The sequence below is a fragment of the Streptomyces sp. NPDC031365 genome, from assembly GCF_055569765.1.
The window spans coordinates 1-113,782 of sequence record NZ_JBVIIM010000009.1; the positions used below are offsets into that span (position 1 = coordinate 1).

93 protein-coding genes, 1 tRNA gene and 5 pseudogenes are annotated in these 113,782 nt (G+C 70.9%); 44 read left to right on the forward strand and 55 right to left on the reverse strand.

The features are described from left to right. Window positions 1-66 precede the first annotated feature (66 nt). The 3 genes and pseudogenes from ACZ5C2_RS15610 to ACZ5C2_RS15620 all read left to right on the forward strand — a co-directional run. Window positions 67-426 (forward strand): HNH endonuclease, encoded by a 360-nt coding sequence (locus ACZ5C2_RS15610; RefSeq protein ID WP_468790625.1) that lies wholly within the window; start codon window positions 67-69, stop codon window positions 424-426. A 30-nt stretch (window positions 427-456) separates the two neighbouring features. Beyond that, window positions 457-924 carry a DUF4262 domain-containing protein gene (locus ACZ5C2_RS15615; protein WP_468790627.1) on the forward strand — a complete coding sequence of 156 codons (468 nt, stop codon included), beginning with the start codon at window positions 457-459 and terminating at the stop codon, window positions 922-924. A gap of 100 nt (window positions 925-1,024) precedes the next feature. After that, a pseudogene (locus ACZ5C2_RS15620) lies at window positions 1,025-1,412 on the forward strand (helix-turn-helix domain-containing protein); the annotation flags it as partial. A gap of 295 nt (window positions 1,413-1,707) precedes the next feature. Here ACZ5C2_RS15620 and ACZ5C2_RS15625 read toward each other — a convergent pair. Genes ACZ5C2_RS15625 through ACZ5C2_RS15640 form a run of 4 tightly spaced genes read right to left on the reverse strand, consistent with a single transcriptional unit; the run spans window position 1,708 to window position 6,698 of the window. Beyond that, window positions 1,708-3,057 (reverse strand): AAA domain-containing protein, encoded by a 1,350-nt coding sequence (locus ACZ5C2_RS15625; protein ID WP_468790629.1) that lies wholly within the window; start codon window positions 3,055-3,057, stop codon window positions 1,708-1,710. Next, a complete protein-coding gene (locus ACZ5C2_RS15630) occupies window positions 3,054-4,655 on the reverse strand; it encodes a hypothetical protein (protein WP_468790631.1) in 1,602 nt (533 codons plus the stop codon). The genes ACZ5C2_RS15625 and ACZ5C2_RS15630 overlap by 4 nt, the downstream gene beginning before the upstream one ends. Continuing rightward, window positions 4,646-5,788, reverse strand: a complete 1,143-nt coding sequence (locus ACZ5C2_RS15635) for a hypothetical protein (RefSeq protein WP_468790632.1) — start codon at window positions 5,786-5,788, stop codon at window positions 4,646-4,648. Before ACZ5C2_RS15635 ends, ACZ5C2_RS15630 begins: the two co-directional genes overlap by 10 nt. Next, a complete protein-coding gene (locus ACZ5C2_RS15640) occupies window positions 5,739-6,698 on the reverse strand; it encodes a phosphatase PAP2 family protein (protein WP_468790634.1) in 960 nt (319 codons plus the stop codon). The genes ACZ5C2_RS15635 and ACZ5C2_RS15640 overlap by 50 nt, the downstream gene beginning before the upstream one ends. Before the next feature lie 192 nt (window positions 6,699-6,890). Between ACZ5C2_RS15640 and ACZ5C2_RS15645 the strand changes: the two genes are divergently transcribed. Then, complete coding sequence (locus ACZ5C2_RS15645) at window positions 6,891-7,487, forward strand: histidine phosphatase family protein (RefSeq protein ID WP_468790636.1); 597 nt, start codon at window positions 6,891-6,893, stop codon at window positions 7,485-7,487. Between the two features lie 302 nt (window positions 7,488-7,789). Here the strand turns inward: ACZ5C2_RS15645 and ACZ5C2_RS15650 are convergent, their stop codons facing one another. After that, the gene (locus ACZ5C2_RS15650) at window positions 7,790-9,238 is read right to left on the reverse strand and encodes a hypothetical protein (protein WP_468790638.1); all 1,449 of its coding nucleotides are present in this window, start codon (window positions 9,236-9,238) and stop codon (window positions 7,790-7,792) included. Window positions 9,239-9,526: 288 nt separating this feature from the next. Here ACZ5C2_RS15650 and ACZ5C2_RS15655 point away from each other — a divergent pair, with 288 nt between their 5' ends. Together ACZ5C2_RS15655 and ACZ5C2_RS15660 are read left to right on the forward strand one after the other, a co-directional pair. Further along, entirely contained in the window at window positions 9,527-9,922 is a 396-nt protein-coding gene (locus ACZ5C2_RS15655; protein WP_468791029.1) for a hypothetical protein, read from the forward strand. A gap of 181 nt (window positions 9,923-10,103) precedes the next feature. Further along, a complete protein-coding gene (locus ACZ5C2_RS15660) occupies window positions 10,104-10,976 on the forward strand; it encodes a spermidine synthase (RefSeq protein ID WP_468790640.1) in 873 nt (290 codons plus the stop codon). Between the two features lie 203 nt (window positions 10,977-11,179). On the opposite strand, the gene ACZ5C2_RS15665 is transcribed toward ACZ5C2_RS15660, so the two are convergent. Then, window positions 11,180-11,722, reverse strand: a complete 543-nt coding sequence (locus ACZ5C2_RS15665) for a hypothetical protein (protein WP_468790642.1) — start codon at window positions 11,720-11,722, stop codon at window positions 11,180-11,182. A gap of 110 nt (window positions 11,723-11,832) precedes the next feature. On the opposite strand from ACZ5C2_RS15665, the gene ACZ5C2_RS15670 reads away from it, so the two are divergent. From ACZ5C2_RS15670 to ACZ5C2_RS15680, 3 genes are all read left to right on the forward strand, one after another. Then, window positions 11,833-12,561: a response regulator transcription factor gene (locus tag ACZ5C2_RS15670; RefSeq protein ID WP_468790644.1), complete on the forward strand. Its 729-nt coding sequence runs from the start codon at window positions 11,833-11,835 to the stop codon at window positions 12,559-12,561. Then, complete coding sequence (locus tag ACZ5C2_RS15675) at window positions 12,558-13,967, forward strand: sensor histidine kinase (RefSeq protein ID WP_468790646.1); 1,410 nt, start codon at window positions 12,558-12,560, stop codon at window positions 13,965-13,967. Before ACZ5C2_RS15670 ends, ACZ5C2_RS15675 begins: the two co-directional genes overlap by 4 nt. Before the next feature lie 107 nt (window positions 13,968-14,074). Continuing rightward, a complete protein-coding gene (locus ACZ5C2_RS15680; protein WP_468790648.1) occupies window positions 14,075-15,529 on the forward strand; it encodes a glycoside hydrolase family 18 protein in 1,455 nt (484 codons plus the stop codon). A 230-nt stretch (window positions 15,530-15,759) separates the two neighbouring features. On the opposite strand, the gene ACZ5C2_RS15685 is transcribed toward ACZ5C2_RS15680, so the two are convergent. The 4 genes from ACZ5C2_RS15685 to ACZ5C2_RS15700 all read right to left on the reverse strand — a co-directional run bounded on the left by ACZ5C2_RS15685 (window position 15,760) and on the right by ACZ5C2_RS15700 (window position 20,607). After that, window positions 15,760-17,199 carry a GH1 family beta-glucosidase gene (locus tag ACZ5C2_RS15685; protein WP_468790650.1) on the reverse strand — a complete coding sequence of 480 codons (1,440 nt, stop codon included), beginning with the start codon at window positions 17,197-17,199 and terminating at the stop codon, window positions 15,760-15,762. Between the two features lie 118 nt (window positions 17,200-17,317). Then, window positions 17,318-18,223: a carbohydrate ABC transporter permease gene (locus tag ACZ5C2_RS15690; protein WP_468790652.1), complete on the reverse strand. Its 906-nt coding sequence runs from the start codon at window positions 18,221-18,223 to the stop codon at window positions 17,318-17,320. Between the two features lie 12 nt (window positions 18,224-18,235). Beyond that, window positions 18,236-19,246 carry a carbohydrate ABC transporter permease gene (locus tag ACZ5C2_RS15695; protein WP_468791031.1) on the reverse strand — a complete coding sequence of 337 codons (1,011 nt, stop codon included), beginning with the start codon at window positions 19,244-19,246 and terminating at the stop codon, window positions 18,236-18,238. Window positions 19,247-19,251: 5 nt separating this feature from the next. Continuing rightward, window positions 19,252-20,607, reverse strand: coding sequence for an ABC transporter substrate-binding protein (locus ACZ5C2_RS15700; protein WP_468790654.1), 1,356 nt, complete (start codon window positions 20,605-20,607; stop codon window positions 19,252-19,254). Window positions 20,608-20,949: 342 nt separating this feature from the next. On the opposite strand from ACZ5C2_RS15700, the gene ACZ5C2_RS15705 reads away from it, so the two are divergent. After that, window positions 20,950-22,005, forward strand: a complete 1,056-nt coding sequence (locus ACZ5C2_RS15705) for a LacI family DNA-binding transcriptional regulator (RefSeq protein WP_468790656.1) — start codon at window positions 20,950-20,952, stop codon at window positions 22,003-22,005. Between the two features lie 131 nt (window positions 22,006-22,136). Here the strand turns inward: ACZ5C2_RS15705 and ACZ5C2_RS15710 are convergent. From ACZ5C2_RS15710 to ACZ5C2_RS15720, 3 genes are all read right to left on the reverse strand, one after another. After that, window positions 22,137-22,209: transfer RNA gene (locus tag ACZ5C2_RS15710), tRNA-His, on the reverse strand. Between the two features lie 118 nt (window positions 22,210-22,327). Then, window positions 22,328-22,930 carry an oligoribonuclease gene (gene orn, locus ACZ5C2_RS15715; protein ID WP_468790658.1) on the reverse strand — a complete coding sequence of 201 codons (603 nt, stop codon included), beginning with the start codon at window positions 22,928-22,930 and terminating at the stop codon, window positions 22,328-22,330. A 166-nt stretch (window positions 22,931-23,096) separates the two neighbouring features. Further along, window positions 23,097-24,329, reverse strand: coding sequence for a helix-turn-helix domain-containing protein (locus tag ACZ5C2_RS15720; protein WP_468790660.1), 1,233 nt, complete (start codon window positions 24,327-24,329; stop codon window positions 23,097-23,099). A 1,043-nt stretch (window positions 24,330-25,372) separates the two neighbouring features. Here ACZ5C2_RS15720 and ACZ5C2_RS15725 point away from each other — a divergent pair. After that, complete coding sequence (locus ACZ5C2_RS15725; RefSeq protein WP_468790662.1) at window positions 25,373-25,900, forward strand: universal stress protein; 528 nt, start codon at window positions 25,373-25,375, stop codon at window positions 25,898-25,900. A gap of 151 nt (window positions 25,901-26,051) precedes the next feature. On the opposite strand, the gene glmS is transcribed toward ACZ5C2_RS15725, so the two are convergent. The 3 genes from glmS to ACZ5C2_RS15740 form a co-directional block, all read right to left on the reverse strand. Beyond that, on the reverse strand, window positions 26,052-27,869 hold the full coding sequence (glmS, locus tag ACZ5C2_RS15730; protein WP_468790664.1) for a glutamine--fructose-6-phosphate transaminase (isomerizing): 1,818 nt from the start codon (window positions 27,867-27,869) through the stop codon (window positions 26,052-26,054). Window positions 27,870-27,881: 12 nt separating this feature from the next. Beyond that, the gene (locus ACZ5C2_RS15735) at window positions 27,882-28,139 is read right to left on the reverse strand and encodes a hypothetical protein (RefSeq protein WP_030869322.1); all 258 of its coding nucleotides are present in this window, start codon (window positions 28,137-28,139) and stop codon (window positions 27,882-27,884) included. 75 nt (window positions 28,140-28,214) lie between these two features. Next, window positions 28,215-29,099 (reverse strand): DUF4429 domain-containing protein, encoded by an 885-nt coding sequence (locus ACZ5C2_RS15740; RefSeq protein WP_468790666.1) that lies wholly within the window; start codon window positions 29,097-29,099, stop codon window positions 28,215-28,217. Window positions 29,100-29,257: 158 nt separating this feature from the next. Here ACZ5C2_RS15740 and ACZ5C2_RS15745 point away from each other — a divergent pair, with 158 nt between their 5' ends. Then, a complete protein-coding gene (locus tag ACZ5C2_RS15745; RefSeq protein ID WP_468790668.1) occupies window positions 29,258-30,877 on the forward strand; it encodes a beta-N-acetylhexosaminidase in 1,620 nt (539 codons plus the stop codon). A 159-nt stretch (window positions 30,878-31,036) separates the two neighbouring features. Here the strand turns inward: ACZ5C2_RS15745 and ACZ5C2_RS15750 are convergent, their stop codons facing one another. The 13 genes from ACZ5C2_RS15750 to ACZ5C2_RS15810 form a co-directional block, all read right to left on the reverse strand. Beyond that, entirely contained in the window at window positions 31,037-32,809 is a 1,773-nt protein-coding gene (locus ACZ5C2_RS15750) for an IucA/IucC family protein (RefSeq protein ID WP_468790670.1), read from the reverse strand. Beyond that, the gene (locus tag ACZ5C2_RS15755) at window positions 32,806-33,375 is read right to left on the reverse strand and encodes a GNAT family N-acetyltransferase (RefSeq protein ID WP_468790672.1); all 570 of its coding nucleotides are present in this window, start codon (window positions 33,373-33,375) and stop codon (window positions 32,806-32,808) included. Before ACZ5C2_RS15755 ends, ACZ5C2_RS15750 begins: the two co-directional genes overlap by 4 nt. After that, a complete protein-coding gene (locus tag ACZ5C2_RS15760; RefSeq protein ID WP_468790674.1) occupies window positions 33,372-34,664 on the reverse strand; it encodes a lysine N(6)-hydroxylase/L-ornithine N(5)-oxygenase family protein in 1,293 nt (430 codons plus the stop codon). The genes ACZ5C2_RS15755 and ACZ5C2_RS15760 overlap by 4 nt, the downstream gene beginning before the upstream one ends. Next, the gene (gene desA, locus ACZ5C2_RS15765; RefSeq protein ID WP_468790676.1) at window positions 34,648-36,090 is read right to left on the reverse strand and encodes a lysine decarboxylase DesA; all 1,443 of its coding nucleotides are present in this window, start codon (window positions 36,088-36,090) and stop codon (window positions 34,648-34,650) included. Before desA ends, ACZ5C2_RS15760 begins: the two co-directional genes overlap by 17 nt. 157 nt (window positions 36,091-36,247) lie before the next feature. After that, window positions 36,248-37,129, reverse strand: a complete 882-nt coding sequence (locus ACZ5C2_RS15770; RefSeq protein ID WP_468790678.1) for a siderophore-interacting protein — start codon at window positions 37,127-37,129, stop codon at window positions 36,248-36,250. 37 nt (window positions 37,130-37,166) lie between these two features. Then, window positions 37,167-38,210 (reverse strand): ABC transporter substrate-binding protein, encoded by a 1,044-nt coding sequence (locus ACZ5C2_RS15775; RefSeq protein WP_468790680.1) that lies wholly within the window; start codon window positions 38,208-38,210, stop codon window positions 37,167-37,169. A 590-nt stretch (window positions 38,211-38,800) separates the two neighbouring features. Next, window positions 38,801-39,643 carry a slipin family protein gene (locus ACZ5C2_RS15780; RefSeq protein ID WP_468790682.1) on the reverse strand — a complete coding sequence of 281 codons (843 nt, stop codon included), beginning with the start codon at window positions 39,641-39,643 and terminating at the stop codon, window positions 38,801-38,803. Beyond that, window positions 39,640-40,305 (reverse strand): hypothetical protein, encoded by a 666-nt coding sequence (locus tag ACZ5C2_RS15785; RefSeq protein WP_468790684.1) that lies wholly within the window; start codon window positions 40,303-40,305, stop codon window positions 39,640-39,642. Before ACZ5C2_RS15785 ends, ACZ5C2_RS15780 begins: the two co-directional genes overlap by 4 nt. Beyond that, window positions 40,302-42,611: a nitric-oxide reductase large subunit gene (locus ACZ5C2_RS15790; RefSeq protein WP_468790686.1), complete on the reverse strand. Its 2,310-nt coding sequence runs from the start codon at window positions 42,609-42,611 to the stop codon at window positions 40,302-40,304. Before ACZ5C2_RS15790 ends, ACZ5C2_RS15785 begins: the two co-directional genes overlap by 4 nt. A gap of 243 nt (window positions 42,612-42,854) precedes the next feature. Next, window positions 42,855-44,015 carry an acyl-CoA dehydrogenase family protein gene (locus tag ACZ5C2_RS15795; RefSeq protein WP_468790688.1) on the reverse strand — a complete coding sequence of 387 codons (1,161 nt, stop codon included), beginning with the start codon at window positions 44,013-44,015 and terminating at the stop codon, window positions 42,855-42,857. 6 nt (window positions 44,016-44,021) lie between these two features. After that, window positions 44,022-44,969, reverse strand: a complete 948-nt coding sequence (locus tag ACZ5C2_RS15800; protein ID WP_468790690.1) for a hydroxymethylglutaryl-CoA lyase — start codon at window positions 44,967-44,969, stop codon at window positions 44,022-44,024. Continuing rightward, window positions 44,966-46,972: an acetyl/propionyl/methylcrotonyl-CoA carboxylase subunit alpha gene (locus ACZ5C2_RS15805; protein ID WP_468791033.1), complete on the reverse strand. Its 2,007-nt coding sequence runs from the start codon at window positions 46,970-46,972 to the stop codon at window positions 44,966-44,968. Before ACZ5C2_RS15805 ends, ACZ5C2_RS15800 begins: the two co-directional genes overlap by 4 nt. 26 nt (window positions 46,973-46,998) lie before the next feature. Then, window positions 46,999-48,615, reverse strand: coding sequence for a carboxyl transferase domain-containing protein (locus tag ACZ5C2_RS15810; protein WP_468790692.1), 1,617 nt, complete (start codon window positions 48,613-48,615; stop codon window positions 46,999-47,001). A gap of 87 nt (window positions 48,616-48,702) precedes the next feature. Between ACZ5C2_RS15810 and ACZ5C2_RS15815 the strand changes: the two genes are divergently transcribed. The 4 genes from ACZ5C2_RS15815 to ACZ5C2_RS15830 all read left to right on the forward strand — a co-directional run bounded on the left by ACZ5C2_RS15815 (window position 48,703) and on the right by ACZ5C2_RS15830 (window position 52,439). Continuing rightward, window positions 48,703-49,311 (forward strand): SACE_7040 family transcriptional regulator, encoded by a 609-nt coding sequence (locus ACZ5C2_RS15815; protein WP_468790694.1) that lies wholly within the window; start codon window positions 48,703-48,705, stop codon window positions 49,309-49,311. A 167-nt stretch (window positions 49,312-49,478) separates the two neighbouring features. Further along, window positions 49,479-50,636: an acyl-CoA dehydrogenase family protein gene (locus ACZ5C2_RS15820; RefSeq protein ID WP_468790696.1), complete on the forward strand. Its 1,158-nt coding sequence runs from the start codon at window positions 49,479-49,481 to the stop codon at window positions 50,634-50,636. Between the two features lie 35 nt (window positions 50,637-50,671). Next, window positions 50,672-51,544, forward strand: a complete 873-nt coding sequence (locus ACZ5C2_RS15825) for an acyl-CoA thioesterase (protein WP_468790698.1) — start codon at window positions 50,672-50,674, stop codon at window positions 51,542-51,544. 373 nt (window positions 51,545-51,917) lie between these two features. Then, on the forward strand, window positions 51,918-52,439 hold the full coding sequence (locus tag ACZ5C2_RS15830; RefSeq protein WP_468790700.1) for a DUF4232 domain-containing protein: 522 nt from the start codon (window positions 51,918-51,920) through the stop codon (window positions 52,437-52,439). A 66-nt stretch (window positions 52,440-52,505) separates the two neighbouring features. Here ACZ5C2_RS15830 and ACZ5C2_RS15835 read toward each other — a convergent pair whose 3' ends face one another. Together ACZ5C2_RS15835 and ACZ5C2_RS15840 are read right to left on the reverse strand one after the other, a co-directional pair. Beyond that, a complete protein-coding gene (locus ACZ5C2_RS15835) occupies window positions 52,506-53,297 on the reverse strand; it encodes a phosphatase (protein ID WP_468790702.1) in 792 nt (263 codons plus the stop codon). 112 nt (window positions 53,298-53,409) lie between these two features. After that, window positions 53,410-55,017, reverse strand: coding sequence for a PucR family transcriptional regulator (locus ACZ5C2_RS15840; protein WP_468790704.1), 1,608 nt, complete (start codon window positions 55,015-55,017; stop codon window positions 53,410-53,412). A 122-nt stretch (window positions 55,018-55,139) separates the two neighbouring features. Here ACZ5C2_RS15840 and speB point away from each other — a divergent pair, with 122 nt between their 5' ends. Together speB and ACZ5C2_RS15850 are read left to right on the forward strand one after the other, a co-directional pair. Next, a complete protein-coding gene (speB, locus tag ACZ5C2_RS15845) occupies window positions 55,140-56,108 on the forward strand; it encodes an agmatinase (RefSeq protein WP_468790705.1) in 969 nt (322 codons plus the stop codon). Beyond that, window positions 56,105-57,790: a thiamine pyrophosphate-binding protein gene (locus ACZ5C2_RS15850; protein ID WP_468790707.1), complete on the forward strand. Its 1,686-nt coding sequence runs from the start codon at window positions 56,105-56,107 to the stop codon at window positions 57,788-57,790. The genes speB and ACZ5C2_RS15850 overlap by 4 nt, the downstream gene beginning before the upstream one ends. A 7-nt stretch (window positions 57,791-57,797) precedes the next feature. Here ACZ5C2_RS15850 and ACZ5C2_RS15855 read toward each other — a convergent pair whose 3' ends face one another. Then, window positions 57,798-58,100 carry a hypothetical protein gene (locus tag ACZ5C2_RS15855; RefSeq protein WP_468790709.1) on the reverse strand — a complete coding sequence of 101 codons (303 nt, stop codon included), beginning with the start codon at window positions 58,098-58,100 and terminating at the stop codon, window positions 57,798-57,800. Window positions 58,101-58,166: 66 nt separating this feature from the next. Beyond that, window positions 58,167-59,303: an amidohydrolase family protein gene (locus ACZ5C2_RS15860; RefSeq protein ID WP_468790711.1), complete on the reverse strand. Its 1,137-nt coding sequence runs from the start codon at window positions 59,301-59,303 to the stop codon at window positions 58,167-58,169. Window positions 59,304-59,584: 281 nt separating this feature from the next. On the opposite strand from ACZ5C2_RS15860, the gene ACZ5C2_RS15865 reads away from it, so the two are divergent. Next, the gene (locus ACZ5C2_RS15865; RefSeq protein WP_468790713.1) at window positions 59,585-59,830 is read left to right on the forward strand and encodes a hypothetical protein; all 246 of its coding nucleotides are present in this window, start codon (window positions 59,585-59,587) and stop codon (window positions 59,828-59,830) included. Here the strand turns inward: ACZ5C2_RS15865 and ACZ5C2_RS15870 are convergent. Next, window positions 59,785-60,119 (reverse strand): annotated as a pseudogene (locus tag ACZ5C2_RS15870) (transposase); the annotation flags it as partial. The gene ACZ5C2_RS15865 and the pseudogene ACZ5C2_RS15870 sit on opposite strands and share 46 nt — an antisense overlap. Before the next feature lie 90 nt (window positions 60,120-60,209). On the opposite strand from ACZ5C2_RS15870, the gene ACZ5C2_RS15875 reads away from it, so the two are divergent. Beyond that, window positions 60,210-60,596 carry a transposase gene (locus ACZ5C2_RS15875; protein ID WP_468790715.1) on the forward strand — a complete coding sequence of 129 codons (387 nt, stop codon included), beginning with the start codon at window positions 60,210-60,212 and terminating at the stop codon, window positions 60,594-60,596. Window positions 60,597-60,747: 151 nt separating this feature from the next. Beyond that, on the forward strand, window positions 60,748-60,930 hold the full coding sequence (locus ACZ5C2_RS15880; protein ID WP_468790717.1) for a hypothetical protein: 183 nt from the start codon (window positions 60,748-60,750) through the stop codon (window positions 60,928-60,930). 67 nt (window positions 60,931-60,997) lie between these two features. Here ACZ5C2_RS15880 and ACZ5C2_RS15885 read toward each other — a convergent pair whose 3' ends face one another. Then, on the reverse strand, window positions 60,998-61,825 hold the full coding sequence (locus ACZ5C2_RS15885) for an endonuclease I family protein (RefSeq protein WP_468790719.1): 828 nt from the start codon (window positions 61,823-61,825) through the stop codon (window positions 60,998-61,000). 214 nt (window positions 61,826-62,039) lie between these two features. Between ACZ5C2_RS15885 and ACZ5C2_RS15890 the strand changes: the two genes are divergently transcribed. The 3 genes from ACZ5C2_RS15890 (at window position 62,040) to ACZ5C2_RS15900 (ending at window position 67,767) form a co-directional block, all read left to right on the forward strand. Then, window positions 62,040-65,747 (forward strand): ABC transporter ATP-binding protein, encoded by a 3,708-nt coding sequence (locus ACZ5C2_RS15890; RefSeq protein ID WP_468790721.1) that lies wholly within the window; start codon window positions 62,040-62,042, stop codon window positions 65,745-65,747. A gap of 91 nt (window positions 65,748-65,838) precedes the next feature. Beyond that, window positions 65,839-66,225, forward strand: coding sequence for a hypothetical protein (locus ACZ5C2_RS15895; protein ID WP_468790723.1), 387 nt, complete (start codon window positions 65,839-65,841; stop codon window positions 66,223-66,225). Between the two features lie 108 nt (window positions 66,226-66,333). Further along, window positions 66,334-67,767 (forward strand): S28 family serine protease, encoded by a 1,434-nt coding sequence (locus ACZ5C2_RS15900; RefSeq protein WP_468790725.1) that lies wholly within the window; start codon window positions 66,334-66,336, stop codon window positions 67,765-67,767. A 13-nt stretch (window positions 67,768-67,780) separates the two neighbouring features. On the opposite strand, the gene ACZ5C2_RS15905 is transcribed toward ACZ5C2_RS15900, so the two are convergent. From ACZ5C2_RS15905 to ACZ5C2_RS15915, 3 genes are all read right to left on the reverse strand, one after another. Then, window positions 67,781-68,428, reverse strand: a complete 648-nt coding sequence (locus ACZ5C2_RS15905; protein ID WP_468791035.1) for a hypothetical protein — start codon at window positions 68,426-68,428, stop codon at window positions 67,781-67,783. A gap of 152 nt (window positions 68,429-68,580) precedes the next feature. Further along, the gene (locus ACZ5C2_RS15910) at window positions 68,581-70,425 is read right to left on the reverse strand and encodes a glycoside hydrolase family 3 protein (RefSeq protein WP_468790727.1); all 1,845 of its coding nucleotides are present in this window, start codon (window positions 70,423-70,425) and stop codon (window positions 68,581-68,583) included. 618 nt (window positions 70,426-71,043) lie between these two features. Further along, window positions 71,044-71,952, reverse strand: coding sequence for a LysR family transcriptional regulator (locus ACZ5C2_RS15915; protein WP_468790729.1), 909 nt, complete (start codon window positions 71,950-71,952; stop codon window positions 71,044-71,046). A gap of 110 nt (window positions 71,953-72,062) precedes the next feature. Here ACZ5C2_RS15915 and ACZ5C2_RS15920 point away from each other — a divergent pair, with 110 nt between their 5' ends. Further along, the gene (locus tag ACZ5C2_RS15920) at window positions 72,063-73,049 is read left to right on the forward strand and encodes an EamA family transporter (RefSeq protein WP_468790731.1); all 987 of its coding nucleotides are present in this window, start codon (window positions 72,063-72,065) and stop codon (window positions 73,047-73,049) included. A 48-nt stretch (window positions 73,050-73,097) separates the two neighbouring features. Here the strand turns inward: ACZ5C2_RS15920 and ACZ5C2_RS15925 are convergent, their stop codons facing one another. Both ACZ5C2_RS15925 and ACZ5C2_RS15930 read right to left on the reverse strand, forming a co-directional pair. Beyond that, window positions 73,098-73,898 carry a sugar phosphate isomerase/epimerase family protein gene (locus ACZ5C2_RS15925; protein WP_468790733.1) on the reverse strand — a complete coding sequence of 267 codons (801 nt, stop codon included), beginning with the start codon at window positions 73,896-73,898 and terminating at the stop codon, window positions 73,098-73,100. 357 nt (window positions 73,899-74,255) lie between these two features. Next, window positions 74,256-75,302 carry a LacI family DNA-binding transcriptional regulator gene (locus ACZ5C2_RS15930; protein ID WP_468790735.1) on the reverse strand — a complete coding sequence of 349 codons (1,047 nt, stop codon included), beginning with the start codon at window positions 75,300-75,302 and terminating at the stop codon, window positions 74,256-74,258. Window positions 75,303-75,549: 247 nt separating this feature from the next. Between ACZ5C2_RS15930 and ACZ5C2_RS15935 the strand changes: the two genes are divergently transcribed. The 3 genes from ACZ5C2_RS15935 to ACZ5C2_RS15945 are packed head-to-tail and all read left to right on the forward strand — an operon-like array spanning window position 75,550 to window position 78,697. Next, complete coding sequence (locus ACZ5C2_RS15935) at window positions 75,550-76,701, forward strand: Gfo/Idh/MocA family protein (RefSeq protein WP_468790737.1); 1,152 nt, start codon at window positions 75,550-75,552, stop codon at window positions 76,699-76,701. Beyond that, complete coding sequence (locus tag ACZ5C2_RS15940; protein WP_468790739.1) at window positions 76,698-77,852, forward strand: dihydrodipicolinate synthase family protein; 1,155 nt, start codon at window positions 76,698-76,700, stop codon at window positions 77,850-77,852. The genes ACZ5C2_RS15935 and ACZ5C2_RS15940 overlap by 4 nt, the downstream gene beginning before the upstream one ends. Then, complete coding sequence (locus ACZ5C2_RS15945) at window positions 77,849-78,697, forward strand: sugar phosphate isomerase/epimerase family protein (RefSeq protein WP_468790741.1); 849 nt, start codon at window positions 77,849-77,851, stop codon at window positions 78,695-78,697. Before ACZ5C2_RS15940 ends, ACZ5C2_RS15945 begins: the two co-directional genes overlap by 4 nt. On the opposite strand, the pseudogene ACZ5C2_RS15950 reads toward ACZ5C2_RS15945, so the two are convergent. From ACZ5C2_RS15950 to ACZ5C2_RS15975, 6 genes and pseudogenes are all read right to left on the reverse strand, one after another. Then, window positions 78,695-79,258, reverse strand: a pseudogene (locus ACZ5C2_RS15950) (AraC-like ligand-binding domain-containing protein); the annotation flags it as partial. The gene ACZ5C2_RS15945 and the pseudogene ACZ5C2_RS15950 sit on opposite strands and share 3 nt — an antisense overlap. A gap of 505 nt (window positions 79,259-79,763) precedes the next feature. Then, entirely contained in the window at window positions 79,764-80,153 is a 390-nt protein-coding gene (gene rbsD / locus ACZ5C2_RS15955; RefSeq protein WP_468790743.1) for a D-ribose pyranase, read from the reverse strand. Beyond that, complete coding sequence (locus ACZ5C2_RS15960; RefSeq protein ID WP_468790745.1) at window positions 80,150-81,082, reverse strand: ribokinase; 933 nt, start codon at window positions 81,080-81,082, stop codon at window positions 80,150-80,152. The genes rbsD and ACZ5C2_RS15960 overlap by 4 nt, the downstream gene beginning before the upstream one ends. A gap of 122 nt (window positions 81,083-81,204) precedes the next feature. Then, window positions 81,205-81,681: pseudogene (locus ACZ5C2_RS15965) on the reverse strand (substrate-binding domain-containing protein); the annotation flags it as partial. A gap of 126 nt (window positions 81,682-81,807) precedes the next feature. Beyond that, entirely contained in the window at window positions 81,808-82,632 is an 825-nt protein-coding gene (locus ACZ5C2_RS15970; RefSeq protein WP_468790747.1) for a maleylpyruvate isomerase family mycothiol-dependent enzyme, read from the reverse strand. Window positions 82,633-82,781: 149 nt separating this feature from the next. Further along, window positions 82,782-83,192, reverse strand: a complete 411-nt coding sequence (locus ACZ5C2_RS15975; protein WP_468790749.1) for an ATP-binding protein — start codon at window positions 83,190-83,192, stop codon at window positions 82,782-82,784. Between the two features lie 221 nt (window positions 83,193-83,413). Between ACZ5C2_RS15975 and ACZ5C2_RS15980 the strand changes: the two genes are divergently transcribed. The 7 genes from ACZ5C2_RS15980 to ACZ5C2_RS16010 all read left to right on the forward strand — a co-directional run bounded on the left by ACZ5C2_RS15980 (window position 83,414) and on the right by ACZ5C2_RS16010 (window position 92,011). Continuing rightward, on the forward strand, window positions 83,414-84,250 hold the full coding sequence (locus ACZ5C2_RS15980) for a helix-turn-helix domain-containing protein (RefSeq protein WP_365897788.1): 837 nt from the start codon (window positions 83,414-83,416) through the stop codon (window positions 84,248-84,250). Between the two features lie 6 nt (window positions 84,251-84,256). Continuing rightward, window positions 84,257-84,466, forward strand: coding sequence for a DUF397 domain-containing protein (locus ACZ5C2_RS15985; RefSeq protein ID WP_468790751.1), 210 nt, complete (start codon window positions 84,257-84,259; stop codon window positions 84,464-84,466). Window positions 84,467-84,474: 8 nt separating this feature from the next. Continuing rightward, window positions 84,475-84,984, forward strand: a complete 510-nt coding sequence (locus ACZ5C2_RS15990) for a hypothetical protein (RefSeq protein ID WP_468790753.1) — start codon at window positions 84,475-84,477, stop codon at window positions 84,982-84,984. 176 nt (window positions 84,985-85,160) lie between these two features. Beyond that, window positions 85,161-86,702 (forward strand): Re/Si-specific NAD(P)(+) transhydrogenase subunit alpha, encoded by a 1,542-nt coding sequence (locus ACZ5C2_RS15995; protein WP_468790755.1) that lies wholly within the window; start codon window positions 85,161-85,163, stop codon window positions 86,700-86,702. 6 nt (window positions 86,703-86,708) lie between these two features. Beyond that, window positions 86,709-88,100 carry a Re/Si-specific NAD(P)(+) transhydrogenase subunit beta gene (gene pntB, locus ACZ5C2_RS16000; RefSeq protein WP_468790757.1) on the forward strand — a complete coding sequence of 464 codons (1,392 nt, stop codon included), beginning with the start codon at window positions 86,709-86,711 and terminating at the stop codon, window positions 88,098-88,100. 103 nt (window positions 88,101-88,203) lie between these two features. Next, the gene (recD2, locus tag ACZ5C2_RS16005) at window positions 88,204-90,489 is read left to right on the forward strand and encodes an SF1B family DNA helicase RecD2 (RefSeq protein WP_468790759.1); all 2,286 of its coding nucleotides are present in this window, start codon (window positions 88,204-88,206) and stop codon (window positions 90,487-90,489) included. 232 nt (window positions 90,490-90,721) lie between these two features. Further along, complete coding sequence (locus tag ACZ5C2_RS16010) at window positions 90,722-92,011, forward strand: citrate synthase (RefSeq protein WP_468790761.1); 1,290 nt, start codon at window positions 90,722-90,724, stop codon at window positions 92,009-92,011. A 638-nt stretch (window positions 92,012-92,649) separates the two neighbouring features. Here ACZ5C2_RS16010 and ACZ5C2_RS16015 read toward each other — a convergent pair. Both ACZ5C2_RS16015 and ACZ5C2_RS16020 read right to left on the reverse strand, forming a co-directional pair. Next, entirely contained in the window at window positions 92,650-94,917 is a 2,268-nt protein-coding gene (locus tag ACZ5C2_RS16015) for a heavy metal translocating P-type ATPase (RefSeq protein WP_468790763.1), read from the reverse strand. 136 nt (window positions 94,918-95,053) lie between these two features. Next, entirely contained in the window at window positions 95,054-95,293 is a 240-nt protein-coding gene (locus tag ACZ5C2_RS16020; protein ID WP_468790765.1) for a heavy-metal-associated domain-containing protein, read from the reverse strand. Window positions 95,294-95,627: 334 nt separating this feature from the next. Between ACZ5C2_RS16020 and ACZ5C2_RS16025 the strand changes: the two genes are divergently transcribed. Then, window positions 95,628-96,671, forward strand: a complete 1,044-nt coding sequence (locus ACZ5C2_RS16025) for a zinc-dependent alcohol dehydrogenase family protein (protein WP_468790767.1) — start codon at window positions 95,628-95,630, stop codon at window positions 96,669-96,671. A gap of 65 nt (window positions 96,672-96,736) precedes the next feature. Here ACZ5C2_RS16025 and ACZ5C2_RS16030 read toward each other — a convergent pair whose 3' ends face one another. Both ACZ5C2_RS16030 and ACZ5C2_RS16035 read right to left on the reverse strand, forming a co-directional pair. Then, window positions 96,737-96,937, reverse strand: coding sequence for a helix-turn-helix transcriptional regulator (locus ACZ5C2_RS16030; protein WP_468790769.1), 201 nt, complete (start codon window positions 96,935-96,937; stop codon window positions 96,737-96,739). A gap of 266 nt (window positions 96,938-97,203) precedes the next feature. Further along, window positions 97,204-97,737, reverse strand: a complete 534-nt coding sequence (locus tag ACZ5C2_RS16035) for a hypothetical protein (RefSeq protein WP_468790771.1) — start codon at window positions 97,735-97,737, stop codon at window positions 97,204-97,206. A gap of 363 nt (window positions 97,738-98,100) precedes the next feature. Here ACZ5C2_RS16035 and ACZ5C2_RS16040 point away from each other — a divergent pair. Together ACZ5C2_RS16040 and mmsA are read left to right on the forward strand one after the other, a co-directional pair. Beyond that, a pseudogene (locus tag ACZ5C2_RS16040) lies at window positions 98,101-98,196 on the forward strand (5-deoxy-glucuronate isomerase); the annotation flags it as partial. Between the two features lie 197 nt (window positions 98,197-98,393). Beyond that, complete coding sequence (mmsA, locus tag ACZ5C2_RS16045) at window positions 98,394-99,896, forward strand: CoA-acylating methylmalonate-semialdehyde dehydrogenase (protein WP_468790773.1); 1,503 nt, start codon at window positions 98,394-98,396, stop codon at window positions 99,894-99,896. Window positions 99,897-100,185: 289 nt separating this feature from the next. Here the strand turns inward: mmsA and ACZ5C2_RS16050 are convergent, their stop codons facing one another. Together ACZ5C2_RS16050 and ACZ5C2_RS16055 are read right to left on the reverse strand one after the other, a co-directional pair. Then, the gene (locus tag ACZ5C2_RS16050; protein ID WP_468790775.1) at window positions 100,186-100,386 is read right to left on the reverse strand and encodes a hypothetical protein; all 201 of its coding nucleotides are present in this window, start codon (window positions 100,384-100,386) and stop codon (window positions 100,186-100,188) included. Next, window positions 100,383-100,619, reverse strand: a complete 237-nt coding sequence (locus tag ACZ5C2_RS16055; protein ID WP_468790777.1) for a hypothetical protein — start codon at window positions 100,617-100,619, stop codon at window positions 100,383-100,385. The genes ACZ5C2_RS16050 and ACZ5C2_RS16055 overlap by 4 nt, the downstream gene beginning before the upstream one ends. Window positions 100,620-100,750: 131 nt before the next feature. Between ACZ5C2_RS16055 and ACZ5C2_RS16060 the strand changes: the two genes are divergently transcribed. The 3 genes from ACZ5C2_RS16060 (at window position 100,751) to ACZ5C2_RS16070 (ending at window position 105,724) form a co-directional block, all read left to right on the forward strand. Further along, the gene (locus ACZ5C2_RS16060; protein ID WP_468790779.1) at window positions 100,751-101,581 is read left to right on the forward strand and encodes a helix-turn-helix domain-containing protein; all 831 of its coding nucleotides are present in this window, start codon (window positions 100,751-100,753) and stop codon (window positions 101,579-101,581) included. Then, complete coding sequence (locus ACZ5C2_RS16065; RefSeq protein ID WP_468790781.1) at window positions 101,578-101,793, forward strand: DUF397 domain-containing protein; 216 nt, start codon at window positions 101,578-101,580, stop codon at window positions 101,791-101,793. Before ACZ5C2_RS16060 ends, ACZ5C2_RS16065 begins: the two co-directional genes overlap by 4 nt. Window positions 101,794-102,190: 397 nt before the next feature. Next, a complete protein-coding gene (locus tag ACZ5C2_RS16070) occupies window positions 102,191-105,724 on the forward strand; it encodes an nSTAND1 domain-containing NTPase (protein WP_468790783.1) in 3,534 nt (1,177 codons plus the stop codon). On the opposite strand, the gene ACZ5C2_RS16075 is transcribed toward ACZ5C2_RS16070, so the two are convergent. Beyond that, window positions 105,725-106,024 carry an NIPSNAP family protein gene (locus ACZ5C2_RS16075; RefSeq protein ID WP_468790785.1) on the reverse strand — a complete coding sequence of 100 codons (300 nt, stop codon included), beginning with the start codon at window positions 106,022-106,024 and terminating at the stop codon, window positions 105,725-105,727. It lies immediately after the preceding gene. 281 nt (window positions 106,025-106,305) lie between these two features. Here ACZ5C2_RS16075 and ACZ5C2_RS16080 point away from each other — a divergent pair, with 281 nt between their 5' ends. The 3 genes from ACZ5C2_RS16080 to ACZ5C2_RS16090 all read left to right on the forward strand — a co-directional run bounded on the left by ACZ5C2_RS16080 (window position 106,306) and on the right by ACZ5C2_RS16090 (window position 110,979). Further along, entirely contained in the window at window positions 106,306-108,963 is a 2,658-nt protein-coding gene (locus ACZ5C2_RS16080; protein WP_468790787.1) for an alpha/beta fold hydrolase, read from the forward strand. Beyond that, window positions 108,960-109,862, forward strand: a complete 903-nt coding sequence (locus ACZ5C2_RS16085; RefSeq protein WP_468790789.1) for an ABC transporter permease — start codon at window positions 108,960-108,962, stop codon at window positions 109,860-109,862. The genes ACZ5C2_RS16080 and ACZ5C2_RS16085 overlap by 4 nt, the downstream gene beginning before the upstream one ends. 175 nt (window positions 109,863-110,037) lie before the next feature. Next, entirely contained in the window at window positions 110,038-110,979 is a 942-nt protein-coding gene (locus tag ACZ5C2_RS16090) for a chaplin (RefSeq protein WP_468790791.1), read from the forward strand. Between the two features lie 113 nt (window positions 110,980-111,092). Here the strand turns inward: ACZ5C2_RS16090 and ACZ5C2_RS16095 are convergent, their stop codons facing one another. Further along, window positions 111,093-112,358 carry an NAD(P)-binding domain-containing protein gene (locus ACZ5C2_RS16095; protein WP_468791037.1) on the reverse strand — a complete coding sequence of 422 codons (1,266 nt, stop codon included), beginning with the start codon at window positions 112,356-112,358 and terminating at the stop codon, window positions 111,093-111,095. Window positions 112,359-112,360: 2 nt separating this feature from the next. Further along, complete coding sequence (locus ACZ5C2_RS16100; protein WP_468790793.1) at window positions 112,361-113,623, reverse strand: carboxylate--amine ligase; 1,263 nt, start codon at window positions 113,621-113,623, stop codon at window positions 112,361-112,363. Window positions 113,624-113,782: the final 159 nt, after the last annotated feature.

Genomic DNA, 113,782 nt, shown 5'->3' on the forward strand with positions numbered 1-113,782 from the left:
GCTCCAGTACCGCCCCGACGTCCTCGACGGCTGCCTCACCGGCACCGGCCTCCGGCGCCAACCACCATGACGACATCACGCATTCAAAGTCAGTATGTGCTTGCGGGACACAGTGCAATTCTCGTACATAACGCAGATGGTTGCCGAGTAGTTGGGGGTGCTCCCGGTGGTCGACCGTCGAAGCCATTTACGCCGGCAGGTAAAGGGAAAGTTGTTGACGCCAACAAGGAGAAGCATGGGGTGCCTACATGCGAAATATGCGGTAAGGAGGTAACTCCTCCAGCGAAATCCCAGAGAGGGGTGACTCCTCCCGAGGAAGAATGGCAGGTCGATCACATCATACCCAAGTCGCGTGGAGGATCTGGAGATCCTTCCAATGGACAACTTCTGTGTGGAATATGCAACAGGGCCAAGTCGAATAATTGATGGGAAGATCGAATGGGTGACTATTCAAGTATGAGTGACGATTCCATCCAAGTGAAGATTCGTGAGGACATCTCGGTCCAGGGTTGGAGCTGGATTTGGGTGTTTGATCCGGATGGAGGAGAGCCACCCTTTGCGTACACCATCGGCCTCAAGGCTACCTTCGGTCATTCGGAGCTGGTGGTTGCGGGACTTCCTGAAGGAACGTCCGAAGGCGTGCTGAGTTCCGTCTATTCTGAACTCGAGAGCGGGGCAATGTTTAGCGACGGGGATGTTTCTGACGCTATCCTTGAGGCGTTCTCTGTGCGCTTCAGGGCCGTGCCAGTGGATTTGCTACCCGATATTCTCGCGCAAGCGCTCCAGTTCTACAGATGCCAGAATTTCGAGGCCCTGCAGCTATGCTGGCCAGATAAAGATGGAAATTTTCCGGGTGATGTCAATGCGCCTGCATGGCTAACTGAACGGCAGCGTCTGAGCCTGGATTCACCGCGCGCATTCTGATCGGGTCTATTGCTGAGGTTGAACTCGCGGAGTCGTACGGGCTGTCACCTCGTCATCCCTGCGGTATCACCGGGGCATGCGGTATCCATAAGGGGGTGGGCTGACCGTCGAACGGCAGCAGTTTCGCGAGGAGTTACGGCTCAAGACAGCCGAGAGGTTCGCTCAGGGTGTCGCGAGCTCGGTGATCGCCAGGGACTTGCGGGTCAGCGTCCGCTCGGTGCAGCGATGGCGGCGGATGTGGGACGAGGGCGGTCCGCGGGCTCTGTGGTCACAGGGTCCAGCGTCGCTGCCGAAGCTGAGCGGAAAGCAGTTCGCCCAGCTCGAGGCGGAGCTGGCCAATGGGCCGGCCGCGCATGGCTGGGAGGACCAGCGTTGGACCCCTGAGCCGCGTAAAGACGGGGATCGGCAGGCGCTTCCACTTCACCTACACCATCCAGGGCGTGCGCAAGCTCCTGGTGTGCAACGGCTGGTCTTGGAAAACTGGTGCTCCCTGACCGGCCTGCCCCGCGGTTGCATGGCCAGCGACTCCCGGCCGTCGGCCTGCCACTTGGCGACGGCCTTCAACGACACCCCCCGAACACCGCCGCCACGTCGTCCCGGCCCCTCATCAACGCGACCACTGCCCGGAGTCGCAGGGTCTCCTACACCGACGGCGATAGATGTCGCGCGTCTCCATCAAATCACTCACACCCCACCAACGACCCAGAACCTGAACCGTTTCAGATCAAAAGGCTGACATGGCCGAGTATGGAGTGCTGACAACTGACGTTGCGGGTTTTAGGGTCAGGCGCGCCAGGTCACCCGGTGTTTCGTCAGGTGTGCCAGGACCGCGTGGTTGGCTTCCCAGCCGTCCGGGAATTTGACCAGGGTTCCCAGCTGGACCGGTTCCGTGGACGGGTAGTCGTCCAGGAGGTCGGTCACTCCCTCGCGGCAGACGACGATGCAGGCGTGGCGATGGCGGGAGGTCAGGACGCAGAGGCGGCCGGTTTCCAGGTGGAAGGCGGTGGCGTCGGGGCGGCCGGAGAGGGGGTGGAGGATGACGGTGACGTCGTACTCGCGGCCCTGGAGGCGGTTGGCCGTGTCCACGGTGACGTCTGGTACGCCGAGTTCCGTGAGCGCCGCGCGGATCGCTGCCGCCTGGTCGCGGTGGGCGGTGCCTACGGCGATGCGGTCCGCGGTGAGGGGGGTGGGGGAGGGGGAGCGCTCGGAGAAGGAGGCTCCCTCGCGGTCCAGGAGGCGGCGGACGGTCAGGGCCACCGCGCGGATCGCCTCCGGGTCCGTGCGGGGGGTGTGGCGGGCGGGGAGTTGGAGGAGGCCCCAGCCGGATTGCGCTGCCTCGTCGATCACCTGGTCGGGAGCCGAGCCGTCGGAGGGGACGCCGAAGGAGAGGGCGCGGTCGTCGTGGTCCGTGCCGCTGCGGAACGGGGTGTACGGGTAGAAGGCGTCCGAGACCAGAGGGGCCGCGGAGGCGGGGAGGCGCCAGGAGACCGGGAGGCGGTGTTGGGGGAGGGCGGGGTTGTGGGCCAGGAGGGTGGTTACGGCCGAGCCTGAGGGGTCGTAGGACAGACCTGCCCACTGTTCGGCGCCGACGATGGAGAAGGGGTCCAACTGGCCCGGGTCGCCCACGAACAGGGCTCGGTCGAAGAGGCCGGCCACGGCGAGAAGGGCGTCCGAGCGCATTTGGTAGGCCTCGTCGACGATCGCGTGCTGCCAGGGTTCCACGCCCTTGACGTGTGCCCACTTCGCGGCCGTGGAGATGACGACGGGCAGTCCGGCGAGATCGGCGGCCTTTGCCGACTTGCGGACGTGGTCAAGGGCGTCGAGGGCCTTGTCGTAGGGGTCGGTGTCGCTGCTGTGCAGGCGGCCCACCGGGAGGTCGGGGTTCTTCTCGGCCAGGCGGAGCACCAGGTCGTCGACCTGGGCGTTGGTCTGGGCCACCACCATCAACGGGCGGCCCGCCTCGGCCAGTTCCAGTGCCGCGCGCACCACGAGCGTGGACTTGCCGGCGCCGGGCGGGGAGTCGACGACCACGCCGCGGGCGGTGCCGTGCAGGGTGTCGTGGAGGATCGCGTCGGTGGCGCGGGTGGCTGCCGTGCCCGGGTCGAACGCGAGGGGGGAGACGGGGGCGGTCACAGGATGTCCTCCTCGGTCACCTTGTCGGCGGGCTCGGGTACGGGCTCCTCGCCGGGCGGGCCGCCGTGGGTCCACGGGGTCTCCTCCGGGTCGGGGAGCTTCGCTCCGCCGCGCGGTTCGTGTTCGAAGAGGGTGAAGCAGAGGTGGTCGCCCTTCTCCGGGACCGATCCCTCCTCCGGTTCCTTGCCCCGGCCCATCTTGTCCAGGACGCGGAGGATCAGGAGGCCGGGTTCGGGGCCGTCCTCGTAGCCCACGAATTCCGTGGTCTGTGGCTTTCCGTTCAGGGAGCGGTAGGCCTTCACGCGCTCGCCGAGGTGCGGGGTGTCGTCCGTGCGGAGGGTGAGGAGGGGGCGAGGGCTCGGGCGCTTGCTCTCGCTGTACGTCATCACCACGTCCACCACCTCGCCGGCGAAGGCTTCTCCGGACAGGCGTCGGGACGCCATCACCAGTGGGTCGTCGAGGGCTTCCTGGGCTTCCAGGCGGGACTGTTCGCGCTCGCGCGTGGCCAGCTTGTTCGCGGCGGTCACCGCGTCGTCGCGGCGGGGCTGGGGCGGCTCGCCGGACAGGACACGGTCGCGGTGGCCGGTGAAGGACCAGCGGTCACGGGTCCAGCGTTCCTCGACGCGGGTGCCCTCCGGGAGCTGCCGGAGGAGGTCGAGGCCTTGCCACACCGCGTTCCAGGTGGGCAGGGTGCGGCTTTCCACCAGCGCGCGGATTTCTTGTTCCGCTCTGGTCAGGGTGGCCAGGCGGTCGTCGGCCTCCAGGCCGTCCTCCGCCGCCGCCAGCGCCGTACGGGCGCGGTCGTAGCGTTCGATCGCGGGGGCGAGGAGTTTGTTGTCGAAGGCCGGGTCGGTCGCCGGGCCGGCGGGCGGGTGGAGGAGCTGTCCGGCGGCGTCCCGGGCCAGTTCGGCCTCCTGCGCGGCCTCCGCGCCCGAGCGGCCCTCGGGTGGGGCGATCCACGCGAGCAGTGCGCCCAGATGCTGGTCCTCCAGCGTGGACTGGCCCGTCGCCCAGTGCCGGCCCAGGACGTCCGTCATGGCCAGGAGGAGGGAGGAGCCGGGGACGCGGGCGCGCTCCCCGAAGTGCGTCAGCCAGCGGCCGAGCAGGGGTACGCGGGGCGGCGCCGGGAACGGGGTCTCCGGGTCCTGTTCCGCCGTGCGCCGGAAACGCATCGAGCGGCCGAGCAGGCGTACGAGGTCGATGCCCGCCCGGCTCGGCACGATCAGCTGGGGTGCGTCCGCGCACAGCTCGACCTCGACCTTGACGCGCTTGCCGGTCTCCGGGTCGGTCTCGGAGCGCTCGGCGGGCTCCACCGCGTCGGCGAAACCGTCGACGTAGGGCAGCACGACGTCGGCCAGCTCGGCGAGGAACGTGAAGCGCAGGTCACGGTCACGGGGCTGGGGGACAGCAAGGAGGCGGGGTGCGTCGCGGTCCGTGCCCACCAGGGCGCCGAGCGGGGCGCCCGCCTCACCGGCGGTGATCAGTGGGACGAACACCAGGGGGCGCTCGGAGACGTGCCGGTGCCGGACGGTGGCGGTGGGCTGGGCGCGGCCGGTGCTGACGGCCTCGAGGCGGGCGAGGGTGGTGATCAGGGACAAGGGGCCACCTCCGGGGCGGCGGTGGGGCGGAGTGCCTCCGCGCGCAGGGCGGCCGCCCTGCGGAGTGCCGCCACGGCCGGGTCGTCGGGGTCGCCGGCCTCACCGCGGGCCGCCGCCAGTACGTCCTCGACCCTCGTCAGGCCGCCCAGCTCCGCCCGGACCGGACGGCCGAGCGAGGTCACCGCGCCGTCCGCGCGGGAGCGGTCACGGCAGTGGAAGGCCAGCTCGCACGCGGAGAGGCACTCCGGGGCGTAGGTCGCCGGGACCGACTCCACGGACCGGGTCAGCTGCTCCGTGGGCAGTTCCGGGGAGAAGCAGGTGCCCTCGGGGAGGGTGTCGGCGATCTCCTCGATACGGGTGAGCCGGTCCAGCTGGCGGGCGGTCACCGCGCGCTGCTTGCGTACGTCCACGGCGGAGGCGGTGGGGAGGTTGGAGAAGTCCTTGGGGCAGACCAGCAGGATCCGGTGCCGTACGCGCGGGGCGGGGTCCAGGCGGGCGGCGACCTGTTCCAGGGCCAGCACGTACACCGCCGCCTGACGGGCCGCCGCGCCGACCTTCGACGGGTCCGCGGCGCCGTCCAGCATGGGGAAGGACTTGATCTCCACGACCGTCCAGCTGCCGTCCGGGTGCACCACCACCGCGTCCGGCTCCAGGAACGCGAGGGAGCCCGCGACGTCGAGCGTGAGCATGGGGTGGTCGAGCAGGGTCCAGGTGCCGGGTGCCTCGGTGGCCTCGAGGAGGGCCAGTTCCGTACGGGCCGTGCGGCCCTGGGGGCCCTGTGCGGTCAGGTCGGGCACGCGCGCGTCGGTGGGCGGTTCGGCCGCGCGGTCCAGTTTCTCGTGGGCGAGGCGCAGCAGCTCCGTACCGCCGTCCGCCTTGACCTTCGCTTCGAACGCGTTGCCCCGGACGAACGCGAACTGGGACTGGCCGAAGACCGACGGGGAGCCCAGGGCGCTCGCCAGCGCCCCCTTGTCCACCCCGGCGCCGTCGAGGATCGCACGCCGTCTGCAGCCCGGGTTGGAGGCGAGGGCGGCCAGGGCGCGCGCGTCCAGCGCCTTGGCCGGGACCTCCGGGCCGCGCAGCTCAGCGAGCCGGTGCCGGAGCGTCTTCGTCCGCGTCCGAGGGGGAGGCACCCGGTCCGGCGTCTGATCCGTACCGCGACTCGGGCTGCCGCTGCCGTGGAATTCGCTCACCCGCGGAAGTCTGGCATCCGGCACTGACAATCGGGGAACGGGTGGCGGACGAGGCGATCGGGACGGTTGGGGTACGAGGCAGGAAGCGGGCCTTCGCCAGGTCGGCGTACCGCATCACGACGGGGGCGAGCAGGAGTCCGGCGCCCATGACGGCGGCGCCCGCCGCCGCGTCGAGGAAGTAGTGGTTCGCGGTGCCCATCACGACGATCGTGGTCACCAGCGGGTAGACGATGGCGGCTGTCCTCGTCAGGCGGGTGCGGCCGTATTTCCAGAGGACCACACCGCACCACAGTGCCCAGCCCACGTGCAGGCTCGGCATCGCCGCGTACTGGTTGGTCATTCCGCCGAGCCCGCGCGGGGCGCTCGCCTCGTCGCCCCACCAGCCGTATGCGCTGTAGTGGGCCATCGTGTCGACGAAGCCGTGGCTCGCGCCGAGCAGGCGGGGCGGGCAGGTGGGCAGCAGGGTGAAGCCGATCAGGCCGATGAACGTCGACGCCATCAGCCAGGTGCGGGCCGCGCGGTAGCGCACCGCGTGGGACCGGAACAGCCAGATCAGGACCAGCGGGGTCACCAGGTAGTGCAGCGACGCGTACCAGAAGTCCGCCGGTATGCCGATCCACGGCTCACGGGTGAAGAGTCGGTTCAGCGGGTGCTCGGCGTTGAGGAACAGCACCTTCTCGACGCGCAGGATCGCCAGACCGTGGTCCACGGCGTCGGCGACGTCACCCCGCACGACCAGCCGCCCCGCCGAGTAGCAGGCGTACACCAGGAGGATGAGCGGCAGCTCCGTCCACCAGCGCAGCCGGGTCGCCGGGACCGGTTCGGTGCCCGGTGTCTCGGTGTGCGGCATCCGACCGCTCCCCCTTCGTCCTCGCGCGCCGCTCGTTCGGCGGCCAGTCACTCTACGGTGTCCTGCGCGTCCCCCGTGAGACGCCCTCGGCCCTCATAGACGCAAAGATCTCCCGTCGGGTTGCCCATGACCAGGGTGCGCGATGATGGAGAGGCTTCACCTGCGAACTTGTGAATGTCAGGAAGGTCTCCCATGGCACCGCGCATCCTGCTGGCCCGGCACGGACAGACCCAGTGGTCGCTGTCCGGCAAGCACACCGGCAGGACCGATGTACCGCTCCTCGAGGAGGGCCGGCGGGGCGCCCAGCTGCTGGGGGAGCGGCTGCACCGGGCGCCGTTCGACGGGCTGGCGGGTGTGGAGGTGCGGACCAGTCCGCTGGTCCGGGCGCGTGAGACGTGTGAGCTGGCCGGGTTCGGGAAGCGTGCGGTGAGCTGGGACACGCTCATGGAGTGGGACTACGGGGCGTACGAGGGGATGACGCCGGAGGAGATACAGGCGTCCCGGCCGGGGTGGCTGATCTGGCGGGACGGTGTCCCCGGCGGGGAGAGCCTGGCGGAGGTCACGGCCCGTGCGGACGAGGTGGTGGGCTGGGCGCGGTCGGCCGACCGGGATGTTCTGCTGTTTGCCCACGGGCACATTCTGCGGTCGATCGGGGCACGGTGGCTGGGGCTGCCGCTGGACTTCGCGGCGCGGGTGCGGCTGAACCCGACGTCGCTGTCGGTGCTGGGGTGGGCGTACGGCGAGCCGGCGATCGAGTCCTGGAACGAGCAGGGGCACCTGGTGGGCTGACCGCGGGCCCCGGTGTGTGGCGCCGCTCACGGGGTGCCCGGGGTTGTGGCTGGGCGGGGGTGTTGCGCAGCCCGGCGATGACGGGGTGCCTCCCCCACTCTCGGCTGCGCTCGAGCGGGAGGTCCCCGCACCGCCCACCCGTGCCGCCCTGGGGGTACCTCCCAGGCCTTTGAGGCACTGGGGGAGGCACGATTGCCCGCGGTGGGGCGGCGTGGTTTGCCCGCGGTGGGGCGGCGTGGTTTGCCCGTGGTGGGGCGGGGCGGTTTGTCGGCGGTGGGGCGGCACGGTTGCCCGCGGTCGTGTCAGACCGCGCGCGGCAGCGAGGCGTGGCGGTCCAGGAAGGCTGAGACGGCTGAGGCGCGGCGGTGCGGGAGGAGGACTCGGGAGGTGCCTGCCAGCATCGAGCGGACCCGGGAGGACTGGACGTCGTTCAGCAGGTCAAGCACCTGCATGCCCGCCGCCGCCGCCTCGTCCGGGCGGCCGCCGCGGGCGAGGTCGTCCGCCAGCTCAGCCGTGTACAACGCGATGTTGCGGGTGAAGTGCGGGTCCTGGAGTTCGGCCGCGCGGCGCGCGTGCCGCGCCGCGCGGCGCCAGTCGCCCAGCGTCGACCAGCACTGCGCCTCCAGGCCCTCCAGCTCCGCCTCGCCGTAGAAGCTCATCCACTCGGGGTCCGCATCCGAGGGCCCGCGCTCGAAGTACGCCCCCGCGCGGACCAGCGCCTGCTCGCACCCCGTGCGATCGGCGAGCCCCGCCCAGCCGCCCGCCTCGCGCAGCGCCAGCAGCGACATCAGCCGGGGTGAACCCAGCGGTCGTGCCGCCCGCTGCGCGGCCTGGGCCGCCCGCACCGCCTCCCGGGGCCGGCCCGCGTCCCGCGCGAGGAACGCCGTGTTGCAGAAGGCGTGCGCCTCCAGCCCCGGATCCCCGGTCACCCGCGAGGTCGCCAGCGCCTCCGCGTAGTGCGAGCGGGCGTCGTCGAAACGGCCCGAGTCGTGTGCCAGCCAGCCCACCGAGATGGCCAGTTCACCGGCGCCCGAGTAGAGCCGGTCCGCCGTCCGCTGCCGGGTCACCCCGGCGTCCAGCAGCGCGTACGCGGCACGCAGCGGGGCCGCCGCGCGGCGGTAGAGCCCGTCCGCTCCGTGCCGGTCGTCCAGCAGCCGGATCCGGCGGACGGCCTCCTCCAGGGCGCCCGCGTCGCTCGCCCCCGCGCGGCGCACGGCGCGCTGCGCCGCCGAGGCGTCGGAGACGAACCCGTAAGGGCTCAGCGAGGCGGCGGCCACCGTGGTGCCCCCGCTGGTCATGAATGCGCGACGCAGCACGTCGCTCTCCTCGTGGTCGTGCGCGTTGTACGTGTCGTACCGGTCTTGTGTCTCATACGGCTCGGACGCCCCGCTGTTCTCACTCGTGGCGTTCGCCGGTCCTTCGGTGCGAGCCGTCCGGGTGTCCCCGGCGGCCCGTGCCCGCCGTCCGCGGACCGACGAGCGGGGCGCGAAGCCCAGGTCGGTCAGCGTGCGGCCGGGAAACATGTGCAGGAACACCCGTTCATAGGCGTAGTTGGGGCAGCGGATCTCGCCCGACTCCACCCTGTGCACATACCGCGCGTCACAGCTGACCCGCTCACCGATCTCGCGGGCGGCACGCCGTACCGCCGCGGCGAACTCGGCCGGCGAGCGCGCTCCGCGCAGGTGCCGGAAGACCAGGTTCGGCCGCGGTGGCCGATCGGGCGTGGACGAGGGCACCGTTGACGACGCCATGGCCGGGTCCTCTCTGCGAACCGTCGAACCAGCCGGAATCAGGCGAGTTGTCCGTGTGCTGCCCTGTCTCCGGCGGGCATGAACGTACCTGCTGTGACGGAGTCACCACGCGAAGTTTGGCCACAAAACGGATATGTCATCCGTGATCTGCCATGAACTGCCATCCTTTGCGGCAGTCTTCCTCCGTAGCCCTTGACGGCGCGGCTCGTTGGGCTCTGTGGACCGGGAGCCCACCCGACTCCCGACCCGCTCGTCCAAGCAGGGATTCGTGTGGTGGAGGCCGGGATGATGATGACCAGCCGGAGCGACGATCCATTAGATCCGCCGCGTACGGAGAATGCGGACTGTGACGTGGTCACGGTGCCGGCCCGGCAGGGTCTGGAGGCGGTCGACATTCTGCGGCGCGGAGCCGTCGAGGCGGTGGGCCCGGTGCTGCACGACGGCGGCGGTGCCACACTCGGCTTCCTCGTGCCGCCGGGGACGGCCGCCGCCTGGGACGTACCCGGCAGTACCTGCACGGAGACCGACGGCCGCGGACTACGGCTGACCCCTGAGCCCCCGGTGGAGGGTTCGGAGTGGCTGCTACCGCCCGGTGAGGCCGATCTGGCGACGGACCCCGCCGTGCTGCGGGAGGCACTGGGCGAGGCGCAGCGCATGATCGAGGCAGCCGACGGCTGCTCGTGAGCTCCGTGTGGGCCCCGGATGGCCCCGACGGGTGCCGGATGCTTCGGCACGGGGCACCCGGGGTGAGCCCTTCGCGCCCCGCGTCGGCCTTGAGAGGCGGTCCTGACCCGCATCCTGGGCAGGTCGGTGGTCGGTGGTCGGTGGTCGGCGGTTGGCCAACGGCACCTGGGACAATGACCGTATGGGACGGGCCAGGAGCGGTGGACGCGGGCAGGGTGGCGGTGCGGAGGCCGTCACCGAGAACGTCGACGGTGGACTCGCCCAGATCGTCCCCGACCGGGAGCGGTCGCGGGCCTGGACCCTGCTGATCGACGGCGCCCCGCAGTCGCACGTCGACCTGGACGACCCGTCGTACCTCTCCTTCGAGTACCAGCGCCGGTTCGGCCATGTCGTCGACCTCGTCGCCCCGCCCGGCAGGCCCCTGCGCGCCGTGCACCTCGGCGGTGGCGCGTTCACCCTCGCCCGGTACGTCGCGGCCACCCGCCCCCGCTCCACCCAGCAGGTCGTCGAGCGCGACGCGGCGCTGGTGCAACTGGTCCGGCGTGAGATCCCGTTGGACGCCAGGGCCCGGATCCGGGTGCGTACGGCGGACGCCCGGGACGGCCTCGCCAAGGTGCCGGACGGCTGGGCCGGACTCGTTGTCGCCGACGTCTTCAGCGGGACGCGCACCCCGGCCCATCTGACCTCCACCGAGTTCCTCGACGACGTCCGCAGGGCCCTCGCCCCCGGCGGCCTCTACGCCGCCAACCTCGCCGACGGGCCGCCGCTCGCGCATCTGCGCGGCCAGATCGCCACCGCCGCCGCCCGGTTCGCCGAACTCGCGCTGATCGCCGACCCCGCGGTCCTGCGCGGCAAACGCTTCGGGAACGCCGTCCTGGTTGCCTCCGACGCGCCCCTGCCGGTCGCCGAACTGACCCGCCGGGCCGCCTCCGACCCGCACCCCGGCCGGATCCTGCACGGCCGGGACCTCCACGACTTCACCGGCGGAGCCACCCCCGTCACGGACAGCGCGGCGGTCGCGTCACCGGCGCCGCCCGCATCCGTCTTCCGCTGACCGTCGCGGTGACCGCGTGACGGCGTGACGGCGTGACCGCGTGACCGCGTGACCGCGTGACGGCGTGACGGCGTGACGGCGTGACGGCGTGACGGCGTGACCGTGTGACGGCGTGACCGTGTGACGGCGTGACGGCGTGACCGTGTGACGGCGTGACCGCGTGACGGCATGACCGCGTGACCGCGTGACCGCGTGACCGCGGCTCAGTACGTACCGATCTCCACCCGCGGCGGACCGTCGTGCCAGGTGCAGAACACCGACACCCGGTCCGCGCCCGAGGTGAACTCCACCCGGATCCACGACTCCGTCTTCCACACCTGCATCGACCAGCCGGCCCCCGGGGTCGCCGACACCAGCGACGCGGAGGTGTCACCGAGGTCGAAGACCGCCCGGCCGCCCTTGGTGTCATAGCCCTTGACCTCACCGGAGGCGGCCGGAGGGGGCGCGGCGGGAGACGTCGCGGGCGGGCTGCTGCGGGACGGCTTCGGATCCGGCTTCCGGGTCGCCTGGTCGGGTTCGTCCGACGGCTTCCGCGATTCCGCGGCGTCCTTCGAGGGCGCGGAGGACGGCCGCCGCGTCGACGACGACAGCGCCTGCGACTGCTCCTCGGCCGCCGCGATGGGCAGGGCGCGGGGAGGGTCGTAGGCGGTGCCCTCCATCACGGTGCTGACACCCCACCACGACAGCGTGACCGCCGCGCCCGTGGCGAGCAGCCAGGCCAACACGTGTACGAGTCCTCTGCGCATCGTCGGCCCATACTGCCCCACGAGCCCCGCGGGTGTCGCGCCCGCGGAGGTATCCGGAGTTGTCCACAGGCCCCGACGGGCCTCGCCCGGCATGGCGTACGGTGCCGCCCATGGCAAGTGTTCTCGTGGTCGAGGACGACCCGTTCGTACGCTCGGCGCTGATCCGGCAGCTGACCGACGCCTCGCACACCGTGCGCAGTGTGGGCACGGCGCTGGAGGCGCTGCGCGAGGTCGCCCATTTCCGCTTCGACGTGGTCGTCCTGGACCTCGGACTGCCCGATCTCGACGGCTCCGAGGCCCTGAAGATGCTGCGCGGCATCACCGACGTCCCGGTGATCGTCGCGACCGCCCGGGACGACGAGACGGAGGTCGTACGGCTGTTGAACGCCGGCGCGGACGACTACCTGACCAAGCCCTTCTCGGTGGAACACCTTTCGGCCCGGATGGCGGCCGTCCTGCGCCGTGCCCGCTCCGGCGGCGGTGAGGCGGCGCCCTCGCCCGTGATCCGGGTCGGCGGGCTGACCGTCGACCCGCTGCGCCGCCAGGCCGAACTGGACGGTGCCCGACTCGACCTGACCCGCCGCGAGTTCGACTTGCTCGCCTTCCTCGCCGGCCGGCCCGGTGTGGTCGTCGCCCGCAAGGAACTGCTCGCCGAGGTGTGGCAGCAGTCCTACGGTGACGACCAGACCATCGATGTCCATCTGTCCTGGCTGCGCCGGAAACTGGGGGAGACCGCCGCCCGGCCCCGCTATCTGCACACCCTGCGGGGCGTCGGCGTGAAGCTGGAGCCGCCCGCCGCGCAGGCGCCGCACACACCCGGAGCGGAGCCGCCGCGATGAGGTGGGCCCTGGTGAAGGTGTCGCTGGCGGTGACCGCGATGGTCGTGGTCGCCTTCGCGGTGCCGCTGGGTCTGGTCATCCGGGAGATGGCCCGCGACCGCGCGTTCTCCAACGCCGAGCGGGAGGCGGCCGCCGTCGCTCCCGCGCTGTCCATCACCACCGACCGCGACCAGCTCGAACGGGTCGTCGCGTCCACCGGCTCCGACACCGACATGGCCGTGCACCTCCCGGCCGGGGACGGGAGCGAGGCCATCGAGATGGGGCGACGGCGGGCCGCCCCCGAGGACATCGCGGCGGTGCGGGAGCTGGGCCGCGCCTCCACCTCCACCGTGTCCGGCGGTTCGGCGCTGCTCCAGCCGGTCGCGCTCAGCTCCGGCGAGATCGCCGTGGTCGAGGTGTTCGTCCCCGAGTCCGAGGTCACCAACGGCGTCGGCACGGCCTGGGCGGTGCTCGCCGGGGTCGGCGTCGCGCTGATCGTCGGCTCGGTCGCGGTCGCCGACCGGCTGGGCGTGCGGATGGTGCGGCCGGCGCAGCGGCTGGTCGAGGGGGCGCACGAACTGGGGGAGGGGAAGCTGGGCGCCCGGGTGCCCGAGAAGGGGCCGACCGAACTGCGGCTGGCGGCGGTGGCGTTCAACTCCATGGCCGACCAGGTCGTCCAACTCCTCGCCAACGAGCGGGAGCTGGCCGCCGACCTGTCCCACCGCCTGCGTACACCGCTGACCGTGCTGCGGCTCAACGCCGCCTCCCTCGGCGACGGACCGGCCGCCGAGCAGACCCGGGCGGCGGTCGAGCAGCTGGAGCGCGAGGTGGACACCATCATCCGCACCGCCCGCGACGCCAAACCGCAGACGGCCGCCGCGGGTCCCGGCGCCGGGTGCGACGCGGCCGAAGTGGTCCGCGAGCGGATGGCGTTCTGGTCGGCGCTCGCCGAGGACGAGGGCCGCAAGTGGCGGATGGCCGGCGCCGACCGGCCGGTGCGCATACCCGTGGCCCGGGCCGATCTGGCCGCCGCCCTCGACGCGCTGCTCGGGAATGTCTTCCGGCACACCGCCGAGGGCACCGCGTTCGCGGTCGACGTGCACAACGGCGAGGACGCGGTGATCGTGCTCGTCTCCGACGCGGGCCCCGGCATACCCGACCCCGAGGGTGCGATGGCCCGCGGCCGGGGGTCAGGCAGCGACGGCTCGACCGGGCTCGGTCTGGACATCGTGCGCCGGCTCGCCGAGGCCACCGGCGGGGACGTACGGATCGGCTCGTCGGTGCTCGGCGGGACCGAGGTGCGCATCTGGATCCAGCTCGACGCACGCGAGCGGGCACCCCGAAGACGCGGGCACCGGGGAACCGTGCGCCGGCGCAGACCGGGCCGGCCGGCCCTCTCCTTTAACCGGTCCCGATCCCTTCCTTAAGCGCACCCTAAGACCAGCGACCGCCTTCCGGAACAGGAACTTTGTCCGATTCCGGATCGCTAGCGTGCTGCCGCACCCCCACGAACGGCAACGAAGGCAGGCACGCGATGAGCACGCACCGGCGCAGGGTCAGCGGCAGGAACAAGGCGATCGGCGCGGTGGTCGCCGCGGTCGTGGCCGGCGGCGGTGCGTTCCTGTTCACCAGCACCGCCCAGGCGGCCGGTGCCGGCGCGGCGTACACCAGGACCAGCGAGTGGTCGACGGGCTACACCGCCCAGTACGTGGTGACCAACAACAGCGGCGAGCGGAACCAGGACTGGCAGCTGGAGTTCGATCTGCCCGCCGGCACGCAACTCGGCTCGCTGTGGAACGCCGAGTCCAGTGTGAGCGGCCGGCACGTCACCGTACGGTCCGCCACGTGGGACACCGACGGTCTGGCCGCCGGCGAGTCCGTCACCGTCGGCTTCGTCGCCAAGGGCACCGGCGACCCGACCGGCTGCCTGGTCGACGGCGCCCAGTGCGGTACGGACAGCTCCCCCGTGCCCGAGCCCAGCGGCCGTCCCACCGACGCCCCCACCCCCACCGAGCAGCCGACCCCCACCGAGCAGCCGACGCCGACCGAGGAGCCGACCGCCGAGCCCACCGAGAGCACCGGCACCGGCAATGGCACCGACGCGGGCTTCGCGCCGTACGTCGACACGTCCCTCTTCCCCGCCTTCGACCTGCTCGCGAGCGCCGAGGCGACCGGCGTGAAGAACTACAACCTCGCCTTCGTCACCGACGGCGGCGGCTGCACCCCCAAGTGGGGCGGTGTCAGCGACCTCGGCAGCAACGCGGTCGCCGGGCAGATCGGCGCGCTGCGCGCCAAGGGCGGCGACGTCCGCGTCTCCTTCGGCGGCGCGGCCGGCTCCGAACTGGGCACCACCTGCACCTCCGTGGAGGCGCTCGCCGCCGCCTACACCAAGGTCGTCGACACCTACAACCTCACCAAGGTCGACTTCGACGTCGAGGGCGGCGCCCTGCCCAACGCGGCGGCCAACACCCGCCGCGCCCAGGCCATCGCCAAGCTGCAGAAGGCCAACCCGGACCTGGACGTCTCCTTCACCCTCCCGGTCATGCCGGAAGGCCTCACCCAGGACGGCGTCAGCCTGCTCGCGGACGCCAAGAAGAACGGCGTACGGATCGACGCCGTCAACATCATGGCGATGGACTACGGACCCGCGTACAGCGACGACATGGGCACCTACGCCGAGCAGGCCGCCACCGCCACCCAGGCCCAGATCAAGGGCGTGCTCGGGCTCAGCGACGGCGAGGCCTGGAAGACCGTCGCCGTCACCCCCATGATCGGCGTCAACGACGTCGTCACCGAGATCTTCACGGTCGACGACGCCACCCAGCTGGTGAAGTTCGCCGAGTCCAAGGGCCTGGGCTGGCTGTCGATGTGGTCCGGCACCCGTGACCAGCAGTGCCCCGGCGGCACCAAGCCGTCCGCCGACGCCACCTGCAGCTCGATCCTCCAGGACAAGTTCGCCTTCTCGAAGGCGTTCGCGGCCCACAACTGAATGCCGAGCACCGGCACCGCGACGAGACCTCGCGCAGGAGAAGACCTCACGCATGACGAGACCTCACGAATAACGGGGACGCGCGTGCCCCGGCCGGTCCACCCCCCACCCGGCCGGGGCACCCGCGCGTCCGGTGGCAGCCGGACACGCGAACGGGGCGCGGCGCTCCCCCAGGGCACCGCGCCCCGCCCCCCGCATCTCGCTCCCCCGTCCCCCGGACCCGGAGTTGGTCAGATGCCCTCCGGCTCCGGAAGTGCTCCCGCCTTCGCCGCCCGCGCGTACCACAGGGCGCTGGACTTCGGGGTGCGCTGCTGGGTGACGTAGTCGACGTACACCGCGCCGAAGCGCTTGTCGTAGCCGTACGCCCACTCGAAGTTGTCCAGCAGGGACCACAGGTAGTAGCCGCGTACGTCCGCGCCGTCGGCGATGGCCCGGCGCACCGCCGACAGGTGCCCGTGCAGATAGGTGACGCGCTCCGGGTCGTGCACCCTGCCGTCGGCGTCCGGCTTGTCGTCGTAGGCCGCGCCGTTCTCGGTGATGTACAGCGGCAGTCCGGGCGCCTCACGGGTGTAGCGCATGATCAGCTCGTGCAGGCCGGTCGGGTCGACGGACCAGCCCATCTCGGTCTGCTCGCCCGGCGACTGGTGGAAGGCGACGTCGTCCGCGGCGGGCCACGGCGAGTGCGTGCTCGCCCCGTGCCCGTCGGCCCGCGGGCCCTTGGCGTCCGGGTCCGCCGCCGAGACCAGGGTGGGCGTGTAGTAGTTGAGGCCGAGGGCGTCCAGTGGCTGGTGGATCAGGTCCAGGTCGCCGTCCTCGATGCAGGACCAGTCGGTGAGCGACGAGGTCGCCTCCAGCAGGGTCTCCGGGTAGGCGCCGTGCAGGATCGGGCCGTGGAAGATGCCGCTGGACAGGTCGTCGATCTTGCGCGCCGCCGCCCGGTCCGCGGGGTCGCTCGGCGAAAGGGGCCGCACCGCGGAGGAGTTGAGGCTGAGTGCGACCTGGTTGCGGGCCGGCATCACCGAGCGCAGCGCCTTGGTGCCCAGTCCGTGCGCCAGGTTCAGATGGTGGGCGGCCCTCAGCGCGGCCGCCGGGTCGGTACGGCCGGGCGCGTGCACGCCGGAGGCGTAGCCCAGGAAGGCGCTGCACCACGGCTCGTTGAGGGTGATCCACTGCTCCACGCGGTCGCCGAGCGCCTCGCCCACGATCTGCGCGTACTCCGCGAAGCGGTACGCGGTGTCACGCTCCGGCCAGCCGCCCGCGTCCTCCAGCTCCTGCGGCAGGTCCCAGTGGTAGAGGGTGATGGCCGGCTTGATGCCCTTGGCCAGCAGCTCGTCGACCAGGTTGCGGTAGAAGTCCAGACCGCGCTGCACGGCCGGGCCGCGGCCGGTCGGCTGCACCCGCGACCAGGAGACGGAGAAGCGGTAGGCGCTCAGGTTCAGGTCCGCCATCATCGCCACGTCGTCGCGGTAGCGGTGGTAGTGGTCGACAGCGATGTCACCGGTTTCGCCGCCGGCGGTCTTGCCCGGTGTGTGGCTGAAGGTGTCCCAGATGGAAGGGGTACGCCCGTCCTCACGCACCGCTCCCTCGATCTGGTACGCGGAGGTCGCGGCGCCCCAGAGGAAGGCGGGAGGAAAGGTCACCGGGGTCGCCGGCGTTGCGGAGTCAGACATGGAAGCGCTCCCATAGGAGGTCGTGGAAGACCGACGAATACGAAAAGAGCAGGGGAGGAGGAAGGGGCCGAGGCGGCGGTGACCCGGCCCCCGGGACACGTACGGGGACGAGCGGGCGTCAGCCCTTGACGGCTCCCTGCATGATGCCGCCCACGATCTGCTTGCCGAAGATCGCGAAGACCAGCAGCAGCGGCAGCGTGCCCAGCAGCGCACCCGCCATGATCAGGGACTGGTCCGGGGTGTAACCGCGGCCCAGGCCCGCGACCGCGACCTGCACGGTCGGATTACCGGTCTGGGTCAGTACCAGGAACGGCCACAGGAAGTCGTTCCAGGCCTGCACGAACATCAGCATGCCGAGCACGGCCATCGCCGGCCGCGCGGCCGGGAACACCACGTGCCACACCACGCGCCAGCTGCCCGCACCGTCCACCCGGGCCGCCTCGATCACCTCGTCGGGCAGCGCCTGGAGCAGGTACTGCCGCATGAAGAACACGCCGAACGCGCTCACCAGCGACGGGAAGATGACCGCCTGCAACTGGTCGGTCCAGTCGAGCTTGGCGACCATCATGTAGAGCGGGATGATGCTGAGCTGCGGCGGGATCATCATCGTGCCGATGACGATCAGCATCAGCGCGTTGCGGCCCTTGAAGCGCAGCTTGGCGAAGGCGAACCCGGCGACCGTCGACAGCACGACGATGGTCACGGCCGAGATGCCGGCCACGATCGTGGTGTTGAGGAACGCCTCACCGAGGTTGGCGTCGGTCCAGGCGATCTCCAGGTTCTTGAACAGGTTGGAGCCGAACCAGAACGGTGGCGGTGTCTCCGCCAGGCGCTGGTTGTCCCGGGACGCGGCGACCGCGGTCCAGAACAGCGGGAACAGCGACACGAGCGTGAACACGATCAGGATCACGTACGCGATCGGACCGCCGTGCAGCGTGCCACCCGCCCGCGCGGACTTCGGCAGACGCGAGCGCTTCGGCTTCTTGGCGGGGGTGGTTTCGGGGGGCGTCACAGTCGTCGTCACGGCCACAACTCCTTAACTGCTGGCGCGCAGCCGGCGCGAGATGACGTGGTTGATGATGCCGATGACGATCAGGATCGCGAACATCGTCCAGGCGATCGCCGAGGCACGGCCCAGGTGCTGGTTCACCCAGCCCTGCTCGTACAGGTACAGGCCGAGCGTCTGGAACTGGTGCTCCGCGCCGCCGGACGCCCCCTTGTTGGGGTCGAACAGCAGCGGCTCGCCGAAGAGCTGGCTGGCACCGATCGTCGAGACGACCACGGTGAACAGGATCGTCGGGCGCAGCGAGGGCAGCGTCACGTGGAGGAACTGCTTCCAGCGGCTGGCGCCGTCCAGCGCCGCCGACTCGTACAGGTCCTGCGGGATCGCCTGCATCGCGGCCAGGTAGATGAGCGCGTTGTAGCCCGTCCAGCGCCAGATGACGATGCTCGAGACGGCGAACTGGCCGGGCCACTTGTCGTCCTGCCAGCCGATCGGGTCGATCCCGACGAAGTCCAGCGCCCAGTTGATCATGCCGTAGTCACGCCCGTAGAGCAGCACGAACACCAGGGTGGCGGCGGCGATCGAGGTGGCGTACGGGGCGAGCATCGCGACCCGGTAGAAGGTCGAGGCGCGCAGCTTGTAGTTGAGGATGTGGGCGATGCCCATCGCCATCATCAGCTGCGGGACCGTCGAGATGAGGCCGATGGTCAGGGTGTTCTGCGCCGCGTTCCAGAAGAAGTCGTCGTCGAAGATCCGGGTGTAGTTCTTCAGCCCGACCCAGTTCATGTCGGTCGGGGCGGTCAGCTCCACCTGGTGCAGCGAGGCCCAGCCGGTGTAGATCAGCGGGAACAGGCCGAAGGCGGCGAACAGCAGGAAGAACGGCGCGACGAACGTGTACGGGCTCCAGCGCGCGTCGCGCTGCCAGCGGCGGGACAGTTTCGCCCGGCGCCTGCCTTCCTTGTCCGTCGGGGAGCCGCCGGGCCGACGGCCCGGGGCCGCGCCCCCCTTGACGGGGGACGCGGCGGTGTCGGAGCGGGTGGCCATTCGGGTCACTTGTCCAGGTTGTTGTCGATGGTCTTGGTGGCCGTCTCCCAGGCCTCCTTGGCGGACTTGCCCTTCGTCACCAGGATGACGCCGTTGTCCGTCAGACCCTGCTGGATGATCTGGTCCTTCGCGCCGATGATCTGGGTCGGGATCTGCTGGGCGGCCTCGGAGAAGATCGTGCCGATCGGCGCGTCACCGGTCATGTCGTTCTTCGCGCCGGTCACCTCGGGGCTGCTGTACGCGGCCGGGGCGCTCGGGAAGCTGCCCTGCACCTTGAACAGCTTCGCCTGCTGCTCGGGCGCGGTCAGCCAGGTCACCAGCTTCTGCGCCTCCTCGACGTTCTTGCCGCTCTTCGGCACGCCGAGGAAGGAGCCGCCCCAGTTGCCGGACTTGGGAGCCACGGCCACGTCCCACTTGCCCGCGGCGTCCTCCTTCGACTTGCCCTTGATGTAGCCGAGCATCCACGGCGGGCAGGCCATGGTGGCGAACTTGCTGTTGGCGATGGTCGTGTCCCAGGCCGGCTGGAACTGGGTCTGCGACTGGACCAGGCCCTTCTCGGCGGCCTCGGCGGTCAGGTCGAAGGCGGCCTTGACGGCGGGGTTGGTCTTGTAGATGACCTCGCCGGAGGCGTCGTAGAACTTCTCCTCCTCGCTGGAGAGGACGGCGTTGATCAGACCGCCGGGGGAGTCCATGAAGACGGTGCCCTTGGCGGCCTTCTTCTTGTACTTCTCACCGGTCTCGATGAACTTGTTCCAGTCGCCGGCCCACAGCTTGCCGACCTCCTCGCGGTCGGTGGGCAGACCGGCCTTCTCGAAGAGGTCCTTGCGGTAGCAGATGGCCATCGGGCCGATGTCGGTGCCGAGCGCGATCGTCTCGCCGCCCTTGGCGGTGGCCTGCTCCCACTTCCAGTCGACCCAGTTCTCCTTCTTCACGCCCTCGGCCTTGGACATGTCCGCGAACTTGTCCGCCTGGGTGGTGACGACCTCGGCGATGTTGCCGACCTCGACCGCCTGGACGTCCATCAGACCACTGTTGGTGGTCAGGTGGTTCAGCAGAGCGGGGTAGTAGTTCTCGTTCCGCTCGACGACGTTCTCTTCGATGTTGATGTCGGGGTTGAGCTTCTCGTACTCGTCGTAGAGTCCGGCTTCCTTGAAGCCCATGGTGCCGAAGAGACCCAGGGTGATCGTGGTCTTGCCCTCGCCGCCCGACGAGGAATCGGAGTCGTCTCCGCCGTCGTCGGCACAGCCGGCCAGCAGCCCGGTGCCCAGCGACACCACGGCCGCGATGGCCAGTGCCTTGCGGGCGATGGGCTTCCCCCCGCCCGACCGCTGACGGGAGAAGGGGAGGGTACGTGCTCGCATTGCGTCCTCCTGTTGCCCTGACGTGCCGACCCCCCGGCCAACGGCGTTGTTGGACCGTATGCTGCGCGTTGCGGCTCGGGCGGGGAACGTGCGGGTTGTGTATGTACCAGGTACTGTGGGAGCGCTCCCACAGGTGATGTGTTGAAGAGTCGCGGGTCCGGGCGGGGGTGTCAAGGGAACAGACGAGGCAAAGTGTGTTCAGTTATCTGCCTGTTAACTTGCCGCCGGAGACCGCCCTTCGGAACCTCGCAGTCCGCACGCCGGCCTTCCGGCGGCGGTCACCGCCACCACCGGGGCTGTTACATTCCTGGCCAGCGTGACATACGAAGGAAGGCGGAGCCGATGGCAAGCCACGGAGCGCGGGGCCGAAGCGGCGGCCGGCCCACCCTCGAAGAGGTGGCCGCGCGTGCCGGGGTGGGCCGGGGCACGGTGTCCCGGGTGATCAACGGCTCTCCCCGGGTGAGCGACGCCACGCGCGCCGTCGTGGAAGCGGCGGTCGCCGAGCTCGGTTACGTCCCGAACACGGCCGCCCGGGCACTGGCCGCCAACCGCACGGACGCCATCGCCCTGGTCGTGCCCGAGCCGGAGACCCGGTTCTTCGCCGAGCCGTACTTTTCCGACATGCTCCGGGGTGTCGGCGCGGCGCTGTCCGACACCGAGATGCAACTGCTGCTGATCTTCGCGGGCAGCGATCGGAAGCGGCAGCGGCTCGCCGAGTACCTGGCCGCGCACCGTGTGGACGGTGTGCTGCTGGTCTCGGTGCACGCCGACGACCCGCTGCCCGACATGCTGTCCCAGCTGGAGATCCCCGCGGTGATCAGCGGCCCGCGCTCGGCCGCGGAGACGCTGACGTCGGTGGACTCCGACAACTACGGTGGCGCCCGTCAGGCCGTCGAGCACCTCATCGGCCGGGGCCGGCGCACCATAGCCCACATCACCGGCCGCCTCGACGTGTACGGTGCCCAGCGGCGCATCGACGGTTACCGCGAGGCCCTGCTCGAGGCGGGCCACGAGGCGGACGACCTGCTGATCGAACCGGGTGACTTCTCCGAGGACGGCGGCCGGCGCGCGATGGCGGCCCTGCTGGAGCGCCGCCCCGACCTGGACGCCGTCTTCGCCGCCTCGGACGTCACCGCGGCCGGTGCCCGTCAGGCCCTGCGCGAGGCGGGCCGCCGCATCCCCGACGACGTGGCGCTGGTCGGCTACGACGACTCCGCCATCGCCCGCCACATGGACCCGCCGCTGACCAGCGTGCGGCAGCCGATCGACGACATGGGCCGCGCGATGATCGACCTGCTCCTCGCCGAGGTCGCCGACCGCCGCCCGTTCGCCTCCCGGGGCCTGGAGCGCCACCAGATGGTGCTGGCCACGGAACTGGTGGCCCGCGCCTCGTCATGACGCCGCGCGCGGGCCTGGTTCCGCGCCCCGCTCACGGACGGGCGCCCCGCGCACGGTCCTGTGCGCCACCCACGGCCCGGATACGCGTTCAGCCGGTGACCTCGACGCGAGGTCACCGGCTGACTGGTGAGGGTGAGTGACGGGACTTGAACCCGCGACATCCTGGACCACAACCAGGTGCTCTACCAGCTGAGCTACACCCACCATGGCCTTGTCGGTTGAGGTCAGTGACTTCCCCGACCGGCCGAGAAAAAGTGTACAGGGTCCGAAGGGGTGCTCGCGCACGGCTTTCCGCGAGGGCCTCCCAGGACCCCTCGGCATCCTACTGAGCAGGCAGTACGTGCTTGGCGGCGATCTTCTTCGCGGTCTCGGAGTCGGGTCCCGGCTGCGGGACGAAGACGGCCTCGCGGTAGTAACGCAGTTCCGCGATGGACTCCCGGATGTCGGCGAGGGCGCGGTGGTTGCCGTTCTTCTCGGGGCTGTTGAAGTACGCCCTCGGGTACCAGCGACGGGCCAGTTCCTTGATGCTGGACACGTCCACGATGCGGTAGTGCAGGTAGTCCTCCAGGGTCGGCATGTCCCGCAGCAGGAAGCCGCGGTCGGTGCCGACGGAGTTGCCGCACAGGGGCGCCCTGCCGGGCTCCTTGACGTGTTCCCTCACGTAGTCCAGGACCCGTCGCTCGGCGTCCTCGAGCGTCGTGCCGCCCGGCAGCTCGGTGAGCAGTCCGGACGCGGTGTGCATCTCCCGCACCACCTCCGGCATCGTCTCCAGGGCCCGCTCCGGCGGGCGGATGACGATGTCCACGCCTTCGCCGAGCACGTTCAGCTCGGAGTCGGTGACGAGGGCGGCCACTTCGATGAGTGCGTCGTCCGACAGCGAGAGGCCGGTCATCTCGCAGTCGATCCACACCATGCGATCGTTCATGTGTCTAACCTTAAGGCCCGGTTCGCCGTGCCGACCCCGCTGGTCGTACCAACGGTGCCGGTGTGAACGTCACAGCCCTGGGGTGCCGGACGGGCCGGAAACGCGGAGGAACACGGCGAACGGGCCGGAAACTGGTGCCTCCGGCCCGTCGGTCGTTGCCGTCATCTCACGGCGCGCCGCGCTGCCCCGGAACGCCGGGCGCCGAGGCCGTCAGGGACGGGCCCAGGGCGCTGGCCGCCGCGGTGCGGCGGGACTGGTGCGGCAGCGGGCTGTCCGGGTGCAGGGTGGACGGCAGCTGGTGCCCGGTGTGGCCCGGCTGCCCGGACGGGACGGTCCCCTGGGTGTGGGGGCTGCCCTCGCTGTTCTGGTTCCGGTCGGTCTGGGGCCGCCGCGCGCGGTACGCGGCCCGGTAGGCGGCCGGGGACGAACCCAGCTGGCGCCGGAAGTGGCCGCGCAGGGCGACCGGCGAGCGGAATCCGCAGCGGCCGGCCACCTCGTCCACCGAGTAGTCCGACGTCTCCAGCAGCCGCTGCGCCTGGAGCACCCGCTGGGTGATCAGCCACTGCAGCGGAGCGCTGCCGGTCAGCGAGCGGAAGCGGCGGTCGAACGTACGACGGCTCATGTACGCGCGTGCCGCGAGCGTCTCCACGTCGAACTGCTCGTGGAGGTGCTCCAGCGCCCAGGCGACGACCTCCGCGAGCGGGTCGGCGCCGATCTCCTCCGGTAAAGACCGGTCGAGGTAGCGCTCCTGACCGCCACTGCGGCGCGGCGGCACCACCAGACGGCGGGCGAGCGCGCCGGCCGCCTCGTTGCCGTGGTCCGTGCGCACGATGTGCAGGCACAGGTCGATGCCGGCCGCGGTGCCCGCCGAGGTCAGTACGTCGCCGTCGTCCACGAAGAGCTCCCGTGGGTCGACGTGCACCGACGGATAGCGCTTCGCCAGCGTCGGCGCGTACATCCAGTGTGTGGTCGCGGGCCGGCTGTCCAGCAGTCCCGCCGCCGCGAGGACGAAGGCGCCGGTGCACAGCCCGACGATGCGGGCGCCCTCCTCATGGGCCCGGCGCAGTGCGTCGAGCGAATCCTCGGGTGGCGGCGAGGTGATGGAACGCCAGGCCGGCACCACGACGGTGCCCGCCCGGGATATCGCCTCCAGGCCATGTGGCGCGGAGAGTTCCAGTCCCCCCGTGGTCCGCAGCGGGCCGTCCTCGCCTCCGCACACCAACAGGCGGTAGCGCGGTACGCCGGCGTCCTGGCGGTCGATCCCGAACACCGACAGCGGTATGGAACTCTCGAAGATGGGGCCGCCGCTGAACAGCAGCACCGCGACGATCTCCTTGCGGCGTCGCCCGGAGAGTTTCCGGACCGCGTTTTCCGGCGCGGCAGTGGAGTCGTGGCTCATACTGCTAAGCCCCCCTCGGTGGTCGCGGCTCCCTGATCCCTTCGGGTCTGTCGCTCCAACACGTTTCCCCTCGGTCCTGCACGAGTCCCCCGCCGTACGACAGTCAAGATCGAATCTACTGCGTCCAGTTGCGTCCGGGTGGCCAGTTGGTCACCCGGCACATTGTCGACTTGGCAACTTGGCGTGAAGCATTCGATCACGAAGGGTCGCACTCGCGGGACGTGCAGGGAAGTGCGCCTCGTCGCAGTGGCCAATCCCCATAGGGTGCACGGGGCTTGCGGGACCCTTTCCGTGCAGGTCGAACGGTGGTTGGGGGGTGGGAACGACAGGAGATGCACACCAGCCGGAAGTTGGCTGAAAAGATACGGTCGCGGGCGCGGAAACCGGTCAGTCGACCGGTGTGTCCCCGCCAGGGTGCGACCGGCCCTCTCGCACCCTGGCCCCGGCCCTCCGGCGCCCGACCCGCCGGGGCTCCGGCTCCTCGGGCGCCGGCCGTGCGGCGACCCGCTGGGAGCGGCGCGTCGGCAGGCGGCAGGCGTCCGTGACGGCCGCGAGGCCGAACGCCACACCGGTCGCCCTCGCGAGCGAGGAGCCGCACCACAGCGGGACCACCGGCACCAGCAGACAGCTGAACGCCGCCCGGTGGACCACGTCGTCCGCCGGGTCCCGTCCGGGCGCGGTGGTACGGTCCCGCCCGGGGGCGGGACCGGATCCCGGCGTGGGGTGCTCCCTGGGCTGTGGCTCACCGGGTTCACCGCACGGTCGGCCGGTGGGTCACCGCGGTCCGCAGCGGACGACCCGGAAGGCCCTGATCCCCGGCTGAGTGAACCCCGTGCAAACCAGCTGTACGGCGCAGCAACCATTGCGTGACGGGCGGACCCTCGTGCATGCTCCGGGGAACCCGCCTGCCGGTATGCGCGGGTCTGGGCTAAGGAGGCGTGCCGCCGTACCCTTGGGGGTATGGGGTTGGGAAGACCATTCCCGGACACAGCTCCGCCGCACACTGTCGTCCCCCATAGAAGGATCACAACCCCGAGACAGCCATGGCCGGTCACGAATTCTTCGAACCCGCGGACCGCAAGCGGCCGGTCGCCGATCCCACGGCGGCCGAACCCCTGGCGGCGGAGGACTCACGCCATCCCTGCGACCCCGCGTTCCGGCACGGGGTGGTCGTCGGTTTCGACGGCTCCACCTCCAGCGAACGGGCCCTCGCGTACGCCATCGGCATGGCGCGGCGCTTCGGCTCGGGCCTGATCATCGTCCATGTCGCCAACCGGCTGCCCACGACGGTCTGGGCGGGCTGTGAGCCCCCGGTCTTCGTGGATGTCCCGGACCACCGCACGGAGGTGCTCGGGCTCGAGCTCGCCTGTGCGGACTATCTGGCCGAGGTGCCGTGGATCCTGGTCGAGCGGGGTGGGGACATCTGCCACGAACTCGAAGAGGTGGGGCGGGAGTACTCCGCCGATGCGATTGTCGTGGGTTCCACCCACGGGCTCGTGGGGCGGCTCTTCGGCTCCGTCGCCGGCCGGCTGGCCAAGCGGGCGCGGCGGCCGGTCGTCGTGATCCCGTGAGTGTCACGGGCCCCCGTGTGCCGGCCGGCAACACGCGGGGCCCGTTCTGCTTCGTCGGCCTGTGCGGGTGCGTCGCGGTCCCTCGCGCGGTTCTCCGCGCCCGCGGCTGCGCACCTGAGGGACGCGCGGTGTCCCGCGTTCCCCCGGTGTCCTACTCGACCGTTACCGACTTGGCGAGGTTCCGCGGCTTGTCGATGTCCCTGCCGAGGGCCAAGGCGGTGTGGTAGGCGAAGAGTTGGAGGGGGATGCCCATCAGGATGGGGTCCAGCTCGTCCTCGTTCTTGGGGACCAGGAGTGTGTGGTCGGCCTTCTCCTGCTCCTGGTGCGCGACGGCGACGATCCGGCCGCTGCGGGCCTTGATCTCCTCAAGAGCCGCGCGGTTCTTCTCCAGCAGGTCGTCGTCCGGGACGATCGCGACCGTGGGGAGGGCCGGCTCGATCAGGGCCAGCGGGCCGTGCTTGAGCTCGGAGGCGGGGTAGGCCTCGGCGTGGATGTAGGAGACCTCCTTGAGCTTCAGCGAGGCCTCACGGGCCACCGGGTAGCCCCGGACACGGCCGATGAAGAGCATCGAGCGGGCCTCGGCGTACTCCAGGGCCAGCTTCTTGATCTCCTCCTCCTGCTCCATGACCTCGGCGATCTGCCCCGGGAGCCGGCGCAGGCCCTCGATGATCCGCTTGCCGTCGCGCACCGACAGGTCACGCGTGCGTCCCAGGTGCAGGGCGAGCAGAGCGAAGGCGACGGTGGTGTTGGTGAAGCACTTGGTGGACACCACGCACACCTCAGGACCGGCGTGCACATAGACGCCGCCGTCCGCCTCGCGGGCGATCGCGGAGCCGACGACGTTGACCACGCCCAGCACCCGCGCGCCCTTGCGCTTCAGCTCCTGCACGGCCGCCAGCACGTCGTACGTCTCACCGGACTGGGAGACGGCGACGTACAGGGTGTCGGGGTCCACGACCGCGTTGCGGTAGCGGAACTCGGAGGCCGGCTCGGCGTCGGCGGGGATGCGCGCCAGCTCCTCGATCATCTGCGCGCCGATCATGCCGGCGTGGTACGAGGTGCCGCAGCCGAGGATCTTCACGCGGCGGATCCGGCGCGCCTCACGGGCGTCCAGGTTGAGGCCGCCGAGGTGCACGGTGGAGAAGCGGTCGTCGATCCGGCCGCGCAGCACGCGGTCCACGGCCTCGGCCTGCTCGTGGATCTCCTTGTGCATGTAGGTGTCGTGGCCGCCCATGTCGTACGAGGCCGCCTCCCACTCCACGGTGGTCGGCTCGGCGGTCGTACGGGTGCCCTCGGTGGTGTACGTGCGGAAGTCGTCGGCCTTGAGGGTGGCCATCTCGCCGTCGTCCAGCGTGACTATCTGCCGGGTGTGGGCGACCAGCGCGGCGATGTCGGAGGCGACGAACATCTCCTTCTCGCCGATGCCGAGGACGACCGGGGAGCCGTTGCGGGCGACGACGATGCGGTCCGGGAAGTCGGCGTGCAGGACGGCGATGCCGTAGGTGCCCTCGATGAGGCGCACGGTCTCGCGGACCTTGTCCTCCAGCTTCTCCGCCTGCGAACGGGCGATGAGGTGGGTGAGGACCTCGGTGTCGGTCTCGGAGAGGAACTCGACGCCGTCCGCCTCCAGCTTGCGGCGCAGGTCGGAGGCGTTGTCGATGATGCCGTTGTGGACGACGGCGACCTTGCCCCCGGCGTCCAGGTGGGGGTGGGCGTTCACGTCGGAGGGGGCGCCATGGGTGGCCCAGCGGGTGTGGGCGATGCCGGTGGTGCCCTTGAAGCGCGCCGGGACCTTCGCCTCCAGGTCGCGCACCCGGCCCTTGGCCTTGACCATCTTCAGACCGGCCGTCTTCGGGGACGTGACCGCGATGCCCGCCGAGTCGTAGCCGCGGTACTCCAGGCGCTGCAGGCCCTCGAGCAGCAGCGGGGCGACCTCACGCCTGCCGATGTATCCGACGATTCCGCACATATGCGTATGTTCCTAGCCGTAGACGATGCGGCGCAGCTGCCGGAGCGAGAGCTCGGGCGGCGCCACCGCTCGGTATCTGAGGTCCGCCTCGATCCGTTCGAAGATCGTCGCGTTCACCAGGCCCTGGGCCTGGAGTTCGCGGTGGCGGCGACGGACGTACTCCTCGGTCGTCTCGTCGAAGTAGGCGAGCACGTCCTGGATCACCCGCAGCGCCTCGCCCCGGCTGAGGGGCGTGGACCGCGTCAGATGATCAACAAGTTCGTCGTGCACCCGATGATCCTGAGGTACCGGCAGCGGTTTCGCAAGAATCGTGCCCGATATCGGGCAGGTCCCGTGGTGGTGCGGTCACATCCGCTTCAGGATCGCCTGTTTGGCGAGGGTGAACTCCTCGTCGGTGAGCACGCCGGAGCGGTGCAGCTCACCCAGCTCCCGCAGCCGGCGGAGCAAGGCGTCGTGGTCGTCCTCGGAGGGGGAGGAAGGCGGCCGCGGGGAGGCCTCCGGTTCCCCCGGGCCGGCGTCGTCGGCGGGTGCGGCCGGGTGGGGCAGGCGGGCCTGGACGGCGGCGGCCACGAGCGCCATCAGCGGATCCTTCTTGAAGCCCCACAGCTCCACCGAGTTGGGGTCGTACTTGGCCGGGGCCCTGGTGGCGGCGTTGCGCACGGTGAAGCGGAGGTGGCCGTTCTCCAGCCCGGCCGCCGGCTGCCACTCCACGCCGGTCAGGTCCGTCACCGCGAGGGTGCGGGTGCCGGCGGCGGCCTTGGCGTCCTCCGTCTTCCAGTTCCACTCCAGCCGGACGCGCTCGCCGTCGAAACTCACCGTGCCGTCCCCGGCCGAGACGGACAGCGGCACGGACGGGCCGGGCATCAGATACCCGGTCACCGGGTCGGAGGGGATCTGGTCCAGCAGCAGTGCGGTGCGGACCTCCTCCGTGAAGTACTCTGCGACGCCGTAGCGGTCGGAGTCGACGATCAGCTGGTAGGGGTCGTGCGGCTCGGCGAGCCGGCCGCCGGTCGCGTGCAGCAGGGGGTCGGCGCCGTCGCGCAGCCTCAGCCTCAGCCGCCCCGCCTTCTTCCCCTGCTCGAACGATATTCCCGCCAACGCCTGGAGGGGCAGCACCAGTTCACCCAAGGTCCTGCGCAGCAGGCCGACGTTCTTGTCCCGGCCGGGAGTCAGCCGCAGGGTCTCCCCGTCGAACGTCCACGTACCGTCCTTCTGGATGATTTCCGCCATGGGGTGATTGTTTCACCGGATCTGCGGGAGAGTGGTCTATACCCCATCCGGCTTCCCTTGCGGAGCCCCGGAGTTGAGATGCGGCTTCCTTCGCGGGAGCCCCGGAGTTGAGATGCGGCTTCCCCCGCGGGAGCCACGGAGTTGAGAAGGGAGCGCGTGTGAGACGGCAACGACGGCACCACGGAACGACTCCCCGCACCACCCGGCTGCTCGGATCCCTGCTGCTGGTCGTGGCGGCAGGGGCCGTCATGGTGGGAGCGGCCCCCGTGCAGGGCGACAGCCCCGCCCGGGGCGCGACCCCCGTCCCGCTGGACCGGGTGATCCCGGCCCCCGCCTCGGTGGAACCGGGCGGATCCCCGTACCGCATCACCGAGAACACCCCGATCCGGGTCGACGGTTCCCGTGAGGCCCGCCGCGTCGGCGAGTACCTCGCGGACGTCCTGCGGCCCTCCACCGGCTACCGGCTGCCGGTCACCGACCACGGCAAGGGTGGCATCCGGCTGCGGATCGCCGAGGGCACCTACGGCAGTGAGGGCTACCGCCTGCACAGCGGCCGTTCGGGCGTCACCCTCACCGCCGCCGAGCCCGCCGGACTCTTCCACGGGGTGCAGACCCTGCGCCAGCTGCTCCCCGCGTCCGTCGAGCAGAACTCCGAACAGCCCGGCCCCTGGCTGGTGGGGGGCGGCATCATCACGGACACCCCGCGCTTCGGCTGGCGCGGCGCCATGCTCGACGTCTCCCGGCACTACTTCTCCGTCGACGAGGTCAAGCGTTACATCGACCAGATCGCCCTGTACAAGATCAACAAGCTGCATCTGCACCTCAGCGACGACCAGGGCTGGCGCATCGCCATCGACTCCTGGCCGCGCCTGGCCACCTACGGCGGCTCGACCGAGGTCGGCGGCGGGCCCGGCGGCCACTACACCAAGGCCGACTACAAGGAGATTGTCCGCTACGCCTCCTCACGTCACCTGGAGGTCGTCCCCGAGATCGACATGCCGGGCCACACCAACGCGGCCCTCGCCTCCTACGCCGACCTGAACTGCGACGGCGTGGCACCCCCGCTGTACACCGGCATCGAGGTCGGCTTCAGCTCGCTGTGCGTCGACAAGGAGATCACGTACGACTTCGTGGACGACGTGGTGCGGGAGATCGCCGCGCTCACACCCGGCCGCTACCTCCACATCGGTGGCGACGAGGCGCACTCCACCCCGCACGAGGACTTCGTGACGTTCATGGACCGGGTGCAGCCGATCGTCGCGAAGTACGGCAAGACCGTGATCGGCTGGCACCAGCTGACCGGCGCGGACCCGGCGAAGGGCGCGCTCGCCCAGTACTGGGGTCTGGACCGCACCAGCGGTGCGGAGAAGGAGCAGGTCGCCGAGGCCGCGCGGAACGGCACCGGGCTGATCCTCTCGCCGGCCGACCGGGCCTACCTCGACATGAAGTACGACAAGAACACGCCGCTCGGGCTGTCCTGGGCGGGGTACGTCGAGGTGCAGCGGTCCTACGACTGGGACCCGGGGGCGTATCTGGAGGGTGTGCCGGAGTCCGCGGTGCGGGGCGTCGAGGCGCCGCTGTGGACGGAGACGCTGTCGGATTCGGGCGAGCTGGAGTTCATGGCCTTCCCGAGGCTGCCGGGGATCGCCGAGCTGGGGTGGTCGCCTGCGGCCACGCATGACTGGGCGGGGTACCGGGAGCGGCTGGCCGCGCAGGCCCCGCGGTGGGAGGCGCTGGGGGTGGGCTACTACAAGTCGCCGCAGGTGCCGTGGTCCTGACCGTGGTGAGTCGGCTGCGACGCCGTGGGGGCTGGTCGCGCAGTTCCCCGCGTGCCCGGGGGAGGGCTGGATCTGAGCCCTCCCGTACCTGAGGTGTATGCCTGGACGGGCGCTCCGAAGGACCGTGCTTCCGGAGCGCCCGTCCGTACGCGGGGGCTGCTACCGACCCGCGAGGGGGTTCCTCAGCGTGCCGATCAGCTGGAGGGCGCCGGACGGGTCCGTCAGGTCGACCATCTGCTGGTTGTCGCGCAGCTGGAGGCGGTTGAGGCAGGACAGGGCGAACTCGGGGGCGAACATGTCGTACCGGGCGAACTTGCCGGCGAGTTCCGGCACCGATGACTGGTACTCACGGGTGACCTCCGCGACCGTGTCCCAGAATCCGTCCTCGTCCAGGACGCCCTCCTCGGCCAGGTTCGCCGCGAGGAAGCGGAAGAAGCAGTCGAAGACGTCCGTGAAGATCGACAGCAGCTTCGTGTCCTCCGGGACCTCCACCCGGATGCGGGTGACCTCCGGCGGGAGGACCGCGTCCGGGTCCATCACCGCGATCTCCTCGGCGATGTCCTTGTAGATCGCGCGCTTCACCACGCCGTCCGCCAGGACGAGGATCACGTTCTCGCCGTGCGGCATGTACACCAGGTCGTAGGCGTAGAAGCTGTGCAGCAGCGGGACGTAGTACGCGCGCAGGTAGCGCCGCAGCCACTCGGCCGGGGCGAGCCCCGAGCGCCCGATCAGCGCGCCGGCGAAGGACTTCCCCTCGTGGTCGACATGGACCAGCGAGGCCATGGTGGCGAGGGACTCGCCGCTCTCCAGGGACGGCACCGGGCTCTGACGCCACAGCGCGGCCAGCATCTTGCGGTACGGCGAGTAGCGGTCCGTGGCCTGCTCGTACTCCAGGTGCCGGTAGCCCACGGCGGCCCGCTCCCGGATGATCGACAGTCCTGTGGCCCGAAGTACCGGGTCGCTGTCCATGAGCTGTGCCAGCCAGTCGTTGATCGCCGGGGTCGCCTCCATGTAGGCGGCGGACAGCCCGCGCATGAAGCCCATGTTGAGGACGGACAGTGCCGTCTTGACGTAGTGCTTCTCCGGGTGCGACCGGTTGAAGAAGGTACGGATGGACTGCTGGGCGAGGTACTCGTCGTCGCCCTCGCCCAGGCAGACCAGGTGACGGCGGGCGACCTCGGCGGCGAAGGTGACGGAGAGCTTGTTCCACCACTGCCAGGGGTGGACGGGAATCAGGAGGTAGTCGGCGGGGTCCAGATCCTGGTCGCGCAGGACGGCGTGGAAGCCCTCGACGGTCTCCTCGCCCAGCTCCTGGCGGATGAACGACTCGTACTCGATCCCGACGCCGGCCGTGAACGCGGCGCGCGAGCGGTGCGCGGCCAGCCACACCAGCCGGACCGGGTTCGCCGTCTCCGGCGCGTACGACCGGTACTCGTGGACACCGAAGCCGAGCCGGCCGTTGTTGGCGACGAAGCAGGGGTGGCCCTCGGTCATACCGGTCTCGATGGCCTGGAAGCCGGCGCCGACCAGCTCGGCGACCGGGACCTGCGGCTTGGTGAGCTTGTAGCAGGTGCCCGACAGGGTGGAGGAGATCTCCTCCAGGTACACCGGCAGGATCTCGTCGCTCAGGCCCAGGGACTTCCGCAACTCGATGAGGAAGTCCAGGGCCGCCAGCTCGAGTTCGGCGTCACCGCGGTGACGGGTGATCGAGTCGGCGTCGACCTGCCAGTGGTCCAGGGCGCGCCGGGTCGCCGTGTAGGTGTACCGGGTCAGGCCGTCGTCACTGCGGACGACGTACCCGCCGTCGCCGGTGGCCTCCGGCGTGATGAGCCGCTCGTGCGCGAACTCGGCGAGCGCCTTGCGGATCAGCAGCCGGTTGGCCCGTGCCCAGTGGTGGGGGGACAGATGCGCCACGGCGTCGGACAGGGTCATACGGACACTCCTCGGGCGGCGGCCATGAACCGTGCGCGTGTGCAGAAGCTCAGCAGTGCGCGCTTCTCCGGCTTGTCGATCTCACGCTCGGGGACGAAGCCCACGGCCTCGTTCAGGGCGTGTACGGCCTTGTTGCCCACGTCCGGTTCGACCACGACCCGGCGGGTCGCGGGGTCGGCGAACAGCTCCTCCATCACGGCGGTGATGACGGCCCTGGTGAAGCCGTGGACGGGGCGGTCGGTGGGGGCGACCAGGAAGTGCATGCCGACATCGCCCGGCTCGGGGTCGTACAGGCCGACGAGTTCGGCGTACCGGGGGTCGTACCTCTCCATCAGGAACGCCGGTTCGCCGTCGTGCAGGCCCAGATGGGCGTGGTGGTGCTCGTGGGCGGCGATGCGCATGTACTCGCGTTCGACGTCCTGGAGTTTCGCGTCCTGCATCATCCAGAACGCGGCCTTGGGGTCGGTGACCCAGCGGTGCAGCAGCTCGGCGTCCTTGAGCGGGTCCAGGGGGCGGACGGTGAACGTACCTATGCCCGTATGACCCGCATTTCCCGTACTGCTCATACCGCGAACTCCTGGAACGCGATGGCCTTCTCGACCGGGTAGTACTCGGTGCCCAGCAGCTCACGGATGATGGACGCGTTGCGGTACGGGCCCATGCCCAGGTCGGGGCTGGTGACGCTGTGCGTGTGGACGCCCGCGTTCTGCAGGAAGACCCCGCGGCCGGTGACGTCGATGGCGTAGTTGCGGGCGACGTCGAAGCGGCCGTGACCGTCGAAGCGGATCCGGTCCCGCACCGGGTCGAGGAAGGCCGGGGGCTCGTAGTGGTAGCCGGTGGCCAGCACCAGGCCCTCGGTGCGGATCTCGAAGTCCTTGCCCTGCTCGTCCTGGTGGAAGCCGAGCGTGTACGCGCCGTCCTCGTACCGGGCGGTGGTGAGCGAGGAGTTGGTGAGCAGCCGGGTGGGGACGGGGCGGCCGGCGCCCTCGACGTGCTTCTGGTACAGCAGGTCGAAGATCGCGTCGATCAGCTCCGAGTTGATGCCCTTGAACAGGCCCTTCTGCTGCTTCTCCAGGCGGTAGCGGGTCTCCTCGGGCAGTGCGCGGAAGTAGTCGATGTAGTCCGGGGACGTCATCTCCAGGGTCAGCTTGGTGTACTCCAGCGGGAAGAACCGCGGGGAGCGGGTGACCCAGTTGAGCTGGTAGCCGTGGACGTCGATCCCGGAGAGCAGTTCGTGGTAGATCTCGGCGGCGCTCTGTCCGCTGCCGACGATCGTGACCGACTTCTTCTTCAGCAGTTCCGCCTTGCGGTGCGTGTACCGCGCGTTGTGGAAGAGGTCGCCGTCCAGGCCGCGGCACGGCTCCGGGACGAACGGTACGGTCCCGGTGCCGAGCACCAGGTGCCGGGCACGGTAGGTGTCACCGGCCGCCGTCGCCACGACGTAGAGCTCCTCGCTCTCGTCGTACGTCACCTCGGTGACCGTCGTGCCGAAGCGGATGCTGCTCAGCTTCTGCGCGGCCCAGCGGCAGTAGTCGTCGTACTCGACCCGCAGCGGGTAGAAGTTCTCGCGTATGTAGAACGAGTACAGTCGGCCCTTCTCCTTCAGGTAGTTGAGGAAGGAGTACGGGGACGTCGGGTCGGCGAGGGTGACCAGGTCCGACATGAACGGGGTCTGCAGGTGGGCGCCGTCCAGGAACATCCCGGCGTGCCACGCGAAGTCCGGCTTCGACTCCAGGAAGACGCCGTTCAGCTCGTCGATGGGCTCGGTGAGGCAGGCGAGGCCGAGGTTGAAGGGGCCCAGGCCGATGCCCACGAAGTCGTGGGCGGGGTGCGGGGCTTCAGCAGGCGCGGTCAAGGGTCTCTCCCAGGTACTGCTCGGCGTGGCCGGCGATCAGATCGAGGACGGCCGAGAGATCGTCCGTCGTGGTCTCGGGGTTCAGCAGGGTGAACTTCAGGTAGTGGCGTCCCGCCACCTTGGTGCCCGCGACCACCGCGTCACCGGAGGCGAACAGGGCTTTGCGGGCGTGGAGGTTGGCGCGGTCGATCTCGGCGGGGTCGGTGACGGCCGCCGGGATGTAGCGGAAGACCAGGGTGGAGAGGTTCGGCTCGACCACCACGTCGAAACGGGGGTCGGCGGCCATCAGCTTCCAGCCCCGGGCCGCGAGGTCGCAGACCTCGTCGAAGAGCTCGCCGATACCGTCGGCACCCATCACGCGCAGGGTCATCCACACTTTGAGCGCGTCGAAGCGGCGGGTGGTCTGCAGGGACTTGTCCACCTGGTTGGGGATGCGCTCGGTCACCATGCGGCGTGGGTTGAGGTACTCGGCGTGGTAGGTGGCGTGCCGCAGCGTGGCGGCGTCACGGACCAGCAGGGCCGACGAACTCACCGGCTGGAAGAAGGACTTGTGGTAGTCGACGGTGACCGAGTCGGCGCGCTCGATGCCGTCGATGCGGCCCCGGTACTTCAGCGAGGTGAGCAGTCCGCAGCCGTAGGCGGCGTCCACGTGCATCCAGGTGCCGTACTGCTCGCACAGCCCGGCGATCTCTGGCAGCGGGTCGATGGAGCCGAAGTCGGTGGTGCCGGCGGTGGCGACGACGGCCATGGGGACCAGGCCCGCCTCGCGGCAGCGCTCCAGTTCACGGGCGAGGGCGACGGTGTGCAGCCGTTTGTCGTGGTCGACGGGTACCACCACCACGGCGTCCGGACCGAGGCCGAGCAGCTTCGCGGATTTCTGCACGCTGAAGTGGCTGACCTCGGAGGCGAAGACGCGCAGTTTCGCGGGGTCGTCGGTCTTGGCCTCCTCACGGGCCAGCAGCAGCGCCTGGAGGTTGGACTGGGTACCGCCGGAGGTGAACACGCCGTCGGCGGCCGGGCCGAAGCCGACACGGCCGGTCGTCCAGTCGATGATCTTCCGTTCGATGAGGGTCCCGCCGGCCGACTGGTCCCAGGTGTCCAGGGAGGAGTTGACGGCGGAGAGCACCGCCTCGCCGAGCACGGCCGGGATGACGACCGGGCAGTTGAGGTGGGCGAGGTAGCGGGGGTGGTGGAAGTAGATCGCGTCCCGGAGGTAGACGTCCTCCAGTTCGTCCAGCACCGCGGCGGTGTCGTGCAGGGGGCGGTCGAGATCGATCGCGTCGATGCGGGGGGCGAGGGCGTCGACCGGGATCCCGGTGAACGGCCGCTCGGTGGTGGCGAGTTTCGCGGCCACCCGCTCGACTCCCTCGGTCACGGAGCGACGGTAGTGCTCCGCGGTGGTGTCGTTGAGCAGGTGTGAGCGCATATGGGGGTCCTCCGGTGGGGACGGTCCGGTGCGGGGAGCTGTCCAGTGCGTAGCTTAGGGTAGCCTAACCTAAACCACACGTCAGTCCCTTCCGCTCCCGGCCGTGACGGCAATCACTCCCGCCGGGAACATGGCGGACCGTCAACTCCGTGGCGCATCAACCCAGTTCGCGCATCTGCTCCTCCGTCAGCCCGCGGCGCCAGTAGCCCACGAACGTCACCCGCCGGCGGTCGATCCCGCGTTCGCCGACGACGTGCCGCCGCAGTTGCCTGACACAGCCCGCCTCCCCGGCGAGCCAGACGTACGGCCGGGCGGCGGGCGGGAGTTCGGCGGCCCGGAGGTCCTCCAGGGCCATGGGGGAGGCCTGGGCCGGTGAGGTGGAGGCCCCCTCCCGGACGTACCACGTGATCTCGGCGTCCGCCTCGGTCGCCAGGTCCTGGATGTCCCCCGAGTGCGGTACCTCCAGCCATGCCCGGGCGCGGGTGCCGGCCGGGAGGGTCCCGAGGACGGCCGCTGCGGCGGGCAGGGCGGTCTCGTCGGCCCACAGGAGGGCCAGGTCGGTGTCACCGGGCGGGCGGAAGCGGATCGCGCGGTTGTCGGCGATCGCGGGACCGAGCAGCAGCACCCGGTCACCGGCGGTGGCGCGGGCGGCCCAGCGGGACGCCGGACCCGCCTCGGCGGACGCGCCGGCCTCCTCGGTGATGCCGTGCAGCACGAAGTCGATGTCGACCTCGCCGGTGTGCCCCCCGGCGTCCGCGCGCAGCTCCCGGAGCGTGTACGAGCGCATCACCGCCCGCACGTCCTCGGGCAGTTCGCGCCAGCCCTGCCACCAGTCGTCGCCCCGTTCGAGCGGCACGACCGGCTCGCTCTGCCCCGGGTGCGGCAGGAACAGCGACAGCGACTGGTCCCGCCCCTCGGAGCGGAAGTCGCGCAGGTCGGGACCGGCGAAGGTGACCCGGACCAGGGACGGGCCGAGCCGCCTCGTCGCTGCGACCTGGAGGGCGAAGAAGCGGAACGGGGCGGCTACGGCAGTGCTCACGTATGGCTCCGGGGAAGGAGGGTTCTGTCAGGGAGGGTCAGCCGACCTTCTTGGCCTTCTCGATGGCCGCGGCGAGCGCCTCGACCGGCGCGACGCACTTGTCGTAGGACAGGATCGGCTCGGTGGAGCGGGCGATGACCTGGCCGGCCTTGACCGCGGGGAGCTTCTTCCAGGTCGCCTCGGTGATGTCGGCGGGCTGGATGGCCGAGGTGCGGTCGTCCATCATGATGACGTCGGCCTCGTGCTTGTCGACGTTCTCCCAGCTGAGGCTCTCGAACCAGCCGCCGGTGGCCTTCTTGGCCTCCTCCGTCGGCTCGACGAAGTTCACGCCGAGGGCCTTGAAGTACTCCAGGTCGACGGAGAGGTTGGTGCCGGAGACGTAGAAGAGTTCGGGGCTCGCCGAGCCCACCATCACCTTGATGCCGGGGTTGGTCCTGACGGCCTTGCGCAGCCGCTCCGAGGCCTCCTCGAAGCGCTTCTTGGCGTCGGTGGCCTTCGCCGCCTTCATGTCGGCGCCGAGCGACTCGGCCAGCTCCCACATCCGCTGGAGCGGGCCGGTCAGCTGGCGGTCGTAGACGGAGATGGCGACGCTCGGGGCGAGCTTGGCGATCTTGTCCTTGGACGCCTCGGGGACGTACCAGAGGGTGCCGGTGTCGTCGAACATCGTGGAGATCAGGACGTCGGGCGCGAGCGTCGCGTACTTCTCGACGTTGAACTGGTCCCAGACGTTGCCGAGGATGGTCACCTTGCTGATGTCCATGTCGCCGGCCTGCACATCGGCCTTGCCGTCCTTGGTCTCCGTCGGCCCGAAGACGCCCTTGACCTGGATGCCGTAGTCGTACAGCGCGGCCGCCACACCGGTGAACGCGACGATGTTCGCAGGGACCTTGTCGAGCTTCACGGTGGTGCCGCGGTCGTCCTTGAAGGACCAGGGGCCGGACTTCGCCGCCTTCGTCGGCTCGGAGCCCCCGCTCTTCGTCTGATCGTCACCGCAGGCCGTGAGCGCGGCGCCGAGTCCGAGGGCGCCGCCGGCGGCGAGCAGTCCGCGGCGGGAGAAGCGGGCGGTTCGGGCGTTCGACATGGGCGGATCTGCTTTCGTGCGGACGGAGCGGAGCCACTGGGTGCGAACCTGCGGGACCCCTGGCTGGAAACAGGCTTAGGTTAGCCTAACCTCAGGAAATGTCCACAGGGTGCCCGGTCTGCATCCCCGGCCGAGTGGGGTGAAATGCGCGGCCTGTACCGTGATTCCCGTCACGTGAGGGGGTGACCGTGGGGTCGGTCCGACGCTGGGGCACTCCGGCGGCGAACTACCCTCAGGCGGACGGGGGCTGACCTCCCGCGGGCCCGCGGACGACGACGGCATGCTCCCCGGGTGGTGCTCCTGATCCCCCTGTGGGCGGTGTTCCCGGCCCGGTGGCTCCCCATAGGATCCCCGGCCCGCCCGAAGCCGGGCGTCACATGAGGCCGTTACCGGACCGCCGGCTCGGCACTGCTCCCGGCTCCCCTGGCGTTCCTGACGATCCGTCCTGACCGACGGCTGAGCACGTGGCTCGTGCCGTCGCTGATGCCGGAGGCGAACGTCGGGCGGGTGCGGCACGACGGTCCACGCACGGTAGTCGCACCCGTCCTCACGTCCCCCGGAAGGGTCTTCCGGGGTGGCGTCCGTTCCTCTCACTCCGGCAGACGGTGGGACGCCGCCGCCGACATGGCGGCCGGAAGCATCTCGCTGAGCGAGGTGCCCGCGGAGGTCCCCGCGGACGTCCCCCCGGCACCCGGCAGGTCGACCGGGACCGGGAAGATGACGGTGGAGCGGCCCTCGCTGCCCAGCTCCATCAGGGTCTGCAGGTAGCGGAGCTGGATGGCGGCGGGATGCTCGGCGAGCTTCGCCGCCGCGTCCCGGAGGTTGTGGGCGGCCTGGACCTCACCCTGGGCGCCGATGATTTTGGCGCGGCGCTCCCGCTCGGCCTCCGCCTGCCGTCCGATGGCCCGCTGCATGGCCTCGGGGATCTCGACGTCCTTGATCTCGACCAGGGTGACCTTCACCCCCCAGGGCTCGGTCTGCTCGTCGAGGATGTGCTGGAGGCTCGTGCCCAGGCGGTCGCGCTCGGCCAGCAGCGCGTCCAGGTCGTGCCGGCCGAGTACGGAGCGCAGGGTGGTCTGGGCGAGCTGGGAGGTGGCCACGGCGTAGTTCTCGACCTCCGTCACCGAGCGCGTGGGGTCGACGACCCGGAAATACGCCACCGTGTTGACCCGTACGGGAACGTTGTCGCGGGTGATGGCCTCCTGCGGCGGGATGGTCAGGGCCACCGTACGCAGGTCGACCCGGACCATGCGGTCCACCAGCGGCACCAGGAGCACCGGACCCGGGCCGCGCAGGGTGCGCAGGCGGCCGAGGCGGAAGACGACGGCGCGCTCGTACTCGCGCAGGACGCGCAGGCTCACTGCCGCCGCGGCGGCGCCGCAGCCGATGATGACGGCGACGGCGGTGGAGACGGTGAGGGGTGTCCAGATCACAGGTTGCTCCTGTCGTCGGACGCGGAACCGCGGCCCCGGACGGTCGCGTAGCGGGAGGGTGCCCGGAACGACGCCGAGGACGGGGCCGAGGGCGCGTCCGGGAACGGCGATGAGAACGCGGTGGAGGGAAGGCCGGGCTCGGGGAAGCCCGCGGGGGTGGCCCGGAAGTGGGCGGTGAGCCACCAGCCGGCCGCGGCCGTCGCGGCGCCCGTCGCACCGGAGAGGGCGAGATCGGCGGGCGCGTGATGGCGTACGGCCTCGACGACGACGAGCAGTGCGGCGAGCGCGACGAGCACCAGGGCCACACCGCGGTGGAAGCGCCCGGCCTCGGAGTGGGGCCACGGACGCAGCGGACGGACGATCTCCCGTCCGCCGTCGTCGGACGTGCAGTCGTCCTTGCGGGGACAGGCGTTGCACACGACCGGCTTGGCCCGGTACCGCACCAGCTCTCCGTCCCGGTCCGGGCGCTGGGGCCAGAGCAGTTGGTCGGTGGGGCAGACCCAGGCGTCGTGCTCGGGCCGGTAGGTGAAGCCACCGGTGCGCAGCCGCTCGCTGCGTGTGGAGATGTGGCGGGCCAGCCGGTCCAGACCGGCGGCGGCGGCCAGCAGGACCGCCGCGTAGCCGTCGATCAGGACCGCCTCGGTGGCGAACGGGCCGATCACCGCTTGTCCGTTGTGATGGTCTCGTCGATGTCGGAGAGCCGGGGCGCCGGCACCGCACCGGTGGCGGGATCGGCGGCGGCCTCGCGGCCCCGGTGACGTACGCCGAGCCAGCACAGCCACAGCAGCGGGAGGACACCGCCGATGATGAAGATCAGATCACCGGGCATGCGCATCCACTCCAGGAAGTTCAGCGCGGGGTCGCCGGTGAGGTAGTGCAGCTCGCGGGCCTCGAAGTAGCCGGAGTCCACGGACTTGTACAGCTGCACCAGGCCGATCGGCAGCAGGGTCGCGAAGCACATCCAGGCCAGCCCGATGTTCAGCGACCAGAACGAGAAGCGGATCCATTTCTCCGGCCACTTGTCGGAGGGAATCATGTAGCGCAACGCGAACACGGCGAAGGCGATGGCCAGCATCCCGTACACGCCCATCATGGAGCCGTGTGCGTGGTTCGCCGTCAGGGCCGTGCCGATCTGGTAGTAGGACACGATGGGAAGGTTGATCAGGAAGCCGAAGACCCCGGCGCCGAGGAAGTTCCAAAAGCCCACCGCCACCAGGAACATCACGGCCCACCGGTGCGGGAAGGGAGACTTGGACTCCGTCTGCTGGTGTGCCCCGAGCTGGATGAAGCTCCACGCCTCCACGGTCAGGAAGGTCAGCGGGATGACCTCCATCGCGGAGAAGAAGGCGCCGAGCGCCATGTGCTCCGCGGGCTCGCCGCTGAAGTACAGGTGGTGCATGGTCCCCAGGACGCCGCCCGCCGAGTACAGGATGATGTCCAGGTAGATGACGACGAGGGCGACCTTCTCGCGTACGACGCCGAGCAGCACGAACATGTAGGCGACCATCGTGGTGGTGAACAGCTCGAGGAAGTCCTCCACCCACAGGTGCACCACCCAGAAGCGCCAGAACTCGGTCACCGTGAAGTGGTCCCCGGCGCGTGCCAGCAGCCCGACCGCGTAGACGACGGGGATGGTCAGGCCGGCGAGGAAGAAGAGCCAGGGCATGTTGCCCCTGTGCTCCTGGGCCAGGGTCCTGCGCATGACCCGCCACATCATGAACAGCCACAGGAACAGGCCGACGACGAGCAGGATCTGCCACACGCGGGCCAGATCGAGATACTCGAACTGCATGCTGCCGAAGAAGTTCCCCGGGTCGATCAGCCCGTGGATGGACAGGCCCTCACCGATCAGCGAGCCGAAGACGACGACGGCGACCGCGATCAGCAGTCCCCAGGCCAGGATGTGCTGCCGCCTGGGCTCACGGCCGGAGATCAGCGGTGCGAGGAAGATGCCCGCGGCCAGGAACCCGGCCACCACCCAGAAGAGTGAGAGCTGCAGGTGCCAGGTGCGGGCCAGGTTGTACGGCAGCACCTTGGCGAGGTCGTAGCCGAAGAAGTCGGTGATCTCGGCACGGTAGTGCTCGGAGGCGGAACCGAGCATCACCTGGGCGAGGAACAGCACCACCATGACGAGGAAGAAGTACGCGGTCGTGCGCTGTGACGGGGTGAGGCTGATCCGGTCGGCCGGGTGGAAGGTGAGGGCATCGGCCTGCCGCCCCTGCCAGCCCAGTTGCCCGCCCCAGCGGCCGACGGCGGCGAAGAGCAGGCCGATCCCGCCGAGCAGGGCGATCAGCGAGACCACGCTCCAGAGCACCACATGGGCACTGGGGGTGTTGCCCACGAGCGGTTCCGGGGGCCAGTTGTTGGTGTAGGTGTAGTCCTTGCCGGGGCGTTCGGTGGCAGAGGCCCACGCGGTCCACGAGAAGAACGCCGTCAGCTGGTGGATCTGCCGCTCGTCGGTGATCGCCTCCGAGCGCAGGCCCCTACCGGTGTCGGGAGCCGCGAAGTAGGCCGCGTAGTGCGCCTTGAGCGCCTCGAAGGCGTCTGCCTGCCGCTCGGTGAACGTCAGCCGGCCGGAGCGGCTGTCGTAGCGGTTGGCGCGCATCTCCTGCTCCACCCGGTCGCGTGCCTCGTCGTCGCCGCCCTGCGCCTTGAGCATGTCGAGGGCGGAGCGACGCAGGTAGTCGGCCGTGTAGTCGGGGCCGAGGTAGGCGCCGTGGCCCAGGACCGAGCCGTACTGCATCAGGCCGTGGGCGAGGAAGACCTTCTGGCCGTCTGCGACGTCCTCCTCGGTGTAGAGCTCCTGACCGCTCTCGCTGACCACCTGCTTGGGGATGGGGGGACTCGCGTCGTACGTCCGGTAGGCGAGAAGTCCCATCACGAAGAAGCCGAAGAGCGCGACCAGTGCTCCCGCCTGAATCCAGTGCCGTGAGACCAGAAGCTCACGACGTACCACCGTGTTTGTCACTGCCCACCACCAAGGATGCCCGAAGCATTGGAAACCTGGGCAAACTATCAGTGATCTGTGGTAAATCCGGCATAGTGCGCCTAATTGGGTGAAGCGTGGTCCACGGTGTATGCCGGGGGAAGACCGGCTTCCCGTCCGCTCGCGCCCCGCTCACGCGCACGCCCCGGACGAGGGCGGATCGTGCCGGCCGGGGACGCGACGGCCCGCGCCCCGACGGGCGCGGGCCGGTGCCGGTCCCGGGACTCAGCCGGTCAGGCCCAACTCGCGGGCGATCAGCATCCGCTGGACCTCGCTCGTGCCCTCGCCGATCTCCAGGATCTTGGAGTCGCGCCACATGCGGGCGACCGGGTACTCGTTCATGAAGCCGTAGCCGCCGTGAATCTGCGTGGCGTCCCGGGCGTTGTCCACCGCCACCGTGGAGGAGTACAGCTTGGCCAGCGCCGCCTCCTTCTTGAAGGGCTCGCCGGCCACCAGCCGGCTCGCCGCGTCGCGCCAGGCGAGGCGGGAGGTGTGGGCCTTCATCTCCATGTCGGCGATCTTGAACTGGATCGCCTGGTTGGCGCCGATCGGACGGCCGAACGCGTGCCGTTCCCTGGCGTACTTCACCGACTCGTCGACACAGCCCTGCGCCAGGCCCGTGCCCAGCGCCGCGATGGCGATGCGGCCCTCGTCGAGGATGCGCAGGAACTGGGCGTAGCCGCGGCCCTCTTCGCCGAGGAGGTTGGCGGCCGGGACGCGGACGTCGGCGAAGGACAGCTCACGCGTGTCCGACGCGTTCCAGCCGACCTTCGAGTACGGGGCCGCCACCGTGAAGCCCGGGGTGCCGGACGGGACGATGATCGCCGAGATCAGCGGCCTGCCGTCGGGCTTGCGGCCGGTGACCGCCGTGACCGTGACCAGGCCCGTGATGTCCGTGCCCGAGTTGGTGATGAAGCACTTGGTGCCGTTGATGACCCACTCGTCTCTCGACTCGTCCAGCCGGGCCGTCGTACGGGTCGCGCCCGCGTCACTGCCGCCGTCCGGCTCCGTGAGGCCGAACGCGCCCAGCGTCTCGCCCGAGCACAGGCGGGGCAGCCACTGGCGCTTCTGCTCCTCGGTGCCGAAGAGGTGCAAAGGCATCGCGCCGAGCGAGACCCCCGCCTCCAGCGTGATGGCCACGGAGGAGTCGACCCGCGCCAGTTCCTCGAGGGCCACGCCCAGGGCGAAGTAGTCGCCGCCCATACCGCCGTACTCCTCGGGGAACGGCAGGCCGAACAGGCCCATGCGGCCCATCTCCCGCACGATCTCGTACGGGAACTCGTGCCGTTCGTAGAAGTCACCGATCTTCGGCGCCACCACATCGTGCGCGAACTCCTCCACCGTGCGGCGGAGTTCTTCCAGTTCGGGGGAGAGCTTGTGGTCCATGGTCGTTCACTGCTCCTGGTGGGAGAGGGCTCGTACGGTGCGGGACGGGCTGGTTCGGCCCAGGTGGGCGGCCATCCAGACGCTTGTGGCGACCAGACGGCCGAGATCGACCCCGGTGTCGATGCCGAGGCCCCGCAGCATCCACACGAGGTCTTCGGTGGCGAGATTGCCGGTGGCGGACTTCGCGTACGGGCAGCCGCCCAGCCCGCCGGCGGAGGCGTCGACCGTGGTGACGCCCCGCTGGAGCGCGGCCAGGGTGTTGGACAGGGCCTGGCCGTAGGTGTCGTGGAAGTGCACGCCGAGCGCGGACACGGGCACGCCCGCCGCGGTGAGCGCGGTGAGCAGGGCCGTCACATGGCCCGGAGTGGCCACCCCGATGGTGTCGCCCAGACTCAGCTCGTCGCAGCCCATGTCCAGCAGGGCCTGGCAGACCCTCACCACCTGGGCGACCGGGACCGCGCCCTCCCACGGGTCGCCGAAGCACATCGAGAGATAACCGCGGACATGGACGTCCTCCGCCTTCGCCCGGGCCACCACCGGCTCGAACATCACCAGCGCCTCGTCCACCGTGCGGTTGAGGTTGGCCTTGGCGAAGGACTCCGTGGCGCTGGCGAACACCGCCACCCGCCGCGCGCCCAGCGCCAGCGCGCGGTCCAGGCCGCGCTCGTTCGGCACCAGGACCGGCAGCGACACCGGCAGGTCGGACACGGCCGGGTACAGGTCCTCGGCGTCCGCCAGCTGGGGCACCCACGTGGGGTGCACGAAGCTCGTCGCCTCGATGGTGGTCAGACCCGCGCCGGCCAGGCGGCGGACGAACTCCGCCTTGACGGCCGTCGGGACGGTCGCCCTCTCGTTCTGCAGGCCGTCGCGCGCGCCGACCTCGTGGATGCGCACGCGCGCGGGCAGTCCCTCGGCCGGTACGGCCGTCGGGAGGCCCAGTTCCGCGGCGTTCATGCCGTCTCCTCCTCCACGGGGGCGATGACCGCCAGCACCTGGTCCATCGCGACCGTCGTGCCGGGGGCCACGTCCAGTTCGGTGACCGTGCCGGCGTGCGGGGCGGAGATGACGTGCTCCATCTTCATCGCCTCCACCACCAGCAGGCTCTGGCCCGCCGCCACCTCGTCGCCGACGGCCACCTTCACCACCGTCACCGTGCCCGGCATCGGCGCGGTCAGCGAGTCGGCGCCCGCCTGACCCGCCCGGGTCAGGGACGCGGCGACCGGATCGTGGTCCCGCACCTGCCAGGCGTCGCCGTCCCGGCCCAGCCAGGTGCCGTCCGGCAGGGCGGCGAAGGTGTGGGTGACGCCGTCGAGCGCGAAGGTGAACCGGTGCTCGCCCCCGGAACCCGCGGACCCCCGCAGAGGCGTGTCGGTCCCCGGCAGCAGCAGTTCCGTCCCCCCGTCCGGTGTGCTGCGCACCCGCACGGTCACCGGGTCGTGGCCGGGCACCCGCAGGTGATGGTCCGTCCACGCCCGCTCACCGCCCAGACGCCAGCCGTCGGCGGCGGCGAACGGGCCGGCCCAGCCGGACCCGCCGACGGGCGCGAGGCGGGCCTGGCGCAGCAGCGCCGCCGCCGCGTACGCCGGCGCCGGCACCCCGTCGGGTACGAGCCCGTCCACCTCACGCTCGACCAGTCCCGTGTCCAGCTCGCCCGACACCACCGCCGGATGCGCCAGCAGCCGCCGCAGGAACCCGGCGTTGGTCTGCACGCCCAGCGTCACCGTCTGGGCGAGCGCCGCCCGGAGCCTGCGCAGCGCGGTCGCGCGGTCGGGGCCGTAGGCGATCACCTTGGACAGCATCGGGTCGTAGAGGCTGCCGACCTCCGTGCCCTCGCTCAGCCCGGAGTCGGTGCGCACGCCGTCGCCCTGCGGTTCGCGCAGCGTCAGCACGGTGCCCCCGGAGGGCAGGAACCCTCGCGCGGGGTCCTCCGCGCAGATACGGGCTTCGACCGCGTGGCCGGTGAGCCGGATGCCGTCCTGCCCGAACCCCAGCGGTTCGCCCGCCGCCACCCTCAGCTGCCACTCGACCAGGTCGAGGCCCGTGACCAGTTCGGTGACGGGGTGCTCCACCTGGAGGCGGGTGTTCATCTCCATGAAGTAGTACGACGACGGGTCGCTGCCCGGGACGATGAACTCCACCGTGCCCGCGCCCCGGTAGCCGCAGGAGCGGGCCGCCTGGACCGCGGCCTCGCCCATCGCCGCCCGGGTCTCCTCGTCGAGGAGCACACTGGGCGCCTCCTCGATGATCTTCTGGTGGCGGCGCTGCAGGGAGCACTCACGCTCGCCCAGATGGACCACGCCCCCGTGGCCGTCGGCCAGCACCTGGATCTCGATGTGCCGGGGGCGGTCGATCCACCGCTCGACGAGCAGTGTGTCGTCACCGAAGGAGGCGCGGGCCTCGCGCCGCGCGGCGGCGATCTCGTCGGCCAGCGCCGAGACGTCCCGCACCAGACGCATGCCCTTGCCGCCACCGCCCGCCGACGGCTTCAGCAGTACCGGCATGCCGATCTCGCGGGCGGCCCCGGCGAGCTGCTCGTCCGTCAGTCCACTGCCGCTGGAGCCCGGCACGACCGGGACCCCGGCCGCCTTCACCGTCTCCTTCGCGCGGATCTTGTCGCCCATCAGGGAGATCGCGTCCGCCGGGGGCCCGATGAACACCAGGCCCGCCCGGGCGCACGCCCGCGCGAAGGCGGCGTTCTCGGCGAGGAAGCCGTATCCGGGGTGGACCGCCTGCGCGCCGGTGCGGGCGGCGGCCTCCAGCAGCCGCTCCACCGACAGGTAGCTCTCCGAAGCGGCCGCCGGGCCGATCCGCACCGCCGTGTCGGCCTCCCGGACGTGCCGGGCGTCGGCGTCCGCGTCGGAGTACACGGCCACCGAGCGCACGCCCATCGACCGCAGGGTGCGGATGACGCGGACCGCGATCTCGCCCCGGTTGGCCACCAGCACTGTCTCGAACATCTGATCTGTCATCGTCAGGGGTCCCCTCACATCCGGAAGACGCCGAACTGGGGATCACCCAGGGGCGCGTTGGCGCACGCGGTCAGGGCCAGGCCCAGGACCTGCCGGGTGTCCATCGGGTCGATCACGCCGTCGTCCCAGAGGCGGGCCGTCGCGTAGTAAGCGTTCCCCTGACGCTCGTACTGAGCACGGATCGGGGCCTTGAAAGCGTCCTCGTCCCCGGCCGGCCACTCCTCGCCGCGCCCCTCGAGCTGGTCCCGCTTGACGGTCGCGAGGACGGAGGCCGCCTGCTCACCACCCATCACCGAGATCTTGGCGTTCGGCCACATCCACAGGAAGCGGGGCGAGTACGCCCGCCCGCACATCGAGTAGTTGCCCGCCCCGTACGACCCGCCGACCACCACCGTCAGCTTCGGTACGCGCGTGCAGGCGACCGCCGTGACCATCTTGGCGCCGTGCTTGGCGATGCCGCCCGCCTCGTAGTCCCGGCCCACCATGAAGCCCGAGATGTTCTGCAGGAACACCAGCGGGATGCCGCGCTGGTCGCACAGCTCGATGAAGTGGGCGCCCTTCTGGGCGGACTCGGAGAACAGGATGCCGTTGTTGGCGACGATGCCCACCGGGTGGCCGTGGATCCGCGCGAAGCCGGTGACCAGGGTCTGCCCGAACTCCGACTTGAACTCCGCGAACCGGGAGCCGTCCACGACCCGGGCGATGATCTCCCGTACGTCGTAGGGGGTGCGGGAGTCGACCGGCACCGCCCCGTACAGCCCCGCCGGGTCCACCTTGGGCCCGACGGCCGGCTCCACCTGCCACGGCAGGGAGTCGCGCGCGGGAAGTGTGGAGACGATGGTGCGCACGATGCGCAGCGCGTGCGCGTCGTCCTCCGCGAGGTGGTCGGTCACGCCGGACACCCGCGAGTGGACCTCGCCGCCGCCCAGTTCCTCCGCCGTGACCACCTCACCGGTGGCCGCCTTCACCAGGGGTGGGCCGCCGAGGAAGATCGTGCCCTGGTTGCGGACGATCACCGCCTCGTCGCTCATCGCCGGGACGTACGCCCCGCCCGCCGTGCAGGAGCCGAGCACCGCCGCGATCTGCGGGATGCCGGCGCCGGACATCCGGGCCTGGTTGTAGAAGATCCGCCCGAAGTGGTCCCGGTCCGGGAACACCTCGTCCTGCATCGGCAGGAACGCGCCGCCGGAGTCCACCAGGTAGACGCAGGGGAGCCGGTTGTCGAGGGCCACCTCCTGCGCGCGCAGGTGCTTCTTCACCGTCATCGGGTAATACGTGCCGCCCTTGACGGTGGCGTCGTTGGCCACGACCACGCACTCCCGGCCGGCGACCCGGCCGATCCCGGCGATCACCCCGGCCGCCGGGGCCTGCCCCTCGTACATCCCGTCCGCCGCCAGCGGGGCCAGCTCCAGGAAGGGCGAACCGGGGTCGAGGAGCGTGTCCACACGGTCGCGCGGAAGCAGTTTCCCGCGCGCGGTGTGCCGTGCCCGCGCCCGCTCGCCGCCGCCGAGAGCTGCCGCGGCCAGCTTGGCGCGCAGCTCTCCGACGAGGGTGCGGTGCGCCTCCTCGTTGGCCCGAAAGGCCTCCGACGCGGGATCGGCCGCGCTGTGAAGCTCCGGTGCCTCATGCATCCTGCGGGTCCCCTCACCTTGTTAATGAGCGTTAACGCATTTCCTCCAGGTTAACGACCGCTAACCTCCCTGTCTAGAATCGTCCTCATGGCCACCAGAACCGACGCCCCCACCCGCCGTGAGCAGATCCTCAGGGAAGCCGCCCGGCTCTTCGCCGAGCGCGGGTTCCACGGCGTCGGGGTCGACGAGATAGGCGCCGCGGTCGGCATCAGCGGACCCGGGCTCTACCGGCACTTCGCGGGCAAGGACGCGATGCTCGCGGAGCTGCTGGTGGGGATCAGTGACTCGCTGCTGACCGGCGCGAAGCAGCGCCTGGGGGAGGCCCGTGAGGCGGCCCCCGAGGCGGTCCTCGACTCGCTGATCGAGGGGCACATCGACTTCGCGCTCGACGACCGCCCCCTCATCACCCTGCACGACCGTGAACTGGACCGCCTCCGGGACAGTGACCGCAAGCTGGTCCGGCAGCTCCAGCGGCAGTACGTCGAGCTGTGGGTGGAGGTGGTGCGCGAGCTGTACCCGGGGCTGGCCGAACCGGGCGCCCGCTCGGCCGTGCACTCCGTGTTCGGCCTGCTCAACTCCACCCCGCACCTGACCCGCCCCGGCTCCCTGCCCGACCGCGCCGGGACCGCCGAGCTGCTGCACCGGATGGCCCGGGGCGCGTTCGCGGCGGCCGCGCGCCGAGCCCCGGCGGGGTGACGAGCATTACGGTTCCTCCACCCTGGACGGCTGTGGATACTCGCCGGTATCTTGAATGAGCAAGCGCTTAGCCATGGGACCGCGACCATCGATCGAGGAACCCCCGCGGCGAGCAGCCAGGTACGCGAGAGCGGCGCCGGTTCAGGCGCAAGAAGGGGTGGCGACCAGTGCGCCGTACGGTTTTCAACGAGGATCACGAGGCGTTCCGGGAGACGATCCGCGCCTTCATCGAGGCCGAGGTCGTGCCCGTCTACGACGAGTGGTTCGCGGCGGGCCAGGCGCCCCGCGACTTCTACTACAAGCTCGGTGAGCTCGGCATCTTCGGCATCAGCGTGCCCGAGGAGTTCGGCGGCGCGGGCATGGACACCCACAAGTTCGAGGCCGTCCTCTACGAGGAGACCGCCCGCGCGGGCGTCCAGTTCGGCGGCTCCGGCGTGCACGTGCTGCTCGCCCTGCCCTACCTCAAGATGCTCGCCACCGACGAGCAGAAGAAGCGCTTCCTGCCGAAGTTCGTCTCCGGCGAGGAGATGTGGGCCATCGCGATGACCGAGCCGGGCACCGGCTCCGACCTCGCGGGCATGAAGACCACCGCCAAGCTGAGCGAGGACGGCACGCACTACGTCCTCAACGGCGCCAAGACCTTCATCACCGGCGGCGTCCACGCCGACAAGGTGATCGTCTGCGCCCGCACCGCCGCCCCGACGGCCGAGGACCGCCGCCACGGCATCTCCCTGTTCGCCGTGGACACCAAGTCCGAGGGCTACTCCGTCGGCCGCAAGCTCGACAAGCTCGGCCTGAAGACCTCCGACACCGCCGAGCTGGCGTTCGTCGACGTCAAGGTGCCCGTCGAGGACCTGCTCGGCGAGGAGAACAAGGGCTTCTACTACCTCGGCCACAACCTCGCCTCCGAGCGCTGGGGCATCGCCTTCGGCGCCTACGCGCAGGCCAAGGCCGCGGTCCGCTTCGCCAAGAGTTACGTGCAGGAGCGCACCGTCTTCGGCAAGCCGGTCGCCCACTTCCAGAACACCAAGTTCGAGCTGGCCGCCTGCCAGGCCGAGGTGGACGCCGCCGAGGCCGTCGCCGACCGCGCGACCGAGGCCCTGGACGCCGGCGAGCTCAGCCCCGCCGAGGCCGCCAGCGCCAAGCTGTTCTGCACCGAGGTCGCCCACCGCGTCATCGACCGCTGCCTCCAGCTGCACGGAGGCTACGGCTACATGAACGAGTACCCGATCGCCCGCCTGTACGCGGACAACCGCGTCAACCGCATCTACGGCGGCACCAGCGAGATCATGAAGTCGATCATCGCCAAGGACATGGGCCTGTAAGCCGCGGGAAATCCCTGCCGTATACAACTGACCTCATGAGCCAGGCACTCCAGGAACTCCTCGATCTGCTCGACCTCGAGCAGATCGAGGAGAACATCTTCCGCGGTCAGTCCCGCGCCTCCGCCGTCCCCCGCGTGTTCGGGGGGCAGGTGGCGGCGCAGGCGCTGGTCGCCGCGGGGCGTACCGTCCCCGCGGACCGGCCCGCCCACTCGCTGCACGCGTACTTCCTGCGCATCGGCGACCCGGGTGCGCCGATCGTCTACACCGTCGACCGGATCCGGGACGGCCGCTCCTTCACCACGCGGCGCGTGGTCGCCGTCCAGCACGGAAAGCCGATCTTCCACCTCTCGGCGTCCTTCCAGACGTACGAGGAGGGCCTGGACCACCAGGCGCCGATGCCGCCCTCACCGGACCCGGACGGGCTGCCCACGTCCGAGGAACGGCTGCGCGGCTACCCGCACCTCGCCTCGGAGATCGTGCACCGCTATCTCGGAGCCCGCGCCGCGGTCGACCTGCGCTACGTCGACGACCCTCCCTACGGCCGCTTCGGCGAGCCGCGCGACCCGCACTCGCAGGTCTGGTTCCGCACCAACGGCAAGCTCGACAGCGACGACCCCCTGCTGCACGTCGTCCTCGCCACGTACGTCTCCGACATGACGCTGCTGGACTCCATCCTCCTCGCGCACGGGCGCGGTGGCTGGGCCGTCGGCGATGTCGTCGGCGCGTCCCTGGACCACGCCATGTGGTTCCACCGCCCGTTCCGCGCCGACGAGTGGCTGCTGTACGACCAGCAGTCCCCGTCGGCCCACGGCGGCCGGGGACTGGGCCAGGGCCGCATCTACACCCAGGACGGCCGGCTGGCGGTCTCGGTCATCCAGGAGGGCGTGGTCCGCGTCCCGCGCTCCTGAGCCGGCTCCGGACGTTCTCCCCACCCTCGTGAGGCACAAAAGCGGCGCCCCGCGTGAGTGGCCCCCGTGCGCCCCACATGGGCGATCCGTTCCGACCGGCGGGCCGCTGCCCAAGGTGTGACCCCGTGCGCCGAGCGCGTGCCGAGCGCGTGGCGCCCGTGTGCCCAGTGTGTCCCGCGCGGGCTCGACCGGCCGGTCCGCGTCCCGGTGGACCGTTCCATGCGGCCGACATACGTGCTGGTCAGATGTCGTTCCAGCGTTCCGGCGTCCCGTGCTGGGCGTTCGACGTGGCGAGTGGGACGGATCACGGCACAAGCTGCGGTCATCCCGGCAGCCGCCGGACGAACCACCACGTCACCCCATGGAGAACACCGTGCGTTCACGCCTCGCCGCCCGCTCCGCCCGCTTCGCCCTGGCCGCCGTCGCCGCGCTCGCCCTCGGCGGCGCCGCCACCGCCACGGCCACCGCCGACAGCGGCGACTCCATCACCCGGTCCTGCGCGACCAGCGACCTGGACTTCAAGGTCACGACCAAGACGCAGGCGGGCGGCTACTACCTGGTCACCGCCAAGGCCAAGCCCGGCCTCATCTGCCACCTGGAGGGCGTGTTCCCCTCCGCCTCCTTCGGCTCCTCCCCCGACACCGAGGTCTCGCCCGTCGAGCACGGCGTCAGCGACGACATCGTCCTCGCCGGCTCCACCGCCGCCTACGCCGGCATCAGCCCCAAGAGCACCAACAACAACGACGGCATCCAGTTCGACCGGCTCCACCTCTCGGTCGCCGGTGACGAGGAGAACTCCGTCACGCTCCGTCTCCCCGACACCGCCACGGTCGACCGGCCCATCGCCACCAACTGGCACGCCGACCCCGCCGACGCCGTCCCGTTCTTCAACTGATCCGCGCGTCCACCGGCTGCCCTCGCCGGCCGGGTGTGTCCCCCGCACCCGGCCGGCGAGGGCGTCTCACTGCGCCAGACCGGCCTCCGCCAGCAGATACGCCGTCATCGGGTCGTAGTGGCGGGGGCTGGTGACGTGATCGTCGAGGGGGACCGTCACCTGGACGGTGCCCTCGGACTCGGCGAGGAACAGGGCCGGGTCGTTGCAGTCCGCGTAGCCGACGGAGTCGACGCCGTACTGGCCCGCGGCGCCCGCCCAGCCGTGGTCGGCGACGACCAGGTCCGGCAGCGGGCGGCCCGCACGCTCCAGCGCGGTCAGGATGGCCTTCATCGGCTCCCCGGAGTGGGTGTGCCACAGCGTGGCACCGTGCTCCAGCACCGCCACGTCCGCGAACTGCATCACATAGCCCTCGTCCGTGGTCAGCCCGTCCGGGATGACCATGATCTCGCAGCCGGCCGCCCGCAGCGCCGCGGCCGTCGCGCGGTGCACGTCAAGGAGACCGCCCGGGTGCCCGGTGGCGAACAGCACCCGCTGCTTCCCCTCCGCCGCCTTGCGCAGCCGTCCGGCCATGCGTTCGAGGCCGGACACGGTCAGCTCCGGGTCGATGGTGTCCTGGCCGTACCGGTGTTCGGCGTCGTCGTTGACGCCGACCCGCTCCGCCATCACCGCGAGCACGTCCTGCTCGTCGGTCCAGCGGTCGCCGAGCTCCAGGCCGAGCCAGAAGTGGCGGTCGCCGTTCGCCAGCTTGCGGTAGTGGGAGAGGTTGTTCTCGCGCGGCGTGGCGACATCGCCCGCGATGCGGGTGGTGACCAGGTGTTCGACGAGTTCGGCGCGGCTGGAGGTCCCGGGTATCGGCATGCCCCCCATTGTGGAGCAGCGCCCTGTGGGCGTCCCTGGCGTATCGCGCGCTGGGATGTGCGTCACGTACTCAGGCGACTGCGTACAGGTACTCAGACTCAGTGTGCGGCTCTCAGGTGCGGCGCAGCGCGAACCACAGCTCCATGCGTACGTCCGGATCGTCCAGGTCCGCCTCCAGCAGCGCCGCGCACCGCGCGATGCGCTGCCGCACGGTGTTGCGGTGCACGGACAGCGCCACCGCCGTGCGGTCCCAGCTGCCGTGCAGGGACAGCCAGGTGCGCAGGGTGTCGGTGAGGGCGGGGGCGGCCGCTACGGGGGCGAGCAGTGCCCGGGCGTGGGCGTCGGCGTCCGGCGGCGGGACGAGGTCCGTGAGGGCGGGGCGGTCGCCGTGCCGGACCAGCGGAGCGCGGGTGGCGCGGGCCCGGGCCAGGGCGCGGGCGGCCCGGGTGTCGGCGGCGGGCCAGTCGGGCGGGCCGGCGGCGGGGCTGACGCCGAGGGTCCAGCCGGGCAGGGGGCCGACGGGCCGGCCGGCCGGCACCAGGACCCGTACGACCTCGCCCGACGGGTCGACCAGGTCCGAGCCGAGTGCCGTGCCGAGCGCGGAGACGGCGAGCGGGTCCGGTGCGGTGTGGCCGTCCGGCCGGGCGTGGACGACGTGCCACCGCTCTCCGCCGAGCAGGGGGGCCACGTCCGCGGGCGGGGTGCCCAGGAGCAGCCGGACGAGTGCGGAGGAACGGGTCGCGGTGCCGCTCTCCCGTCGGCCGGTGAGGACGGAGAGGAGGGCGGCCGCGACGGAGGCGATGGTGTGGTCGCCGGGGTGGCGGTGCGGAGAGGCGACGCCGAGGACGAAGCCGTGCCCGTGCCCGTGTCCGTGTCCGGAAGCGAGGGCGTAGGCGGCGAGGTGGGTGCCGGTGACGGTGTCGCCGGCGGAGGTGGGCGGAGGGGCCACCGGCCGGCGTTCGGGTGGTGCTGGCGGTGCCTCCCCTGCTCTCGGCTCCGGGTGAGCGGGGGGACCTCCTCCGGGGGAGACACGACCGCCCGTCACCGGGTGGTCGTGGGTGCCCGCCGCCGGGTGGGGGACGGGACGTACCACTGCTGCCAGGGCGGTCAGGGCGGCCCGCGCCTCCGGGGACGGGGCGGTGCCCGCGTGGGCGGTCTCCGTGGTGTCCGGGGCGTAGAGCACGGCCCAGCCGCCGAGGCGCTGGGCCAGCTGGTGGAGTACCGGGCGGACCGGGTCGGGGCGGGCCGCCGCCGTGGCGAGGCCCTGCTGGGCCTCCGTGACCCGGCGCAGTTCCGCCGTGCGGGCCTGCGCCATCAGCTGCCAGACGGCCCGCGCCACCCCCGAGAAGGTGACCCGCGGCGGCACCTCCAGCAGCGGCAGCCCGTGTATCTCGCAGGCCTCGACCAGCGCCGCCGGGACCTTCTCGTGGACCGGTGCCAGACCGAAACCGAGCGCCGCCCCACCCGCCGCGACGATCCGGGAGACGTAGGCGTCGAAGTACCCGGCACCCGCCCCCTCCGGGATGTGCACACCCGCCGACAGCAGCAGCTCCCCGCCCAGCAGATACGGGTACGGGTCCGCCATCTCCGAGGTCTGGGCCCAGTGGACGACGATGCCGGGATCGTCCGGTCCGGCGATCCGGCGCAGGCCGAGGTCCTCGCGTGCCAGGAGCGCGTCCAGGCGCACGGGCGGCGTGGGCGGGACCGTGGGATCCGGCATGCTGGACACTTCCTCCACTCCGTGTGGCATGAATGGATGAAACGTACACTTCGCAGATGCTTTCCGCCCTCTTATGGTCGGAACGTACGCAAGGCGAAGCGAAGGAAAGCAGGCAGCACCCCATGAGCAGCAACGAGACGTTCCGCGGCCCCGTCGACTCCTCCCGCGTGCCGCGGTACGCCGGGCCCGCCACCTTCGCCCGGCTGCCCCGGCTCGACGAGGTCGGCCGCGCCGACGTCGCCGTGGTGGGCGTGCCGTTCGACTCGGGCGTCTCCTACCGGCCGGGTGCCCGCTTCGGCGGCAACGCCATCCGTGAGGCGTCCCGGCTGCTGCGCCCCTACAACCCCGCGCAGGACGCCTCCCCCTTCGCCCTCGCCCAGGTCGCGGACGGCGGCGACATCGCCGTGAACCCCTTCAACATCAACGAGGCCGTGGAGACCGTCGAGGCCGCCGCCGACGACCTGCTCGGCACCGGCGCCCGTCTGATGACCCTCGGCGGCGACCACACCATCGCCCTGCCGCTGCTCCGCTCCGTCGCGAAGAAGCACGGCCCCGTCGCCCTGCTCCACTTCGACGCCCACCTCGACACCTGGGACACCTACTTCGGTGCCGAGTACACCCACGGCACCCCGTTCCGCCGGGCCGTGGAGGAGGGCGTCCTCGACACCTCCGCCCTCTCCCACGTCGGCATCCGTGGCCCGCTGTACGGCAGGCAGGACCTCACCGACGACGAGAAGATGGGCTTCGGCATCGTCACCTCCGCGGACGTCTACCGCCGGGGCGCCGACGAGGTCGCCGACCAGCTGCGCCAGCGCGTCGGTGACCGCCCGCTGTACATCTCCATCGACATCGACTGCCTCGACCCCGCCCACGCCCCCGGCACCGGCACGCCCGAGGCCGGCGGCATGACCTCCCGCGAGCTGCTGGAGATCCTGCGCGGACTGGCGTCCTGCAACCTGGTCTCCGCGGATGTCGTCGAGGTGGCGCCCGCGTACGATCACGCCGAGATCACCTCGGTCGCCGCGTCCCACACCGCGTACGAGCTGACCACGATCATGTCCCGCCAGATTGCAGAGGCCCGCGCGAAGTGACCCACGACCACGACCTGGTGCTCCGCCCGACCGCCGCGCAGACGGAGGCGGCACTGAATCCCCCTGCCGGCCGCAACGGCGGAGACCTGGTCGTGGAGACCCTGGCCGGACTCGGCGCCACCACCGTCTTCGGCCTGCCCGGCCAGCACGCCCTCGGCGTGTTCGACGCCCTGCGCCGCTCCGGCCTGCGCTACATCGGCCTGCGGATGGAGAACAACGCCGGCTTCGCGGCGGACGCGTACGGCCGGATCACCGGCGAGGCGGCCCCGCTGCTGCTGTCGACCGGCCCGGGAGCACTGACCTCCCTGGCCGCGCTCCAGGAGGCGGCGGCCGCCTCCGCCCCGGTTCTGGCGATCAGCAGCCAGGTCCCGACGCCGGGGCTGGGCGGCGGCCGTCACGGCTATCTGCACGAACTCCCCGACCAGTCGGCGTCGTTCCGCGGCGTGGTCAAGTCCGTCCACACGGTGCGTGCGGCGTCCCAGATCCCGTCGGCGATCGCGGAGGCGTGGAAGTCGGCGCTGACCGTGCCGCACGGGCCGGTGTGGGTGGAGATCCCGCAGGACGTCCTCGTCGCTCGGACGGTCCTGCCCGTGGTGACGGCGATGGACGCCACCCCCGACGAGCTGCCCCCACGCCCCGAACTCACGGCCCTCGCCGCCCACTTGCTGACGAACGCCACCCGTCCGGCGATCATCGCGGGCGGGGGAGTGGTCCGCTCGGACGCCTCCGGCAAGCTGAGGCGGCTCGCCGAGCGCATCCAGGCCCCGGTGGTGACCACCCCCGGCGGCAAGGGCGCCTTCCCATGGACCCACCCGCTGTCGCTCCAGTCCTGGCTGGAGGACCGCCACACCACCGACTTCCTCGAGGACGCGGACGTCCTCCTCGTCGTCGGCTCCGGTCTCGGTGAACTCTCCTCGAACTACCACACGTTCAAGCCCCGCGGTCGGGTCGTCCAGATCGAGGCCGATCTCGGCAAGGTGGAGTCCAACCACCCGGGCATCGGCATCCACGCCGACGCCCGCCTGGCCCTCCAGGCGCTCCTGGAAACGGTGGAACCCCGCGAGGACGCGGCGGCCCCGGAGCGCGTACGGGACCTGCTGGACCGCGTACGCGCACGCATCGCCGCCCAGGAACTCACCCTGGAGCAGCAGGTCCTGACGGCCGTCCGCCGCGCCCTGCCGACCGACTCGCCGTCCTTCTGGGACATGACGATCCTGGCCTACTGGGCCTGGTCCGCGTTCGACGCCATGGGCCCCAACCACCTGCACTCCGCGCAGGGTGCCGGCGGCCTCGGCTACGGCTTCCCGGCCGCTCTCGGCGCCGCGGCCGCCGACCCCACCCGCCCGGTGCTCGCGGTCTCGGGAGACGGCGGCGCCCTGTACTCGATCGCCGAACTGGCCACCGCCCGCCAGTACGACCTGAGCGTCACCTGGCTGATCGTCGACGACGGCGGCTACGGCATCCTCCGCGAGTACATGACCGACGCCTTCGGCGAGCCCACGGCGACGGACCTGACCCGCCCGGACTACGCGGCCCTGGCGGAGTCCTTCGGCGTACCGGGCGTGCGCACCACCCCCGAGACCCTGGAACACGACCTCGCGCAGGCCCTGGCGGCCCCGGGCCCGTCGGTCGTCGTCCTCCCCGCCGTCCTGCGCATGTTCGCGCCGACGCACCTGGACTGAGCGAGGTCTACGAGATGGCCCGCAGCCTGCCGTGACCCGAACGCTCGTGCAGTCGGCCGACGGCGCGGGCCGTCTCCTCGTCCGTGGGCAGCAGGACGAGCAGCTGCTGGAGGTCCGAGGAGAGGTCCAGCGTCTCCCGGCGCAGCCGGAGCGCGTACCCGGCGGGGTGGCTGCGCCGCAGCTCTCCGCGCGGCGGAACCACGTGGGAGTTCAGCCGCCGGGTGAACTCGGGGCCGGCGGCGGGCGCGAGCCATTCCGCGTTCTCGATCCTCGGTTCTGTAGGAGACCGCGTTATGGGGTAGCCGCGCATCGTATACTTCGGCCGTACTCTCGCCTTACGGCAAAGGATTCTTTCACTCCGGCCGACGCTGGCGCATCACTTCACGGGCACTTTCATTCTGAAAAGTTTCTCTGCATTTCGGAACGCAATCTTTTCCTTGTCTTCGCGCGGCAAATCGACTCCGCGGAACCAGTCGGTCTGCTCCTTTATGTCCGCGAACGGGTAGTCGGTTGCGAACATCACTCGATCCACGCTTATGTACTTCAGCAGGAGATCGAGCAGTTCGGTCTGGGGGAATGCGCTGGTTGTGACCCAGAAGTTGTCCCGGAAGTATTGCCCGATGGGCTTCTCGAGCGAGTTTTTGGTCGGCTCGCCCATGTCATTGACGATCCGCTCGTAGTAGAAGGGAAGACCTTCGCCCATGTGGCCGATGATGATTTTTAGTTTGGGGAATCTGTCGAAAACTCCGTACGTGATCATCCGAATGCATTGGGTCAGCACCTCCTGGTGCCAGCCATATCCAGACCCGCTGAAAATGTAGTCTTGGTACTCTTCCGTGTATGTAGACCGTGTGGTGCTGTAGTAGATCTTGAAGACGTCGTCAGCTGGATAGCCGGGATGCAGGTAGATCGGCACATCGAGAGCAACGGCACGTGCCAGCACAGGCTCGAAGTCGGGATGATCGAGATACTTCTTCGCGATGTGTCCGTTGGTCAGTGCGCCCAAGAAGCCATCTTCCCGAACCGAGCGTTCCAGTTCGTCCGCCGCCGCCTCCGGGCTCTGCAAGGGCAAGGTGGCGAAAGCCTTGAAGCGGCCCGGATAATTGGCGATCGGCCCGTCTGCAAGTTGCCGGTTGAGACGATAGGCAAGGTCGATGCCCCTTTTCCCAGGGACATTTTGTACGGAGGGTGTATGAGCAGAGAGGATTTGAACGTTGAGTCCCCCCGCATCCATATCGCCGATGCGGCGTTGGCCTAGATCCGAAAGGCCAATTTCCTCAAGGAACGCTATGTGATCCTGATTGATGGAGTTCAGCTTCAACAACGTGGGAGTCGAAAAGGTCTCCTCCGTGCCGATGAAGGGAAGGTCCTGGTCCCGCCGTGAAATGTCCGAAGTCTTGTCCGAAGTCTCGTTCTCGCTCGCTTCCGAGACAATGGCGTACGTGGACAAGCCGGCGCCAATGCCAAGTGCCGTGCTGGCGGTGAGAAATCCGCGGCGTCCCATGGGCTTCATGTCAGTCCCTCTCTTCAGGCGTTTGTGTGGTGAGGTATCCGTACGGCATCCGTCTGCGAGATGCTTCAGGGGGTCTTCGCGTCCTACTCGCGCACCGCGGCAGCGCTCAGGTCGAGGAACCGCTCGCCGGTGCGCGGCGCCGCATGCGGCGACAGGGAACGCCGTCGCCGGCGTCCTGGTGGCCGCCTCGAACCGCAACCGGCCGGGCTGCGCTTTCCCCGATGGTGCTGCGTCGACTGCCCTCACTGGCCTCCTGCATACGGGTTGCATCGCCTATCCGCATGCCGATTTCCTACCGAGCGAACCTGAGACAAACGTTAAAGAGCTGCTCACGCGCTCTGCTAAATGATCAGATCAAGCGGTGGATCAACGCCGGGGTGTTCGACGATCTGCATCGGATTCTGCTTGCCCAGCTGAACGCGGCAAACGAGATCGACCGGTCCCGGGCGGTGTTCGACGGCAGCCACATCGACACGAAAAAGGGGGTCCCGGACCTTGAGTTCGTCCCTTTTCTGGCCCTCACGTGAGCGGAGTCGAGGCCACGCGCGAGACGTCGATGGGGCCGGCGTCATCGAGTCGGTGCAGCACCGCCTCGTGCGACCGGCCCCACACCCCGGCCCGCGACCAGATCAGGAACCGGCGGTGCGCGGTCGACTTCGATATCCCGAAACACGGCGCCAGACCCCGCCAGGCACACCCGCTGATCAGCGTGTAGATGTTCGCCGCGAACAGCGCCTCATCAGGCGTGTCCTGCGTTCCGTCGCGCTGTGGCCGCACCTTCGACGGTGGGATCAGCGACTCGGCAATCTCCCACAGCCCGTCCGGAACAGTTCAACTCCACGTACCCCGCCCCATGAACAACCCAGCGAGCGATCACCACATAGGACACCGAAGCTGGTCGCACCGTTGCTGCCGTCGTTCAATTCCCGTCCGCAGGACGGCGGGACCGCTCCGTGTGACGAGCGGGCCGTGTTCACAGCGGTCGTGTACGTGCTGACCAGCGGGTGCGCCTGGCGGCATCTGCCGGAGACGTTCGGCGCCTCGCCCGCGACCGCGCATCGCCGGTTCACCGCGTGGACCCGGGCGGGACTGTGGCGTCGGCTCCACCGGGCGGTCCTGGACGAACTCGGTGCGCGGGGCGAGCTGGACTGGGCCTCGGCGATCGTCGATGCCGCCTCGGTATGGGCCAAAAGGGGGCACGCTGACCGGGCCGAACCCGGTCGATCACGGCAAGAAGGGCGCCGGGCTTGTGGGCGACTTGCTGTCGGGGCAGGTTGCGGTACCCGTTTCTGATGGCTCTGTCAGAGGTGCCGCGTACATTCCGCTCATGCCCGAACCATTGAGTGAAGATCTCAGGCGGTTGTTGAACGACTTGCCGCCTGGTCGCCTGGTGGGGCCGCGTCGTGATTCGGATCCGATGGTGTGGAGGAGCGACGGACCGATCATGGACGCGGCCGACTGGTGGAAGCGTCTCTCCACACGTCGTTATGAGATCGGCCTGTATCCGATACTGCTGGAGTACCCGGATGACTCACGGGGTGAGGACCGCCCCGAGACCGTCGCGGCCCGGGCCTGGTACGCCGAGGTCCGGGCGGTGCCGCCCGCGGGTGGGGTCGCAGGTCCCTGAGACGAGCCCGGCATGAGGAGGTACCGCACCGGCACCGGCCGCCGTGGCAGCCGGTGCCGTAACCGGTTCACCAGATCGACTCGACCCACTCCGGGTGGTCGATGAACGGGTTGCGGTTGTGCTGGTAGGAGTCGTAGATGACCTGGTTGCGGCGCTGCTCGAAGGCGTCCGGCGGGTCCTCCTGGTGCCAGGCCTTGAGCACGGAGAGCTTGCCGATGTACGGGTTGCTGCCGTTGTTGACCTGGCCGTTGGGCTCCAGGTCGGGCCAGCCGTCGTTGCCCTCGTAGCGGACCGCCATGTAGAGGATCATGCGGGCCACGTCGCCCTTGACGGCGTCGCGGGGCTCGAAGGAGTCGGAGTCGGTGAGGCTGCCGCCGCTGTCGGTGAAGGAGCTGCCGCCGTTGTCGAAGTCCTTGTTGCCCCGGATGCTGTTGACGCGGACGTCCGAGGGGCGCAGGTGGTGGATGTCGGTGCCGGGGCCGGTGGAGGTGCCGAAGTCGCCGTGGGACTTGGCCCACACGTGCTCGCGGTTCCAGTCGCCGGTGTCCCCGCCGTTGAGGGACTTGCTGCGGGAGATCCCGGAGTACAGCAGGACCACGTTGTTGCTGTTCCTCGGGTCCTGGTCGGTGGCCTTCAGGGCGTTCCAGACCGCCGAGTACGAGAGCTTCGTCTGGTCGCTGATGATCGTGTGGAGGGCGTCCTTGAGGGCGGCGCCGGTCTTGCCGGCCGCGTCCTCGTAGTACGCGTCGTAGGCGGCCGTCGTGGCCGCGGTGGTGGCGGCCGTCGAGGTGGTGGCCGTGGCGGTGGTGGTCAGGGCGGGGGCGGTGAGGACTGCGAGGACCGCGGCCGTGGCGAGTGCCACCGTTTTGAGGCGGCGTGAGCGTATCGCGAGCATGTGGGGTGTCCGATCTACGCGGGTTGCACAAGGGGAATACCCGAGAGGGTGGCATGCACATGCAGTCAGGCGAGTGGAGGGAACGTGGCGATTGTGTGACGAGAACATGTCACTACGCTCATGGCGTACTCCCGCCCCGTCCGCGGAGGGATGAAATCCGCCGCGGCCCGTGTTGGTGCCTTGCGGCAGTTCAGGACGATCGGAGGGCACCCGAGTGACACCGCAACGGGGATGGGCACGGCGACTGACGGGGTACGCCTGGCGTCATCGCAAGGACGTCGTCCTCGCCCTGGGCTCCTCCCTCGGCGGCATGGCCGTCATGGCGCTGGTCCCCCTGATCACCAAGGTGATCATCGACGACGTGATCGGCGACAAGACCAGGGACATGAGCACGTGGGCCGGTCTGCTCATCGGCGCCGCGCTCATCGTCTACGTCCTCACCTACATCCGCCGCTACTACGGCGGCCGGCTCGCCCTCGACGTCCAGCACGACCTGCGGACCGAGATGTACGACACGATCACCCGGCTCGACGGCAGACGTCAGGACGAACTGTCCACCGGACAGGTCGTCGGACGCGCCACCAGTGACCTCCAGCTGATCCAGGGCCTGCTCTTCATGCTGCCGATGACCATCGGCAACCTGCTGCTGTTCCTGATCTCCCTGGTGATCATGGCGTGGCTGTCCCTGCCGCTCACCGGCGTCGCCCTCGCCGTCGCCCCCGCCCTGTGGTGGATCGCCAAGCGCAGCCGCACCCGGCTGCACCCGTCGACCTGGTACGCGCAGGCGCAGGCGGGTGCCGTGGCCGGAGTGGTCGACGGCGCGGTCGGCGGCGTACGCGTGGTGAAGGGCTTCGGACAGGAGGAGCAGGAGACCGGCAAGCTGCGCGAGGTCGGACGGCGGCTGTACGCGGGACGGCTGCGCACCGTCCGGCTGAACTCCCGCTACACCCCGGCCCTCCAGGCCGTCCCCGCGCTCGGCCAGGTCGCGATGCTGGCGCTCGGCGGCTGGCTCGCCGTGGGCGGGAGCATCACACTGGGCACGTTCGTCGCCTTCTCCACCTACCTCGCCCAGCTGGTCGGCCCGGTCCGGATGCTCGCCGTGGTCCTCACCGTCGGCCAGCAGGCCCGCGCCGGCACCGAACGCGTCCTGGAGCTGATCGACACCGAGCCGTCCCTGACCGACGGCACCAGGCACCTGCCCGCCGACGCCCCGGCGACCGTCGAGTTCGACGACGTCTCCTTCGGCTACGACCCCGGCCGGCCGGTCCTCGACGGCCTGTCCTTCCGGATCCGCCCCGGGGAGACCCTCGCCGTCGTCGGCACCTCCGGCTCCGGCAAGTCCACCGTCTCCCTCCTCCTGCCGCGCTTCTACGACGTCACACACGGCGCCGTCCTGGTCGGCGGCCACGACGTCCGCGAGCTGACCACCGAGTCCCTGCGCGCGGCCATCGGCCTGGTTCCCGAGGACTCCTTCCTCTTCTCCGACACGGTGCGCAGCAACATCGCGTACGGCCGCCCCGACGCCACCGACGAGGAGATCACCGCCGCCGCCCGCGCCGCCCAGGCCGACCGGTTCATCAGCGAGCTGCCCGACGGCTACGACACCACCGTCGGCGAGCACGGACTGACCCTCTCCGGCGGTCAGCGCCAGCGTGTCGCCCTGGCCCGCGCGATCCTCACCGACCCGCGCCTGCTGGTCCTGGACGACGCGACCTCCGCCGTGGACGCCCGCGTCGAGCACGAGATCCACGAGGCCCTCAAGAGCGTCATGCGCGGCCGTACGACGCTGCTGATCGCCCACCGCCGCTCCACCCTCAACCTCGCCGACCGCATCGCCGTCCTCGACGGCGGCCGGCTCGCCGACATCGGCACCCACGCGGAGCTCCAGCGCCGCTCCGCCCTCTACCGCCGGCTTCTCACCGACCCGGACGAGCTGGGTGCCGTCTCCCCGGGCCACACCCTGCCCGCCGCGCCGCAGGAGGACGACACCTCCGTCCGTGCGGAGCTGGACGCCGAATTCGACGCCGAACGCGGGGTCACCCCACGGCTGTGGACCGGTGACCGCGAACCCAGGGACACCGCCCTGGCCGACGCCCCGGCCACCCCGGAACTGCTCGCCCAGGTCGACGCGCTGCCCCCGGCGAACGACGTCCCCGACGTCGACGAGGCGCGTGCGGTCCGCCCCGAGAAGTCCTACGGCCTGCGGCGCCTGCTGCGCGGCTTCCGCACACCGCTCCTCATCAGCCTCGGCCTGGTCGCCGTGGACGCCGGCATGGGCCTGCTGCTGCCGGTGCTGATCCGGCACGGCATCGACCAGGGCGTCACGCAGGCCGCCCTCGGAGCGGTCTGGGCGGCCGCCCTGCTGGGCCTGCTCACCGTGCTGGTCCAATGGTCGGCGCAGGTCGGCGAGATCCGGATGACCGGACGCACCGGTGAACGCGTCCTGTACTCGCTGCGGCTGAAGATCTTCTCCCAGCTCCAGCGGCTCGGACTCGACTACTACGAGCGTGAGCTGACCGGCCGGATCACGACCCGGATGACGACGGACGTCGACGCGTTGTCGACCTTCCTGCAGACCGGCCTGGTCACGGCGTTCGTCTCCGTGGTCACCTTCTTCGGCATCATGGGCGCCCTGCTGGTCATCGACATCGAGCTCGCCCTGGTCGTCTTCGCCACCCTCCCCCCGCTGATCGTCGGCACGTACTTCTTCCGCCGGGCCAGCGTGAAGGCGTACGAACTGGCGCGGGAGCGGGTCTCGGGCGTCAACGCCGACCTGCAGGAGTCGATGTCCGGGCTGCGGATCCTGCAGGCGTTCCGCCGCGAGGGGGACGGCGGGCGCCGGTTCGCCGAGCGCAGCGCGAGCTACCGCAGCGCCCGCATCCGGGGTCAGTGGCTGATCTCCGTGTACTTCCCGTTCGTGCAGTTGCTGTCCTCGGTCGCGGCCGTGGCGGTGCTGGTCGTGGGCGGGGGCCGGGTCGACGACGGGACGCTGGCGATCGGCTCGCTGGTGGCGTACCTGCTGTACATCGACCTGTTCTTCGCGCCCGTGCAGCAGCTCTCCCAGGTCTTCGACGGCTACCAGCAGGCGTCCGTCTCGCTGGGCCGCATCCAGGAGCTGCTGCGGGAACCCACCTCCACGAAGCAGACCGACAAGCCGCTCCCCGTCACCTTCCTGCGCGGTGACATCGCCTTCGAGGACGTGCACTTCGCCTACGGCGACGGCGAGGAGGCGCTCGACGGCATCGACCTCACCATCCCCGCCGGACAGACCGTCGCCTTCGTCGGCGAGACCGGCGCGGGCAAGTCCACCCTGGTCAAGCTGGTCGCCCGCTTCTACGACCCGACGGGCGGGCGGGTCACCGCCGACGGCACGGACCTCAGGGACCTGGACCTCACCGCGTACCGGCACCGGCTCGGGGTCGTACCGCAGGAGGCGTACCTCTTCCCGGGCACCGTCCGCGACGCCATCGCCTACGGCCGCCCGGACGCCACCGACGCCGAGGTGGAGGCGGCGGCCCGCGCGGTCGGCGCGCACGAGATGATCGCCACGCTGGAGGGCGGCTACCTGCACGAGGTCGCCGAGCGCGGCCGCAACCTCTCCGCCGGACAGCGCCAGCTGATCGCGCTGGCCCGCGCCGAACTGGTCGACCCGGACGTCCTGTTGCTCGACGAGGCCACGGCCGCGCTGGACCTCGCCACCGAGGCACAGGTCAACCAGGCGACCGACCGCCTGGCGGGCCGCCGTACCACCCTGGTCGTCGCCCACCGCCTGACCACGGCGGCCCGCGCCGACCGGGTGGTCGTCATGGACCGCGGCAGGGTCACGGAGGACGGCACGCACGAGGAACTGCTCCGGCTCGGCGGCACGTACGCCGCGTTGTGGCGGACGTTCGTCGGGGAGGACGTGCCGGCGCCGGCGTGAGCCGCGACCACGGCCGCGCGCGCAACCATCGGCATACGTCACGCGTCCGTACTCCAGTACGGCGTGGCAGGCGTGGCAGGGGAGGACGACTGTGGGCAGTGGAGCGATACGCCGGCGACTCGCGCTGTGTCTTGCGGTGCTGACCGCCTCCGGGCTGCTCGCCGTCGCCGCGCCGGGCGACGCGCAGGCCGCCGCGCACTGTCCGGGCCGCAAGGTGCGGACCCTGCCGTTCTCCACGGGGTCCGTGGTCGTCTACAAGCGGGGCGGCTACGTCTGTGCCGTCACCCTCGCCAGGAAGCCGGGCGTCAAGCGGACGATGTCGGTGAGCCTGCGGGCGCGCGGCGGCCGGCCCGTGGTCGACGAGGGCCGCTACAAGTACCACGCGGGCCCGGTGACCGTGCACGCCGGCCGCCGCTGTGTGTGGGTGAAGGGCAGGGTGGGCGGAGGGTCCGTCAGCTCCGGCTGGATCCTCTGCTGAGCCGGCCCATGGGGCACGCGTGACCGAGGGATATCCCTAGGTCCCCTGTTGCTGCGGGCAGTTGGTCCGATAGCTTCCGGCGCACATCTGTCTCACAGGGGAGTGCGCATGCGCAAGGCGCTCAGATGGCTGCTGGCACTCACGGTGCTCATAGGCACACTGGGTACGGCCGGGGCGGCCACCGCCGCCGAGCCGGAGGCCACCGGCACCACTGACATCAAGGAGAGGCTGCTCTCCGTTCCGGGCATGAGCCTGATCGAGGAGAAGCCGTACACCGGGTACCGCTTCTTCGTTCTCAACTACACGCAGCCGGTCGACCACCGCAGGCCCGCCGAGGGCACGTTCCAGCAGCGGATCACCGTGCTGCACAAGGACACCGCGCGGCCGACCGTCTTCTACACCGGCGGCTACAGCGTCTCCACGACGCCGCGCCGATCCGAGCCGACGCAGATCGTGGACGGCAACCAGGTCTCCATGGAGTACCGCTTCTTCACCCCGTCCCGGCCCGAACCGGCCGACTGGTCGAAGCTGGACATCTGGCAGGCCGCCAGCGACCAGCACCGCATCTTCAAGGCGCTGAAGGAGATCTACAGCGAGAACTGGATCTCCACCGGCGGTTCCAAGGGAGGTATGACCGCCACCTACTACGAGCGCTTCTACCCGCGTGACATGGACGGTGTGGTCGCCTACGTCGCCCCCAACGACGTGGTGAACAAGGAGGATTCGGCCTACGACCGGTTCTTCGCGGGCGTCGGCACCAAGGAGTGCCGCGACCGGCTGAACGGGGTGCAGCGCGAGGCGCTGGTGCGCCGGGCACCGCTGAAGAAGAAGTACGAAGCGGCCGCCGCCGAGAACGGCTACACCTTCGACACCGTCGGCAGCCTGGACCGGGCCTACGAGGCCGTCGTCCTGGACTACGTGTGGGGCTTCTGGCAGTACAGCACGGTGGCCGACTGCGCGGACATCCCCGCGGACGCCAAGAACGCCACCGACGACGAGATCTGGACCTCGGTCGACACGATCTCCGGCTTCTCGTTCTACACGGACCAGGGGCTGAGCCCGTACACGCCGTACTACTACCAGGCCGGTACGCAGCTGGGCGCGCCGACCATCAAGTTCCCGCACATCGAGAAGAAGTACGTCCGCTACGGCTACCAGCCGCCGCGCAACTTCGTGCCCCGCTCGATCGACATGAGGTTCCAGCCGTACGTCATGCGGGACGTCGACACCTGGGTCCGCCACAACGCCCGGCAGATGCTGTTCGTGTACGGCGAGAACGACCCGTGGGGCGCCGAGCCGTTCCGGGTCGGACACGGCGCGCGTGACTCGTACGTGTTCACCGCGCCCGGTATGAACCACGGCGCGAACGTGGCCGGTCTGGTCGCGAAGGAGAAGGCGTTCGCCACGGCCCGCATCCTCGACTGGGCGGACGTCGCCCCGAGCGCGGTCCAGGAGAACCCGGCGGCCGCGAAGCCGCTGGCGACGTTCGACGCGAAGCTCGACAAGCGGGACGTCGAGCGGCAGCGGACGCTGCGGCCGTAACCTCCGGACGGGACTACACCGGGCGGGCACAGCCCACCGGTGCGGTCCCGCCGAGCCGGACGTAGAGGGCCGTGGACGCCGGGCACTTGGCCCGGGTGTCCACGGCCTTCGTCACCTCGAACTCCGGCTCGTGCCGGCCGCTCCCGTCGCAGGCGGTCTCGCGGACCTTGCCGTCGCCCAGGTCGTAGACGCAGTCGCCGACGACGGTGCGCGGCCCGCCCCCGCCGCCCGGGTCCCCGGGATGCGGCGGCTGGAGGTGGCGCATGCAGGCGTAGCCGCGCGGTACCGCTCCGTCGCCGTCCTCGTCCAGGGAGGGGCGCTGCTCGCTGATGTGCAGGACGAAGTCCGTGGTCGCCGGGCAGTGCGGCCCGTCGCGCACCGTCCCGTCGTGACGGGCGACCACCCGGGCCGCCGCGCGTTCACCGGCGCAGGACACCTCGGTGAAGCTCGTCCGGCCGAAGGAACTGCACTCGTCGACCGCGAGGAACACCGCCCCGTACCCGGACGTCCGCACCGGCGTCGGCGACACCGTGGCGGCCTGTCCGCCGGGCCGTTCCTTGCCGTCGGCCCCGCCGCCCGGCGCGCTCTGGCAGCCGGTGAGCAGCACCGCGCACGCCGCCGCGAGCGCGGCCGGCGTCCCCCACCTGGTTCTCACGTGCATCGTCATCCCCCGGACACTCCCGTCCAGCGTGTCCCGGCGGACCGGGGCACGCCAGACATGTGGGGTGATATGCGCACGTTGGGTGTGATGCGTCGGGTGTGTGGCGTACGGGTGCTACGTCCGACTGGGTACGGGCCGTCCGTCCCCGGCGGCTAGAACCTCAGCCCGTACCCGACCGGGTACAGCGCCGTCGCCGGGTCGTCGGCCCGCTGCACCGGGACCGGAAGCGTCCCGCGCGGGTTCACCTTGCCCGCGATCACCCGTGCCGCCGCCTGCAGTTCGACGTCGGTCCAGGAGTACGACGCCAGATACGCCGCGACACCGGGCAGATGGGCCACGTCGTAGGGGTTGCGGATCGCGACCGCGACGACCGGCTTCCCGGTGGCCAGCAGCTGCTCGACGAGTGTCTTCTGGCTGCTGGTCGCGCTGACGTTGTACGTTCCGACGATCACCGCGTCCGCGTCCTGGGCCGCCGCGACTGCCCTGGCGACCGTTGCCGCCGACGGTGCCGTGCCGGTGGACAGCGCGGTGGCGGTGAAGCCCAGCTCGGTCAGGGCACCCGCGAGCACCCCGGTCGGCGGCCCTGTCGTACCGGACGGGGAGGCCGGGTCGGCGCCGACGACGAGTAGTTTCGGCTGCCTGCGCCGGGACAGGGGCAGCAGGCCGCCCTCGTTGACCAGCAGGGTGGTGGTGCGCTCGGTGATCCGGTCGGCGGTGGCGAGGTGCGCACGGGTGCCGACGGTGCGGTCGACGCCGGAGTGCGAGACGTACGGGTCCTGGAACAGGCCCAGCCGCGCCTTCAGCCGCAGTACCCGCAGGATCGACGCGTCGAGCCGGTCCTCGGTCAGCTCGCCGTCCCGTACGGCGCCCAGGACGGCGTTCCAGGCCACGTCCAGGGAGGGCGGGTTGAGCAGCTGGTCCACGCCCGCCTTGAGCGCCAGCACCGGCACCCGGTCGTCGCCGTACTTCGTCCGTACGCCCTCCATGCCGAGCGAGTCGGTGACCACCACACCGTCGTAGCCCAGCTCCTCGCGCAGGATGCCGGTGAGGATCGGGTGGGAGAGGGTGGCGGGGTCCTCGGAGTCGTCGAGGGCCGGCACGACGATGTGCGCGGTCATGATCGAGTCGATGCCCGCGGCGACGGCGGCCCGGAACGGCGGCGCGTCGAGCTGCTCCCACTGCTCGCGGGTGTGGTGGATGTACGGCAGTTCGGCGTGGCTGTCGGTGAGCGTGTCGCCGTGTCCGGGGAAGTGCTTGGCCGTCGAGGCGACGCGGGACGACTCGTAACCCTTGACCTCCGCCGCGACGAGGTCCGCGACCGCCTCCGGGTCGGCGCCGAAGGAGCGGACGCCGATGACGGGGTTGGCCGGGTTGACGTTGACGTCGGCCACCGGGGAGTAGTTCTGGCGGATGCCCATCGCGCGCAGCTCGCGGCCCGCGATCCGGCCGAGGGTGCGGGCGTCGGAACGGGAACCGCCCGCGCCGACGGCCATCGCCCCCGGGAACAGCGTGGCGGGCTCGCCCACGCGGGCCACGATGCCGTGCTCCTGGTCGGTGGAGATGAGGACGGGCAGCCCGCGCGGCAGAGCGAGGGAGGCCTTCTGGATGCCGTTGGACAGGTCCGCGATCTGGTGCGGGGCGCGGGTGTTGTGCGCCCAGGCGAAGTAGATGATGCCGCCGACCCGGTACCTGGCGAGCAGTTCGGCGGCCGTGCGGACGCCGATCTCCTTGAGGTTGGCGTCGATGTCGGCCTGGTCCGGGTCGGTGGCGGAGTGGCCGTAGACCCGCATCACGAACAACTGGCCGACCTTCTCCTCCAGCGTCATACGGGAGATGAGGGCGCGCAGCCTTGTGTCGTCGTGGGCGGAGGGGCCGGGGGCCGCGTGGGCGGTCCCGCCGGCCGCCAGGGCGGTGGTGACGCCCGCCGTGGCGGCGAGGACGGTACGTCTGGACGGACGTGCGGTGCTTCCCGTGCTTCCGGTGCTGCTGTCGGGCACGTGCGCTCCTTTGGAAGGTGATCCGCGGGGGGCCGGGGATCCGCTGAAGGACATCCTTGAAGGAAACTGCCAGGAGGTCACCAATATCCGGGAAGTTTCTGCCAGTCAAGGGAATGCGCAGCAACCGGTGAGGGGCCGTCACCGGCGCGGTAGGAGGGGGGCCGCGCCGGTGACGGCGTGCTGCCGGCCGTGGCGCGGTGGAGAGGGTGGGTCGGCGATCGCCGCCAGCGGCGAGGGCCGACACCGCACCACGTCGGACTCGTCCGGCAGCCTGCCCATGGGACGGACGGGGGCGGGGACGGGTTCCCCACCGGTCCCGGATTCCCCGAAGTCGGGACCCGGGGGCCGGACGGGGTGTGCGGGGCGGCGGTGTCGCGCTGCCCGGAGCCGGACCGTCCGTAGAGGGCGCCGGGGGTGGGCGCCGCCCCGTCGGGCCCCCGTGGGGCGGGGGCGAGGGGCGTTCCTCGGCGGGTCGCGTCCACTGGTGGGCCGACGCCTCGGGGGCGGTGCGGGTCGACGGGGGTGGTGGGTGGCACGGGGGTGGTGGTGGTACGGGGGTGTCGCCCGTCGGACTCCCGTGGGGCGGGGCCGAGAGGTGGGTTCCCCGGGCCGTGTCCGCTAGTGCGCCGACACCTCGGGCCAGTGGTCGCGCAGCGTGCGGACGGTCTCCGCGATCGCCGGGCGGCGGGCCGCACCGGTGCGCCACAGCGCGTACAGCCGGCGTACGGGCATGGGATCGAGCGGCACTTCCACCACCCCCTCGGGCAGCGCACCGCGTCCCAGCCGGGGGATCAGCGCGATGCCGAGCCCGGCCGCGACCAGGGCGACCAGAGTGGGGTTCTCGTCGGCCTGGTGGACGATGTCCGGCTCGTGCCCGGCCGCGCGCAGGGTACGCACCAGCCACTCGTGGCAGACCCGTCCCGGCGGCTGGCAGATCCACCGTTCGCCGCCCAGCTCCTCCCGGCGCACCGCCGTACGCCCCGCGAAGGGATGGCCCCTCGGCACCAGCAGATCGCACAGGTCGTCCCCGACGACCGCCTGCTCCACGCCCGCCGGGGCGGGCAGCGGCGCGATGTCCCAGTCGTGCGCGACCACGAGATCGACGGCGCCCTTGGCGACCAGGTCCACGGAGAGATGGGGGTCGATCTCGGTCAGCCGGGTGTCGAGCGCGGGATGCCGACGGGCCAGGTCGGCCAGCACGGGCGGCATCAGCCCGCGCGCCGCCGACGCGAACGCGGCGATGGTCAGCCGTCCGGCCGGCACGCCGCGCCGCTCCTCCAGCTCCGTCTCCGCCCGCTCCACGATCGCGATCAGCTCCCGCGCGGCCCGCACCAGCTGATGCGCCTCGTCGGTCAGCCGTACGCCCCGGCCCTCCCGCTCCAGCAGCACGGTCCGCGTCTCCCGCTCCAGCTTGGCGATCTGCTGGGACACGGCGGAGGAGGTGTACCCGAGCGCCACGGCGGCGGCACCGACGGTGCCGTGCACCGAGACGGCGTGCAGGGCGCGCAGACGCTGGAGGTCGAGCATGACGGCGGCTCCCGGTCGGTCGGCGATGCTTCACCGGTTAGCGATGCTTCATCCAACCATGCAGGAATCGTCGCTGGTGCTGAAGCGTGGCGGCCGGTGATCCTCGACGTATGCGACCGTCCCACGTGCTCCTCGCCGTCCTCGTCACCGCCGTGTGGGGAGTCAACTTCACCGTCATCGAGGTCGGGCTCGACCACTTCCCACCGCTGCTTTTCTCCGCCCTGCGCTTCCTCGTGGCGGCGCTGCCCGCGGTGTTCCTGGTGGGGCGGCCCACGGTGGCCTGGAAGTGGATCGTGGGAGTGGGACTGGCGCTCGGGGTGGCCAAGTTCGGGCTGCTGTTCGTCGGCATGGACGCGGGGATGCCGGGCGGCCTGTCCTCCCTGGTGCTCCAGATCCAGGCGGTCTTCACGGCCCTGTTCGCCTTCGCGCTCCTCGGCGAACGCCCCTCCCGGATCCGCCTGGCGGGCATGGCGGTGGCGCTGGCCGGGATCGGGGTGGCGGCCGTCGACGAGGGCACCTCCGGGCCACTGCTCGGCTTCGCCCTGGTCGTCGCGGCGGCGGCCTGCTGGGGAGTCTCCAACATCCTCACCCGCAAGGCCGCGCCCCCGGACGCCCTCAACTTCATGGTCTGGGTGAGCACCGTCCCGGTCCTCCCCCTCCTCGCCCTCTCCCTGCTGGTGGAGGGCCCGTCTGCCGACCTCGACGCGCTGCGCTCCCTGGACTGGCGGGGCGCGGGCACGGTCCTCTTCGTCGCCTGGGTCGCCACGGTCTTCGGCTTCGGCGCCTGGGGCTGGCTCCTGCGCCGCCACCCCGCCTCCACGGTCGCCCCCTTCTCCCTCCTCGTCCCGGTCTTCGGCATGTCGTCGGCCGCCCTGTTCCTGGGCGAGTCGATGACCCCGCTGCGGTGGTGGGCGGCGGCGCTGCTGGTGGGCGGCGTGGCACTGGCCTCCGCGCCACCCCGTCACCGGCCGGCGCGCCCCGCACGGCTCCGCCGCAGGACCCCGCCCCACGACCCCGGTGACCGACCTGCGGAGCAGTCCTCAGGGGGCGCGGGGAACCGCGCGGCCAGCCAGAACGCACCCGCACCCGCCCCATGAACTCGGTGACCGGGCAACCACGCCCGTCACCCGCACCCCCCGGGGAGGTCAGGCCGCTTCGTTCAGCAACCGCGCCAGGTACTCCCGCCCCGGGCGAAGTAGCTCCGGCAACGCCGCCGCATCGGCATACCAGCGCTTCTCATACTCCCAGCACAGCCACCCGTCCCAGCCGTGCCGCGACAACACCTCCACGACGTCCGTCAGCGGCAGCACCCCCGCACCGAGCGGCAGCGGAGTCGTGTCGTCGGCCGAGGCGATGTCCTTGACCTGGACATAGCCCAGGTGCGGCGACAGCGCCGCGAAGCTCTCCACGGGCTGCTCACCGCCGAGCCATGTGTGCATCACGTCCCACAGCGCGCCCACCTGCCGGTGCCCGACCAGACCGAGGACCCGCATGGCGTCGGCACCGGTGCGGTGCGAGTCATGCGTCTCCAGCAGGATGCGTACGCCCAGGTCGGCCGCGTACTCGGCAGCCGTGCCCAGCCGCCGGGCGGCCGTCGCGTCCGCCTCCTCGGGACTCTGCTCGCTGCCGCCGCCCGGGAAGACCCGGACGAACGGGGCGCCGATGTCCCGGGCGAGGTCGAGAAGGGCCCGGACCTCGCCGATGACGGGACCGTCCTCGCCGGGCGCGGCGACCCGGACGTATCCGGCGAGGCCCAGCAGCTCGACACCGGCTGCCTTGAACTCGGCGGCGACATCGGCCCGTTGCTCCGGGGTGAGGCCCGGGTGGACGGGTTCTTCGGGGTGGGCGCGCAGCTCGACGCCGTGGTAGCCGTGCGTGGTCGCGAGGCCCAGCACATCGGTGAGGGGCAGGCCGGGGACACCGAGGGTGGAGAACGCCAGCTTCATAAGATCGGACACTACCCGCGACCGGCCGGGTCGACTCCTCCCCATTACTCCGTTGTCGCGGCTCACCGGTGGGCGGGGCCTCACGCGCCCGTCCCGTCGGCGGTTTGCGGAAACCAGTTCGAACGAGCGCTCGGCGCCGTCGCGGGGAGACGGGCGTCCCGCCACCCGGCAGCACCGGCACAACGATCAGTCACAGCCCGTCCACCGGGCCTCGTCCCCGGCACCCTCCGAACGCCGCACCGCCACATCCCCACAGGGGTACGGGGAACTGCGCGACCAGCCACCGACCACCCGCACGGCCGTCCGCCGCGCACCCCCCGCGTCACACCGGCCGCTCCCGGAACAGGGCCGGCCCGACTACGTCCGCGGCCCCGCCGCAGAACCCCGCACCATCAACTCCCCCCGCACCACCGCGATCCCCCCGGGCGGTGCCTCCTCCCGACCCATGGCGATCCGTCCCGCCCGCGCCCCCGCCTCCGCCAGCGGCAACCGCACCGTCGTCAGCGCGGGCACCACGTCGATGCTGAACGGCAGATCGTCGAACCCCGCCACCGACACGTCGTCCGGGATCCGCCGCCCGGAGTCCCGCAGCGCCGCGCACGCGCCCAGCGCGACGGAGTCGTTCGCCGCGACAACGGCCGTCAAGGACGGGTCGCGCCGCAGGAGTTCGAGCGTGGCCTCGTACCCCGACAGCCGGTCGTACCGCCCGTGCACGGTCCACCGGGCGTCCTCCTCGATCCCGTGCGCGGCCAGCGCGGCCCGGTGTCCCTCGAGCCGGTGCCGCGTCGTCGTCCGTTCCTGGGGCCCCGCGATGTAACCGAGCCGCCGGTGCCCCAACCCGATCAGGTACTCGGTGAGTTCCTGCCCCCCGCCGCGGTTGTCGAAGGTCAGCGCGATCGCCCCGGTCTCCGGTGCCTGCGGCCGCCCGCACAGCACCACCCGCGTCCCGGCGTCCGCCAGCTTCCGCAGCTTCGCGTCCATCGCAGCCGTGTGCGGAGCGCTTTCGATGGCGCCGCCGGTCAGTACCACCGCCGCCGCCCGCTGCCGCTGGAGCAGTGTGAGATAGGTCAGTTCGCGCTCCGGTGAACCCCCCGTGTTGCACACCACCGCGAGTCTCTCCCCGCCCGCGCGTCCTCCGGGCCCTCCGATCTCCGCCTGGATGGCGCTCGCCATGATCCCGAAGAACGGGTCGGCGATGTCGTTCACCAGGATGCCGACCAGGTCGGAGGTGGCGGCGGCCAGGGCGCTCGCGGGTCCGTTGAGCACGTAGTCCAGTTCGTCCACGGCCTTCAGCACCCGCTCGCGGGTGGACGCGGCCACGGGATAGTTCCCGTTGAGCACACGCGACACCGTCGCGGGTGAGACCTGTGCGCGCGCCGCCACGTCCGCCAGGGTCACCGTCATGTCTCGTCCTCCGGTCGCGCGTCTCGTCGTCGTTCCGAGCAGACCCTACGGCTCCACGTCCGTTTGTTCGCCCCCTCGAACAAGTCGGCCGTGCGACGGCCTTGTCCGCGACGCCGTTCAGAGGCTAGCTTCTCCTTGTATAGAAAGCGCTTGCTGTGACGTTCACCAGTCACCCGCCCCGCGACGGCCCCCGCCGCGTGACAGGTGGGGCGTACGCGGCGCGCGGACCGCGTACGAAGGGAACGACGTGACACGCAAGACGGTGCGTATCGCCATGAACGGTGTGACCGGACGCATGGGTTACCGGCAGCACCTCGTCCGCTCCATCCTGGCCCTGCGCGAACAGGGCGGACTCGACCTCGGCGACGGCACCGTGCTGTGGCCGGAGCCGGTCCTGGTCGGCCGCCGTGAGCACGCGCTGAGGGCCCTCGCCGAGCGGCACGGCCTGGAGCACGTCTCCACGGACCTGGACGCGGTCCTCGCCGACGACAGCATCGACATCTACTTCGACGCGCAGGTGACCTCGGCCCGCGAGGAGGCCCTCAGGAAGGCCATCGCCGCGGGCAAGCACCTCTACACCGAGAAGCCCACCGCCACCGGCCTCGACGGAGCCCTGGAACTCGCCCGCCTGGCGGACGCGGCCGGCATCAAGCACGGTGTCGTCCAGGACAAGCTCTTCCTCCCGGGCCTGCTGAAGCTGAAGCGCCTCATCGACGGCGGCTTCTTCGGCCGCATCCTGTCCGTGCGCGGCGAGTTCGGCTACTGGGTGTTCGAGGGCGACTGGCAGGACGCCCAGCGCCCCTCCTGGAACTACCGCGCGGAGGACGGCGGCGGCATCGTCGTCGACATGTTCCCGCACTGGGAGTACGTGCTGCACGAACTGTTCGGCCGCGTGAAGTCCGTCCAGGCACTCACCGCCACCCACATCCCCCAGCGCTGGGACGAGAACGGCAAGCCCTACGACGCCACCGCCGACGACGCCGCCTACGGCGTCTTCGAACTCGACGGCGGCACCGTCGCCCAGATCAACTCCTCCTGGACGGTCCGCGTCCACCGCGACGAACTGGTCGAGTTCCAGGTCGACGGCACCGAGGGCTCCGCCGTCGCGGGCCTGCGCTCCTGCCGTGTCCAGCACCGCTCCGCCACCCCCAAGCCGGTCTGGAACCCGGACATCCCCGCCACCGAGGTCTTCCGCGACCAGTGGCAACAGGTGCCGGACAACGGTGAGTTCGACAACGGGTTCAAGGCCCAGTGGGAACTGTTCCTGCGCCACGTCTACGCCGACGCCCCCTACCACTGGGACCTGCTGGCGGGCGCCCGGGGCGTCCAGCTCGCCGAACTCGGCCTGAGATCCTCCGCCGAGGGCCGCCGTCTCGACGTACCGGAGATCGCGCTGTGACCCTCCGCCTGCCCGGCGCGGACGGCACCCTGCGCGCCTACGAACCCCGCACCGAACCCCGTGCCCTGGCGACCCCCGGCGCCCCCCTCACCTCCCGTACGGTCTTCTCGGCCGCGCACGTCGTCGCCGACCCGTACGCCGACACCACCCCCGACTCACCGGCGGCCGTCGACTGGGACGCCACCCTGGCCTTCCGCCGCCACCTGTGGTCGCACGGCCTGGGCGTCGCCGAGGCCATGGACACCGCGCAGCGCGGCATGGGACTGGACTGGCCGGGCGCGGCCGAGCTGATCCGCCGCTCGGCCGCCGAGGCGAAGACGGCCGGCGGCCGCGTCGCCTGCGGTGTCGGCACCGACCACATCACCGGCGGCACCCTCGCCGAGGTCCGCACGGCATACGAGGAACAGCTCGCCCTCGTCGAGGAGTCGGGCGCGCAGGCCATCCTGATGGCCTCCCGCGCGCTGGCCACGACGGCGAAGGGCCCGGACGACTACCTGGAGGTCTACGGCCACCTCCTCCGCCAGGCCGCCGAACCGGTCGTCCTGCACTGGCTCGGCCCGATGTTCGACCCGGCCCTGGAGGGCTACTGGGGGTCATCCGACCTCGACGCCGCCACCGACACCTTCCTGGAGGTCATCGCCGCCCACCCCGACAAGGTCGACGGCATCAAGGTCTCCCTGCTCGACGCCCAGCGCGAGATCGACCTGCGCCGCCGCCTCCCGCGGGGCGTGCGCTGCTACACCGGCGACGACTTCCACTACCCCGAGCTGATCGCCGGCGACGACCAGGGCTTCAGCCACGCCCTGCTCGGCATCTTCGACCCGCTCGGCCCGCTGGCCGCCGAAGCGGTCCGGGTGCTCGACACGGGGGACAAGGACGGCTTCCGCGCCCTCCTCGACCCCACCGTCGAACTCTCCCGCCACCTCTTCCAGGCCCCCACCCGCTACTACAAGACGGGCGTGGTGTTCCTCGCCTGGCTGGCCGGCCACCAGAGCCACTTCACCATGGTCGGCGGCCTCCAGTCGGCCCGCTCCCTGCCGCACTTCGCCCGCGCCTACGAACTCGCCGACGGTCTCGGCCTGTTCCCCGACCCCGAACTCGCCGAGGAACGGATGAGGACCCTGCTGCACCTGTACGGAGTGACCCCATGACGACCACCGGCCTCGCCCGCTTCAGCATCAACCAGATGACGGTCAGGCAGCTCACCCTGCCGCAACTCGTCGACGCCTGCCGGGACCTGGGCGTGCCGGGCGTGGGCCTGTGGCGCGAGCCCGTCCAGGCGTACGGCGTCGAGGCGGCCGCGAAACTCGTACGGGACGCGGGCCTGGCCGTGACGACGCTGTGCCGGGGCGGCTTCCTCACCGCGAGCGACCCCGCCGAACGGACCGCCGCCCTGACCGACAACCGCCGCGCCGTCGACGAGGCGGCCATGCTCGGTACCGACACCCTGGTCCTGGTATCCGGTGGACTCCCGCCCGGCTCCAGGGACCTGCGCGGCGCCCGGGAACGCATCGCGGACGCGCTCGCCGAACTCGGCCCCTACGCCGGGGAGCACGGGGTGAAACTGGCCATCGAGCCGCTGCACCCCATGTTCGCCTCCGACCGCTGTGTGGTCTCCACGCTCGCCCAGGCCCTCGACCTGGCCGAACGCTTCCCCGCCCGGCAGGTCGGCGTCACCGTGGACACGTACCACGTCTGGTGGGACGACACCGCCCCCGCGCAGATCGCGCGCGCGGGCGCCCAGGGACGTATCCACAGCTTCCAGCTCGCCGACTGGACCACCCCGCTGCCCGAGGGCGTCCTCAACGGCCGCGGCCAGATCGGCGACGGCGCGGTCGACATGCGGGAGTGGAGGGGATACGTGGAGGCGGCCGGTTACACCGGTCCCATCGAGGTCGAACTGTTCAACGACGCGCTGTGGGCCCGTGACGGCCGCGAGGTGCTCGCCGAGACGGCGGCGCGGTTCGTGCAACACGCGGGCCGGCTGAACGGCTGAACGGCACAACGGCTGGAGGGTGGAGGGCGCAGGGCTGTGCGCGGGGGGGGCGCAAGCCGTGCGGTGCCGGATCGGACGCCGACGTTCGCCGGCACCGCACGGTGCCGCCCCCCGCCGGGCCCGGGGCAGACTGACGACCACTGTCGTCGACCGCCGTGACGTCCTGTTGATGCGGACGTCGTAGGGAAGACTGCTGTCGATCATGATGAAGTGCTCCGGCCCGAACACCGTCTCGGTGCCGTCCTGCGCCACCGCGCCGTCGCCGGTGAGCTGGCAGTTGATCTGGAGGACCTCGGGGTCGAGACGCCGTATGGTGCGCGGTGTGCGCACGGTGTCCAGGTGCGGCAGGCTCAGCTCGGCGATCTGCAGGTCCCCGAGCTGCAGGAGCCGCATCGTGGCCCGGAAGTCGTCGCTGCGCTCACTGCGCAGCAGATTGGGTACATGCGTCCGCGTGGCGATGTCCTGCCAGAGGTCCCACCGCTCGGCGGGCGCCACCACATCGGTACGTAACTCCTGTACCAGCATTGCCACTCGCCCCCAACGCCTACCGGGTGGCCGCATCCTGCCCGGGCGGACATCGTAGGGAACCCGGCCGCGAAAACCTCCCGCGAAAGCCGTGCAACCCTTCCCGCACCTCGCGGGTCGTAGTGTGCGTCAGGACTTCTGGGAGGGGACCCCGGGGGGGACTTGAGGGGTTCTGGCAGGGGAGGGAACCGAGAGGGCCCGGTCGACGGACCGGGCCCTCTCGAAGTCGTCCACGCTGCGCCTCGCGTGCCGCGCGACGCCGGCCATCCGCCTCCCCCGAGCGGCCGGTGATCCCACTCCGGCTCACCCGCGGCGCGTCCTTGCGTCGCCGAGCCGCATCGCATCGAGGGCGGCCGTCACGCTGCCCTCGATGCGAGGGTGGGCCCGTCGGACGTCGGATGGAAGGAGCACACGGTCCAGCCGCCCGGGCAGGGACGCGAGGGTTCCGGCAGGGGAGGGACGGCAGGGGAGGGAACGGCAGGGGAGGGAACGGCAGGGGGCCGGTCGACGGACGGGCCCCTCGAATTCCGGCCGGTCCGCCTCAGAAGAACACCCCGCAGCGCAGCAGCACGTTCGCGTACGGCCGTGCCTCACCGGTGCGCACCACCAGCCGCGCGCCCGTGCTCAGCTCCTTGAGCCGCTCGTGCGGCACCAGCGCGAGAGCGGGGAAGTGGCCGGCCAGTAGCCCGGCAGCCGCCGGGTTGGCGTCCCGCACCTCGGTCGCCGCCGTCGCGCCCTCCACCACCAGTTCGGTCAGCAGCCCCTCCAGCACCTCGGCGAAGGACGGCACCCCGGCCCGGAAGGCCAGGTCCACCACGCGCGGCCCGTCGGGTATCGGCATGCCGACATCACATACCAGCACCCCGTCCCCGTGCCCGAGTTCGGCCAGGGCGCCGGAGAGATGCCGGTTCAGGATCCCGTGCTTCTTCACCGGGCGCCGCCTTCCGACCCCGCCCGCAGCCCGGCGACCTCCGGCGCCGTCGGGAAGGACACCTGCGCACCTTCCTTCGTGACCGTCGCCGCCCCCACCCGGGCCGCGTACGCCGCCGCCTCGGCGAGCGGTTCGCCCGCGCCCAGCCGCCAGGCCAGCGCGGCGGTGAACGCGTCACCGGCACCGGTGGTGTCCACGGCGTGCACCTTGACGGACGGAACCCGGGCGACCCCTTCCGAGGACGCCACGAGCGCGCCCTCGCCGCCCAGGGTGACCACCACCGAACGGGGCCCCTTCCCCAGCAGCAGCCGCGCCCAGTCCTCGGGTTCGTCACTCACCCCGGCGCTGTCGCCCAGGATCACCTTCGCCTCGTGCTCGTTGACGATCAGCGGGTCACAGGCCGCCAGCACCTCCGTCGGAAGGGGGCGCGGCGGGGACGGGTTCAGTACGAACCGGCTGCCCGGGACCAGACTCCGCACGACCTCCACGACCGTCTCCAGCGGGATCTCCAACTGGGCGGAGACCACCCGCGAGACGTGGAACAGGCTCCCGGCCGCCCGCACGTCCTGAGGCCTCAGCCGGCCGTTGGCACCGGGGGAGACCACGATGCTGTTGTCCCCCGACGGGTCCACCGTGATCAGCGCGACCCCGGTCGGGGCCCCGCCCACCAGCACACCCACCGTGTCCACCCCGGCCGCCCGCTGCGAGTCCAGCAGCAGCCGCCCGTGCCCGTCGTTGCCGACCCGGGCCAGCAGGGCCGTACGGGCGCCGAGCCGGGCGGCCGCGACCGCCTGGTTCGCGCCCTTGCCGCCCGGGTGGACGGACAGGTCGGAGCCGAGCACCGTCTCGCCGGCGCCCGGCCGGCGCTCGACACCGATCACCAGGTCGGCGTTGGCCGAGCCGACGACCAGGAGGTCGTAGTCGTACATGAATCGCTCCCCGATCCGAGTGAATCCGCGTGGGGGGCGGGCGGTCGATGTGACCGCCCGCCCCGTGTGCCCGTGTGCCCGTGTGCCCGTGCGGCCGTGCGGCCGTGCGGCCGCGCCCGGCGTCAGCCCTCGAAGCCGGCCACGTTTTCCTTGGTGACCACCTTCACCGGCACCTTCACCATCTTCTCCACCTTCTCGCCGTCGGCGGCGCGCAACGCGTTCCGCACCGCGATCCGGCCGAGTTCCCTCGGCTGCTGCGCGACGGAGGCGTACAACGTGCCGGCCTCGACAGCCTTCAGCCCGTCCGGGGTGCCGTCGAAGCCGACGACCTGGACCGACTTCCCGGCCTTGGAACCGAGCGCCTTGATCGCGCCGAGCGCCATCTCGTCGTTCTCGGCGAAGACACCGTTGATGTCCGGGTGCGCCTGGAGCAGGTTCGTCATCACGTCCAGGCCCTTGGTGCGGTCGAAGTCCGCGGGCTGCTTGGCGACGACCTTGATGCCCGGGTAGTCCTTCAGCCCTTCGGCGAAGCCCGCGCCGCGCTCGCGGCCGGCGGAGGTGCCGGCCTGGCCCTGGAGGATGACGGTGACTCCTCCCCCGGCTGAAGCCGAGGGCTTCTCGCTATGCCGGGTTGGCGTCGCGACGGACCCGCCCGGCCCATGGAAGCCGAGATTAGCGACCGGGTGCGCGGCGACAGCGGCCGGGCTGACCAACGAACGCCCGGGTCAGGGCACGTGGAACAGAGTGGGGAAGCGGAGGGCGAGCCAGGGTCTGCGGCCCCAGGCGAGCACGGCTCCGCGTGCCATGGCCTGCCACGGGCCCATCCGTCCCAGCGCCATGACGAGGAAGGCGACCGGCTCGGTGAGAATGGTGCAGTCCGAGCGCTCCGGCGGGCCGGGAAGCACCTCGACCGTGCCGTCGGTGAACGTGACGCCGAAGGTCTCGCCGCCCCGGACGCGCACGGTGTAACGGGCCGTCAGCGCGGAGGCGGCGGCGACGCGCGGCATCGCCGTCTTCAGGAACGGCAGGCAGAGCCCGACCCGCGTCTCGTCGATCATGTGCGGCCGACGCAGCCCACGGGCGAGATCGTAACCGTGGCCCAGCATGTGGGTCAGCAGGTACGAGGCGAAGACGTCCCTGTCCATGAGGCCGAGCGGGGTCAGGAACGTCCGGCCCGCGGTCCCTTCCGCCGTGGCCCGGCCCATCGCGTCCAGGAACGCGTCGGCCTGCTCCACGATCATCGCGGCCAGCGGTTCCGCCGCGCGCTCGGGGAACTCGACGAGACTCTGCGCGTTGGCCGCCGCGAGACTCTGCGGCGTGCCGTCTCCGTAGGCGCGTTCCTGACCGGACGCGATATCGGCCATCAGGCGGTTGGCCAGTGCCAGGTGGGCGGCCGTCTCGCCGACGGTCCACTCCAGCCCCGGTACGGGAACGGTCATGTCCGTCGCGCCGTCCAGGAGTACGGCGATGGCACTGGCGGTCTCCCGTATCGCCCGGCCGAGTCCTTCCGGCAGGGAGTCCCTGGTCCTCGTCTGTGTTCCCCGGTCCACGCCGCTCGTTTCTCCTCGCGTCTCCGTGACCACCCAGTTCGTAGCGCGGTACGAAACCAGACCGACCGGTCAGTAGCAAGGGTGTGGGCGCCCGCACGGAAACCGGGGCCGGGGCCTGTCCGGCGCAGCTCCGCCGGACAGGCCCGCGCTCAGGCGGCACCCAGCTCGCACCACACGTACTTGCCCCGGCTGCCGTCCTTGGCCAGGGGCTGCCACCCCCACACATCTGCGCACGCCCGCACCAGGGCGAGACCCCGCCCGTCCTCCGACTCGTCCTCCGCCGCGAACGGCCTTGGCGGCTGCGGAGGTTCGGGGTCCGCGTCCCACGCCCCGATCCGCAACGTTCCCGGCGGCGACCAGTGCACGCGCAGGCCGGCGGGGCCCTTGGTGTGCCGTACGGCGTTGGAGACCAGCTCCGCGGCGAGGAGTTCGGCGACGTCGACGAGGCCGATCAGCCCGTGCACGGTCAGGATGAGGCGGAGGGTACGGCGGCTGACGGTGACGGCGCGGAGGTCGTGGGGGATGTAGAGGGAGTACTCCCACGGTTCGTTTTCGGGCATGCGGGACTCCGTTGTCGGTGAGGGGAGTTGGTCGAGAGCGGGACCGGCGTCATTGCCGCGGCCGTCATGGCAGGACGGGGCGGTGCGCTTCCGGTGACCCGGTGCCGCACGGTGTGCGTCGCGTTACCGAAAGTAGATCTAAATTTAGGGACGCGGCAAGCCGGTCGCGTAATCTGACGCCGAACGAGTGGCATCAACAGAGGTGTGAAGAAGGCCAATCGATGGTGAAGAGGCGCGAACCAACTGCACGTCAGCAGCGGCTGGCAACGGAGCTTCGCAGACTGCGTGAGGCTGCCGGCCTCAACTCCCGGCAGGCGGCGGCGCTACTCGGTGTGGCCCCCGCCCAGATCACCCACATCGAGTCCGCCCTCGCGGGTGTGAGCGAGCAGCGAATCCGTCGCCTCGCATCCCACTACGCGTGTACCGACGAGGAGTTCATCAACGCCCTTGTGGTCATGGCCACCGAACGGACGCAAGGCTGGTGGGAGGAGTATCGAGGTTCTCTGCCCACGTCGTTCCTGGACCTGTCCGAGCTGGAGCACCATGCCCGCTTCCTCCGACACGTGGCAATCCTGTACGTGCCGGGCCTGCTCCAGACCGAGGACTACTCACGGGCCGTCTTCTCGTCCAGGCTCCCGCAACTGACAGCCGAGGAACTTGAACTGCGCCTCCGCCACCGCAAGGCGCGCCAGGCGTTCACGCTTCCCTACGAAGCGGTGATCCACGAGGCGGCGCTCCGGATAAGAGTCAGCGACCGTGCCACCTCCAGGAACCAACTCTTGCGGCTCTTGGAGCTCTCCGAAGCGGAGAACATCTCTGTCCGTGTCATCCCCTTCGACATGGACGGCTTCGCCAGCGCCTCCAGCACGATGACGTACGTGGGTGGCCCCTTGCCCAAGCTGGACACTGTGATCCGCGATGCGCTGCACGGCTCGGCCTTCCTCGACTCCGAGGCCCAGCTCAACACCTACCGCGCGAGTTTCCATAGGGTGGAGGCTGCAGCGCTCGATCCCGCACAGTCGCGTGACTTCATCCTCGGTCTGGCGAAGGAGCTGTAGAAACCCATGGACAACTGGAAGAAGTCGTCATACTCGGGTCCGGGCGACGGCAACGAGTGCGTGGAGATCGCGACGTCATCCACCCACATAGCCGTCCGCGACTCCAAGGCCCCCGCCCGCGCCACCCTCGCCTTCCCCACCGCCGCGTTCGCCGCATTCCTCGCGGGGTTGAAGGAGACCGGAGCGGTGGGAACCGACACGTGGTCCCTCGGATGAGGCGGCTGGTGGCTGCCACGCGCCCGGTGTCGCTGCTCCTGTCGACCGTGGTCGCGGCCGGCACGCTCACCGGCTGCGCGCTGCAGGAACTCGCCAGGGATTGTGCGGGGACCGACGACCGGGTCAAGGAGATGGCCGGGCTCGACATCCTCGCCTCCCGGCCCGCCGGGGCGACGGTTGCCCCCGGCTTCGAGGAGGTGGACGCCGGTTGCTGGGCTGACAGCGGCGACGTCTCGGTGTACGCCTCCCGGACCTACGCGTTCCCCGGAACTCCGGCCGAAGTGGCCGCGCACTACCGGACGGCGGCGGCACGGGACGGATGGCGGCAGGACCCGGAAGCCGCGTCCGGCGGCGGCCTGTGCCTCGTCAAAGAGGGGACAGCCCTGCGGGTCGTCCTCCTCACCGCCGAGGGCCTCGCGGAGGACGGCCACGGAAGCCGCCCCGACCTCACCACCGGGGCCGGATACTCGGTCGAGGTCGATGCGGTCGTGAACCCGGATGCCGAGGCGGGCTGCTAGGCCCGGTCACCGCCGGCGCCCGACAGCGCGCCCTCCTCAGCCGCCTGCCTGCCTGCCCCGCGCGGCCAGTGGTGTGGCACGGCACACGTGTCCCCTGCCCGGTGAACCCGCAATACTTCGATCGCTCGCGCATCTGTACAGCAGTGTCCCTGACTCCCTAGACAAGAGAGCCGAAGATGCTCATCGGAGTGATACGAGAGACCAGGCCCGGAGAGACCCGGGTGGCGGCCACGCCCGCGACGGTCAAGCAGCTGACCGGGCTGGGTTACGGGGTGGTGGTCGAGGCCGGGGCCGGTGAGGGCTCGGGATTCACCGACGAGGCGTACGCCCGGGCCGGCGCCACGATCGGTGGGGCGGCAGAGGCGTGGGGGGCCGACCTGGTCTTCCGGGTGAACGGGCCCGAGCTCTCCGAGGTGGAGCGGCTCAAGGAGGGGGCGACGCTGGTCGCACCCCTGGCCCCGGCGGCCCGCGGCGACCTGCTGTCGGCGCTGGCCGCGCGCAAGATCGACGCCTTCGCGATGGACGTGGTTCCGCGTATCTCCCGGGCCCAGTCGTTGGACATCCTCTCCAGCCAGGCCAACATCGCCGGTTACCGGGCGGTGATCGAGGCGGCGCACCACTTCGGCCGGTTCTTCACCGGGCAGGTGACCGCCGCGGGCAAGGTCCCGCCGGCGAAGGTGCTGGTCGCCGGAGCCGGCGTGGCGGGACTGGCCGCGATCGGCGCCGCCGCCTCCCTGGGGGCGATCGTCCGGGCCACCGACCCGCGGCCGGAGGTCGCCGACCAGGTGAAGTCGCTCGGCGGCACGTATCTGCCCGTGGACGTCGAGGTCGAGCAGTCGACCGACGGGTACGCGAAGGTGACCTCGGAGGCGTACGACAGGCGGGCGGCGGAGATCTACTCCGAGCAGGCCGCCGAGGTGGACATCGTCATCACCACCGCCCTGATCCCGGGGCGGACCGCGCCGCGGCTGATCACGGCCGCCGACGTCGCCTCCATGAAGCGGGGGAGCGTCGTCGTCGACATGGCCGCCGCCCAGGGCGGCAACGTCGAGGGATCGGTCAAGGACGAGGTCGTCGTCACCGACAACGGCGTGACGATCATCGGCTACACCGACCTGCCCGCGCGTCTTCCGGCGCAGTCCTCCCAGCTGTACAGCGCCAACCTGGTCAACCTGATGAAGCTGCTCACGCCGGCCAAGGACGGCCGGGTTGCGCTGGACCTCGAGGACGCCGTGCAGCGCGGGCTGACCGTGGTCCACGACGGTGAGGTGCTCTGGCCGCCGCCACCGGTGCAGGTCTCGGCGGCCCCGGCGGCGGCCGCGTCGGTGAAGGCGCCGGAGAAGAAGGCGGAGAAGAAGGCGGAGAAGAAGCTCTCCCCGGCCGTCAGGACGGCACTGGTCGGCACCGGCGGACTGGCGCTGTTCCTGCTCAACGCGTTCGCACCCTCACAGATCACCCAGCACTTCACCGTGCTGGCGCTGGCGACCGTGGTCGGCTTCTACGTGATCGGGCACGTGCACCACGCGCTGCACACACCGCTGATGTCGGTCACCAACGCCATCTCCGGGATCGTCGTGGTGGGTTCGCTGATGCAGCTGACGGGGTCCGACAACGTGGTGCTGGTGCTCGCCGGCGTCGCCACGCTGCTCGCCTCGATCAACATCTTCGGCGGCTTCGCCGTCACCCGCCGCATGCTCTCGATGTTCCGGAAGGCCTGACACGACATGGACATCCTCTCGGCCTCCGGCGCGGCGTACCTGGTCGCCGCCCTCCTGTTCATCCTGGCGCTGGCCGGCCTCTCCCAGCACGAGAGCGCCGTCCAGGGCTGGGGTTACGGCGTCGCGGGCATGACGCTCGCGCTCGCCGCCACGGTCCTGCAAGTCACCGACGCCGGTTCGGTTACCTCCGTCATCGTCCTCGTGTCCGCGGTCGCGGTCGGCGCGGTCATCGGACTGTGGTGCGCGAGGCGGGTGGAGATGACCGGCATGCCCGAACTGATCGCGCTGCTGCACTCCTTCGTGGGTCTCGCCGCGGTGCTGATCGGCTGGAACGGTCACCTCGACGCCGGCTCGCACGCGGACGGTATCCATCACGCCGAGGTCTTCATCGGCGTGTTCATCGGCGCGGTCACCTTCACCGGCTCGATCGTCGCCTTCCTCAAGCTCTCGGCCCGGATGAAGTCCGCCCCGATGATGCTGCCGGGCAAGAACGCCATCAACGTCGCCGTGCTCGCCGCCTTCGTGATCCTCACGGTGCTGTACGTCATCACTCCCGGGCTCGGGCTGCTGGTCGCGGTGACCGTGCTGGCGCTGGCGCTGGGCTGGCACCTGGTCGCCTCCATCGGCGGCGGTGACATGCCCGTGGTCGTCTCGATGCTCAACAGCTACTCCGGCTGGGCGGCCGCCGCTTCGGGATTCCTGCTGGAGAACGACCTGCTGATCGTCACCGGCGCGCTGGTCGGCTCCTCCGGTGCGTACCTCTCCTACATCATGTGCCGGGCGATGAACCGCTCCTTCCTCTCGGTGATCGCCGGTGGCTTCGGGATCGAGGCCGGTCCGTCCGGCGACCAGGACCACGGCGAGCACCGGGAGATCTCGGCGGAGGACACGGCCGAGCTCCTCCTGTCGGCCTCGTCCGTCGTGATCACCCCCGGCTACGGCATGGCGGTGGCGCAGGCCCAGTACCCGGTCGCGGAACTGACCCGGCTGCTGCACGAGCGGGGCGTCGACGTGCGCTTCGGCATCCACCCGGTCGCCGGCCGCCTGCCCGGTCACATGAACGTGCTGCTGGCCGAGGCGAAGGTGCCGTACGACATCGTCCTGGAGATGGACGAGATCAACGACGACCTCGCCGGCACCGACGTGGTGCTCGTCATCGGCGCCAACGACACCGTCAACCCGGCGGCGACCGACGACCCGGACTCGCCGATCGCCGGGATGCCGGTGCTGCGGGTGTGGGAGGCGGGGAACGTGGTGGTCTTCAAGCGGTCGATGGCCGTGGGCTACGCCGGGGTGCAGAACCCGCTGTTCTTCCGGGAGAACTCCCAGATGCTCTTCGGCGACGCCAAGACCCGGGTCGACGAGATCGTGGGCGCGCTCGCGAGGGTGCCTGCCTGAGCGGGGCGGCAGCCGGCCGGTGCGGTCGTCCCGGGACCGCACCGGCGGCGCCCGCGTGAGCCGGCCGGAGCCTCCTGTCACACCCCACCGGTACCGTCGGATCATGTCCAACCAGCCATCCGCGGCCCCCGGTGAACGCCGGCTCGCCACGCTCGAAGGCGTGCTCGAACGCATCACGTACGCCAACGAGGAGAACGGCTACACCGTCGCCCGGGTCGACACCGGCAGAGGTGCCGGTGATCTGCTCACCGTCGTCGGCGCGCTGCTCGGCGCGCAGGTGGGGGAGTCCGTGCGGATGGAGGGGCGCTGGGGTTCGCACCCGCAGTACGGGAAGCAGTTCCACGTCGAGAACTACACGACCGTGCTGCCGGCCACCGTCCAGGGTATCCGGCGCTATCTCGGGTCCGGCCTGGTCAAGGGCATCGGCCCGGTCTTCGCCGACCGCATCACGCAGCACTTCGGCGTCGACACCCTCACCGTCATCGAGGAGGAGCCCAAGCGCCTCATCGAGGTGCCCGGGCTCGGGCCCAAGCGGACCAAGAAGATCGCCGACGCCTGGGAGGAGCAGAAGGCGATCAAGGAGGTCATGCTCTTCCTCCAGACCGTCGAGGTGTCCACCTCCATCGCCGTGCGCATCTACAAGAAGTACGGCGACGCCTCGATCTCCGTCGTGAAGAACCAGCCGTACCGCCTCGCCTCCGACGTCTGGGGCATCGGATTCCTCACCGCCGACAAGATCGCCCAGTCCGTCGGCATCCCGCACGACAGTCCCGACCGGGTGAAGGCGGGCTTGCAGTACGCGCTGTCGCAGGCCACCGACCAGGGGCACTGCTATCTCCCCGAGGAGAAGCTGATCGCCGACGCGGTGAAGCTGCTGCAAGTCGACACCGGACTGGTCATCGAGTGCCTGGCCGAGCTCGCCGCCGAGCCGGAGGACCCCGGCGAGGATCCCGGCGTCGTGCGCGAGAAGGTGCCGGACCCGCAGGGCGGTGACCCCGTCACCGCCGTCTTCCTCGTGCCCTTTCACCGAGCCGAGGTGGCCCTCTCCGCCCAGCTGTTGCGGCTCCTCCGCACGGACGAGGACCGGATGCCGGTGTTCCGGGACGTGGCCTGGGACAAGGCGCTCGGGTGGCTGAAGGGACGTACCGGCACCGACCTCGCGCCCGAGCAGGAGGCCGCCGTCCGGCTGGCGCTGACCGAGAAGGTCGCCGTCCTCACCGGCGGACCCGGCTGCGGCAAGTCCTTCACGGTCCGCTCGATCGTGGAGCTGGCCCGTGCGAAGAGGGCCAAGGTGGTGCTGGCCGCTCCGACCGGCCGCGCCGCCAAGCGGCTCGCCGAGCTGACCGGTGCCGAGGCCTCCACCGTGCACCGTCTGCTGGAGCTCAAGCCCGGCGGTGACGCCGCCTACGACCGGGAACGGCCGCTGGACGCCGACCTGGTGGTGGTCGACGAGGCGTCCATGCTCGACCTGTTGCTCGCGAACAAGCTGGTCAAGGCCGTGCCGCCGGGCGCCCATCTCCTCTTCGTCGGGGACGTCGACCAACTGCCCAGCGTCGGCGCCGGGGAGGTGCTCAGGGACCTGCTGGCCGAGGGCGGCCCCGTCCCCGCCGTCCGGCTCACCCGGGTCTTCCGTCAGGCCCAGCAGTCCGGCGTGGTGACCAACGCGCACCGGATCAACGCCGGGCAACACCCCGTCACCGACGGCATGAAGGACTTCTTCCTCTTCGTCGAGGACGACACCGAGGAGGCGGGGCGGCTCACCGTGGACGTCGCCGCCCGGCGCATTCCCGCGAAGTTCGGCCTCGACCCGCGCCGTGACGTGCAGGTGCTCGCCCCCATGCACCGGGGGCCGGCCGGTGCGGGCACGCTCAACGGACTGCTCCAGCAGGCCGTCACGCCCGCCCGCCCCGACCTCGCCGAGAAGCGGTTCGGTGGCCGGGTCTTCCGTGTCGGCGACAAGGTCACCCAGATTCGCAACAACTACGAGAAGGGGGAGAACGGTGTCTTCAACGGCACCGTGGGCGTGGTCACCTCGCTCGACCCGGTCGACCAGCGCCTGACCGTGCTGACCGACGAGGACGAGGAGGTGCCGTACGACTTCGACGAGCTGGACGAACTGGCGCACGCCTACGCCGTCACCATCCACCGTTCCCAGGGCAGCGAGTACCCGGCGGTCGTCATCCCGGTGACCACGGGCGCCTGGATGATGCTCCAGCGCAATCTGCTCTACACGGCGGTCACCCGGGCCAAGCAGCTGGTCGTACTCGTCGGCTCCCGCAAGGCGATCGGGCAGGCGGTCCGCACGGTCTCCGCGGGCCGGCGGTGCACGGCCCTGGACTTCCGTCTCGCCGGTTCCGGCCGCCCCGGATCCCGCCTCTCGGAGGGGTGACACAGTCCTGTGAGCGGTCCGTCATCAAAAAATGATCGATCAAATGAGTCATGAAGGTCACAGAGGCCTTCCGGATGCGGAACACAGCAGGCAGGATGGGCAAGTTAGCGGCACTCAGTGCCGCCAATAGGCCCGATGGTCGACCCCGAGTGCACTCTCCTGCGCCGAGTGGGGGATGGTGGAGACAGTCAGGGCACCTCGAAGATGAGGCACTAGGTCGGTGAGGGAAGACGTGAGCGACAACTCTGTAGTACTGCGGTACGGCGGCAACGAGTACACCTACCCGGTGATCGACAGCACCGTCGGCGACAAGGGCTTCGACATCGGGAAGCTCCGGGCCCAGACCGGTCTGGTAACGCTGGACAGCGGCTACGGCAACACCGCGGCCTATAAATCCGGGGTCACCTATCTGGACGGCGAGGCCGGCATTCTCCGGTACCGCGGCTACCCGATCGAGCAGCTGGCCGAGCGCTCCACCTTCCTGGAGGTCGCCTACCTGCTGATCAACGGCGAGTTGCCGACCGTCGACGAACTGTCCGCGTTCAAGGGCGAGGTCACGCAGCACACCCTGCTGCACGAGGACGTCAAGAACTTCTACAAGGGCTTCCCGCGCGACGCGCACCCGATGGCGATGCTGTCCTCGGTGGTCTCCGCGCTGTCGACGTTCTACCAGGACAGCCACAACCCGTTCGACGAGCGCCAGCGCAACCTCTCCACGATCCGGCTGCTCGCCAAGCTTCCGACGATCGCTGCCTACGCGTACAAGAAGTCGATCGGCCACCCGTTCGTCTACCCGCGCAACGACCTCGGTTACGTCGAGAATTTCCTGCGCATGACCTTCTCGGTGCCCGCCCAGGACTACGAGCCCGACCCGGTCGTCGTGGCCGCCCTGGAGAAGCTGCTCATCCTGCACGCGGACCACGAGCAGAACTGCTCCACCTCCACCGTGCGCCTGGTCGGCTCCTCGCAGGCGAACATGTTCGCCTCGATCTCCGCGGGCATCTCCGCCCTGTGGGGTCCGCTGCACGGTGGCGCCAACCAGTCGGTGCTGGAGATGCTCGAGGGCATCAAGGCCGACGGCGGCGACGTCGACTCCTTCATCCGCAAGGTGAAGAACAAGGAGGACGGCGTCCGGCTGATGGGCTTCGGCCACCGGGTCTACAAGAACTTCGACCCCCGCGCCAAGATCATCAAGGCCGCCGCGCACGATGTGCTGTCCGCTCTCGGCAAGTCCGACGAGCTGCTGGACATCGCGCTGAAGCTGGAGGAGCACGCGCTCTCCGACGACTACTTCGTCTCGCGCAGCCTCTACCCGAACGTCGACTTCTACACCGGTCTGATCTACCGGGCCATGGGCTTCCCGACCGAGATGTTCACGGTCCTGTTCGCCCTCGGCCGCCTCCCGGGCTGGATCGCGCAGTGGCACGAGATGATCAAGGAGCCGGGCTCCCGCATCGGCCGTCCGCGCCAGATCTACACGGGCGTCGTCGAGCGCGACTTCGTCCCGGCCGAGGAGCGCTGACCCCCGTTTCGAGCCGCGCACGCACCGCGTAGGCATCGGGCCCCGTACACGCTGGTCGTGTGCGGGGCCCGATCGTTGCGGAGACGAGGGTGGAGCGCGACGCCACACGGGATGCCACGGTCGGCTCGCGTACGGAAAAGGCGCCCCGGCCGCCGGTCCCCCCACGGGCCGACGTACCAGGGCGCCTTCCCATGTCCCGGTGCGGATTCCCCCCACGGGATCCGGCCGGGCGCCTGTGAGAACAGCGCCTGAATCGCTGTATGAGTGCGGACGGACCTGAACCCGGCGCACTCGTCGCTCTGCGGTCTGCCGGGACAACGCACGTTCGGGAGGGCCGCTCAAAGCTCCCCGCTGGCACGTGCCCCGGCAACGCAATCTCTGGGAAAGTCCCCCAAGACGTCCCCAGCTGCCAGGAAGCGCCCCCCAAGACGCTGCCCGACATCGACAACTTAGACCTTCGAACCCCTTCGATGGTTACGTTCAGATCACTGTGATCTGCGTCTCTTGCGAATCTCCCCAAGCTGCGCAAGAGCCCGCAAACCGCTCACGGGACTCAAGCGTAAGGAAGATGCGCGAGCCTTGTGAAGAGCTTATGTGAGGGTCGTACCGGACTCCAGGGGTACGGCCCTCTTGAGTCCTCAATGAAATGCCCGGAGCCGCAGGCTGTTCGTCACCACGAACACCGAGGAGAAGGCCATGGCGGCACCGGCGATCATCGGGTTCAGCAGCCCCGCCGCGGCCAGCGGGAGCGCGGCGACGTTGTAGCCGAACGCCCAGACGAGATTACCCTTGATGGTGGACAGGGTCCGGCGCGACAGCCGTATCGCGTCCGCCGCCACCCGCAGGTCCCCGCGGACCAGGGTCAGGTCGCCGGCCTCGATCGCCGCGTCCGTGCCGGTGCCCATGGCGAGACCCAGATCAGCGACAGCCAGCGCGGCCGCGTCGTTGACGCCGTCGCCGACCATGGCGACGCTGCGCCCTTCGCTCTGCAACCGCCGTACGACCTCGGCCTTGTCCTCGGGCAGCACCTCGGCGAACACCTGGTCGACGTCGATGCCCACGGCCCGCGCGACCGCCTCGGCCACCGCCTGGTTGTCACCGGTCAGCAGGACCGGCGTGAGCCCGAGCGCGCGCAGGTCGCGCACCGCCTCGGCGCTGGTCTCCTTCACGGTGTCGGCGACCGCGAGGACACCGCGTGCCACCCCGTCCCAGCCGGCCACCACGGCCGTACGCCCGGCACGCTCGGCCTCGTCCTTCGCCCGGGCCAGGGCCGGCGGCAGTTCCCCGAAGAGTCCGGGGAGCCGCCCCACGGCCACCTCGTGGCCCTCCACACGCCCGCGCACGCCCCGCCCGGGGACGTTCTCGAAGTGCTCGGCCTCCGGCAGGGCACCGGCGCTCCTCATCTCGGCGCCCGCCGCGATCGCCCGGGCGACGGGGTGCTCGGAGGCGTGCTCCAGGGCGCCCGCGAGCCGCAGCAGCAGCCGCTCGTCCGTGCCCTCGGCGACGTACACCTCCTGGAGGGACATCCGCCCGGTGGTGACGGTGCCGGTCTTGTCCAGGACGACGGTGTCGACGCGGCGGGTGGACTCCAGGACCTCGGGGCCCTTGATCAGGATGCCGAGCTGGGCGCCGCGCCCGGTGCCGACCATCAGCGCGGTCGGCGTGGCGAGCCCGAGGGCGCAGGGGCAGGCGATGATCAGGACGGCGACGGCGGCGGTGAACGCGGCGACGGTGTCGCCGGTGGAGCCGAGCCACGCGCCGAAGGTGGCGACCGCGATCAGCAGCACCACGGGGACGAAGATGCCGGAGATCCGGTCGGCGAGGCGCTGTACCTGGGCCTTGCCGTTCTGCGCCTCCTCCACCATCCGCGCCATCCGCGCGAGCTGGGTGTCGGCGCCGATCCGGGTGGCCTCGACGACGAGCCGGCCGCCCGCGTTGACCGTGGCGCCGGTGACGGTGTCGCCGACGGTGACGTCCACCGGAACGGACTCGCCGGTCAGCATGGACGCGTCCACGGCGGAGAAGCCCTCGAGGACCGTACCGTCGGTGGCGATCTTCTCCCCGGGGCGCACGACGAACCGGTCGCCCACGGCCAGCAGGTCCGCCGCGATCCGCACCTCCCGCCCGTCGCGGAGTACCGCCACGTCCTTGGCGCCCAGCTCCATCAGCGCCCGCAGGGCCGCTCCCGCACGGCGCTTGGAGCGGGCCTCCAGGTAGCGGCCGAGCAGGAGGAACGCGGTGACGCCTGCGGCGACCTCCAGGTAGATCGTGGAGGCGCCGTCGGCGCGCGAGACGGTGAGTTCGAAGGGGTGCCGCATGCCGGGCATGCCCGCGTCGCCGAGGAACAGCGCCCACAGGGACCAGCCGAACGCGGCGAGCGTGCCGACGGAGACCAGTGTGTCCATGGTGGCCGCGCCGTGCCGGAGGTTGGTCCAGGCGGCCCGGTGGAAGGGAGCGGCGCCCCAGACCACGACGGGAGCGGCGAGGGTGAGGGAGAGCCACTGCCAGTTGTCGAACTGCAGGGGCGGGATCATCGCCAGGAGGATGACCGGGAGGGCGAGGAGCGCGGAGACGGTCAGACGGCGGCGCAGGGCGGCGAGTTCCGGGTCGGCCTGGGCGGCGGAGCTCTGGTCCTTCTCGTCCTGTGGGGGCGCGGGTTCCTCGGCGGTGTAGCCGGTCCGCACCACCGTGGTGATCAGGTCGGCGACCTCGATGCCCGGCGGGTAGGTGATCCGGGCCTTCTCCGTCGCGTAGTTCACCGTGGCGGTGACGCCGTCCATGCGGTTGAGCTTCTTCTCGACGCGGGCCGCGCAGGAGGCGCAGGTCATACCGCCGATGAGCAGTTCGACCTCCGAGGCCGCCGGCCGCTCGGCGGCCGGTGCCTCGGCGGCGGTGGTGCTGGTCATGTCCGTACTCCAGGGACGTCCGGGATTCCGGGTGCGGGTGGTGTGCCGGGCCGCAGGACGGGGTGGCCGATACGGCCCGGTTCACGCCGCGTGGGTGGGGCCCCGGTTCAGGCAGGCCTCATGGGTGGGTCCCGGTTCAGGCCGTGCCGGCCAGCTCGTAGCCGGCCTCGTCGACGGCCGCTCGCACGGCCGCCTCGTCGAGCGGGGCCGCGGAGACCACGGTCACCTCGCCGGAGGAGGCGACGGCCGTCACCGAGCTGACACCGGGGATCGCGGAGATCTCGCCGGAGACGGCGCCCTCGCAGTGCCCGCAGGTCATCCCGCTCACCTTGTAGACGGTGGTGACGGAACCCTGGGTGTCGGTCTGGGAGGTCATGTTCGTTACTCCTCGTCGGGGCGTAGGGGATATGAGGCGTGGCGGGGTCCACACGGGCCACGGGGGACCGTGTGGTCTCGCGCTACACCCAGACTATACCCCTAGGGGGTATAAATCCACGAGGGGTGGGCCGGGTGGGCGGACGCGTACGTCCTTCAGGCTCCCGACCGTACGCCTCGCGCCCGGCGTCCTCGCGAGCGAGGACGGGTCGGGCAGGCCGCCGCCTGCCCTGTCCGTGCCTCCGGCGGCGGGGCGGAAGCGGGGCCGCGACAAGGCGGCTGCCCGGGGATAGCGTTCCGCCGGAAGAGATGATCACCGGAAGGCGGGACCAGTCATGCGGGCGGTGGTGTTCGAGCGGTACGGGGAACCGGCCGAGGTACGGGAGGTCGCGGACCCGGAGCCCGCGGAGCACGGAGTCGTGGTCCGCGTCGAGGCCACCGGCCTGTGCCGCAGCGACTGGCACGGCTGGCAGGGCCACGACCCGGACATCACGCTCCCGCACGTCCCCGGCCATGAACTCGCCGGAGTCGTCGAAGCGGTCGGCGCGAGGGTCACGGACTGGAACGCCGGGGACCGGGTCACCGTCCCGTTCGTCTGCGCCTGCGGTTCCTGCCCGGCCTGCGCGGCCGGCGACCAGCAGGTGTGCGAGCGGCAGACCCAGCCCGGCTTCACCCACTGGGGCTCCTTCGCGCACTACGTGGCCCTGGACCACGCGGACGTGAACCTCGTCGCGATCCCCGGCGGGATGTCCTTCGCGACGGCCGCCTCGCTCGGCTGCCGTTTCGCCACGGCCCACCGGGCGGTGGTCCAGCAGGGCCGGGTGGCGGCGGGGGAGTGGGTCGCCGTGCACGGCTGCGGCGGGGTGGGCCTGTCGGCGGTGATGATCGCGGCGGCCGCGGGCGCCAGGGTCGTCGCCGTCGACGTGTCACCGGGGGCCCTCGGGCTGGCGCGGCGGTTCGGTGCGGCGCAATGCGTGGACGCGTCGGCGGTGCGGGACCCGGCCGAGGCGGTCCGTGACCTCACCGGCGGCGGAGCCCACCTCTCTCTCGACGCCCTCGGCGCACCCGCCACCTGCGCAGCCTCGGTCCATGGCCTGCGCCGCCGGGGCCGCCATGTCCAGGTCGGCCTGCTGCCCTCACCTTCGGGCACCACGCCCGTTCCCATGGCCCGCGCCATCGCCCTGGAACTCGAACTCCTCGGCAGCCACGGCATGGCCGCGCACGCCTACCCGCCGATGCTGGAACTGGTCCGCGCGGGGGTGCTCCGCCCCGACCTGCTGGTGACGTCCACGATCGGCCTGGACGCGGCCCCCGTGGCTCTGGCGGCCCTGGGGACGGCTCCGGGCGCCGGCGTCACCGTCATCGAGCCGTGGAGCTGAGCGCCGGTCACACGGCTGTGCCCCGCCGCGGGGGCGGGGCACAGCCGCTCTTCATCTTCCCCGGGTCAGCCGTCTCTGCGGCCCCGGTTGCCCGGACGGGCGGCGACCCAGGTGCGGACGGTGTCCGCGTACCAGTAGGGCTTGCCGCCCTCCACATGGTCGGGCGGGGGCAGCAGGCCGTGCTTGCGGTAGGAACGTACGGTGTCCGGCTGCACCTTGATGTGTGCCGCGATGTCCTTGTAGGACCACAGCCGTCGGTCGGTCATGGCTTTGCACCTCCCCGCGCGCACCGCGGCGGCGGCCGGGGGTGGCCGTCATGGGGAGCCGGGTGCCGCGCTGGTGATCAGGCATGCGTTGTGCCCGGTCAACGAGGCCGGCCGACGGCAGGGCAGGGGCTGTGTACCGGGTGTGACGGAAGGCCCGCGCAGGTGTGACACCTGTGACAGCACGGGAGCTTTTGTGACAGGAGCGACACACAGGCGTACTCCGGCTCACCGGCGGGGCGCGTTGACTCGCACGCCGCCACGTGTCCTCACGCGGTGAGGGACTGCCCTACCAGTGCCCTCAGTTCGTCCGCGGACTCCGGTGCCAGCCGGTAAATGCCGTGCACGCTCACCGCGCTGCGCAGTTCGCCGTCCACCACGTGCTTGATCCCCCGCTCGCCCCGCCGTGACCGGTAGGTGAGCCGGGCCAGGAGGCCGGGCGGGACCGGGCGTTCGAAGGTGAGCGGGCTGCCGGGCGGCCCGACGACGACCTCGGTGACACAGCCGGCCTTCAGCGGCTTCCAGTGGACGAGCCGGAGATAGTCCTCCGTCGCCAGGTCCTCGCCCGCGGTCTCGTAGTCGAGGACGCGCCCCACCTCCATCGCTCCGAGCACCCACAGCCGCCGGCGGAAGACCCGGACCGGGTGGATCACGTCGCCCGGGCACACTCCGGCGCGTACGAAGCTCGGCAGCGACTGGTGCGGCCCGCCGAACATCACGGTCAGGCGCTCGCCCGTGAAGCCCTCGCGGGCAAGGGCCTCGCACAGGTCATTGGTCCACAGGGTGGTGTACGCGTTCGGCATGGCACCGCACGGTAGCCGCGGCCACTGACAACGGGGCCCGTAAACGCGCGGGCGGACACGATTAGGTTCTCGTCCGAATGTCCGGACAAAACATTGACAGGGCTTCATACCCCGGCTAGAAACCCTGGAGAGCCGAACAGCCGCTGCACCGCAGCACCGCAGACCGTATGTGCCGACGAGCCGTACGAAGGGACGACCGCGATGGCGCACGACCTGATCACCATGGGGTGGACCGGAGTGGACCGCTGTCCGCTCCGGACGGGCGTACCGCTGCCGCGGGTGGACTTCGGTGTCGGCGACCGCTGGGCCGCCCCCGCCCCCACCGGGCCGTACGTCCCCCCGGGTGTCTCCGCCGGCACCCCACCGATCGCCTCCGGCGCGGGAGACCGCCTCGCTTTGGCAGGAGCGAAGTGCGAGCGACGACTCCCCGCCCGCCGCGGCCCCGCGCCGGAGGTCCCGTACCCATCCCATGTGTCCACCCCCGGACCCGAACGGCCGACACTGTGTCGGGCCCGTCCGAGGCCCCGGAACTGGTGGGATGGACGCATGGCCGGGGCCGCGGCACCCACGTCCGCGGCCGACGCCCGTGAGCGGTACGAGCTGTACGAACGGCACGTCTCCACCCGACGCCGCCATCTGCGAAGGAGTTCTCGGTCATGACGAAGATCGTCAACCACTGGATCGGCGGCAAGACCGCCGAAGGCGCCTCGGGGAACCACGGGCCGGTGACCGACCCGGCGACCGGCGAGGTCACCACCAAGGTCGCGTTCGCCTCCGTGGAGGAGGTCGACGCCGCGGTCGCCGCCGCCAAGGAGGCGTACCTGAGCTGGAGCCAGTCCTCGCTGGCCACCCGCACCTCGGTCATGTTCAAGTTCCGCGCGCTGCTCGACGCCCATCGTGACGAGATCGCCGAGCTGATCACCGCCGAGCACGGCAAGGTGCACTCCGACGCCCTCGGCGAGGTCGCGCGCGGCCTGGAGACCGTCGACCTGGCCTGCGGGATCAGCGTCCAGCTCAAGGGGGAGCTGTCGACACAGGTCGCCACCCGCGTCGACGTGTCGTCGATCCGCCAGCCGCTGGGCGTGGTCGCGGGCATCACGCCGTTCAACTTCCCGGCGATGGTGCCGCTGTGGATGTTCCCGCTCGCCATCGCCTGCGGCAACACGTTCGTACTGAAGCCGTCCGAGAAGGACCCGTCCGCCTCGGTCCGCCTCGCCGAGCTGCTGTCGGAGGCGGGACTGCCCGACGGCGTGTTCAACGTCGTCCACGGCGACAAGGTGGCCGTCGACCGCCTCCTGGAGCACCCCGACGTCAAGGCCGTCTCCTTCGTCGGCTCCACCCCGATCGCCCGCTACATCCACACCACCGCCTCCGCGAACGGCAAGCGCGTCCAGGCCCTCGGCGGCGCCAAGAACCACATGCTGGTGCTGCCCGACGCCGACCTCGACGCGGCGGCCGACGCGGCCGTCTCCGCGGCCTACGGCTCGGCCGGTGAGCGCTGCATGGCGATCTCCGCGGTCGTCGCCGTCGGCGCGATCGGTGACACGCTGGTGGAGAAGATCCGCGAGCGCGCCGAGAAGATCAAGATCGGCCCCGGCAACGACCCGACCTCCGAGATGGGCCCGCTGATCACCGCGGCGCACCGCGACAAGGTCGCGTCGTACGTCACGGGCGCGGCGGGCGAAGGCGCCGAAGTCGTCCTGGACGGCACCGGCTACACGGTGGACGGCCACGAGAACGGCCACTGGATCGGCATCTCCCTCCTCGACAAGGTCCCGACGTCCGCGGCGGCCTACCAGGACGAGATCTTCGGCCCCGTCCTCTGCGTCCTGCGCACGGAGACCTACGAGGAGGCCCTGGACCTCATCAACGCCTCCCCGTACGGCAACGGCACCGCGATCTTCACCCGCGACGGCGGCGCCGCACGCCGCTTCCAGATGGAGGTCGAGGCCGGCATGGTCGGCGTGAACGTCCCGATCCCGGTCCCCGTCGGCTACCACTCCTTCGGCGGCTGGAAGGACTCCCTCTTCGGCGCCCACCACATCTACGGCAACGACGGCACGCACTTCTACACCCGGGGCAAGGTCGTCACCACCCGCTGGCCCGACCCGGCCGACGCCCCGGCCGGCGTCGACCTGGGCTTCCCCCGCAACCACTGAGGCCCTCTCACCCCTCACCCCACCCGGTCGGGACCGCCCGCACCCTCACGGTCCCGGCCAACCGCCCGCAACCGCTCCGGGGGCACAGTCCACTCCCGTCCTCCACCGACAGGACGCACGAACGCGGTCTGACGCGGACGCTGATCCCCTCGCCAGGGAGGCATGTACGCGGTGACGTCCTGGAGTACCCCGACCCGCCCCGAATCCAGGTCCTCCACCAGCTCACCGCGCGGGATCTCATCCGTACCACGCGGCGGCGCAAGCCAGTCCACGTCCGACGACCGCCCGATCACCGCGGGCCGTCCCGCCAGCTGCTCCAGTGGTTGAGTTCCCGAAGCCGCTTGCTCAGCGTCCGCGCGGAGGGCGGTGACGCCACATCATCCGGTCGCCGCTGCTCACTGTCGCGTACCAGCTCGTCCCTCAGACAGGTCAGCACCCGCAACATCAACAGCCACTCCTCGGCGGAGAGCGGCCGTGTCCCCTCGCTCACCGCGTCCTTCCGGCGGCGCCCCGCAGTACGGCCGCGAGCTTGCGGGCGGTTGCGAGGTTGCAGCGCCCCAGGTCGATCAGCGGCTCCGCGTAGCACACCGCGACCATGGGGACGTCCAGCGCCAGCGAGGGCAACGTGACCCCGGCACCGGCCAGCGCCGCTCCCAACTCCTCCCGCACGGCCTCCGCCTGCTGAATCCCGTCCATCACTGTTTCGAGTTCCTTGTCCGTCATTTGCCTACTCCGGTCATCCGTCACGTGCTGCACTCAAAGCGTCATGCTGAGCGGGGTGACGTGACCAGGGCTGACGCGTTGCCGCCCCACACGGCAGCGGAGGCGGCACGAGGGACCGAGGAGCGGGGCGGATGACCGTACGGCCGGAGCAACAGGACACCAACGAGGACTCCGCCCGCGGTGCGCTGGGCAGCACCCTGCGCTACCTCCGTGAAAAGGCCGGTAAGTCCCTGAGCCAACTCGCCGACGACACCAACTACGACAAGAGCTACCTGTACCGCCTGGAAGCCGCCGAACGCATCTCCAAGCGGCCGGTCATGGAGGACCTGGACGCGTACTACGAGACCGGGGACCTCCTGGTACGGCTGTGGAAGCTGGCGCGGATGGAGGTGTTCAAGGACCAGTACAAGGCCTTCATGCGCCTTGAGTCCACGGCCAACGTGATGCACATGTACACGCCGGTCATTCCCGGACTGTTCCAGACCGAGGGATTCGCACGTGTGCTGTTGTCCCTCTGGCCGACACCGATCGACGAGGAGGAATTGGAGGAGCAGGTCGTTGCCCGTCTCGGTCGGCAGGAGTTGTTGCACAAGAAGCCCCAGCCGACTGTCCGCGCGATCATCGACGAGGCGGCGCTACGACGTGCACCGGCCGATCCCAAGATCTGGGAAGACCAGTTGACCCACCTCGTCTTCTCCGCTGGACAGCCGTCGATCACTGTCCAGGTGCTGCCTTTCAGTGTGGGCGTGCAGCCAGTTCCCGACGGCGCGCTCTCTCTGTTGTGGCAGCCGGACGGCAGCTCCGTCGCCTATCTGGAGGGCAGCGCATCGGGTGAACTGATCGAAGAATCGGATGACTTCCTCAAGTATCGCTTGGCCTACGATCAGATCCGAGACGCGGCGCTGACGCCGCTGGAATCGGTGACGTTCATCGAGCGCATCCTGGAGGAACACCGATCATGAACCGCACCCCCGATCTCGGCACCGTGACGTGGCGCAAGTCGAGCTACAGCGACGGGGGCCAGAACAACTGCGTCGAGGTCGCCGACGGCCTCCCCGCCGTTGTCCCCGTCCGTGACAGCAAGACCCCGCACGGTCCCGTTGTCCGCTTCCCCGCCACCGTTTGGACGGCCTTCCTCGACACCCTCAAGGGCCCTGATCACCCGACGGCCTGATACGTAGCCGCTGGCCCAGGGATCATCCCCGCGTCGGCGGAGAAGATCGACCCATTACGAGCTTGTCATCCCGGACGGGGTCCTCCCCGCCGACGGGGGTGTTCCGATCGCCACCGACGCGAGTGTCGATCTGTCGCCGTCCTCCCCGCCAATGTGGGGGTGCCTCGTGGATGACCGCGGTTTCGGCGGCGGTGCCGTGTAAGGCCTGTTCTGGCCGGATCCAACCCGCACCGTTGATCGCTTCTCGGCCGCCCCGGAAGATGGTCACGAGCCCTCCTGTCCGTGGTGAGGGCCGAGGAAACGTGGAACCGGCTCCGAGGCCGGCGGATCGGGGGCAGGGAGTGTCGGCGGGCAGGGGCGCGGTTGTGAGTGGCGCCGGATGAGGCACCGGATGCAGGTGCTGCTCCAGATTATGCTGGCGGTGGTTGCCTGTTTACTCGGGATCACAACCAACTACGCCACCAGTACGGACGACGCGCCGTGGGCGCTCGAGGTCATCCAGCGGTTCTCGGTCCCGGCGATCGGGCTGCTGGTGGTGGCCATGGTGGTCGGGCAGGTCGTGGTGTACCGACTGGAGAATCCCGCGCCGCCGCAAGCCGACTGGCCGCGTGACCGGGTGCCGTATCCGGGGCTGGACGCGTACGACGAGGACGAGGCGGCTGTCTACTTCGGCCGCGAGGCCCAGGCCGTTGAGCTGACGCGCAGGCTGCATGCCACCGAGACGCGGCCCGCAGACCGGTTGTTGCTGCTGGCCGGAGCGTCCGGCAGTGGGAAGTCCTCACTCGTGCGGGCTGGAGTCCTGCCCCGGTTACGAGAGCGGCGATGGACTGTGATTCCGCCCTTCTCACCCGGCCCGAACCCTCTCGGCGCTCTCGCCGCGTCGCTTGCGACTGCCGCCGGAGAGCGGGAGGCAGCCAGCTCTGTACTGCGGCGGCTCCGCCAAGGGCCTGACGCCCTGCGGGCCGAGTTGACCCGGCTGCGCGGAGGACGGTTCCGACGGATACTCCTCGTCGTCGACCAGTTCGAGGAACTCGTCACTCTCGGGGGCGAGCGGGAACGAGCCTATTTTCTTGATAGCTTGCGTGGCTGTCTGGAGCAAGACCCGTCGGTCCGGGTGCTGGCCACGCTTCGCGTGGACCTCCTGGGGAGGTTCCTCGGGACAGGGCACGCCGAGCTTTTCCAACACCCCATCGCCATCGGCACGCTGGGCCGGGCGCAGCTCGCCGAGGTGGTGGAGGCCCCCGGTGCTCTGGTGGGCCTCACCTTCGCACCCGGCGTGGTCGACACCATCGTGAACGAGACGGGCACTGACGACGCTCTTCCACTGCTCGCCTACCTCCTCCAGGAGTTGTACTTCACATCCGGCCCCGGCGGAACGGTCACCGAGGAGCTGTACCAGCGGCTCGGCGGCGTCCCGGGGGCCCTGGCGCGGCAGGCCGACAACACCGTGGCCGGTCTGGGTACGGGCGACACCATCGAGTTCGTGCTGCGCGTGCTGCTGAAGTTCGTCACCGTGGAGGGGCAGGAGGTCGCCCGCCGCCATGTGCCGCTGTCGGACCTCACCGACCGGGAGCGGCAGGTGGTGGACGCGTTCATCGACGCCCGGCTGCTGCGGTCCGATGTACGCGGGGACCCGGCCACCGGCCCCGAGGCGTACGCGCAGGTGACGCACGAGGCGCTGTTCCGGCAGTGGGCGCCGCTGCGGCAGGAGGTGGAGGCGCGGGCCGAGCGGTTGCGGGAGCGTGCGGAACTGGAGCGGTGGGCCGAGGACTGGGAGCGGTCCAGGCGCAGCGCCGACTATCTCCTCACCGGGGAACGACTCACTGTGGCCCAGCGCTGGCTCGAAGCCCTGGACGAGGCCGGGCAGGCCTCAGCGCCGGCCCAGGCACTCGTAGAGGCTTCGCAGCGTCGGGACCTCGCCTTCCTGAGTCGGGTCTCCGACAGCATCGGCCGACAGGTTCTCAGCAGTGCGGAGACCGAGCCCGAGCGCGCCCTGCTCCTGTCGCTGGCCGCGCTCGGCGAGTGCACGCCGACTCCCTCGGCGCGGAGGGGCCTGATGACCGCACTGGCCGCCAGCCATCCTCGTACCCGGCTCGACGGGCACACGGACACGGTCCGCGATGTCGCCTGGTCGCCGGACGGGCGGCTGCTGGCAACGGCCTCCAGGGACGGTACGGCCCGGATCTACGACGCCCGGTCGGGACGCCCCCTGCTTGTCCTGCCGTCCGACGGCGTGATGGTCGAGTCCGTGGCCTGGTCCCCCGACTCGGCCCAGGTGGCCACTGCGGGGCGGGATCGCGTCGTACGGGTCTGGGATGCCGTCTCAGGGGATCCCGTACGGCTGCTGACGGGAGCCGGAGACATCGGAAGGCAGGTGGCCTGGTCGCCCGACGGGGTGCACATCGCGGCCACGTTCAAGGACCACGTGGTACGCGTCTGGGAGGCTCTGACCGGTCGGCTCGTGCACGAACTGCGCGGGCACGACGACGACGTCTGGGGGGTTGCCTGGTCGCCGGGCAGCGGCCTTCTCGCCACTGCCTCCCACGACCAGACGGTGATCGTGTGGGACCGGACGACAGGGACGGCCACCGTGACCCTGACCGGGCACACGGACTTCGTGGAAGGCATCGCATGGTCCCCGGACGGGCGCCGCGTCGCGACCGGCTCCGGTGACCACACCGCCCGCATCTGGGACGCGCGGACGGGCGAGCTCCGACTTCTGCTGCGTGGGCACACCGATTACGTGTGGAACGTGTCCTGGTCGCCGGACGGCCGGATGCTCGCCTCCGCTTCCTCCGACCGGACCGTACGCATCGTCAATGCCGAGGACGTGAGGGTCCTGGCGGTACTGCGCGGTCACGCGGACACCGTGTGGGGGGTGACCTGGTCTCCCACCGGTACGCAGCTCGCCACCGGTTCGACCGACGGCACCGGGATCGTGTGGGACCTGCGTCCGCACGGCGCCGAGTCCACACTCGTCAACGGGCACGACGGTCCGGTGAACGACGTGGCGTGGTCCGGGGACGACATCCGCGTCGTCACGGCCTCAGACGACGGCACGGCCCGAGTCTGGGACGCGGGAACCGGCGTGTCCGCCGGGCCCGTCGTCCGCCTGGACGACCGGGTGTGGAGTGTGGCCTGCTCGCCGCATGGGGACCGGCTCGCACTCAGCACCAACGACGGGCTCTTCCGGGTCGCGGACGGCACGGGCGGCACGCTTTTCGAGCAGCGCCGGGAAGTCGTCGAAGGATGCGCCTGGTCCCCGGACGGCCGAAGGATCGCGACCGGCGGACACGACGGCGCCGTACGCGTGCTGTCGGCGCTGGACGGGACCGAACTGATGAAGTTCGAGGAACATCAGGACTGGGTGGGCCGTGTGTCCTGGTCACCGAGCGGACGGCTGCTCGCCAGCTGCTCCGACGACCGGACCTGCCGACTCTGGGACACCAGCGACAGCCGACAGCTCACCGTCCTGCGCGGCCACGACAACTATGTGGAGGACGCCGCTTGGTCCCCAGATGACGCCCGGGTTGCCACGGCGTCCGGGGACTGGACGGCCGCCGTGTGGGATGTGGGCACGGGGCGTCGCATCGACATCTTGAAAGGGCACGAGGGGCGGGTCCGTGCCGTCGCCTGGTCGCCTGACGGCAGGTACGTCGCCACCGGGTCCGACGACCGCACCGTACGGGTGTGGTCCGCGGACACTTTCGAGGAGGTCGGCGTCGTCGGTGTCCATCAAGGCAAGGTGACCTCGGTGGTGTGGTCCCGCGACAGCACGCGGCTGCTCACCGGGTCCGCCGACGGGACGGCCCGGGTGTGGCCGGCGGAGCCGGACTACGACCGGCTGGAGGCGGTAGCGCGGGCGCGGGTCTTCCGTACGCTCACCGAAGAGGAACGGCGGCTGCACATGCTGCCGCTCGGCCGGCCGTGATCAGTAGACCTGCTCGACCGTGCAGTCGCCGGTGTGGACGAGGTAGTCGTCCGGGTTCAGGTTCATCGCCTTGCGCTCGGGTGACGACCAGTACAGCGCGTTGCGCTCCTGGAAGGTCTCGGGACCGTCGTAGGAGATCAGCCACACGAACTGGTTGCGCTCCCGGTCCACCCACGCACCGCCGATCGTGAAGCCCAGCTTCAGCCGCAGCGGCACGATCTCCTGTCGCCAGCGCTCGGCCCACTCGTCGAGCATGCCGTCACGGACGGTGTACGTACGCAGTTGCGTGGTCCTGGGCATCTTGGACATCCCTTGTGTTGGCCATCGTGACACAGCCTAGATAGATCAGTGGCCGTAGCAGGGGTGTTCTCCGAGACAATTCTCGTCCGCGGACGGGACCGTACGAGCCCCGGAGCTGTCTCCTCCGGAGCCGGTATCTCCCCCCGCGGCTTGCGAGGCGCGGATACGGGCGCGTACCACGAACGCGGTACGCGGCAGCGGTGCCGTACGCCGCTGGGAGGTCTCCCGGTTCGGTCTCCGGTCGACAACCCGGTGACAGGTTCACCCCGTACCGTTGACGCATGGATCTTCGACTGCCCGGATCGCGGTGGATGCGGTCACGGCGGCCGCGACGGGTCATCGCCGCCGCGGCTGCCGTCGTCGTGCTCGCCGGTGCCGGTACCTGGACCGCCGTCGCCTCCGGCGACGCGCCCTCGGTACGCCGTGCCGACCGGGTCATGGCCATGGAGGGCGGGGTGCGGATCGACACCTCGTACTTCACGTCCGGAGCCGATGGCCGTCGGCCCGCCGTCCTGCTGGGGCACGGCTTCGGCGGCAGTAAGGAGGACGTGCGGGAGCAGGCCGAGGACCTCGCGCGGGAGGGGTACGCCGTCCTCACCTGGTCCGCGCGCGGCTTCGGGAAGTCGACGGGGAAGATCGGGCTGAACGACCCCGAGGGAGAGGTCGCCGATGTCTCCCGGCTGATCGACTGGCTCGCGGACCGGCCCGAGGTGCGGCTGGACAAGGACGGTGACCCGCGGGTCGGGATGGCGGGCGGCTCGTACGGCGGTGCCATCGCCCTCCTCGGCGCCGGGTACGACGACCGGGTCGACGCCGTCGCCCCGGCGATCACCTACTTCGACCTTGCCGACGCCCTGTTCCCGGGCGGCGTGTTCAAGAGGCTGTGGGCCGGCATCTTCGTCAACTCCGGCGGTGGCTGCGAGCAGTTCGAGCCCGCGCTGTGCGCGATGTACGAGCGGGTCGCCGAGTCGGGCGTCCCGGACGCCGAGGCACGCGAACTCCTTGAGGCACGCTCGCCGTCCGCCGTCGCCGGCCGCATCGACGTGCCCACCCTCCTGCTGCAGGGCCAGTCGGACTCCCTCTTTCCGCTCGGCCAGGCCGACGCGGCCGCGCAGGCGATCCGCGCCAACGGCGCCCCGGTCGACGTCGACTGGATCGCGGGCGGACACGACGGCGGCGACCCGGAGACGAGCCGTGTGGAGCAGCGCGTACGCGCCTGGTTCGACCGCCACCTGAAGGACGACAAGGGCGCCGACACCGGCCCTGCCTTCCGCGTCACCCGCACCGGAGGCGTCGACTCCACCGACGGCCAGGCCGTGCTGAACGGCGCGAGCGCCGACAGCTACCCAGGGCTGGCGGGCGGTGGCCGGTCCGTTGCGCTCACCGGACGCGAGGAGCAGAGCTTCGACAACCCGGCCGGCGCCAGCCCGCCCGCCGTCTCCGCGCTGCCCGGCCTCGGCGGCTCCGGCGGGCTCGCCCAGCTGTCCACGCTGGGCGTCGGCATCTCCCTTGACTTCCCCGGCCAGCACGCCCGCTTCGAGTCCGCCCCGGTCGGCAGTGATCTGCGCATCACCGGATCACCGACCGTCACCGTGCACGTCGAGTCGACGAGCGACGACGCCGTCCTGTTCGGCAAGGTGTACGACGTCGGCCCGGACGGGCGGCAGCAGGTGCTGCCGTCGCAGCTGGTCACCCCCGTCCGCGTCGAGGACGCCAAGGCTGGCAAGGACGTGACCCTCACGCTCCCCGCCGTCGACCACGAGGTCCAGAAGGGCCACCGGCTGCGCCTGGTCCTCGCCTCCACCGACCTCGGCTACGCCTCCCCGGCCGCTCCGGCGACGTACACTGTCTCCCTGAAGAGCGACCTCACCGTGCCCACGGCGCCGGGTGTGTCCACCGCCGCCGCCCCGCTGCCCGCCTGGGTGGTGTGGCTGCCGGCCGCCGGTGCGCTGATCGCGCTGGCGCTGCTGCTGACCGGGCGTCGGCGCACCACCGCCCCGGCCCCGGACCCCGGACTCGCCGGCGTTCCGCTTCAGATCACCGGCCTGAGCAAGCGGTACTCCCGCTCCTCCGACCGGTACGCCGTGCGGGACCTGTCGTTCCGTGTGGAGAAGGGACAGGTGCTCGGTCTCCTCGGCCCGAACGGCGCGGGCAAGACGACCACCCTGCGCATGCTGATGGGGCTCATCGGGCCCGACGGCGGTGAGATCCGCGTCTTCGGCCACGCCATCCGCCCCGGCGCACCGGTGCTCTCCCGGGTCGGCGCCTTCGTCGAGGGCGCGGGCTTCCTGCCGCATCTGTCCGGCCGGGAGAACCTGGAACTGTACTGGCGGGCCACCGGTCGCCCGCCGCAGGACGCCCACCTGGACGAGGCCCTCAAGATCGCCGGTCTCGGGGACGCCCTCGCCCGCGCGGTGCGCACCTACTCCCAGGGCATGCGGCAACGCCTCGCCATCGCCCAGGCCATGCTCGGCCTTCCGGACCTGCTGATCCTCGACGAGCCGACCAACGGTCTCGACCCGCCGCAGATCCGCGAGATGCGCGAGGTGATGATCCGGTACGCGGCCGCCGGGCGCACGGTGATCGTCTCCAGCCATCTGCTGGCGGAGGTCGAACAGTCCTGCACCCATCTCGTGGTCATGGACCGCGGGCGGCTGGTGCAGGCGGGCCCGGTGCACGAGATCATCGGCTCCGGCGACACCCTGCTCGTCGGCACCCGGGAGCCCGTGGACGAGCCGGTCGCCGAGAAGATCGCCGCGCTGCCGGGCGTCGCCTCGGCCGTCCGCACCGACGAGGGGCTGCTGGTCCGGCTGGACGCCGACGGCACCGCCCCGCGCCTGATCGCCGAACTGGTCCGGCTGGAGGTGCCCGTGGCGTCGGTGGGCCCGCACCGCCGCCTCGAAGACGCCTTCCTCACCCTGATCGGAGGTTCCGCATGAGCACGCTCACCGAGCGGAACGAGCCCGCCGCTCCGGCGGGACCGGCAGCCGGGCCCGCCGAGGTCGCCGACGGCTACCGCGCGGGCCGCACCCTGCCCCTGCGGGTGGAGCTGGCCCGCCAGCTGAAGCGCCGCCGCACCTACGTCATGGGCGCGATCCTCGCCCTCCTGCCGTTCGTACTGGTGGTCGCCTTCGCCATCGGCGGTGAGCCGGACCGTCCGGGCGGCCGGGTGAACCTGATGGACACGGCCACCGCGTCCGGTGCCAACTTCGCCGCCGTGAACCTGTTCGTGTCGGCGGGCTTCCTGCTCGTCATCCCCGTCGCCCTGTTCTGCGGCGACACGGTCGCCTCGGAGGCCGGCTGGTCCTCCCTGCGCTATCTGCTCGCCGCGCCCGTCCCCCGGATGCGGCTGCTGTGGTCCAAGCTGGTCGTCGGGCTGGGGCTGAGCCTCGCCGCGATGGTGCTGCTGCCGGTGGTGGCGCTCGCCGTCGGCACGGCCGCCTACGGCTGGGGGCCGCTCCACATTCCCACCGGCGGCGCGCTGGACCCGGGGACGGCGGCGCAGCGGCTCGTCGTGGTCGTGGCGTACCTCTTCGTGTCGCAGCTGGTCACCGCGGGGCTCGCGTTCTGGCTGTCCACCCGCACCGACGCCCCGCTGGGCGCCGTCGGAGGGGCGGTGGGCCTGACCATCGTGGGCAATGTGCTGGACGCCGTCACCGCCCTCGGTGACTGGCGTCACTTCCTGCCCGCGCACTGGCAGTTCGCCTGGGCGGACGCCGTCCAGCCGACCCCGGAGTGGTCCGGAATGATCCAGGGTGCGGCGGTCTCCGTGACGTACGCGCTCGTGCTGTTCGCACTGGCGTTCCGCGGGTTCGTGCGTAAGGACGTGGTGTCGTGACGGTGCGGGACGTGGCGTCGTGATTTCCCGGCCCGCGCGTCCGTAGTGCGGGCCAACCGGGTGAACCTGCGCAACCGATTCCGTCGAGTCGGGTTGATGAAGAAGTAGGCCATGCGGCAGCGGAGGGCCAGAACGCGTGGCCGCTCCCGATTCTTCAAGCAGGAAGACAACCACATTGCGACAGACCCTGAGCAGGGGAGTGTTCGCGGCGGCCGCAGCCGCCACGGGCATTCTGTCCCTGTACGGAACCCCCGCCCTCGCCGACTCGCACGCGGCGGGCGGTGCCGAGGACTCTCCCGGTGTGCTGTCCGGGAACAACGTGCAGGCACCGGTCCACGTACCGGTGAACGCATGCGGCAACGCCGTCACCGCGGTCGGGGCGTTGAACGAGGCATCCGACAACACGTGCGTCAACGGTTCCGGCGCGTCCGAGGGCGACAAGCACGGTGACGCCGGTCACGGCGCGCACGCGGTGGGCGGCACCAAGGGCTCGCCCGGTGTGCTGTCCGGAAACAACGTGCAGGCACCGGTCCATGCTCCGGTGAACGCCTGCGGCAACAGCGTCAACGGTGCCGCGGCGCTCAACGGGGCGACGGACAACACCTGTGCCAACCTCTCCGACGGCGGCCACGACGCGAAGAAGTCCGCGGACCGTTCGGTGGACCACTCGCACCAGGAGTCCATGTCCGGCACCTCGCACAGTGAGTCCGGTGGCGCGCATGCGGTGGGCGCCGCCAACGGCTCGCCCGGTGTGCTGTCCGGCAACGTCATCCAGGCGCCCGTCGACCTGTCGCTGAACGCCTGCGGCAACAGCGTCAACCTCGTCGGCCTGTTCAACGACGCGAGCGGCAACACCTGCGTCAATGAGACGGGTCACGAGGAGGAGGAGAAGGAGAAGGAGAAGGAGAAGCCGGAGCCTCCCGCCAAGGTCAAAACGCCTCCCACGTGGGACGAGGAGCCGCCCGCCGTGGGGGAGCCCGGCTACCCGCCGCACCTGGCGGAGACCGGTAGTGACGGCCTGCTGGCCGCCTCGGCCACCGGTGCCGTGCTGCTCACGGGCGGGGCGCTGCTGTACCGCCGCGGCCGGGTCGGCTCGCGCCGTCAGGGGATGTCGTAACGACACCTCCAGCCGCCGACGGGTGCCGGAACCGCCCTGCCCTGCCCGGCACCCCTTCGACGAAGCGTCCCCCGGACCGAGCGGTCCGGGGGACGCTTCGTCGTTCGCCCCCGTCAGCCGCGCACCGGCGTCGGCGCCCCGCTGCGGCTGCCGCTTCCGGGCACGGGAACCGTGCCGCGCAGCGGGGCCGCCCCGAGCCGCCGGCGCACCCCCTGGACCAGGGTCGACGCCGTGAACGTCGCGCCGTGCACGAAGCGCATCGCCGGCCCGAACCCGGACGCGGTCACCAGACCCGCGAAGAACAGGCCGGGGTGCGAGGACTCGAAGGTGTGGCCGAGCGCCGGGGAACCGTCGGGCAGCGCCGCCAGCGAGCCGCGCAGCTCGGCGGAGAGCAGGCCGAGCCGGTCGCGGTGCGCCCTGAAACCGGTCGCGGCGATGACGTGCTCGGTCTCCAGGCTGCGCCGGGCACCGGCGTGGTCGGTCAGGTCCAGCCGCAGCCCGCCGGGCACCGCCGCGGCCGCGGTCACCTCGTGACCCGGCAGCAGGTCCACCGCCCGCTCCACCCGCTCCCGCACCCACCACGCGCCGGCCGGGCCCAGCGCCGTGGCCGCGATCCGCGAACGGGTCGCCTCGGGCAGCCGCCGGAACAGCCCCGGCCGCTCGGAGTAGAACCAGTTCCGCCAGCCCGGGCCGAGCCCGCTGTGCGGCGAGCGGACCGACTGCCACCAGGAACGCTCCCAGGCCGGCGGCACATCGTTCCACCGCAGCCGTTCCGCCCGCGCCAGCACCCTTACCCGCGTGCCCTGTTCGGCGAGAAGTGCCGCCGTCTCCAGCGCCGCCTGACCACCACCGATCACCGTGACGTCCTTGCCCTGGAAGGTGCCCAGGTCGCTGTGGTGGCTGCTGTGCGTCACCAGCGTGGGATGCAGTCCGCGCAGAACCGCGGGCACCTCAATGAACGGCATCACCCCAACAGCCAGCGCCACCGTCCGCGTCTGCAGCGCCTCCCCGTCCTCGGTGACCACGGTGTAGCCGTCGGCGCCGGACGACACCCGGGTGATCGTGCGCTCGTCCACGGCCGGCACGGCGTTGCGGGCGAACCACAGGCCGTACGAGGCGAACGCCTCGACCGGGATCGGCTCCGCGTGACGGGCCGTCATGTCCTGCTCGGCGCAGTACGCGTCCAGCTTCCAGCGCCCGTCCGGGGCGGAGAGGTTGGACGCCCAGGGCTCCGACTTCAGGAACATGCCGCCGGGCATGTGGTCCCGCCAGGACGCCATCGGTCGGCCGAAGACCCGCAGGTTCAGCCCGGCGGCCACGGCATGGGACGCGATCGACAGACCGTACGGCCCCGCGCCGACCACCAGAAGGTCGTACATCATCAGCTGCTCGCTTTCTCGTTGTCGGTCAGGGAGGTCGGGGAGGGGGTGACCGCCCGGGGGACCGGGCGCGGTGCCGGCACCGGAGCCGTCGTGCCCAGCCGCTGCCGCAGTCGGCCGGACACATGCCGGGCCCACAGGGCCCACATCGCCCATCCGGGGGCGCGGTCGTCACCGGCGTACCAGGCCAGTTCCCGTCCGCCGGGTGCCGCGCCCAGTGCGGCGAACGGCGCGTAGTTCTCCACCACGAACGACCGCCCGGTCACCGCATCCCCCTCCGGCAGCGGGCGGCCGGTCAGATCCAGGTGCAGGGCGCGTACGACGTCCAGTCCGGCGGTGTCCGCGAAGAGCCGGAACTGGGCGCCGGGGCGCGGGTTGAAGTCAAGGAGGTGGTAGCGGCCCGTCGTACCGCAGCGGCGGAAGTCGAGGTCGAAGACGCCGCGGTAGCCGAGTTCGGAGGTGAGCCGTTCGGCGAGCGCGCACACCTCGGCGTTGGGTGTCCAGTGGCCGACCGCGGTCAGTCCCGCCACCCGGGGCCAGGACAGCCGCTTGCGGCCCGCGCCTCCCGCGCGGACGGTGCCCGAGCGGTCGGCGTAGCCGTGGAAGAACCAGTCCCGGTCCTCGCCCGGCGGCAGATACGTCTGGAGCAGCAGGGGGCTGCCCGCCTCGCAGGTGCGCGCCTGCAGTTCCCGAGCCTGCGGGGCGGACCGCACCAGCCGGGTGCTGCGCAGCCCGCTGCCTGCCGGGAGCAGCCAGGGCCGGCTCCACTTCGCGACCAGCGGCAGTCCGAGACGCTCCGCGTCGTCGGCTGCCCGGCCGGGGCTGTCGGGGAGGAGGGTGCGCGGATGCGGAACCCCGGCGGCGGCGCACAGGGTGGCCAGTTCGGCCTTGTCGGCGACGCGTTCGGGCAGCGTGGCCGGCAGCGCGGGCAGCAGATAGGACGGCGCGAGGTCGTCGCGCAGGCGTGCCGCGGCGATCGCGGTCGCGTCGTCCATGGGGATCAGGACGGCCGGGCGCCCGATCTGCCCGGCCACGCGGCGCAGTACGGCGAGAACCTCGTCCGCGGACGCGCCCGGGGCCGGCGGGGGATGGATGCGGCGCACATAGCGCGAACGGTGCACGGGACTTCCCGCACAGTCGGCGACGACATGCACCTCCACGCCGGCTCTGCCGAGTGACCGTACGGCCCCCAGCGTTCCGTGATGAAAGGGATTCCGGTCGACCCGCAGCAATACGGCGGGGATTTTGGTGTCAAGCAGCGACACGCATTCTCACTTTCTTCTGGTACCGGCTCACCCGTAGGGGTCAGGCCGGCACTCGAAAGCCGCAGTGGCAGTGGCACCGTCGGATTTCTTATGACTGACTTCATATGACTGTTCGTCAAGAGCGAGGGTTCAGGCAGAAGGCGGACGAGAGCGAGAAGA

Excerpts from the sequence above, each read along its gene's own strand:
- ACZ5C2_RS15610 (WP_468790625.1), top strand. The coding sequence starts at position 67 with ATGACGACATCACGCATTCAAAGTCAGTATGTGCTTGCGGGACACAGT.
- ACZ5C2_RS15615 (WP_468790627.1), top strand. The coding sequence starts at position 457 with ATGAGTGACGATTCCATCCAAGTGAAGATTCGTGAGGACATCTCGGTC.
- ACZ5C2_RS15640 (WP_468790634.1), bottom strand. The coding sequence starts at position 6,698 with ATGCCGCACACCGAGACACCGGGCACCGAACCGGTCCCGGCGACCCGG.
- ACZ5C2_RS15645 (WP_468790636.1), top strand. The coding sequence starts at position 6,891 with ATGGCACCGCGCATCCTGCTGGCCCGGCACGGACAGACCCAGTGGTCG.
- ACZ5C2_RS15650 (WP_468790638.1), bottom strand. The coding sequence starts at position 9,238 with ATGGCGTCGTCAACGGTGCCCTCGTCCACGCCCGATCGGCCACCGCGG.
- ACZ5C2_RS15655 (WP_468791029.1), top strand. The coding sequence starts at position 9,527 with ATGATGACCAGCCGGAGCGACGATCCATTAGATCCGCCGCGTACGGAG.
- ACZ5C2_RS15660 (WP_468790640.1), top strand. The coding sequence starts at position 10,104 with ATGGGACGGGCCAGGAGCGGTGGACGCGGGCAGGGTGGCGGTGCGGAG.
- ACZ5C2_RS15665 (WP_468790642.1), bottom strand. The coding sequence starts at position 11,722 with ATGCGCAGAGGACTCGTACACGTGTTGGCCTGGCTGCTCGCCACGGGC.
- ACZ5C2_RS15670 (WP_468790644.1), top strand. The coding sequence starts at position 11,833 with ATGGCAAGTGTTCTCGTGGTCGAGGACGACCCGTTCGTACGCTCGGCG.
- ACZ5C2_RS15675 (WP_468790646.1), top strand. The coding sequence starts at position 12,558 with ATGAGGTGGGCCCTGGTGAAGGTGTCGCTGGCGGTGACCGCGATGGTC.
- ACZ5C2_RS15680 (WP_468790648.1), top strand. The coding sequence starts at position 14,075 with ATGAGCACGCACCGGCGCAGGGTCAGCGGCAGGAACAAGGCGATCGGC.
- ACZ5C2_RS15685 (WP_468790650.1), bottom strand. The coding sequence starts at position 17,199 with ATGTCTGACTCCGCAACGCCGGCGACCCCGGTGACCTTTCCTCCCGCC.
- ACZ5C2_RS15695 (WP_468791031.1), bottom strand. The coding sequence starts at position 19,246 with ATGGCCACCCGCTCCGACACCGCCGCGTCCCCCGTCAAGGGGGGCGCG.
- ACZ5C2_RS15700 (WP_468790654.1), bottom strand. The coding sequence starts at position 20,607 with ATGCGAGCACGTACCCTCCCCTTCTCCCGTCAGCGGTCGGGCGGGGGG.
- ACZ5C2_RS15705 (WP_468790656.1), top strand. The coding sequence starts at position 20,950 with ATGGCAAGCCACGGAGCGCGGGGCCGAAGCGGCGGCCGGCCCACCCTC.
- orn (WP_468790658.1), bottom strand. The coding sequence starts at position 22,930 with ATGAACGATCGCATGGTGTGGATCGACTGCGAGATGACCGGCCTCTCG.
- ACZ5C2_RS15720 (WP_468790660.1), bottom strand. The coding sequence starts at position 24,329 with ATGAGCCACGACTCCACTGCCGCGCCGGAAAACGCGGTCCGGAAACTC.
- ACZ5C2_RS15725 (WP_468790662.1), top strand. The coding sequence starts at position 25,373 with ATGGCCGGTCACGAATTCTTCGAACCCGCGGACCGCAAGCGGCCGGTC.
- glmS (WP_468790664.1), bottom strand. The coding sequence starts at position 27,869 with ATGTGCGGAATCGTCGGATACATCGGCAGGCGTGAGGTCGCCCCGCTG.
- ACZ5C2_RS15740 (WP_468790666.1), bottom strand. The coding sequence starts at position 29,099 with ATGGCGGAAATCATCCAGAAGGACGGTACGTGGACGTTCGACGGGGAG.
- ACZ5C2_RS15750 (WP_468790670.1), bottom strand. The coding sequence starts at position 32,809 with ATGACCCTGTCCGACGCCGTGGCGCATCTGTCCCCCCACCACTGGGCA.
- ACZ5C2_RS15755 (WP_468790672.1), bottom strand. The coding sequence starts at position 33,375 with ATGAGCAGTACGGGAAATGCGGGTCATACGGGCATAGGTACGTTCACC.
- desA (WP_468790676.1), bottom strand. The coding sequence starts at position 36,090 with ATGCGCTCACACCTGCTCAACGACACCACCGCGGAGCACTACCGTCGC.
- ACZ5C2_RS15775 (WP_468790680.1), bottom strand. The coding sequence starts at position 38,210 with ATGTCGAACGCCCGAACCGCCCGCTTCTCCCGCCGCGGACTGCTCGCC.
- ACZ5C2_RS15795 (WP_468790688.1), bottom strand. The coding sequence starts at position 44,015 with ATGGACCACAAGCTCTCCCCCGAACTGGAAGAACTCCGCCGCACGGTG.
- ACZ5C2_RS15800 (WP_468790690.1), bottom strand. The coding sequence starts at position 44,969 with ATGAACGCCGCGGAACTGGGCCTCCCGACGGCCGTACCGGCCGAGGGA.
- ACZ5C2_RS15805 (WP_468791033.1), bottom strand. The coding sequence starts at position 46,972 with ATGTTCGAGACAGTGCTGGTGGCCAACCGGGGCGAGATCGCGGTCCGC.
- ACZ5C2_RS15810 (WP_468790692.1), bottom strand. The coding sequence starts at position 48,615 with ATGCATGAGGCACCGGAGCTTCACAGCGCGGCCGATCCCGCGTCGGAG.
- ACZ5C2_RS15815 (WP_468790694.1), top strand. The coding sequence starts at position 48,703 with ATGGCCACCAGAACCGACGCCCCCACCCGCCGTGAGCAGATCCTCAGG.
- ACZ5C2_RS15825 (WP_468790698.1), top strand. The coding sequence starts at position 50,672 with ATGAGCCAGGCACTCCAGGAACTCCTCGATCTGCTCGACCTCGAGCAG.
- ACZ5C2_RS15835 (WP_468790702.1), bottom strand. The coding sequence starts at position 53,297 with ATGCCGATACCCGGGACCTCCAGCCGCGCCGAACTCGTCGAACACCTG.
- ACZ5C2_RS15840 (WP_468790704.1), bottom strand. The coding sequence starts at position 55,017 with ATGCCGGATCCCACGGTCCCGCCCACGCCGCCCGTGCGCCTGGACGCG.
- speB (WP_468790705.1), top strand. The coding sequence starts at position 55,140 with ATGAGCAGCAACGAGACGTTCCGCGGCCCCGTCGACTCCTCCCGCGTG.
- ACZ5C2_RS15855 (WP_468790709.1), bottom strand. The coding sequence starts at position 58,100 with ATGCGCGGCTACCCCATAACGCGGTCTCCTACAGAACCGAGGATCGAG.
- ACZ5C2_RS15860 (WP_468790711.1), bottom strand. The coding sequence starts at position 59,303 with ATGAAGCCCATGGGACGCCGCGGATTTCTCACCGCCAGCACGGCACTT.
- ACZ5C2_RS15865 (WP_468790713.1), top strand. The coding sequence starts at position 59,585 with ATGCCGATTTCCTACCGAGCGAACCTGAGACAAACGTTAAAGAGCTGC.
- ACZ5C2_RS15880 (WP_468790717.1), top strand. The coding sequence starts at position 60,748 with ATGGACGCGGCCGACTGGTGGAAGCGTCTCTCCACACGTCGTTATGAG.
- ACZ5C2_RS15885 (WP_468790719.1), bottom strand. The coding sequence starts at position 61,825 with ATGCTCGCGATACGCTCACGCCGCCTCAAAACGGTGGCACTCGCCACG.
- ACZ5C2_RS15900 (WP_468790725.1), top strand. The coding sequence starts at position 66,334 with ATGCGCAAGGCGCTCAGATGGCTGCTGGCACTCACGGTGCTCATAGGC.
- ACZ5C2_RS15905 (WP_468791035.1), bottom strand. The coding sequence starts at position 68,428 with ATGCACGTGAGAACCAGGTGGGGGACGCCGGCCGCGCTCGCGGCGGCG.
- ACZ5C2_RS15915 (WP_468790729.1), bottom strand. The coding sequence starts at position 71,952 with ATGCTCGACCTCCAGCGTCTGCGCGCCCTGCACGCCGTCTCGGTGCAC.
- ACZ5C2_RS15920 (WP_468790731.1), top strand. The coding sequence starts at position 72,063 with ATGCGACCGTCCCACGTGCTCCTCGCCGTCCTCGTCACCGCCGTGTGG.
- ACZ5C2_RS15925 (WP_468790733.1), bottom strand. The coding sequence starts at position 73,898 with ATGAAGCTGGCGTTCTCCACCCTCGGTGTCCCCGGCCTGCCCCTCACC.
- ACZ5C2_RS15930 (WP_468790735.1), bottom strand. The coding sequence starts at position 75,302 with ATGACGGTGACCCTGGCGGACGTGGCGGCGCGCGCACAGGTCTCACCC.
- ACZ5C2_RS15945 (WP_468790741.1), top strand. The coding sequence starts at position 77,849 with ATGACGACCACCGGCCTCGCCCGCTTCAGCATCAACCAGATGACGGTC.
- ACZ5C2_RS15960 (WP_468790745.1), bottom strand. The coding sequence starts at position 81,082 with ATGTACGACTACGACCTCCTGGTCGTCGGCTCGGCCAACGCCGACCTG.
- ACZ5C2_RS15975 (WP_468790749.1), bottom strand. The coding sequence starts at position 83,192 with ATGCCCGAAAACGAACCGTGGGAGTACTCCCTCTACATCCCCCACGAC.
- ACZ5C2_RS15980 (WP_365897788.1), top strand. The coding sequence starts at position 83,414 with ATGGTGAAGAGGCGCGAACCAACTGCACGTCAGCAGCGGCTGGCAACG.
- ACZ5C2_RS15985 (WP_468790751.1), top strand. The coding sequence starts at position 84,257 with ATGGACAACTGGAAGAAGTCGTCATACTCGGGTCCGGGCGACGGCAAC.
- ACZ5C2_RS15995 (WP_468790755.1), top strand. The coding sequence starts at position 85,161 with ATGCTCATCGGAGTGATACGAGAGACCAGGCCCGGAGAGACCCGGGTG.
- pntB (WP_468790757.1), top strand. The coding sequence starts at position 86,709 with ATGGACATCCTCTCGGCCTCCGGCGCGGCGTACCTGGTCGCCGCCCTC.
- recD2 (WP_468790759.1), top strand. The coding sequence starts at position 88,204 with ATGTCCAACCAGCCATCCGCGGCCCCCGGTGAACGCCGGCTCGCCACG.
- ACZ5C2_RS16015 (WP_468790763.1), bottom strand. The coding sequence starts at position 94,917 with ATGACCAGCACCACCGCCGCCGAGGCACCGGCCGCCGAGCGGCCGGCG.
- ACZ5C2_RS16020 (WP_468790765.1), bottom strand. The coding sequence starts at position 95,293 with ATGACCTCCCAGACCGACACCCAGGGTTCCGTCACCACCGTCTACAAG.
- ACZ5C2_RS16025 (WP_468790767.1), top strand. The coding sequence starts at position 95,628 with ATGCGGGCGGTGGTGTTCGAGCGGTACGGGGAACCGGCCGAGGTACGG.
- ACZ5C2_RS16030 (WP_468790769.1), bottom strand. The coding sequence starts at position 96,937 with ATGACCGACCGACGGCTGTGGTCCTACAAGGACATCGCGGCACACATC.
- ACZ5C2_RS16035 (WP_468790771.1), bottom strand. The coding sequence starts at position 97,737 with ATGCCGAACGCGTACACCACCCTGTGGACCAATGACCTGTGCGAGGCC.
- mmsA (WP_468790773.1), top strand. The coding sequence starts at position 98,394 with ATGACGAAGATCGTCAACCACTGGATCGGCGGCAAGACCGCCGAAGGC.
- ACZ5C2_RS16055 (WP_468790777.1), bottom strand. The coding sequence starts at position 100,619 with ATGACGGACAAGGAACTCGAAACAGTGATGGACGGGATTCAGCAGGCG.
- ACZ5C2_RS16060 (WP_468790779.1), top strand. The coding sequence starts at position 100,751 with ATGACCGTACGGCCGGAGCAACAGGACACCAACGAGGACTCCGCCCGC.
- ACZ5C2_RS16065 (WP_468790781.1), top strand. The coding sequence starts at position 101,578 with ATGAACCGCACCCCCGATCTCGGCACCGTGACGTGGCGCAAGTCGAGC.
- ACZ5C2_RS16075 (WP_468790785.1), bottom strand. The coding sequence starts at position 106,024 with ATGCCCAGGACCACGCAACTGCGTACGTACACCGTCCGTGACGGCATG.
- ACZ5C2_RS16080 (WP_468790787.1), top strand. The coding sequence starts at position 106,306 with ATGGATCTTCGACTGCCCGGATCGCGGTGGATGCGGTCACGGCGGCCG.
- ACZ5C2_RS16085 (WP_468790789.1), top strand. The coding sequence starts at position 108,960 with ATGAGCACGCTCACCGAGCGGAACGAGCCCGCCGCTCCGGCGGGACCG.
- ACZ5C2_RS16095 (WP_468791037.1), bottom strand. The coding sequence starts at position 112,358 with ATGTACGACCTTCTGGTGGTCGGCGCGGGGCCGTACGGTCTGTCGATC.